Here is a 115,343-nt window from a genome sequence, read left to right on the forward strand (position 1 = left end):
TCTGTATTGCCAACACGCCAACCCCTCACAGGAACCCGCATGCCTCCAATGCGGCATGCCCCTGCCGGCGCTGGCCGAACACGCCTCAGAACGTCGGCAGCGCCGATTCATGTGGTTCTGCATCGGCCTGACGATCTTTTGCGTGACGATGTTTTTCTGGCTGCCGCGCAGCATCAATTGAGCCGCACCGCGATGTTCAGGCCTGGGCTCAAGGCTGAGTCAGCTGGCGATACAGCTGCGGCAAACGCAGGGGTAGTTGTTCAGGCTGGCGGATCAAAGTGTAGCCATTGGCGCCAAACATATACGGCAAGTAATCGCCGGCCTCGCGGTCAATGGTGATACAGAACGGCGTCAATCCCTGACGCCGCGCCTCCAACACCGCCTCGCGAGTGTCTTCAACACCGTAGCGACCTTCGTAGAGATCCAGATCATTGGGCTTGCCATCAGTCAGTAGCAGCAACAGTTTGCGCCGCCGCTTGCAGCCACTCAGCAGTTGCGTGGCCTGGCGAATGGCTGCGCCCATACGCGTGTAATAGCCTGGTTTAAGCCCCTGAATTCGGCCGCGAGTGTTGTCGTCATAACGTTGGGTGAACGATTTGAGCTCCTGCATGCGCACCTGCTGACGACGCAGCGAGGAAAATCCGTACAGGGCGAAATCATCCCCCAGCACCGACAAGGTTTCACCAAACAGCAGCAGGCTGTCCCTGACCACATCGATCACGCGATGCTCATCGTTCAGGTGGGCATCGGTGGACATCGACACATCGGCCAGCAAAAGACACGCCAAGTCGCGACGCGTTTGCCGCTGCTCCATAAACAGCCCCCGTTCGGCGCACTGACCATGCTCACGTTCAACGTGAAAATCCAGCCAGGCCTGCATGTCCAGCTCTGAGCCCTGGGGTTGCTGGCGTAACCATTGGCGGTCATTGCGCAAGTGCTCGAACTGACGCCGCAAACGGTGCGCCGAGGCCTTCAGCCGTAACGGCAACGGTTGCGCCTCGCCATCGCGCGGCAGCATCATTTGCAGATTGACGAAGCCGTCCTGCATCTGCTGCTTGCGGTAGTCCCATTCCGGCAACTTGATGCCCTCGCCCAGCGGAATATCGTCGACATCGGCCGGGGGCAAGTCCAGGTGCAGCTTCAGGCCGCCACCTTTGCGCAGACGCGTACGCGACAGGGTCAACTCATCCAGGTCCTCGGCGATTCTGGCGGCGTCCGGGTCTTCGCTGTCGTCCGACCAACGATCCAGATCCACGTGTTCGGTCCAGCTGAACAGGTTCTCCAGACGCACCACCAACAGCCCGCCTTTGCTAGTGCTCTCGTCAATCCGCTTGGCGCGCTTGCGTCCGCCTTTCTGCTCGCCGGGAGGCGTAGCCAGATACTCTTCCGACTCTTCGCTCAGATCGGCGGCCTGCGGACTTGCGAGGTGCTGCGGTGGGTATAGCCACAACGGCAGCGGCCAAGCCGCCCGTTCACAGCGCGGAAAATGTTCGACACTGCCCGGTACGCGCAACGCCTGGCATAGCGCCCGCTCCAGTGCCGCTTCGCCGGCGCACAACGATGCCGGATCCGGGCGCAATTGCAGATGGGCATCGACCAGGCGTTTATAGCGAGAATGCAACGCGGGGTAGCGCTGCAGCAGCATCTGCGTCCAACGCTGATTGTCCCGACCCCAGTGACGCATCTGGCCGGCCTGTGCCGCCAGCAGCGCCAGCCAACGATAGAGTTCCTCATTCAATGCGACCTCAGGGAAGACCGCGAGGCTCGACGGTAGACGAAGATTATTCTCGTCGCACCAGGCCAATGGCACTTGCTTGCAGGTACCGGCGATCTGCTGCAGCACGTTGCGGCGCAGCAACAGATCACGGTCGCTGGCGGCTTCCAAACCTATGCCACTGGCGCCGCCCATGGCGCGAAACAACAGCGCCAGCGGTCGTTGCTGACTGACCAGCTCGACCCGCGCTTCCGGGAAATCCGGGCTGGCGCGCCGCGTGATGAAGCGATGCCAGACACTGCCTACCCACTCTTCCAGTTCGACGGTAAAGGCCATGGGATTCGTCCTTTTTGGACACCAAAAAAACGGCCCGCTGTATCAGCCGGGCCGACCTTTTCTAGCCGTTGTACCGGCTCATGAAGGGACAACAGCGGCCGGGTCGCGCATGGCTGCGCGACCACGCTGCTTGAAACTGAACAGATAACAGAGCAGCCCTGCGAGGAAACCGACACCGCTGGCCAGACGGGCCCAGAACAGCACTTGCAGATGATCGACAGTGGCCATGAACGGCAGCGCACTGCCATCAACCGGCCAGCGTTGCAGGTAGATCTGGACGACACCGGCAGCGGTGAGAAACAGCGTGATCATCACCATTGACAGGGTCATCAACCAGAACCCCCAGATTTCGAGGGTCTGCGAGCGCTCGTCCGCTGCTTCACCGAGGCCGCGCAAGCGTGGCATGGCATAGCTGATCAAGGTCATCACGATCATCGCGTAGGCACCAAAAAAGGCCAGGTGAGCGTGCGCGTTCGTCAACTGCGTGCCATGGGTGTAGAAGTTGACGGGTGCCAGGGTATGCAGAAACCCCCAGACGCCAGCACCGAAGAAGGCCGTCACCGTGGTGCCCTTGGCCCACAGCGTCGCCGCGCGGTTCGGGTGTTGCCGACGACGGTTCTTTACCGTTGTGAAAGCGAAGATCACCATGGCCAGGAAGGGCAGCGGCTCCAGTGCGGAGAAGATTGAACCGACCCATATCCAGACCTCAGGCGCACCGATCCAGAAGTAGTGGTGACCGGTGCCGATGATCCCGGTGATCATCGCCATGGCGATGATCACATAGAGCCATTTCTCGACCACTTCCCGGTCTACCCCGGTGATCTTGATCAGTACGAAAGCCAGCATCGCGCCCATGATCAGCTCCCATACGCCTTCCACCCAAAGATGCACCACCCACCACCAGTAGAACTTGTCGCGGACCAGGTTTCCGGGGTTGTAGAAGGAGAACAGGAAGAACACTGCAAGCAGGGTCAGCCCGGTCATCATGACCACGCTCACCGTGGTCTTGCGACCTTTGAGCAGGGTCATGCCGATGTTGTAGAGAAAGCCCAGGCACACCAGCACAATGCCCATCTTGGTGATAGTCGGCTGCTCCAGATAAACGCGGCCCATGGTCGGCAGCAGCTCGTTATGGGTCAGCTTGGCCAGCCCCGCATAGGGCACCAGCAGATACCCCAGGATGGTCAACACACCGGTGACGGCGAATACCCAGAACAGGATGAGTGCCAGCTTCGGACTGTGCAGTTCACGGTCGGCCTCTTCCGGAATCAGGTAGTAGGCAGCCCCCATGAAGCCGAACAGCAGCCAGACGATGAGCAGGTTGGTGTGCACTATCCGCGCCACGTTGAAGGGGATAATCGGGAACAGAAAATCCCCCACCACGTATTGCAGACCCATGATCAAACCGAACACCACCTGACCGAGAAACAGAATCAGGGCAAACACGAAGTAAGGTTTGGCAACGGCTTGCGAGGCGAATTTCAGATGTGGATTAGCAATACTCATCTCTCAGCCCTCCTTGTTTGGCGGCCAGCCATTGGTGTTGATTTTCGAGCTCCATTTGAGGAACTCGGCGATGTCGTCAACCTCCTGATTGCTAAGGTTGAACTGGGGCATTGCTCGCCGGCCCGGTACGCCCAGCGGCTGCATTTTCATCCAGGCATGCAGAAAAGGTTTGAAGCCCTCCTCCCCGCCGCGACGCTGGAACACGTTGCCCAGTTCAGGCGCAAAGTAGGCGCCCTCACCCAGTAATGTGTGGCAGCCGACACAGTTGTTTTGCTCCCAGACCAACTTGCCGCGCACCACTGATTCGGTTAATTGCGCTTCATTGCTGCGCGCTGGAAAGGTCTGTTCCGTGTGATAGGTCAAGGCCAGGAATATCAGGAAAAAGAACACGCTTCCCCCGAAATAGATATTCCTGGCCATGCCTTTTGTGAAGGTCTCTGACATAGCCGCTTCCTCTTTGCTTGGCCTGTCCATGATAGGAAGCTAAGGGTTGAAACCTGCTTGATGGCGATCAAGAAAGTCCGATGGTTTTGGTCGGGTATAAATCTCCATGCCATAGAATCGGCCCCAATGCCGTGTTCGGTCCGCCTGGCGTTGCCTGCGCTCAGCGGCTACGACACCAGGGTCAGTCCGACCCCAGCCGCCAGAACCACTCCCCAGCTCAACATCAACCTGCGCCACAGTCGCGGCGCGTGGCGCATTTCCATGAAGCCGTCGGCGATCAGCCAGGCCTTGCCGATTGCAACCAGCAAGATGGCGATGGACAGCAGCAGTGTGGCTCCGGCATGCCCCAGCACCACGGTGCACACGCTCAGCGTGGCCAGCCCTGCCCAGCAGGCGACCAAAACTCTGGAAGCAGACATGAGTACCTCGTCAATTCAGGATGTAGACCAGCGGAAACAGCACCACCCAGATCAGATCGACCATGTGCCAATAGAGCACGCCGGATTCCAGCCCGCTGCAGTTGTTGGCGCAATACAGACGACGCCGGCAACGCTCGGCGAGCCATCCGAGAATCAGCATGCCGAGTAATACATGAAGGAAATGAAACCCGGTGAGGATCCAGTACAGGGTGAAAAACGTGTTGTGTTCCAGGCCCAGCCCTGATGCAAGCAGATGCCGGTATTCAGTGAGCTTCAACACCACGTAGACACTGGCAGCCAGCAACGCCGCCAGCAGAAAGACCGCGCCGCAACCGGCCCTCGACTGCCTGACCTGTTCCTGAGCCAGCGCGGCGAACAGTCCTGCGGTGAGCAGACTCAAGGTCATTGCCAACCCAGTGGAACTGTTTAGCAACTGGCGGCTTTCGCTAAACATCTGGGGTTTCAGTGCCTGGGTCCCCGCGAACACGAGGATCAGGATCGCGAATACCGAGAGCTCGGCGAGGATAAAAAACCACATCGCCAGATCGCCCGGTAAATGTCCCTGAGACGCGGTAGCGGTTTCAGGAGAAGTGGACATCAACCACGTCCATCAGCGCGGCAACGGTCAGCGGATCATCGCTCAGCGGTTCAGCCAGACAGGCCATGCACGCCTCACGCGGGCTCATCCCGGAATGGATCATTCTTGCCGTGAAAATCAGCAACCGGGTGGATGCGACCTCTTCCAAGTCATGTTGATCCAGCCGTCTCAGGGCCTGTCCCAACCTGACCACCTGCGCCGCCAGCGCGACGTCCACCTGGGCCTCTCTGGCGACAATGCGCTCTTCATCGGCCACCGGCGGATAGCCGAAGCGCATCGCCACGAAGCGCTGTCGGGTGCTGGGTTTCATGCCTTTGAGCAGGTTTTGGTAACCGGGGTTGTAAGACACCACCAGCATGAAGGACGGCGGCGCCTGCAGAATCTCCCCGGTGCGCTCCAGGAACAGCTCTCGACGATCATCGGCCAGCGGATGCAAGACCACCACCGTGTCCTGACGCGCCTCGACCACTTCGTCGAGGTAACAGATGCCGCCTTCACGCACCGCACGGGTCAGCGGCCCATCCTGCCACCAGGTGCCCTGTGCACCAATCAAATGACGGCCGATCAGGTCGGCAGCGCTCAGGTCGTCGTGGCACGCCACGGTGTACAGCGGCAGTTTCAGCCGATGGGCCATGTGCTGAACAAACCGGGTCTTGCCGCAGCCCGTGGGGCCTTTGATCAGGACCGGCATGCCATGTCGCCAGGCTTGCTCGAACAGCGTCTCTTCATTGTCCAGTGGTTGGTAGAACGGTTCGGCCTTGTGTTCGAAAGAATGCGTACGGTCCATGGGCACCTCATGCAAAAGCAGGACTCAACAGCGAGTGTGAGGGCCACGCTACGGGTGCCCATGACAACCTGGCAAGCGGCATGGCCGGCAAACTTGATCGCCGTCAAACGGTGCGTGAAAACTGCCCTTTTTGCTCGCCGCCGAGATAGGCATCAAACGCCATAGCGGCACTGCGCATCATCAAATGCCCTCGCGGCAATAGCACCAACACATCCTCGTGAATCTGCAGCAGCCCGTCGCTAACATGCTCGTCCAGTTGCGCCAGCGCATCGGCAAAGTACTCGGTAAAGCGTATGCCATGCTGCGTTTCAAATTTTTCGAAACTGATCCGGCCGTGACACATCAGATCGCTGATCAGCTCGCGACGCAGCATGTCATCGGCGCTCAACCTGTAGCCTCGATGCACAGGCAATAGCCCTTGATCCAGACGCGCGTAGTACTGGGAAAGCTCCTTGACGCTCTGGCTGTAGCTATCACCGACCTTACCGATAGCGGATACGCCAAGGCCGATCAAATCGCAGTCGGCATGGGTTGAATAGCCCTGAAAATTGCGTTGCAGGGTGCCGTTTGCACGGGCTAACGCCAGCTCATCTTCCGGTAAGGCGAAATGATCCATGCCGATATAGACATAACCGGCCTCGGTCAGACGGCGGATGGTCAGTTCAAGCAACTCCAGCTTGCGCTCAGGTGGCGGCATGTCCGCTGGGCGAATCAGCCGTTGCGCGCGCACCAGTTCCGGTAGATGGGCATAGCTGTAGGCGGCAATCCGGTCCGGGCGCAGTGCGATGATCTTGCCGAGGGTGACATCGAAACTCTTTACGGTTTGCAACGGCAGGCCGTAAATCAGGTCGACACTTACCGACTTGAATCGAGCCTGACGAGCGGCTGCGACCAGCGCATAAATCTGTTCCTCGCTTTGCTGACGGTTGACTGCGGCCTGCACCTCGGGATCGAAGTCCTGCACGCCGAAGCTCAGGCGATTGAAGCCCAACTGGCGCAGCGATTGAATCTGCTCGGTGCTGATGGTGCGCGGGTCGACTTCAATGGAGAACTCGTGATCATCACTGTCATCCATATCAAAGGCTTGATGCAGGCAGTCCATCAGGTCAGCCAACTGCTCACCGGTCAAATACGTCGGCGTGCCACCGCCCAGGTGCAGTTGCGTGAGTTTGCGGGTGCTGTCGAACAAGGCCGCCTGCATGGCAATTTCACGTTTGAGGTACGTCAGGTACTCGACGGCGCGATGAGTTTTCTGGGTGATGATTTTGTTGCAGGCACAGTAGTAGCAAAGGCTCTTGCAGAACGGAATGTGGATATACACCGACAGCGACTTGGGAACGGCCGCCTGATTACTGTCCCGGGCGGCACGCTGGTAGTCGTCGACGGCAAACGCCTGATGAAACTGTGGCGCGGTGGGATAAGAGGTATAGCGCGGCCCTGGGCGGTCATACTTTTCGACCAGGGCTCGATTGAAATCAAACGCAGAATTCATGATCAATCAACTCTCAGTTGGGTTAATGCCTTGCATCGCCCAAATCCTTTTCAAACAGGTTGCAGATGGCATCCACTTCCGGCCGACCAGCAGGAAGAATGCAAATAAAACGGTCTGACAGCTCAATCAACCCATCCCGACTCAATTGCTCCAGCAAAGGCCAAGCGGATGAAAAGTACTGGCGAAAAATCAGTCCATAACGCGTTTCGATGGCATGGATATGCAGTTCAAGGTCACACGCCAGGCGCTCCATGACCATTTCTCTAACCTGATCACCGGCCTCACAGCGCCAGCCACGACAGGTTGTCAGCTGCCCCCGGTCCAGTTGTCGCTGGTAGTGCTGCAGATCGTCAGTGTTTTGCGCGTACAAATCATCAATCTGACTGATGGCGCCTATCCCGAAGCCGACGTGATCGCAATAGCCGTGGCTGGTGAAGCCCTGACAGTTACGGCGTAACCGGCCTCTTTCCTGAGCGATCGCCAGATCATCATCGGGCCTGACAAACTGCCCCAAGCCGATGTAGTGGTAGCCTGCAGCACCCAGTTGCTCAAAACATATCTGGCGCATCGCACTTTTATCGTCCTGGCTGCACGGCGCTCCGACGTTGTCCCCGATCACCGGCCGATAGCGTTGTGGCGGCTGGGCATAGTCGAACACCTGGAGTCTATCCGGCTCCAGCGCGATAATGGTCGCCAGCTTCAGCGCAAAGCTCTCGGGCGTCTGCCATGCATGACCATAACCGAGATCAACATTGATGGATCGATAGCCGAAGGTGCGAGCGGCATCGATAAGCGACTGGATCGGGGCCGGGTTCTGATAGCAGGCAACTGACATTTCGCTGTCAATACCGATGTCCGGAACACCGATACTGACGTGATTGAAGCCCTGATCGCGCAGCAAACCCATAGTCGCCCAGTCAGTATGGTGAAGATCTACCTCAATGCTGTAGTCGCCGCAATCATGGTCGAGAAAGTTGAACCTGTTGCGCAGATGTCTCATCAGCCGCTGCACATCGGCAATCGCGGGTGTACCGCCGGCCAGATGAAACTGCTCGACCCGTTGCTCTGCACCCAGGTGGCAACCGACCAAATCGATCTCGTGCTCCAGTCGTTGAAGGTACTGTCCGATACTGCTGCGCTCACACGCGATATCGCGCGGGGAGCACACCGAAGGTTTCAGGCTGGAGGGTAACTGCACGTTCAGGGACAGCGGGCGTTTTTTCTGACGACTGCCGCGCAATACACGAAGCAAATCCAGAGAGCCGATACCGCCATGAAATTTTTGGGTGTCAGCATGACAGTTTGGGTCGAGCACGCCGTAATCGCGCCGAATGATCAGCTCGCTGGGGGTGTGAAATAAATCGAGCATGGCGGTCTCCGAGACTGGCTGCGGGTCGCCAGTGTCGGGGTTTACCGGTCGATGCTCCTTGATTTGTATCAAGCACCTGCCTGTTGTGTAACTTGAAAAGAATGATGACGGGGCTGCAAAGCGAATTCGCCCCCTCACACCTCTATCCGACGCACGCTACTGCCCCTCACCGAGAAGACCAAGCCGATAAGCCCATTGCGTCATATCTGCGGCGTTGTGTGCGTCCAGCTTCTTCATGACATTGAGTCGGTGGGTCTCCACAGTCTTGAGGCTGATACACAGGATTTCGGCAACATCGCGATTACGGGACCCTTCGGCGACCAATTTGAGTACCTGGCGCTCGCGCTCGGTCAGTGTAATGCCGCTGGCGGTTTCACCGCTGTTGCGCAGAGCAATGACTTGGGAGGCGTCGAGGCCAGCATCAATAAAGATCTTCCCTGCAAGAACCTGGGTGATCGCTTGCAGCAGGTCATCTCTGCGACTGCGCTTGAGTACATAACCGACCGCGCCGGCTTCCAGCGCCAGAGCCGCATTGTGCTCGGAGACGTCGGATGTCAGGGCTATGATCAATATTTTCGGCCAGCGTCTGAAAATCAGGGTCAGTGCCGACACCCCGTCGAGCAGTGGCATCTTCAGGTCCATCAGGACCACATCGGGCTGCAAGCTGCGACACAGGGCAATGGCCTCATGACCATCTTGCGCCTCACCCACCACAACTATTCCAGGGGCATTGGCAAGCAAGGCGCGCAAGCCTTCGCGGATCATCCCGTGATCGTCGACGATCAATAAACGGCAGTCAGGCATTGTTTGGATATCCAGTCTCGGAAAGGGCAACAGGCTGGCGGGCAGCAAGGATCGAACGGTGTCTGTCCAGTTGCAGCATTGCGGCGGTCATCGCCGGGACGTTTGATTGCGAGGCAGCTTGTTCCATCAAAGCAGCACTTGTTTCAAGACCCTGCTCTCCGAATTGTCCGGCGCTACCCTTGAGGCTGTGAGCGATACGCGCGACTGCGCCATGATCGGACCGTACTACGGCATCATTGAGCTGAGCCAACAACGCCAGGCAATCTTCGATGAACAGGCGCTGCAAGCGTGGCGTGCGCAACGGATCCTGTTCATCGACCATCGATAAGGCAGGCGCAATGGATGCCGTCACTGTAGGGGGCAGCGAGGGTGCGACAGTGCACAACTCCATCCCGCGCTCCAGCTGTCGCACAATCACGCGCGTTATCGCATCGAACAACTGCATAGGCAGCACCGGCTTGGCCAGGTAGTCATTGGCACCGGCCTCAATAAAACGCTCACGATCACCGCTCATGGCGTTGGCTGTCAGGGCGATGACGTAAACCTCCTCATCCAGCGCACCCGACTGCCCGGAGCGCAGTTGACGGACCGCTTCCATACCGTCCATTCGCGGCATTTGCCCGTCCATCAACACCGCATCGAAAACCTTGCGGGCGAGTATTTCAAGGGCCTCGACCCCGTCGCGGGCCAGGCTGACCCGATGGCCGAAACGTTCCAGGAACAGCTGCGTGATTTCCCGATTGGTGGCGATATCATCGACGACCAACACATCAAGACCGTATTCATGACGCTCAAGGGTCCGCAAAGGAGAGAGCGCTTCGTTGAGCGTCGGAGTGGCGCCACTCTGGACCTCGCACAAGCTCCGATAGAAATGCTGGCGACGCAGCGGCCTGACGACACACGCTGCCAGGCCATGGGCGCGCAGTTCATCGGCAGACATCAACGACTCGACATGCGAAGCCATCAGCACGATGCGCGCGGATGCCAGCTGCGGATCAGCACGGCACAGGCTGGAGAACGCCACACCATCGACGAAAGGCAAACGCCAATTCACCAATACCAGATCGAACATGACGCCCAGTTGTGCTTGCTCACGCATCATTTTCAATGCATCTTCAGCAGACGCGGCCCCTTGGCACAGCATCTGCCACTGGCCGAGGATCCCCATCAACGCCTCTCGCTCATCAGCGTGCTCATCAACCACCAAGGTCCGTAAACCCCACAACCTCGGGGCGTCGGCCGCCCGGGCCGGGCAGTTGGGCAATGGCAACATCAGGCTGAATGTCGACCCCACACCTGGCTGACTCTGCAACTCGATAACACCGCCCATGAGGCCCGCCAGACGTTGGCTGATCGACAAACCCAGGCCGGTGCCGCCGTACTTCCGAGTGGTGGATGCATCCGCCTGCAAAAAAGCGTCGAACACGGCAGCCTGTGCAGACGGCGCAATACCGATACCGGTGTCGACGACCTGAAACCCGAGCATGTCATCGTCACCCCGCCAAACCGCCAGCTGGATCGAACCGCAGGCCGTGAATTTGACGGCATTACTCAAGAGGTTAAGCAAAATCTGCCGCAGTCGCCACGGATCTCCCATCACCTGCCCCGGCACATTGGTAGCGATCTGGCAGATCATTCGCACGCCCTTTTCAGCGGCGCGCGGTGCCAATAGCTCCGTAACCTCTTCCACCACCTCAGTCAGATCGAACTCGATCCGCTCGATATTCAGGTTACCTGACTCGATTTTTGAGAAGTCCAGAATGTCGCTGATCAACGCCAGCAAGGCTTCGGAATTTTCGCGTATAGCCTTGACGAAATGCCGCTGCTGAGGCGCCAGCGGCGTGTCCGCCAATAGATGGTTCATGCCAATGACAGCGTTCATCGGCGTACGAATTTCGTGACTCATGTTAGCCAGGAATTGGCCTTTGAGCTGATTCGCCTGGTCTGCCGTTCTACGGGCGGTTTGCAGCTCGTGAGTGCGTACTTCCACCAGATTTTCCAGACCGGCTTGCTGGGCCTGCAATGCATCGAGCAATCTGTTATAGGCCATGGCGAAGCGCCCGAGTTCGTCTTCTCGAACCACTGGCAAACGGCGCGACAGGTCGTCACCGCGAACTGTGAGTTCAATTTCCCGGGCGAACAGGGCCAATGGTCGTGCCAACTCCCGACGCAATACCAGGAGCAAACCGAGGGTCAGCAAGATGAAACCGATCACCGCAAAAGGCACTTCTCTGAGAATCAGCCCCAGCGCACCAGCGCGTAATTGCGCTTGAGGATAGAGCGTCAACAGATACCAGTTCGGTTGATTCAGTCGAGCGATGACCATAGGTGTGTCGTCATCGAAACGACCGATCTGCGGGAAATCGGTCTTGACAGAAAAGCCCGCGACCAGATGTTTCAGCGCATCCGGAGATACCGCGTCCATCGACTTGCCGGAAAGGTCGGCAACCCGTCGACCGTGTGCATCCAGAAGCAGACTTGGGTAGCCGTTGAGCAACTGCTCAATACGCGCCAGACGTTCATCAAGCTTCAACTCATAACCCGTCATGAACAATGGCTTGCCTGACGTATCCCTCGATACCACAGCAACACTGATTAACTGTCGATTCAGCAGTGGGTCGTAATTCGGCCCATCCCAGACGACATCGGGACCGCCGGGTGTCAGACGTTCAAACAGCTCCCGCAAATGAGCGGTGCGGGCCTGCACAAAACCTGAAGGGATGTCGACTTCGGTAGAGAAAGCCGCGCCGACCTCTGGAAAATAGAAAAACGTATCCACGGTCATCGACTGACCGGCCGTACCAAACGCTTCAGCCGCAGAGGCTGCGCGAGCCAACATGTCGATGCTGGCGGCGCTGTCAGCATCGCTTTGCTGCGCCTGGTTGAGTACCCAATGCATGGTGCTGCGCTGAAAAATGTTGCTGCCAAACTCTTTGGCCGCGCCATTGTTCCAACGCGTCATGAGCCGCTTGGCGCCCTCCTCCGCGTCTCGAAAATCATCGTTATCCACGCTGGAGAGCAGGCGCAGGCGCTGACTGAGATCATCCAGCGCCTCGCTTTGCAACTGCTGATAAGTCCGCCAGGCGCTGAGCCCGGCGGCCACACACCAGCTCAAGGCCAGAACAAGCGCCAGTACGCAGGTAATGCGCAACGCCAGAGAATTTCGCCAGCCCTTCATCGCATGCCGACTGTGCTAGAGGCAGTACTGTCAAGCTTTGCAGCAACCCCCATCTTGTTAGCAATGTCACGAATAGCCCGTTGTGCGGCCGCATCATCGCGCAGCGACACCACCAGCAGCCTCTGCCCTGTCCCACCAGTCCCCGTTTGCAGCGGCTCGCGTTGGGTAGCGAAACCTAGCGTGCGCAATTGTGCTTCAAGGTTTCTCAAGCGCTTCTCGTTGTCATAGATGCCAAGATCCAGACGCAGGCCTTCACCCGCCGCAAAACCTGTATCAACCGGCCTCGGCGTCCAGCACCAGGCGATTTGCGTTGGCGGCTGAATACTCGCAAGACTTTGCTGAACCGGCGAACCCTGGGCTGCCAGACTGACATTCATCGCTGCTGCCTGAGTGTCCATGGCTGTGAGCTGCCCTGCGATGCTGTTCAATCGTTCATTGATAACGTTGACCTGTATCTGCAACTGATCGGCCTGGCGATACTTGTCCAGCAAAGCCTGCCCTCCCTCCTGACGGTAGGTCAGCTGAATGCCGATCAAGTTCTCGCTGCCCATCACATTGCGCTGGCTAGGGAAGTCATTGACGGTAAAGGTGTGTTGCCCCCCGTTGAACAGCCGCAGGAAATCCACGAACGCGCGGTCTCCGGTCCAGTGTTTGGTCAGCTTGAAGTTGGCGAAGCTGATTTCCAGAGCGACGTCCGAACAGGCTCCCGGCGCCCAGACAAAACTGGCGCTGGTCGGGAAGTTGAAGTTATCCAGTACCGTTGAACGACCGCTGCACTGCATCGTCAGACGCGTCTGCTGCGGCAGCGAACGGGCGCTGATATTGACCTGCGATGGCGTAGCGGACAGCTCAACCACCGCCGCGGTGGCCTGCAGCGTCGCAATACTCTGCTTGAGCTCGGCCCGTTGCGCGGCCAGGGTCTTCTGCTCGGCATCCAGAGCCTGCTTGCTTTGCTGCTCGGTAGCTAGTTGAGCCTGGCTTTGCCGCTGAGCACTGACGAGATCGTTCTGGGCATGTTGCATGCGACTGACATACGCATAGAAAGCCCCAGTCAATGGAATCTGAACGCCCAGTGCTTCACGCCCGCTGTAGCGCTGTACATCGCGCTGCAGGAAGGCTTTCACCGAACCATTCATGAAAACCGGCAGCTGCCCACGATCGCCATAAAGCAATTCATTGAGCATGACCGGATCGCGCACACCCTGGATTGAGCTGAGCAACTGGCCACTCCAGTCACTTTGCAGACGGCAGGCCGCCACTTCGGACGCGTAGTGCGAGGCGAAATCAAGCTGCCCCGTTAGCAGCGACCAGACCACATCCTCTCGCGGATCAGGACCTTTGAGTGACTGAATCAAATCGACACGAATAGTATCGGCATCCCAAAGCGGCGCAGATTTGACTGCAGGATCGGCACCAAAGCCCCAGGTATCGAGCGCGACCTGGAAAGCTTGCGCATCGCTTTTCTGCAGGTCGATGACAACACCTTTCATCAACTGCTGAAATTTCGCCAGGGTTCGGGCCTGTGTCAGCTCGTCACGCACGACATTCACGCCCGTTTTGACAGAACCTCCACTGGCCATGCCCTTGAGCACATCGCCGCCCAGGGCGTTGGTGACTTTCAAGCTGCCCAGCGCGCCAGCATCGGCATGCAGATCGTCGTTACTGGCCAGTTTGAGCAGACGATCCATCGCCACCGCCCGACTGGCCCATGGAGCCCGATGTTCAATCGGAATCAGCGCAAACCGCTCCGCACTGCGGTGCAGCAGCTTGAAGAACGGATCATTGGGAGTACCGACCACACTCAGGGTTTGCTGCCAGTCGCTACGGGTTTTCAATCGCGTTTGCGCGCTCAGCAGGCTGCCCTGGATAAAGCGATACCAGGCATCCTGGGTATCGCTCTGATACTGATCCAAAAACCGTATCCTTTGCGCCTTCCACACATTCTGATCGCGACTGGCCCGACCCAGTTCATCGATAAAACCCAGAATCGCACTGTGCCCTTGCAAGGTAAAGGCCCCGGAAAGGCTCAAACCTGGGTTGTCGGTGTCGGCCCAGTATTCGCTGAGCAGGATCGGCTGTAGATTGCCCTGAAAGTCCGCCCACGCCGTCAGCCACGTCAAGGGACGACCCTCAAGCCCCATGTTTTCGAGCTGGCCCAGCAAGGCAGCCCGCTGGCTCTGCATCTGCGCCATATCGGTTTGCCATTCCAGATAAGAGCGATAGCTGGTTCCCAGGGTCACCAGTTGCCCAGCGCTGATCGGGGTTTTAGAGCCGTAGATCAGATTCAAAAAACCTACCTCCGACCCCGGCACCGGCAGTTCGTCCATGGACTGATTATTCAGGCGTGCGTCGAGCAGATTGATCCGACGCACGAGAAACTCTGCGTAAGCGGCAATCAATCGAGGATCACCGCTGTTCAATGCGTTGCGCAGGTTTTGCGAAATGAAACCATCGAATACGGGGGTGCGTATTTCGCTGTCGAAGAGCCTTACGTAGTCAGAACGATAGTGTTCCTGTACTCGCTCGATGTGGCGTGAGAACGGTAGCAAACTACGCCAGCCACCCTGCTGCTCGTTAGACAGGTTGATCAGCGCCTGCCGGAAACGGCGCAACGCATCCAGATCGGTTTCCATCCCGCCTGCAAAGTCTTCAGTCGCGGGAGGCTCGTTAAGCGCTTCGGTGAGCACCGCCTGGGTATGACGGTCGGCATAAACCATTAATGCGCCGAACCCGAAGCAAAGCCCCAGCCAGCCAATGACTGCGGCATGAGCAAGCAGACGCCGCCAACGATGCCAGCTATCGATGGACTGATAAGCATAACGTTGCCCTGGCAACAGTTGCCCCAGCAGATCATGGCTGAACCAGCCTTCATGCTGAGCGTCGGCATCCAGCCCTTGACCGGTAAGGAATAGCCCGCACAGCAGAGGCGGCTCGCTGTAGGGATTAGCGTCAAAGGCCGGCAACAAAAGCTTTTCAAGACGCGGCCGCAAATCGCCGATGCGTTCCGGCAGGCTAAAAGCATCTGGGTCAGGCACGCCGCGCACGCCCAGTTCTATGCGTAGATCGAACAACCGCTGGCCAAGTCCGCCAAACATTTCATCGAGAAACGCGCCCGCCCCGCCAGCACGGTGCTGGCTGAGCAAACCAAAGGGTTGCTCACGCTGTGGCGGTGTCAATGCGGCACCCCACTGGGCGAAACCAGGCACGGCTTCGGCACCCGTAATGATGAAATACACCGGTAGCCTGGCACCGAAAACCTTCACCAAGTCATCCAGACGGCGACGCAGATTGTGTCCCTGTTCGGCCAAACGCTCATCAGAATCGGTCAACAGGCGTTTGCTGTCGATCACCAGCAACACACCGTTGAGCGGCTCGCGACGCCGCGAACGCAGCAGCCAGTAAAGCAAACGCCGCCATTCCGGGCCAGCGTCGCTATTCCCTTCAGCCAAGCGGCCTGCAGGATCGATGATCACACCCCGTTCGAGGAACCACCAGTCGAGCGTTCCAGTAGGCATTGCCTGCTTGCCACGACTGGTCGAGCGCAATGCCGAAGTCAATCCACTGTTGACCAACACGCTGCTTTTGCCACTGCCACTCTCACCCAGCATCAGGAACCAGGGCAGCACGTACAGCGGTGAACCCAGTCGACTCAGACGCGAATGGCGCAGCATGCGCACACCGCTGTTCCAGTCCTGATCCAGGTTGGGAGCCTCATCGCGACGACTCTGTGGCAACTCGCTTTTCATTCGCGCACGCAAGCGCCAGGCGTACCAGCGTCGCCCGATCCAACGGGCGACCAGCGCCAACAGAATGGTCCCGATAAAAATGGCCGGCACGTACCACAGCGGCCAATCCTCATAGAGTGCCAGCCCCCAAAGCACCAGCGCAAAACTTGCCAGCAGCAACACCCAGAGCAACAAGACCCCCGCTTTCTTCAACATCAGCGCATCTCCAGCAATTGGCTGACTTGTCGACCCAGCGAGAGGTCGAAACTGATGTAAAGCACGGTCAACACAATCAAGGGAATCCCAATCAGCAGAAGCAGCGAAATACCGGGCAAGCCACGGCGTACCACACGAACCCGTTTCGGTAGCTGGTCTTCGGGTTGTTCAAAGAGGTGGCTGGTGGCATCCAGCGGCACCATTTTGTTATCGAGGATGATCCGTTCCAGGCACAACCGGCGGTACTGAGCCAGCTCGCCACCCGGACGTGTCGCGTAGCGGCCCTGAAAGCCGCTCAACAACGCCAGACCAAAAACCTCACGGGCACCCACCGCCGCTTCGGGCAACGCCTCCAGGCGCTGAAAGAACTCAACGCCGGCACGACTGGTTGAAAAGTAATGACGTTGCAACGGCGCACGACGCCATTGTGCAGCGCCTGGCCAATCACGAGACATGGCTGTTTCGTCGACCCAGGCCACCACAGCGAACAGTGCCTCGCGCACATCAGCCTCGGTAAAGTGCAATTCGCGGGCACGATTGGCAGCGGCGTCGAGCAGCACGATCAGCCCCGGCGCGAGGGTTTCGTAGGATTGCGCAGGATCGATGACGCCACTTTTGGCAGCGTCAAATATCGACATCCAGCATTCAGCCAGGCGGGGATTGATCATGTACGCACCACCACCAGATCGATGATCAAGTCAGCCGGCGGCTGGGGCAGGAAAAACGCAGCCTGACGCTCGTGCTGCAGCGCTTCCCAGCCATCACTGAGTGTCTCCAGGCGGAAGTACAATGCCCCCGCTACCCTCGGCAGACCTTGTGGGGGCACCTGGAGGTAGATCAGTTCAATACCGGGCAACGCGCGATTGACCAACCCTTCCATGACGCTGAGCGCACCCAGTTTGCCATCCAGCGGTAAGCCCTCGGCCAGCCACACAGGGTCGACCGCGCTACGAGCCACCAGGAAATAACGATGACGCGGGCCGAAAAAGGCGTCCGGCAACTCGGCTTGATAAAAACCTTCCTGCAATTGCAGGCGCACAAGCAACTCGGAGCCGATACTGATTTCATTGAGTTGCTGGCCGATCAGGGCCACCAGGGCAATGGTCGCGGCCCCCGCCTCTTCGTGCTTGTAAGGCGGCACCAGCAAACGGCCATCCGGGGTTTCACCGAGCATGTCGCAGACGTCGGAAAACAGACTCAACTCACCGACCAACTGGCGCAGGGTGCCGTAAAGCTGCCACGGCGAAACCTGCGGCGTTTCCAGTAAGTGGGTCAACAGCGGACCGTAGCGATTCAGTACCGCCAGGGCCATCAGGTGGTTGACCTGGGCACCATCGAAATCTCCCCGACGCGATTCACCCGGCTGCTTGTACACCGACAGCTGTCGCGCCCGACCGACTAATTCGTCGCGGACTTCGCGCAGGGTCTGCAGCAACATCGGTGACGCTGCCAGGTTGATCGACGGCGGTACGTAGCGCTGCGCAGGTCGCACGCGGTCGCCGTCGAGGTCAAGACGGGCAATCGGCAACAATTCATAGGCGCTCAAATGCTCCAGTTCGTCTTCCCAGAACAGCCGCAACACGTAAGACATTGGGCGCACCCGCGCTTCCGGGGAATTGCCGAGACGGTCACCGATCACTTCCGGGTCAGCGGCCACAACAAAACGCGCTTCCGCCCGAGAACCGTCGGACAGTGTCTCGAACACTTGCGCATTGGCATCGCCTGGCAGTAAGCGGCGCAACCCCACAAACAGCGTGCGGCCGCCACTGAAGTCGCCCAAGTCCAGGGTACGCGACTCCAGCACCGCATTACCTGGATACTCAGCCAACGTGCCTTCGGGGAAGCGCACCGACAATTGATCCAGCAGGCACTGTTTGGCAACCAATGCAGATTCGTTGATCTTCAGGGAGATCAAGCCCCACGGGTAAGGATGGTTCAACTCCGTGGTGCGGGTCAGACGATGCTCGATACGGGCATCGTTCTGTTGAAAATGCTGAGGCTGGAGAAACAAGCCCTGGTGCCAATACAACAACTGATCGATATTCATAGGGCTCGCGTTCGGGCAAAAGATTGAAAAAAAGTGGCGACTGCAACGCTCACGATAAAAAAGTCAGTCCTGTGCGCCCGGCAGGCGCACCTCGCCTTCTCTGGGTTGCACAGGCTTGGGCAGCGCAAGACGACTTTCCTTGCCACGCAGCAGAGCCTCGGACCCTACGAGCAGGTCAATGGCGATGGGGCGCGGCGTGGCGGTCCAGGTTTTGCTGAAGAAACCAGTGGAAGTAACGTCGACGCCGATCTGATACAGCTTGGCGCTGCGCATCGGGTCCAGGTGGGCGTAGCCTGCCGAGATGCCGACCATCTTCGCGCCCTCGAGCCGAGGCAGACTCAACTGCTTGCTCTGACCCGGCTCGATGAACAGCCGCGTGAGGCCGATCATTCCGGTCGGCGCGCTGTTCATCAGCAACAGACTGCTCAATTGCTGGGAACTGCCGGTGTAGGCCGAAAACGCACTGATCTGATCGAACTGCGTGACCACCACCAACAGGTTATGCGCCTGGCCGTCGTACTGATTGAGGTCGTTATCGGCGGTAAAGCTCAGCTCGATGGCATTCTCGGTGTAGTCCCATTTGAGTTCGGTGAGGGCCTTTTGCTCGGGGGTGAGTTCCTGGCTGCTGCAGGCGGTGAGCAGCAGACAAAGACTGAGCATTGCCCCAAAACACTTCATGGATGACCCATTCATCAAGGTGCTCACGCCATCACCAGGACAGCGGTCTGGCTTGGCTGCGAAACCGTACCCATGGTGTTGTTGGCGTTGTGCATGGTCTGGCAAGTGACGCGCACGGCGGGCTTGCCACCGACCATCACTTTGCTGCTGCCATCGATGAAAATCATTTCGCCCTTGACCTTGCCGCTGGTGACGCCACCGGCCACGCCCGCCTCATCACCACTGGTCATCAACACCTTGCTGGACATGTTCATCGCTGGCATGCCATCCACCAGCACTTCCATCACCAATCCACCCGGATCTGCAGCGCTGGTATCGGCAGTATTGGGATAAGGCAAAGGCACTGGCCCGGCTGGCGGGACCGGTGTTTTGCAGATATCGGGCACCGTGGACATCGCCATCGCACCGCCATTATTGAGCATGTACATAATCGATCTCACCCCAGCTTGATGCTGTCGCCATCAATGGCAACGCTACGTTGTGCATTCAGATCCAGCGTGTCGGCCTGCACGCTCCAGTCGTCGCGCACGCGCTGGCGCAAGGAACCTGCATGGAATTCTTCATGGCCTTCGACTCGACGGCGGCTATCACCAAAATCCGCCTCGTGGCGCACGGCCTTTTCGCGGTGATAAACGCTGTTGTCGTGCCGCTCGACCCAATGGTTCTCAAGGTGCTCGCCACTCATGGCCAGGGTGCCGACAGTCAGGCTGGCGCGTTGCATCTGCACACTGCCCTGCTCGGCACACACCCGTAATGCAATACCGGCGTTAAGGCTCACGCCGTCGCGAGCCTGAATGCTCAGCGCGCCAGCGGGCAGGCTCAAATGCAGGTCGCCGTCCAGATGCATACGCGCCGGTTGAGCGATGACGCGTTCAAGCACGCTAAGGATGTAACCTCCTTGCGCGTCCAGGCTGACCAACACCTTGTCCCCCACTGCCGGACGCACCAGACAACCGAATGCGGGTTTTAGCCAATAGCGGCGGCCATCGCTGCTGACCACACCGAAACGCTCGCCATCCAGTGCGTTGACCTGTGCATGGCATAATTCAGCAGCGGCATCGCAATACTGCGGGGCTTCATTCATCTCGAATTTCCTAAAGAGGCAGGCCGCCATTGCTCGGCGGCGAGGCGTTCGGTATCAACGGGTTGGATGGCCTGAGGGTTGCTCTGCTGCCAGTCGGCCTGGGTAAAATCGGCGGCATGGGCATTCATGCCTATCACGTCGGCCGCGACGAACGAGGCCCGCGAGGCATGCAGCGCTGTGCAATCGGCATAACGCAACAGTGCGCGGTCAAACCGCGCGCCTGGCATCTGGGCGTCTGCCAGAATGGCCATCTCCAGAACTGCATCACTGAAATCGACCGAGTCAAAATGGCTGGCATTGAACAGAGCGCCCTTGAGGTTCGCGCCGAGAAAAGCCGGGGACTCGCCCGTACTGCGATAGAACGAGGCGCCCTCCGCCTGCACGCCATGAAAATCGGCCCCGCTCAAGGACGACTCATCGAAGGCACACTGCTGCAAGGACGCCAGACCGAAGCGCGCCTGATCGAGTTGGCAGTCGATCAGCCGAGCCTTCTCGAAATGCGCCGACTGTGCGTCAAGACCCTTCAGATCGCACCGGCTCCATTGGGATTGGCTCAATTGGGTGGCTGCCAGTCTGATGCGCGGTACGCGGCACTCCAAGAGCGTGAAAGCCTGTAGCTGCGCACCCGACAGTTCCAGATCCTCGCCGTGGCATTGCGCCCAGTAGGCCTTGTTCCAACGCACATTCTTGAACAGCGCGCCCTGCAATGAACACGCGTTCATGTGCAACGAATCCGCAGTACTGTCGGAGAAATTGGCGCCGTCCAGGCGGCAGTCTTTCCAATTGCTTTGGGTCAGAATCGCCCCGGTAAATTGCGCGCCACGCGCATCAACTTTTTCCAGCCGCGCGTTGCTCAAATTAACGCCACGATAGTCGCCACCCGCCAGATTCAACGCTCGCAAGGGCTGCCAATCCGCCAGCAATTCCCTTAGACGCTCTGCACTTAATACCTCAAGCATGAGTCAAGCTCTCCTTGAGTCGGCAACGGGTCATCAATGCCTGCTCCAGGCGCACGCCATTGCCATGCACAGCGTCACTGGCCAAACCATGCAAGTTGCTGCCACTGAAGTTGGTCTGCTCCAGGCACACCTTGCGCAAGCGGCCGTTAAGCAGGTTGGCGCCAGACCAATCAGCGCGACTCAAGTCACATCCCGACAGATAGACACCTTGCGCGATCAGCTCAATACCATCGGAATCACTCAGGTCGCAACGGGTCAGCAGCGCGTCGTTAAGCCGTGTGCCGCGCAGGCTGGCGTGATTCAGATCGGCGTCCTGAACGCTGGCATCAGTCAGGTCGGCATCGTCCAGGCGCACACCCGGCAAGACGCAGTGATCGGCCACACGCAGGTTTTGCAGATTGCACTCGCGCAGGTCCAGATTGCGCCCCACAACCTTGGCGAAATCGGCTTTGCTGAGAGTGGCGCGGCGCATGTCCGTCGCGTCCAGTGTGCAGTCGTAGAACGTGGCTTTGTGAAGGTTGCTGTCCGCGAGTATTGCGCCACTCAGGTCGCATTTATTGAGGCGCAGTTTGCTTAGACTGGCGTTGCTCAGTTGAGCCTTATCGAGGCTGCATTCGTTGAGTTGAGCTTGTTGCAGGCTAGCCTCGGTGAAATCAGCACCGGAGAAATCACTTTTACTGGCTCGAATACCCAAAAGGTTGGCCCCCTTGAACGACGCTCCTTGGCATAGAACCCGTTGAAAGACTGTTTCTTGCAAGGACGCCTTATCCAGACTCGCAGCACTCAAATCACAACCGACAAATTGACTCTGGCTCAGGTCCGCATTTGCCAGACAAGCACCTTTGAGCTGACAGTTTTCAAACAGCGTTCTTTTCAGGTCTGCTTGACCCAGATCTATCCCTGAAAGATCAAGGCCATTGAGGCTGAGGTTCTGCAACGACTTACCCGCCACGTGTAAGGCTTGCAGCGATTCGCGGGTCAGATTGCAGTATTCGGCAGGCGTTGGTACGGGGCCGAATTTGATTCGATCAGCCGCCAGTGCCTTGTCGACAGCCGCGAGTTTCTGATCGATGGTGGTCTCGATCGCTTGTGCACGGGAAAATCCCGCTGCCACTTTTTGAACCATATCCGCCTGCTGTGCTAGAGGCAGGTCCAATCGGGCCAGCAAACCCATGAGGTCAACCTCGGGTACTGGTTGCCTTGCCAACGCCAGGGTCTTCTCGACATCCAGATCCAATCGAGTGATCGCACTCCGGGCATGGCGCATGCTATCGGCCTTGGCCTTAGCGAATTCCGTCTCGATTTCGGCTCGTAGCGCCCCTGGTTCGAAGGGCTTGGCAGGCGGCTGTGGCTCTCGCATGAACGCCGAAAAATCCAGTTTGGCCAACGGCGGATAATCTGCACGCTTGAAAGGCATGCCCATGCCTGTCGCCATGTCCTGGGCGACCTGAAGACTCTGCTCATGCGCCACGGATAATTCGGCGTGTATTGCGTCCGCAGCAGCCCGCACACTGGCAATCATGGGCCCGGAGTCGAACACCTGCGGCTCGGTGGGCGGTATCTCGACCGGTTCGACCGGAGGACGCGGCCAAAGCCGATCAATCCATGTCTGCTTGTCCCGCTCGGCATCCCCGACACGCTCAAGGGCCATCGCCAGTGTGGCGATATCCTGCGCATCGATATCGAGTACAGACACCTCTGCCCGGTATAGCAAAAGCACACTCTGCGCCTCGGGGAACAGCCATACCGTATCGAGGTCCATTGGCGCCTCGGTGATCGCAAGGTGCTTATCAGTGCGCTCGACAAAAAGTCGTGGTCGCAGGCCAGGCAGGCGCCCGGACACTTGTGCCTGGGTGGGGTGCATACCCGTCACCGACCAAGCTTCATCACCTCGCCAAAACCCGGCACTGCATTGGTCCTGCGCCACTTCATCGAACCAGCGGGCATCGGTGTCCAGCGGCAGGAACGGTGCACGATAGGCGGCCCAGTCCTCGTCAAGGGTGCCCATAAAGGCACTGCGCGCAGCGCTTTGCGGTGGTAACGGCATGAAGCTGGCAGTTGCCGGGCGATCCTCGGGATCGCAAACACTCAGGTTCGCGACTTCCAGTTGCGCGAGTGCAGCTCCGCCTGCGGTATCAGTATCCGGACAATGACCTTTGCCCACTGGGTTATCCGCCCATCGGGAACTACCGTAGGCGTTTTCCAGGCTCAACGGCAGGCAATCGATCTGTCCAGTTGTAACAGGCATCCAGCCCAAGAGGCCCTTGTTCCATTGACGGGGCGGGAACACATGCAGTGTTTTCTCAAGCGTTCCCAGACGTACCCGCACTGCCATTCCAGCGCGCTGTGCATCGGTCAGGGCATAGGCTTGCCCCTGCACTGCGAAGGTGCCACGGCTTTTTTTCAAACCGCTGTCCAGCGCCTGCTTGCCCATGCGCTCGGCGAGCCAGCTCCAGGTTTGCCCGGCGGGCATGATCTTGCCTTCGGCATCCACTAATAGGCCGAAAGTAACCACCAGGACATGGGTATCCCGCAGCTTGGAAGTAGCAAGCAATACAAGGCTGGCGTGTTCACATTTGAGTTGCATCAGACTCTCCGCACATGTTTTAGAGCAACCGTCGCCTGTCAAACTGCGGGAGCGCCGCCAGCGGCGCCGGCACCGTCACCAGCGACTTCGGCCGCCTCCACACTGGCGGCACCTGCTGCTGCCTGAGCTTCTACATTGACCTGATTGACTGCGGTTTCGAGGATGATTTTTTTCAGTTCTATCGAGGCTCTACTTGTTAACGCTTGTATCGCCAAACTTGGAGGAATCGGGACCGGCGTGTTAATTAAAGTATCCGTAATCCGATTGCCTATCACTGCTGAGTCGCCCACATAAATACTTTCGACAACTGACAGTGCGCCGCCAAGTAGGACGTTTCCGGAAACATGTAGATCAGCATCAATATGGACAATGCCGTCCGATTTGATAACCACGCCATCCTGGGTCAATACAATAGTATTAGCGCCCACCGTAATCTCGTGAGACATGGTGGATAAATGCATAAAATAGGCAGACTTTTCCAGTTTTACTTCATGCCTCTCGGAGCCGACGACAACCGAACTGCCGTTATAAAACGATTTATCACTTTTGGCTTTATTGACCTTCTTGTAAATCTCGCCAATATTAACCTTTAAGGGAACCCACTCATATGAAAACGCTGCGATACCTAGTTTGATATCCGCACTCACGCCATTGAGCGCGACATTCAAGTTTAAACCGTTAGCGACAATAGAACCTTTAACTGCGGAAAAACTCGCCGCCAAGTCAATGGTCGCCGTGCTTTTCTTGGTTCTATTACTTACATACGCATAGCTACTGGCACCACCCTCCTCTGGTGAATCTACACCACCCGGTTCACTTGTGAACTTTCTGCTCAACCCTGTTTCTTTGGAGTTGGCGTCCATCGGCGACTTCGGCGCACTCCCCCCACCGATAGACAGCGTATAGACACCCGGCACCTCATGCTTATACGAACTGGACGCCAGTTGCATATGCTTGTCCGTTCGCAAATGCGCCCCACTGATATCGCCTTCGCCCAAGGTAAAACTACAACCGGTAGAAGCGCCCATCTTCATCATGGGCCCGGACGGGCTGTCTTCCATGGCAAACAAATGCCCACCGGGAGTGCTCAAGCCACTTTGGGTCGCGTTATCGCCGGTGACCACATTAGGGTTCTCGGAGTTGGGCACGCTACCGGTGATTACCGGGCGGTCTGGGTCGCCGCCTAAAAACGACACCAGCACTTCCGTGCCTTTTAACAGCGGGAAATTCATGCCATGGCTCGAACCGCTGGACAACGTGGCCATGCGCAGCCAGGCCGAGCCACGGGTGGCGTTCTTTGCGCCGCGAATAAACGGAAAGCTGACTTTGTAGCAACCCTTATCGTTAAGCAGTGGGCGACCGGTGTCTTCATCACCATCCACTACCGCACTGAGCACACCCTGCACATAAGGCCGGGGCGTGACACAGAGTGCACGGAATTGCACATCGCCGGGCAAGGCGATAAAACGGGTGTTGATGCCCTGCCCCGGACCTTCACCCTCCGAGCCCAGGCCCGGCAACGGCTGATAACCCTCATGGTGAACTTCAATAACTTGATAACCGGCATTGAACATCGGACGCGGATGGCCCACTAACAGCATCGGATAGCCTGCGCGCAACCCCGTGGCTCGACCGGCGCCATGAAACTCCCGTTGACGACAACCGATGGCCTGGGCGCGTCGATTGGCCAACCATTGCCCCTGTTCGAGGGAACCGAAGTGCTCGCCATATAGCCCTTGCCCGCCGATAAATACAGGCGAACTCGATACCGCCGTGCGTTGTTCGAGTGAGGCATCTGCCCCAAGGCTGGCACTTGCCACCGAGGCGTTGACCTCTAACTTCAACTGCGCGTTGGTCGCGGAAAAGTCCTGTAGCGTGACTCCCGCCGCTTGCCGGACCAGCTTGCGCTCGAAGCTACGGGCTACCGCCAGGACCCGGCCTACATCCAGTTCCGAATCTTGACGACGATAGGTCAGAAGACTGGGGAGTTGCGGCTGGTAAAGCCTGTCGCCACACAGCACCAGCGCCTCTCCGTCAGGCCCTTGTTCAAAGAAGTAATACACACCGAAATATTCAAGAAGACGTGAAATAAAGGCGAAACTCGTTTCTTCGAACTGGCAGGTAAAAGTCGCCTGTGTCAGCGGATCATCAGCCAGAGGCAGGCGGATATCGAAGTCATAAGCCGAACCGGGCAAACCGTTGATACCCGGCCCTTCGACATTCAGATCAGCCAGCTTGAGCACGTCGCGAATCAGTTCCGGCAGGCTTTTGTCCAGCCAGATTTCGGAAAAGCGGAAATGACGCAACTGCACAAAGCGCGGTTCCAGCACCACACGGTAGTAGTAATAAAGGGAATCGGCGTCGAGATAATCGACCTCCGTTACCATGCCCTGATAGGGGTGCGGCAAACCCAATGCATCACTCAGGGTCAATACCGCTCGGTTGCCAAGTAGCGCTTCGTCATCGAACAAGGGATTGATCGTGGCCAGCCGAACCTCGAAACGATACGGCTGAGAGAGCTTTTCCTCGCCCTGCCACTGCTGCACCCACAACGTTTCTAGCAACAGCGAGGGTGCAAGGCTGGCGAAAGTACAGAGCGCGTGATCATTGAGAGCCATCAATCAATCCTTGTTCTTCAGTAGGTAAACGAGCGGTCACTCTAGGGTTTCAAGCAGCGCTTCACCCTCGGGTAAAGACCTGATCGCATCGGCCTCTACCTGGGTAATCACCCACTCCCCGCCACCACCCACCGCCACATGTAGCCCGGCCAGCGGGCGCTGATCGGCAATCGCCCCCAGCAACACGTCGGACAAACGCGGCGTCAGGCTTTTGCGCAGAATGAAGTCGATGTTGCGCGCTCCGCTCTCCACTTCTGTGCAGCGTGCGGCGATGGCGTCGGCGACCTCCTCCGAAAACGTCAGGCGTACTTTCGACGAGGCCAGCAGGCGCTCGCTGAGCCGGCCCAGCTTGAGGCGCACGATGCCTGCCAGTTGCTCGCTGCCCAAGGTGAAAAACGGCACGATGGTCATGCGCGCCAACAACGCAGGTTTGAAATGGCGGGACAGGGTCGGACGGATCTTTTCCGCCAGGGTGTCCGGGTCTGGACGCCCATCGATGCACAGGTTCTGGATTTCTTCGGTGGCCAGGTTACTGGTCAGCAGCACCACCGTGTTGGAGAAGTCGATCTGCCGTCCTTCGCCGTCGGACAGGCTGCCCTTGTCGAAGACCTGATAGAAAATGTTCACCACGTCCAGGTGGGCTTTCTCCACTTCATCGAGCAGCACCACCGAATACGGACGCTTGCGCACCGCCTCAGTCAACATGCCGCCTTCGCCGAAACCGACATAACCGGCAGGCGAACCCACCAGACGGCTGACGGTGTGCTTCTCCTGGTACTCGCTCATATTTACCGAGATCATCGCCTGCTCGCCGCCGAACAAGTGTTCGGCCACGGCCAAGGCGGTTTCGGTCTTGCCGACACCCGATGGACCGACCAGCAGGAATACTCCCAAAGGCTGTTGCGGATCGCGCAGGCCGGATTGCGCGGCCTTAAGGATTTCCGCGATCTGTTCGACGGCAGTGTCCTGACCGCGAATGCGCGTCTTGATGTTATCGGCCAAGGCCAGCACACCACCCGCGGCGTCGCGCAGCACTTTGCCCAGCGGCACGCCGGTCCAGTCGGAGACGACCTTGGCAATCGCATCCGGATTGACTTCGGTGAACAGCAGCGGTTCGTCACCTTGCAGCGCAGCCAGCGCCTCGCGGGCCTGATCCAGCTCGGCCTGACGTTCGCCCAGCGATGCCAGTACCTGAGCAGCTTCGCCCTCAGCCAGTGTCGGCAGATCCTGTTCTTTCAGGGTCAGCTGCTTACGGGCTTCGAGAACGCGTACCGCTGCATCACGCTCGGCCAGCCAGCGGGCTTCCAGCACGGCACGCCTGTCGTCAATGTCAGCCTGTTCGTCTGCGATATCTGACAGGCGCAGGTCTTCCACAGGGAAACCGTTGGCGCGGTCGCGCTCCAGTGCGTTCAGCTCGCGAGCCAGACCGGACAACTGCCGCTCCATGCGCTCCAACTCGGCAGGCTTGATGCCCAGGCCGATCCGCACCCGAGCGCTGGCGGTGTCGAGCAAGTCTACGGCCTTGTCCGGTAGCAAGCGCCCGGTGATGTAGCGATCCGACAATTCGGCGGCGGCAACGATAGCGTCATCACGCACGCTGACACCGTGGACTTTTTCGTAATGACCCTTGAGACCACGCAAGATCAGCACGGCGGTTTTGACACTCGGCTCATCCAGTTTGACCAGTTGAAAACGGCGCGCCAAGGCTGGGTCTTTCTCGAAGTACTTTTTGTATTCCGACCAGGTCGTGGCGGCGATGGTGCGCAACTCGCCACGGGCCAATGCGGGCTTGAGCAGGTTGGCCGCATCGGAACCCCCTGCCGCGCCGCCAGCACCGATCAGCATGTGTGCTTCGTCGATGAACAGGATCACCGGTGTGGTAGATGCCTTTATCTCTTCGATGACGCCACGCAGGCGGTTTTCGAACTCGCCCTTGACGCTGGCGCCCGCTTCCAGCGCACCCAGATCGAGGCTCAGCAGGCGGGTATTTTTAAGAAAGTCCGGCACTTCGTTCTGGCTGATCAATAACGCTAGGCCTTCGACCACGGCGGACTTGCCCACACCGGGTTCGCCCACGGCGATAGGGTTGTTTTTACGGCGTCGGGCAAGGATGTCGATCATCTGACGAATCTCATCATCGCGGCCGAAAATCGGGTCGATGCGCCCCGCCGCTGCCTTGGCGGTAAGGTCTTCGCAAAAGCGACCGATATTGTCTTCAGCGGCAGGCGCGATACCGCCTGCACTGGCGACCGAAGAAGACCCCAAGCCGGATTGCAGACTGTCCAGCGGACCTTCACTGGAGCCGCCCAACAGGTGGGAAAATTCAGCCGTCAGGGCATCGGCGGAAATGGGCTTGAGCATTTCGCCGTAACGAGTGCCGGCGGTGTAGTAACCCAGACGGGAAATCAGCGCCAGCAGCAGCGAGCCACCGCGAATCCGCCCGGTGCCGACCACCAGCGAGGCAATCAGCCAGGCATCCTGAATCCACTCAGTGAGCAGGCTGGCGAACACCGGCCGCCCGGGATTACCGTTTTTCAGCTGCGCCAGGCCGTCGTCAAGCAGCGCGCGCAGGCGCATCGGATCGATTTCGAATCGCGTAAGGATGCGCGTCACATCGGCATTCGGATCTTCCAGCAACTGACGCAGCATGTGCTCCAGGGAAATCTCGTAATGAGTGCGCGCCAGGGTCAGGCCCGCCGCGTTCTCCAGGGCCTTGGTGCTGTAAACATTGAGCCTTGCGAACAGCGGTTTGAGTTCTACCTGAATCATCTATCGAGCCCTCTCTTCGAGCATTGGTCCGTGTTCGGCCGTAAGCATGAATACAACGTCGTCCTGTGTGTCGCCGTCACCCAGCCAGGTATCGAGGCCGAGCCGCTGCCAGCCGCCCCCCAGCGAAGCGCATTGCTGCTCATCTGCAGCAAGACGCATGACCAATCGGCTGCGTAGCGGCGTCTGCAGGTACAACGCCACCAACCGTTCGAGCTTTTGATAAAGCGCTTGCCCTGGCAGCAACCCGTGAAAACGCTCGGCACTCAGTGAGTCCAGGCGGATATCCAGCGTGCCACTGCGGTCCATGACCTCTCGACCGAGCAGGCTGTTTTCGCCTAATACACCGCACTGCATTCCCAGGTAAGTGCGCGCCGGACGGTCAATGCGCAGACGCGTCTCGACACAGGGCACCACTTCCACCGGCACATCTTCGAGCACCGCCTTGACCAACTGTTGCAGGCCGAGGGCCGAGCGCGGGTGCTGGTTGAATAAACCGGCATAACGCAGCAGATCGACGGATTGATCCCGTTGCTCGGGACGCGCATCCGCAATGCCGATCAATGCCTGTAGCTGGCGCAGGCTCTTGACGTCCCGTCGCTCGGTAATATCAATCCAGATCCGGTGCTTTTCCCAAGCCCGAAACAGCAGTGGGTAAAGCGCGGCATGCAGGATGTCGAGAAAGTCGCGCCCCGCTGAATGGCCCTGCAGTTGCTCGTCGATCAGGTCTTCGGTGTAAAACGTCGGCAACGGCGAGGTGACGCCATACAGGCCAAAAAAGTTGGCCTCTATCCGATAGCGGCCATCTTCGCTTTGCTCGATACGCTCGATATCCCGTTGGGGAAATCCAAGCCCTAGCCGTGGCCGGACCCGCACGTTCTCGACGAAATCTTTTTCGCTCGGGAAACGCAATCGCAACAGGCGCAAGGCCTGGAAAAAACCATAGTCGCCGCCGTCATCGAGCAGCGGATCGATCACAGCAGGCGTTGGTGCCCGATCTTCGCTGGCCATTTCAAGGTCTCATGGTTGACGCTGTCGAACAGCGTGAAAGCGGTAAAGCTATTAATAGCTGTACAGCCAGCGAAAAATTCATCGAGCACGCAACCGAACATGTAGAAATTGCCTGGACTCAGGAAGTGGTCGCCCCGGCACTCGACCCGGACCACGCTGCCTTCAATGGGCAGCCCGCGAATGAAACGGCGCTCGTGGGTAACCGTGACGTTTTCGATAGCATCGATTCGCCGCTCGTTGGCGTCCTGGGCGCCTTCGCCGACGCTAGGCAGATAGAGCGACAGCAGGCCTCGCAGGTAGTCGCGATCAGCCAGGCGGAAGTGATTGGCATTGAGCTGCGAAAGCATGCGCCACAACAGTTTGTCGTCGAACTTGGGAGGCTGGCACGGAGTAATACTGCGAATGCTCTTGAATTCGACCCTGGGTGGCGTGTTGTCGGTGGGCTGATTCAAATCACCCAGACGCAAGCTTTCCGGCAACTTGCCATTGGTACACAGCAAACCGATGGACAGCGTCATCTCGCCAGGCACTTTGCCTTCGCGGTAGGGCAGGCTCAAATAATGGTCATAGCCGTGAGCGTCGATAGTCGACTGTCGGATTCGCAAGTTGTAGGTATCACGCTGCGAGAACGTATTGAACGGCTCCAACTGCCGCTCGCCCCCTGCGGCAGAATAAGCGCTGACCTTGAGCACCGAATGAATTCGCATGCTCATGCGTTGGCCATGATCGGCGGGCTGGATGCGGTAGTCGACTTGCTTGTGGTCGATGCGCAACGGGTGCGCTTCCTGGGCAAACAGGTTGATCGCTGGGGTTACCCCCATCATGAAACTGTTGGCGGACAGATTCGGCGTCCAGTCCGGCAAGCTCTCGAACATCAGACGTACGCTGAATCGGCCGTCCTTGCCCCTGACACGCCACTGTTTGAAACCGGAAAGCTCGACGAAAAGAAACTTCTCGGGCAGCGCGAAGTACTCCTGCAAGCAGCGATAGGCAGGATGGGCGGTGTCGGGAAAAGGCAGCAAGACATTGCTCGCATCGAACCCCAGGCCACGTAAATGCCTGGCTGGCAGCAACGTCATGGGCTGCCCTTGCGCACAGATACGAATCTCACGCAGGTTGAGCTGCAGCAGACGCAACAACTTGCAGCCATCCACCAAGCCATCGCCGAGATAGAAACGCAGGGTGTCAGCGTGCCAATCATCTGGATCGGCGGTGGTAAAAGCGAAATCCAGGACCAGACTGCGTTCTTCACCGGCACCGCCATCCCAGCGTGTACCGATCAGTTGCAGCGGTTCGAGGTCTACCGCCGAAGTGCTGCGAAAGCGCACCCGCTGTCCATCGACAGGCACCGAGGCGACCTCGCATCCGGCATCGATACGCGTGGCTTGTTGTAACGGCCCGCGGGGCTGGAATTGAAGCAGTGTCAGGCAGGGCAATGGCTGCAGATAATGTGGATAAAGCAGCTGCGCCAGCTCTTGAATGAACTCGGGAAACTCGTCGTCCAGCCGTTGGCGAACCATCCCGGTGAGAAAGGCGACACCTTCGAGCAAGCGCTCGACATCCGGATCATTGGCCGAGTCCACACCCAACAGCGGTGCCAGGGCCGGGTTGCTACGGGCAAACTCATCGGCCAGGCGGCGCAGGTGGTTGAGTTCACTTTGATAATGGTTGTTGAGCATGACTTAGTGCATCGCCAGGGAAACGCGGCCGTCCGAAGACACACGCGTTGCCAGGTGAATGGGAATGTCCCGATCATCAATCGCCACCAGGCCTTCAAGGCTGAAGCTCAGCGACAACACTTCCTGAGCGCCTTCGGCGACCAGAATGCGCGGCGACTTCAACCGAGGCTCGTAGCGGGCGATCATGCGAGTCATGTTCTCAATTATTTGCGTGGTCTCGCCGGTCGCAAACGAACCGGCCAGATTGGTGAAATCGGGTACGCCAAAATCGGCGTCGATTGGCACGCTGCCGCGCCGGGTGTTCAAGATGCGTTGCAGGTGCTGAACGATTGACTGCGTAAGCACTTCCGCCTGGGTCAGGTGCGTGCGGCCGGTTTCAACCTGCAAGCCCGTGATGCGTTCCAGCAATCGTTTTTCTCTCAACGCCGTGTACCTTCTGAAATTGAAAGAACACCGCCCTGAACCAGGGCGGTGAAGGATGACTCAGGCTTTGCTTACGCTTTTGGCGCCAGCCACGAATCTTCGGCTTCGATGCCGTCCGGCACCCAGGTCCAGACGATTTTTTCGTAAGTGATGCCGATGTCTTCCATGTGGCCCATTTGCTTGAACTCAGGGCTCAATACGTTGGGTACCCAGGTACGGGCCGAAACAAGCACTGCGTTGCTCAGGGTGATGGTGTAGTACTTTTCTTCCGTGCCTTTGGGCGAGATGCGATAGAACTCAAGCACAACGGACTTGAGTTGTTCGCCGGAGGTCAGGGCTTGCAGCAGCTTCGGCGAAGCCTTGTCGATCTCTTTGGTCAGGGTCATGCCCTGGTGAACACGCTTGCCTGCGGGCAAGCCGGTCTGCGGGTTCTTGGGAATATCGATCAGGTGTTCAACGGCTTGTACGAGGATCATCCCTTCGTGGCCGGTAACACTGCTTGAACCTTCGATCTTGCCTTGGTTCTGGCCTTCGATACTCAGGTAGCATGGCATTGGCATAACGTGTACTCCGGGTTTAATCAGTTAGTTTTCAGGCACCGATCAGAACGTGTGGCCCTGTGTCGTTGCGTTGAATCCATCTTATGGAACCCCCGAGGCGATGACCCTCGGGTGAACACCTGAACGAACGACATTTAAGTCATTCGTTCGCTCTGCCAAATCAGCTCTTGTCGAGCTTGCCGACCAGCGACAACGTGAAAGAAGCGCCCATGTACTTGAAGTGCGGACGAACCTTCAACCCTACGCGGTACCAGCCTGGATCGCCGTCAACGTCGCTGACGGTAATGTCGGCCTGACGCAATGGACGGCGGCTGCGTACACCGGCCGCAGGGTTATCCATGTCGGCCACGTACTGACGAATCCAGGTGTTGAGTTCAGATTCCAAGTCACCACGCTCTTTCCAGGTACCGATGTTTTCGCGCTGAATGACCTTGATGTAGTGCGCCAGGCGGCTGACCACGAAGATGTATGGCAGCTGGGTGCCGAGCTTGTAGTTCAGCTCAGCTTCCTTGCCTTCTTTGTCATTGCCGAAAAACTTGGGCTTCTGGCACGAGTTGGCGGAAAAGAACGCCGCGTTATCGGTGTTCTTGCGCATGGTCAGCGCGATGAAACCTTGCTCGGCCAGCTCGAACTCGCGGCGCTCGGAGATGAGCACTTCGGTCGGAATTTTGGTCTGGGTTTCACCCATGGCTTCATAGTTGTAGATCGGCAAGTCGCCGACCGTGCCCCCGCCCTGCGGACCGATCACGTTGGCGCACCAACGGTACTGGGCAAAGCTGTCAGACAAGCGGCTGGCAAACGCAAACGCGGCGTTGCCCCACAGGAAATCGTTGTTACCACCACTGACGCTTTCGTTGTAACGGAAGGTCTTGGCCGGAACAGTGTCCTCGCCGTAAGGCGTGCGCAGCAAAAAGTGCGGCAAGGTCAGACCGACAAAACGGGCATCATCGCTTTCACGGAACGCGTTCCACTTGGTGAACTGCGGGCCTTCAAAGACCGCTTGCAGATCCTTCAGATTGGGCAAGTCCGCAAAGCTGTCGATACCAAAGAACTGTGGGCCAGCCGAGGCAATGAATGGCGTATGGGACATGGCCGAAATGGAGGCGACCGATTGCAGGAGCTTCATGTCCTGCGCGCCGGGATTGAACTCGTAGTTACCGATGATGGAGCCGAACGGCTGACCACCGAACTGGCCAAACTCAGCGGTGTACACCGCCTTGTACAGACCCGAGCGGGTGATTTCAGGAGCATCTTCGAAATCTTCGAGCAACTTTTCCTTGGAGACGCTAAGAATCTCCAGCTTGTTGTTCTCACGGAAATCCGTACGGTCGACCAGAAACTTCAGCGAGCGCCATGACGACTCAAGCTTCTGAAACTTCTCGTTGTGAATGATGGCGTCGACCTGACGGCAAAGCTTGGCGTCCAGTGTGGCGATCATGTCGTCGATCAGCCCCGCGCTGACTTTCTCGGTCTGCCTTGCCGGTTCGAGCAGCTCGGTGACGAAGGCTTCGAGTCCCTGACGGGTAACCGCATAAGCTTCATCGCCCGGCTTGACGCGGGCGGCTTCTACCAACTGATCCAGCAACGAAACGGACTCGACCGCTTGACCAGTGCTGCTCGCGGCCTGACTTTTTTCTTCACTCATGGGTTATTCCTTGTCCTTTACGCCGAGTTCCGAGAGCAGGCGCTCGCGGGCACCGTCATCGTTCATCAGGGCCTGAAGTTGCTTGCGAAATTCCGGCAGGTTGCCCATCGGGCCTTTGAGCGCCTTGAGCGAGTCACGCAGGGCAATCAGCTGCTGCAGCTCAGGAACCTGGGCAACGATGGCATCGGGCTCGAAGTCGCGAATGGACTGGAAAGTGAGCGACACAGGAATCTGCTCGTCTTCCGGGGCGTTCTCCGCCAGACGATTGGGCACCGCCAACTGCAGGCTCAGGTTTTGCCCCTTGAGCACATCGGTGAAGTTGTCTTTGTCAACGCGGATCGGCTTGAGGTCTTCAACCGGCGTGTCGTCTTCACGCAAGGTGAAGTCACCGATAACCAGTTGCTTCAGAGGCAGCTCAACCTGCTCTTGGGCGCCACCGGTGTCGGAGCTGTACACAATGTTGACGCGTTCTTTAGGCGCGACTGAACCTTCACTAGCCATTTAATCTCACTCCTGTTTAGCGGGCTCGCTCAACGCAGCCGTTATAAAACCCATGGCATTGATATGCGTATGTCTGTCAGGTATCGCGTATTGCTGAACTCAACTTGCCTGTGGACTGGCCAGACGCCAGAAAGCGGGCAAATCCATGGCGGCCAACTGCTGCGCCCATACCGTTTTTGAACCGCCATCCTCTTGAACCAACGCCAGTTCCAATAAAGGCCGAACCAGATCCGGTTCCCAACGATCCAACCCCTGCTCCGTTGCTTCTTGCAGCAATACATCCAGGGCCACTCGCAACTGGGCACGGGGCTCGAAACGGTGCAGCAACTCGCATTGGGCACGGCGCAAACGGAACCGGTCGCGGCCACTGCCGGCCTCGCGCAGGCTCGCTTGCAGGCTGGCCAATGCATCGTTCAGACGTCCGTCAGCGGCTTCTCGCCCTGCACCGTCAATCAGCGTTTGCACAGTATCCCCAGCCCCAGCGCTGACCGCCGGGGCCAACCCTTCGAGCCAGCTACGCGTTGCCCCATCGGCGAACGGCTGACCGTCGGCGAAGGTGAGTTCGACCAGCGACGGCAGGCGTGCCAGAAAATGCCGAGTCTCCAGGGAAAGGCTCGCAAGCCCGGCCAGGGAGCCTGAGCCGAGGCGCGAAAGCGCTGCATGACTGGCTCGATTAAGGTCAAGCCAAAATGGATACGTGTTCAGCCGGCCTTCGCAAAAACGCACAATATCCAGCGGCTCGCCAGCGCTCTGCAACCGGCTGAAACTCTGCAGTTCGGCTTCCGAAGGTGGAGGAATACGTGTGGTGTTGCCTTGCGCGGGCGGAGCCTGCTGCAAGGTGGTCCAGGCCGACTGTCGGTTCAGGCGAAACAGCAACGGCAACGTCGGACGAGCGTCGAGACAAAATGCTACCAGCGGCGTTAACGACGCAAACACAGCGTCTACGGCGCTCTCAATCGCCTCATCGTTTTCAAAGCTGTCCAATACATGGACCGGAGCAAGCGTCGGCGGTGCCTTGCCGGGTACCGAAGTAGACTGCGGAACCGGTACTGCCACGGCGATAGACTCGACCGGCTGAACAGGCTCAGGCGCAACAAATGCTGGCTCGGCGCTGGCCTGCACGGGCAGTTGTGACAACCGTCGACGCAACGCAAAGAAACTCGGACCGTCAGCGTCCTTGTCGCGCCAAAAACGATCGATGGCGTCCCAGTTTTCGAGCAAGACAGCCAACTGATCGCCAGGCACCGGTTCGAAGCTTTCTTCGACCTTCGCCGTGAGCCATTCGAGCATCCATTCGGCCTGGTTACGCCGAGCACGCAATCGGGCTGGTGGTGGCGTCAACGTGTCCCAGTACTGCTCGAGCATTTCGCGCAGTACGTGTACCCCGGTCGCAAGGCCAGCTATACCGTTGAGCGTGGTCCAGGCACACAACAACCAGACCGCAGCATTGAAATCCTTGCCTTCCTCGCGAAGAACTTTTGCGCAGGTGTCAGCCACTTTCTGCCAGTCCACTCCGGATTCGGCATGAATATTGGTCAGCTTTTCAACTTCAATTTGCGCCAGCGAAAAGGCAGCGCCTTCTCGAGGATTGGCGCCAGCCGGACTGGCCACGCTGATCGCAAACGAACCCAACTCCTGATCGAGACAACTCATCCGTCATTCCTGCTACATCGATATGCCGCTTGATACACCGTCATGCACGCAAAAGAACTTTGCTGTCGATGCCCAGATCACTGCTGCACTTAAGGCATTATTTCCAATGACTAATTAATCAAATAGATGTCAACTCACTCGACCCAACGCCCCATTAAGAGCGTGCGATGGCCGCCGACTAAACCGCCGGACAAGAATGCGCTGACACCCCCGTCGGCAACATCAGGTGAACACCTGAATTGATCTGCGCCGCGTCTTTAACAGCGCACCACCGAAGAGCAAAAAAAGACTGTCGCCCTTATTCAGTGCAAAAAAAACACCTGACAAACTCAAATAAAAATAACTGTTTTAAAATACGAACCTGCACGGAACTTATCAGGCTTTTTTTGTACAGCTTGACCGTGCGTTGCAGTTTTTGAACTATTTTTAGCCTATGCGGTATCCCCTATACCGTATGAGTAGCATGGGGTTCCTGTAGCGAAAGCGGAAAAACTTTCATAGCGCTGAAAAAAAGCAGGTACGCACGGGTCCGTACAGCGATAATGGCTGCCTAAATGAAACCTCGGCCTACATTCAATGGGCGCCATTCCGGTCCGGTTATCGATGCAAACCTTGATCTACTGGTCAGCAGTGAAGTTATGAACAGTCTCGCGTCAACTCAATCGCTTCAACTCCCATTCGGTGCACGCCAGGCTCCCGATCACTTCAATGTCAGCGCGGAGCCAGTCTCCAATCAGTTTTTGGCCTGGCGCCGTCGGGTTGGGCACGTCATTGACGCACTGCCCTCGTCCAAGTCAGTCGAGTCACCTTTTAACGGCTGTATCGATCGTTATACGTTAGGGGCTCGACTGTTCACCGATTGCTCGAGTGACGCCTTGCTGCTTGATCGCTCGGTCGCACGCATCTCGACGGACAGCGTCCGGGATTACGTTTTCCAAGTGTTCACCGAGGGCGGTATTGACTCTATTCAGGGCGGGGGCCTTGAAAGCCGCAACCCCGTTCAGGCCAGCATTGTCGCCATGGACATGAACCAACCGATAAGAATGCACCGAAGCCATTGTCGGGTACTGACATTCTTCGTACCGCGACCGATAGTGGACGCCGCGCTACCACACGCAGAGTCGATCCATGGCCGCGTCTTCGCCAATACAACACCACTTACCCAACTGATGATCGAGCATGTCGCGACACTCTCGAAACGTCTGCCAAACATGAATCCAAATCAAGCAACGACAGCGTTCGATATCGGCATTCAGTTAATGCTCGGCGCATTTGCCAAACAGGCCAAACTGGGGGGCAACGTCAGGGCGGCGGCGCGTAGCGCAATGTTCGACAAAGCCAGACGCTATGTGCAAGACAACCTGTATCAACCCTGGTTGACACCGGAGAGCGTTCTGTCGGCGGTACAATTGCAACGCCATACGCTGTATCGGCTGTTCCAGCATGAGGGCGGATTGGGCCGCTACATCCGTAATTGCCGACTGCGTGAAGCAGCAGACGAATTGGTGCGATACCCCAATCGGCAGGTTATTGAAATCGCTTACAGCCTGGGCTTCAAAAGCGCCTCGGACTTTACCCGCGCTTTCAGCCGCAGTTATGGCATGTCCCCGCAGGACCATCGCATCATGGCTGCACAGCGAAAGTGTGAGCCTGTATAAGGCAGCAGCATAGCCACTGCCTGAAGCACTTAGTGATGCGACCTATTGACGGGAACGACCCCATAACGCGTCGCCCTGGTCAGCCAATCCAGCGGACCTCTGGCTCCTTGTGCTTAACGGGGACAGGCACGGATTTCGGGTGGCCAACAATGATTGGCGCAACCGGCTTCCACTCGGCGGGAAGACCAAGTGCATGCTTCCCCTCCGGTGTATTAAGAAAACTTTGGGCGAAACCGATCCAACAGGTGCCTAGCCCTTCAGCGTACGCGGCGAGCATCAGATTCTCGGCAGCCAATGCGCAGTCTTCGACGACCCACTGACCTTGCGTGTTCCCCGAAATCAAGATGAGTGCCGGCGCGTGGTAGAAGATCTGGAAATTTGGATCATTGAGCATTGAATGAAAGTGCTCGGACTGGGTTGCTGCGGGCATCGTCGCGAGCATGCAGGCCTTCGCTTCGCGCGAGACTCGATCCAGCAGTCCTTGATCGCGTATCACCGTGAACGTCCACGGTTGTTGGTTTACCGCGCTGGGCGCATGGGCTGCGGCGTTAATCAATCGACGAATGATTTGTTCACCAACGGGTTCTGTCGTGTACTCCCGTGTCGAGCGGCGCCCCAAAATCGCGTCGTTGATATTCATGTTGGCAAGCCTCAAATAGTGTCGTTTCACAACGTCGCCCGCCAACGACGATTCAACATTGATTTAGATCAAATCAAGGCGGGACCAGCCTCTCCCCTCGTTTCGTCTAGCACTCGCGCCAACCTGAGCGGCTCCACGTTGCGCGACATTGATCTGCATCAGAAGGACGATGCGCGTTCAACGCACACTGGATACGCCTCGCTCTCGCGAGACACGCAACGCGGGTGAAAATGACTCACGCAGGAGTACAGATATGTACGAAAAAACCATGGCGTGTATCGACGGTAGCCCCGCGTTCCGCCCGATCCTGCTGGCGCCAACCACGGACCCCGGGTTGCTTATATGAGCCGCTTGATCCGGCTTTTGGTGTACACCGTGCTGGTGTGCATCTGCGAGCTTGCCTGGGGATCGGACGAAGCTGCTCAGAGCGCCGAATCGCGCGTCACAATCCTCGTTTACCACCGTTTTTCGGAGACGGCGGACGACTCCATGACCGTCCGCATGAGCACCTTCGAAACCCAGTTACGTGTCCTGCGCGAGCATGGCTACCACATCGTGCCGCTGCGCGAGGTGGTCGGCTGGCTGCGGGATCCCAATGCGACGTTACCGCCGAAGCCAGTGGCGATCACCGTCGACGACGGGCATCGTTCGGTATTCGACAAACTGCTGCCCGTCGTGTTGCGCGAGCGGTTTCCGGTCACGCTGTTTATCTATCCATCGGCAATCTCGAACGCGTCCTATGCGCTGACCTGGGAGCAATTGCGTACATTGAGACAGACCGGGCTCATTGACATCCAGTCGCATACGTTCTGGCATCCCAATTTCAACGTCGAGCGCCGACACCGTACGCAGGCGGATTTCCAGCAATTCGTCCGCACACAACTCGATAAATCGCGTCAACGTATCGAGTCGCAAACCGGTGCCCATGTCGACATGCTCGCGTGGCCGTTCGGCATCTACGACGACGAGTTGATCGCGCTCGCCTCCGAAGAGGGTTACACCGTCGCCGTCACACTGGACGCGCACAAGGCAGACCGGCACGCGCGGCTGCTCGCATTGCCACGTTTTCTGATGACCGATGCCTACGGCACAAGGGCGTTCGCGCACTTGCTCGGCGAACCGGACTCACTGCCGATGCCCGCAGCGGGGAACGCACGATGACCTTCATCCGCGTATTCAGGCGACACGCGATCCCGGCGCTGCTGGCCGTCACTGCCCTGCTGACCGAGCAAGGCGCCCTGGCCGTCACCGGTGTTGTGCTCGACTCGAGTACGCGAAATCCACTTGCCGGCGCGATCATCACGACGTCGGCCGGTGTGACGCGAACCGACGAACACGGCCGGTTCGAGACCGCTCACTCGGCCGAGAGCGTCGCGGCCCGCGCCCCAGGGTATCTGCGTACCGAGGCCAAAGTGTCCGGTGAAACGCCCGTGATGCTCACGCTGACCCCGTTTCGCCCGAAAGCGGTCTATCTGTCGGTGTTCGGCGTGACCAGCGCGACTCTGCGCAACAAGGCCGTCAGCCTTGCTGACAGCACCGTGATCAATGCACTCGTCATCGACGTCAAGGGCGACCGCGGCCTGACGCCCTATCGCAGTGCGGCGCGCGAGGCAATTGGCGCGGCGGCCCGAGTAACCACGCGCGCAGCACAGGAACAGGACTTTCCGGCGCTGCTTGCCAGGCTGCATACGCAACAGCTGTATTTGATCGCACGCATCGTGGTACTCAAGGACGACCCACTGGCCGACGCGCATCCGGAGTGGAGCGTGCACACCGCAGAAGGCACGCCGTGGCGTGATCGCGAGAACCTGCAATGGATGGATCCGTTTTCGCACGACGTATGGCAGCACAATCTCGATGTCGCCGAGGAGGCGGCACGGATGGGCTTCGACGAGGTCCAGTTCGACTATGTGCGCTTTCCCGACAAGAGCGGGCTACGCTTTGCCCTGCCGAACACTCGGGCCAACCGGACTGCGGCAATCGTCGGCTTCCTGCAGGCCGCACGCACACGGCTAGCGCCCTACAACGTATTCGTTTCCGCAGACATCTTCGGCTACGTCTGCTGGAATCTCGACGATACCGCGATCGGCCAGCAAATCGAATTGCTAGGCGAGCCGCTCGACTATATTTCGCCAATGCTGTACCCGTCCGGTTTCACCTGGGGGCTGCCGGGCTTAACCAACCCGATCACTGATCCCGGTCAGATCGTCAGGCGCTCCCTGGCGGAGGCGGTGCATCGCACCCATCTACCGGGCGTGCGTTTTCGTCCGTGGCTACAGGCCTTTCGCGACTATGCGTTCGACCATCGCCTGTTTGACGCGGCGGCGATCAGTGCCCAGATAACCGCTGCCGACGCAGCTGGCACCAATGGATGGATGTTATGGAACCCGCGCAATCACTACGACGCCGCCGATTTGCCGCTCCGTTGATCGGTGCGCTGAAGCGCTGGGCGATACTGGTTGGAATGGCGACGGCGGTGCAGATCGCGAGCGCCGCCGATTTCGATACGGCGGCGCGCCTGCAAGCCGCACAGATCGTCGAGGGACAGATCGCCGCCGGACGCGTTCCGGGTGCCGTCGTCCTGATTGGGGACGCCACGCACGTGCTCTATCGCCAAGCCTTTGGACAACGCGCGACGAGGCCCGACCCCGAGCCGATGACGCTGAGCACCGAATTCGATCTCGCGTCGCTGACCAAGGTCATCGCGACCACCACGGCAATCATGCAACTGGCCGAAGCACACCGCATCGACCTAGACGTACCTGTTGTGCAGTATTGGCCCGCTTTTGCGGCGAACGGCAAAGACGCGGTGACGGTGCGTCACCTGCTTGCGCACACCTCAGGGCTGCTGCCAGACCTGCCTGCGCGGCCACGGCATCCGGGCCGCGAAGGCGTATTGAGCGCTATCGCTGCGCAGCGTCTACGCAGCGCACCAGGCGAACGCGTCATCTACAGTGATCTGAATTTCGTGGTGCTCGGCGAACTGGTCGAGCGCATCACCCACCTTCCGCTCGACGCGTATTGCCGGGCTCTACATCTTCGGACCGCTCGGTATGCGCGACACGGTCTTTGTGCCGAACGCAGGGCAAGTGGCACGCAGTGCGCCGACGATCGCCAACAAGGCCGGCATCCGCCGCGGCCGCGTGCACGATCCGACGGCCCAATGGATGGGCGGCGTATCCGGCAACGCCGGGCTGTTTTCCACGGCGGACGACCTCGCCCGCTTCGCGCAGATGATGCTGAACGAGGGGCGCGCGGGTACCCAGCAGATTCTGCGACCAGCGAGCATCGCCGCGCTCGCGGCTGCCGCCTCGCCACTCGCGACCGCGCCGTGGCGCGGCCTCGGCTGGGATCTGGCGGCACCGTTCGCGCCGAACCATGACCGCCTGCCGCCGATTGGCATCATCGGCCACACCGGATACACCGGCACGGGCCTGTGGATCGATCTGGTGACGCGCCAATTCATCGTCATCCTGACCAACCGCGTATACCCCGACGACAGCGGCGACGCGCGCCCGCTTCGTGCGCAGTTGCTCGCGCTGCTGGCAAGCCGGGCCGCGTCGGCGAACGTCGCGCAAATCGGCCGGTTGCTGCCGTCGGCATTGCCAGCGATGCGTGCCGCCGATCGCCTGCCAACCTCTACGGGGCCGGTGCAGACCGGCATCGATGTGCTCGAGGCGCAGCGGTTTGCACCGCTCGCTGGCATGCGCGTGGGCTTGATCACCAATCGCAGCGGCTTCGACGCCGAGGGCAGGCGCACCATCGACGTACTCGCGCACGCGCCAGGCGTCAGGCTGGCAGCGCTGTTCTCGCCTGAACATGGGCTGAACATCGACATGGACGAGCGAGTCGGCGACACACTCGACACGGCGACGGGCCTTACCGTACACAGTCTCTATGGCGCCGCGCGGCGCTTCCCGACCAGTTCGCTTTACGGACTGGATGCGCTGATCTTCGACATTCAGGATGCTGGCGTGCGCTTCTTCACCTATGAGACGACACTTGGCTACGCTCTCGAGGCCGCAGCGGCGCGTGGCATTCCGCTGTTCGTGCTGGATCGGCCCGATCCGCTCGGTGCGCAGCGATTCGGCGGACCGGTACTGGACAGCCGCCACGAATCGTTCACCGGCTATTTCCCTGCGCCGCTGCAGCCCGGCATGACGATCGGCGAGCTGGCGAGTCTTTTCAACCGCAACAAGCACATTGGTGCAGATCTGCGCGTCGTGCCGATGCAGGGGTACCGACGCACGATGGCCTTCGCAGACACCGGTCTCGGTTGGGTGCCGCTATCGCCGAACCTGCGCACGCTGCCCCAGCTCGATCTATACCCGGATGTCGGTTTGCTCGAAGGCGCGAATCTGAGTGTGGGTCGTGGCACACCGCATCCGTTCGAGTGGATCGGCGCACCGTGGATCGACGCGACTCGGCTCGCACACACGCTGAATGCGCTTGACGTCGGCGCGCATTTCGAGCCGCTCGACTTCGTCCCCACCGAGTCAACCTGGCACGGTCAGCTCTGCCATGGCGTGAGCATCGCTCGTGACGCAGTGCCAGCGCGACGTCCCATAGCGAGCCTGGGATTGGCGCTGCTTGCCACACTGCACGCGCTCTATCCCGACACGTTCAATCTTACTGCGACCCGCGATTCGATCGGCTCGCAAACAGTGTGGCAAGCGATTCGTGACGGTGCTGCGCCTGACGCCGCGCAAGCGCTCGACTCAGCACCGCTTGAGCGCTTCGCGCGACTACGGCAGGAAAATTTGCGTTATTGACTTCGACACTGTGCGCAACCCGTGCAGCCTGTAGTCAACGTCGACACCCTAGCAATAGCGGTGCACTCGCAACGCGTATGCCCAGTCCGTAGATCAAGCGAACCACATTGGCTCGACCGGCTCGAAATCAATACTGAGAGATTTACCCACCAAGGCTAGCGAGCCAACCCTGGGTAGAGCCTGGAGGCCAGCAGCAAAAGAATGACAAAAACAAACAGCATCACCAAAAAACTCGTACTCACGGCATAAACACTGTTGCCGCCGACAATCATGGCCCCGCGCAACGCGTCCACCAAATAGGTCAGCGGGTTGCCCACCGCAATGGCTTTCAACCAACCAGGCATCAGTTCCAATGGATAAATAGCATTCGACGCAAAAAAAAGCGGCATGGTCAATACCTGGCCGATCCCCATAAAACGCTCACGGGTTTTGACGATGCAAGCAATGACCAGAGAAAAGGTCGAAAAAATACAGGAGCCGACGAACACACCCGCGGCAACGGTGAAAATCGGCAGCAACTCCCATCTGATTTCCACCTGCAAAGCGATAGCTATCAGATAGACCACGATAGCTTGCACCAGCCCGCGGAGACCGGCGGCAAAAGCCTTGACGAAGGCGGCGGAGTCATAGCCTTTGTCTGTCAAGGCTGCATCGGACATAAAGCCGTCAACCTGGGCTGCTTGGGTGGAGAACCCAAGGGTGAAAAGTCACTGACCCAAGCGGCCGTGGCACTCGACGTACCGCAATCAATGATCAGCCGTCATATTTCCCAACTGGAACGTGAATGCGGAGTGAAGCTATTCAATCACTCCTGCGCGAAGACGATGTATCGGCTTCGGAAGAGTCGGTACTGGTGCAGCCCAAACTCATGCTGAGTCGGCCGTGCGCAAGCGTCTGGCCACGGCATCAACGCCAATCTCGTGCGCAAATGGATACCGCTTTACCGCGACGTTGACGGTAAAAACCTGCCGGCTTTTATTCCGTTGAACATGGAGCCAATCGCTCCCACCCTCGGCACACTAAGCACCTTCCATCAACCATCCTCTTCATTCTCCTCTTCTTCGCCCTTCCCCTGCGCTTCCTAGGTCACGGGCACTTCCTCACAGTCCTGTTGCCAAAGTCGGTTCGGGTTGTTAGCAACTTGTCGCGACCGGCAGCAACCGGCCGATTCTGTTAAAACGCCAACCTTGGCTTCCACGGCAGAAAATACGCGCCTGAGATTGAAATCCTTACTTTTGGCAGAGGCTACCCGGGCTCAGATTTCACATAGCAGCGTGCAAAAATGGCGTTTTCACCAGCCAATATCCGAGCAGTTTGATCGGTCCGACTTTGTAAACACAACAGGCCAAAGCAGACTGTATTACACAAAGAACCTTGAACACGAAAATCCCCCGACACACGCACCACCGACAACGCTCAACGGATGGTGTAAGGCTCCGTTTGCAGCTTCGGGCCACCTTCGTTGTCTGTTTCCTGATTTACGTATGCAGGTGTCCCACTATTACTACGGTATCGCATCGAACGTGGTGCATGACGCACGATTTTTTACCAACGCCTGGGACACGAACTCGTCAGACAAAACCCAGGCACAATGTTACCGACTGGGCAAAAACGAAGATAATTACTCTTCGGCGAGCCGTGTCGCTTTCGCCGCGGTTCGTAGCTGAACCACCTGCGATTCCTCACTCACTGTCGAGGTGACCATCGTCGCAATAATCGACTTCAGCGCCAACTGCCCCACAGGCCGACCCTGGCTGTCAGTGACCACCAATTCATCGAGTCCCGCTTCAACCAGTCGTTTGACCGCAGACTCGAGTGACGTCCCCATGGGCACTGCAAGCATTGTTCCGGCCTTCACCCTAACAAAAGGACGCATGATTGCCTCGACGCTGATCACCCGGCCACGGTTCACTTCCTTGACGAAGTTAGCAATGTAATCGTCGGCAGGACTCATGACGATCTCCTGCCGGGTGCCTTGTTGCACCACCTCACCGTCACGCAAGATCGCGATACGATCACCTATGCGCAGCGCCTCATCAAGATCATGGGTAATGAACACGATGGTCTTCCTGATCTCTTTTTGCAGATCCAGAAGCACCGATTGCATGTCCATGCGGATTAACGGATCAAGTGCCGAGAACGCTTCATCCATCAACAGGATCGGCGCATCGCTGGCCAGTGCCCGGGCCAGGCCGACACGTTGCTGCATGCCTCCGGACAGCTGATTGGGATAGCGCCCCTCGTAACCTTTGAGCCCAACCCGATCCAGCCAGCCCCTGGCGATCTCTACTTGCCTGCCACGAGGCAATCCCTGGATCTCCAGACCATAGACTGCGTTGTCGAGCACGGTCCGGTTCGGTAGTAGCGCGAACTTCTGAAACACCATGGAAATGCTATGCCGGCGAAATTCCCGCAGGTCGCTCGGGCTCATCTTGAGCACATTCACGCCACCGACGATGACTTCGCCGGCCGTGGGTTCGATCAATCGGTTGATGTGGCGGATCAAGGTCGATTTGCCTGACCCGGAAAGCCCCATGATCACCTGAATGCCTCCAGAGGGCATGTTGATATTGATGTCCTTCAAACCCAGCACATGACTGTGATTGCTCAGCAACTCAGCCTTGCTCATGCCCTGTTTGACCCGCTCGATACTGGCTTGCGCCTGGTAACCGAAAATCTTATAGAGATGCTTGATTTCGATGCCGAAATCGTTGGTCAGATTAGTGGCCATGAACCATCTCCAGATGCTTTTGCAATCTTCTGCCGTAGGCTTGGCTGACCCGGTCGAAGATCACCGCAATGCCTACAATGGCCAGGCCGTTGAACATGCCCAAGGTGAAGTATTGGTTGGAAATGGCTTTGAGCACCGGTTGCCCGAGCCCCTGAACCCCGATCATCGACGCGATGACCACCATGGCCAGCGCCATCATAATCGTCTGGTTGATGCCAGCCATGATTGATGGCAATGCCAGAGGTAACTGGACGTTTTTCAGTTTCTGCCAACCGGACGAACCAAAAGCGTCGGCGCACTCCAGCATCTCGGCATCGACGTGGCGGATACCGAGATTGGTCAGCCGAATCATCGGTGGCAAAGCATAGACCACCACCGCAATCAGCCCCGCGACCTTGCCGATGCCCAGTAACATCACCACCGGAATCAGGTAGACAAAACTTGGCAGAGTCTGCATTACGTCGAGTACCGGGCTGACCAGGTTCTGCAGACGATTAGAGCGGGCCATGGCAATGCCGGTCGGCAAGCCGATGACAATGGATATCACGGTGCAAACGAAGATCATCGACAGAGTTTTCATCGTGTCGGTCCACATGTCCAGATACCCGATCGCCATCAGCGTGAGCACGCAACCCAGGACAATTTTCCAGCTGCGGCTGGCGAACCAGGCAATCAAGGCAACCAGCAAAATGATAATCGGCCATGGCGTCGTGGTCATGAACCTTTCGGACTGATTGAGGAAAGTTTGCAACGGCTGGAAAAAAACTTCGAAGCTATCGCCGTAGGTGCTGGTGAAATTGCGAAAGGCACCGTCGATGGCCTTTTTCAAAGCCCGAAGTCTTTCGTCCTCCATATGTGGAAAGCCTAATAGCCACTCCATAACATTCCCCTTTTGTAGAAGACCGTAAGAACGCTGGCAGGTCATTTCAATACACGGGTGTTTTTATTTTTATCGGCGCGCAAGGGGCAATGCAGCATGCCGCAACGGGCTGCATTGACCCGAGGGTTTAAAGCGCAGCCTTGATCTTGCCAGACGCTTCGGGAGTGACCCACTGACGCCAGAGTGCTTCGTTGTTTTTCAGGAAGTACTTGGCCCCTTCCTCGCCGGTGGCCTGGTTATCGGTCATCCAGGCAATCAGTTTGTTCACCGTTTCGTTGGACCAGGCGCGCTTGTTCAGGTACGCCATGACGTTTGGCGAACGAGTGGAGAAGGACTTGGTGGTCAAGGTAAATACCCGATCGATCGGCCAGCCATTGGGTTGGGGATCAGAACAGTCGGCGACCGTGTTGCAACGCTTCCACTCCACCGGATCGACAGCATGACCATTTTCCAGCTTCACCATTGGGTACTTGCCCAACAAGGCGGTGGGTGCCCAATAAAACCCCAGCCAAGGCGCCTTGCGCTCGTAGGCTTTGGCAATGGACCCGTCCAGCGCCGCCGCCGAACCGGTGTCAACCAGCACAAAACCGGCCTTTTCAAACCCGTAGGCTTTGTAGAACTGGGCCGTTACCACGGTGCCGCCCCAACCTTGCGGGCCGTTGTAGATCGCGCCTTTTTTTGCGTCGTCAGGGGCCGGGAAGAGTTCGGGATGCTTCTTCACATCGTCGAAACTCTTGATGTCCGGATGGGCATCGGCGATGTATTTCGGAATCCACCAGCCTTGAGAGCCACCGTCGGATAACGAGCTCGCTGCCTGAACCAGATTACCGCTTTGAATACCCGTCTTGGCGACCTCAGGAACCAGGTCGATCCAACCTTCAGGGGCGATATCGGGCCGACCTTTTTCGACCATTGAGGTGATGGTTGGTACTGTATCCCCCGTCACCAGATCGGCATTACAACCGTAGCCTGCATTGAGAATCAGCTTGTCAACGTTGGCCATCACTTCAGCCGATTGCCAGTTCATGTTGGCGATCGTCACATCACCACACTCAGACGCTGATACCCAACCACTGAAGGCCATGATCCCTAGTGCAAGTCCTGTCTTCGAGAAAAACTTTATATTCATAAACGCTAACCTCGATTGCGGCCAGAGTTAAGGAGGGCCAACTACCGCGTCATTGGACCTTCTTTCGTGTCAGCAGAATGGGCAATTGGACTCATCGAACTGGCGACTGAGGTCGCCGAATCCAGACCTGCTTTTATTGTTTTATCGAAGCCGTTTGCAATCATGGCTTCGAGGCCCGCAGCTGTGACGCCGCGATAGCTGACGAACGCTTGCAGGAGTTCATCGACGGAGTGTCCATTGCCGATCAGTTGGCTGGCATCCACCACCACCGCATTGGCTGCGCGTCGGGCAATGGCGGGAGGCAAGCCACTGTTCACGGCATGTTGGAACAGGCTGCGAGCCAGCAACGCCGGGTAAGCAGGCCCTGTTCCCACCAGCGCTGTCAGGTAATTCAACTGGTGTTCGGTGAAGACTTCATCGGCGCTGCCGAAGATTTCGAACAGCCGCTGGGCGAACGCTTTCTGCTCGTCGGTGACCTCTTGCGTGACCAACCAGGGCGTATAGGACCTGCCGATCTCTGCGGCGGCATTGACCATGGCGCGAATCACCTGCCGACTGCCAGTACGCTGCATCACGTCTTCCAGGGACACGCCGGCCATCAACGAAATCACCAGTCGGTTTTCAGCAAAAATCTTTACATCGACAAACTGCTCGGGGCGTACGGACACGATGACCACATCACAACGTTCCACCAGTTCCTGATTGTTGCGCGTTACCATCACCTGCGACCACTTGGGACTCGATAATGGATTGCTTGCGGAGCGGTTCGAAAGCACCAACGCACCGGGCTGGATAAAAGCCCTGTCGAGCATCGCCTGGGCTATCGAGCGGCCAAGCCATCCCGATCCGCCGATAATACCTATCGTGGGCTCGTCGAACATTTTGAACCTGCCTTCGTCAGTCAGAAGTTGCGGTCAGTCAGGGGTTGGCGGTGAAACTTCATCCATCACATACCCATGGCGGGAGTAGAAGCGTTTCAATTCGCGATCCAGTGGTTCCTGGCCGGTGAATATCTTCACGTACTCTGGAATCCGCCGCATTCGCTCCCCGACATCCTCTCGGGTGTTGGTGCTGATATAGCCAATCTGCGTCAGGTAAATCGTTCGAGCCCGCACATCGGCGGCGTCAAATGCATAGTCGAAACGCACGAACATCCGGATAAGGGCTTCGCGCCGGGCAATGTCGGCCACCCGGATATGTTCGGCCACTTCGGCGGACTGCAAGGCCCAGCTGCGCATGGCAAATTCAAACTGAGAATCGAACAGGTCCGGGTTCAGCCAACAGTCGAAAACGTTGAGCATCGCCTCAGCAATGCTTTCGGCATAACACTCGGTCTGGGCGATCAGATTGCCAGTATTCTTCACCCGCCAGCGCTCGATCAATGCGACGAGCAGCTCTTCACGATCCTTGAAAAACCAGTAAAAACTGGTTCTCGACAGCCCCAGTTTTTTGGCCAGTGGCATCACCCGCACCGTGTCGACACCGCACTCGGTCAGGCTTTCATACGCTGCATCGAGCCACCCTTCCAGGGACCCTCTCCAGCCTGTTTCTACCGCTTTGGTTTGTTCGTTCATGACTCGATCCTAGTCGCTCACCCGATACCGCGCAAGTAAAATGTACACCTATGTCTATCTTGTTGACACAGGTGTACATTTCACCCTAACGTAATTTCAACTTAGGTCCTTGCCCTCTTCCGGAGAGTCTTGACGATGCTGAATGATCCGCTCCTCCAGCCCTATCAGTTGAAGCACCTGATTCTCAGAAACCGCATCATGACCACCGCCCACGAGCCGGCCTATCCCGTAGATGGCATGCCCAAGGACCTCTATCGCGCCTACCACGTTGAACGGGCGAAGGCTGGCGTGGCCCTGACCATGACGGCGGGGTCTGCTGCGGTTTCGCGAGACAGCCCACCGGTGTTCAACAACATCCTGGCCTACAAGGATGAGGTGGTCGGCTGGATGAGAGACCTCACCGACGCCTGCCACGAACATGGCGCGGCGGTCATGATCCAGTTGACCCACCTCGGTCGGCGCACACGCTGGGACAAGGGGGACTGGTTGCCCGTGGTGTCACCGTCATTCGAGCGCGAAGCCTCCCATCGCTCTTTCCCGAAGAAGATGGAAAACTGGGATGTGGAACGAATCATCAAGGACTATGCGGACGCCGCCGAGCGGATGAAAGCTGCGGGCCTGGATGGCATCGAACTGCAGGCCTACGGGCATCTGATGGATCAGTTCTGGTCGCCGCTGACCAACGACCTCGATGCCCCGTATGGCGGTTCCATCGACAACCGGCTGCGTTTTACCTTCGACATCCTCCGCGCCATTCGCCAGCGCGTCGGCCATGAGTTCATCGTCGGCGTGCGTTATACCGGCGACGAGCAAATGCCCGGCGGACTGACCCCGGCCGACGGTCTGGACATCTCCAGGCGCCTGAAAGACAGCGGCATGGTGGACTTTCTCAACGTTATCCGCGGCCATATCGACACCGACGCCGGCCTGACCGACGTAATTCCGATCCAGGGCATGCGCAACTCGCCGCACCTGGACTTCGCCGGAGAGATTCGCGCCGCCACCGACTTCCCCACCTTTCATGCGGCGAAAATTCCGGACGTCGCCACCGCCCGCCATGCCATCGCCTCGGGAAAGATCGACATGGTTGGCATGACCCGCGCGCACATGACCGATCCACATATCGTGCGCAAAATTATCGAGGGACGCGAAGAGGATATTCGCCCCTGTGTCGGAGCCAACTATTGCCTGGACCGGATCTACCAGGGCGGTGCGGCCTATTGCATCCACAACCCGGCCACCGGCCGTGAAACCACTATGCCTCATGACATCCCCAAGGCGGCGAGAAAACGCAAAATCGTGATTGTCGGTGCTGGTGTCGCCGGGCTGGAAGCGGCGCGAGTGGCGGCCGAGCGCGGTCATGAGGTAGTGGTATTCGAAGCCACCAACCAGGCCGGCGGCCAGGTTCGGCTCACTGCGCAATCGGAGCGGCGGCGGGAAATGATCAGCATCGTCGAGTGGCGCATGGCCCAGTGCATGGCCCGAGGTGTCAGCTTTCGTTTCAATACCTGGGCCGAGGCCAGCACTGTCCACGACGAAAACCCGGACGTGGTGATAATCGCCACCGGCGGCCTGCCCCACACCGAGATTCTCTCGGCAGGCAATGAGCTGGTGGTCTCGGCCTGGGACATTATCTCCGGGGATGTGAAACCCGGGCGCAATGTCCTGCTGTTCGACGACGCCGGTGATCATGCGGGCCTGCAGGCGGCCGAGTTCATCGCCCGAAGTGGCGCAAAAATCGAGATCATGACACCGGACCGGACCTTCGCACCGGAAGTCATGGCGATGAACCTGGTGCCCTACATGCGCTCACTGCAAGCGCTGGACACCACCTTCACCGTCACCTTCCGACTGCTCGCCGTCGAGCGCGAAGGTCAATATCTGCTGGCGATGATCGACAGTGACTACGGCAGTGCACGCAAGGTCCGGCGGGTCGATCAAGTGGTGGTCAACCACGGCACCCGACCGCTGGACGAACTGTACTTCGAATTGAAATCCGCCTCGAGCAACGGTGGCGTGGTTGAACATCAGGACCTGATCGTCGGCAACCCGCAACAGCTAGTGACCAACCCGGAGGGCAGATTCCAGTTGTTTCGCATTGGCGATGCGGTGGCTGCGCGTAACACCCACGCAGCGATCTACGATGCGTTGAGACTGGTCAAGGACTTGTAAGCGAACCCGCTGCCCAGGTGAAGACAAACATGTCAAAAAATGAAACACCATTCTGGAGAATCGCTGGAAAACACGGCACTCACGGGCCGGTCGAAGGCTCTACCTATTACTCGTCTTCGGCTGATGATTGGCTGCCGACAACGGCTGAAGGTTTCTGGATCAAACCGCTGTTCGAGGACACCGAACGCGGTGAAAAGACCCTATTGATGAAAGTCGACGCAGGCGCTCATGTCGCCAGCCATACCCATAAAGGGGAGCTTGAACAACTGTTCGTACTGCAAGGCTCACTTTATGATCAGGATAGAACACTGAACGTCGGCGACTACTGTTGCCGGGCTCCGGACGCGGCACACAGTGCAGGGTCGGTACAAGGGGCTATTTTGATGGTGATTTATACCCGCCGGTGAACAGGAGCTGCATACGAAGGACAGAAAGCGTTAGGGAAACTCTGAAAAAGACTTCCAAATCTGGTGAAAAACGCCTGTCCCACGAACTGAACGGTTGAGCCCCGATGAAGCAAATGTCCTTCGCTGATGCCGAATACGCTGGCAAACGTAAGCAAACCCGCCGCGAGCGTTTCCTGATTGCATTGATCGAGCCGCATTATCCGAAGGGCGAAGGCGGTCGTCCGGCGTATCCGTTGATGGCCATGCTGCGGGTTCATCTGATGCAAAACTGGTTCGGCTACAGCGACCCGGCGATGGAAGAGTCCCTCTACGAAACCACGATTCTGCGCCAGTTTGCCGGGCTGCATTTGGATCGGATTCCGGATGAAACCACGATCCTCAACTTCCGCTGGCGGTTGGAAAAACATGAGCTGGCCGGTGGAATTTTGCAGGTCATCAACGGCTATTTGGGCGACCGAGGTTTGCTGCTACGCCAAGGTACTGTGGTCGATGCGACGATCATTCATGCGCCCAGTTCGACCAAGAACAAGGATGGTAAACGCGACCCCGAAATACACCAGACAAAGAAAGGAAATCAGTACTATTTCGGGATGAAATCGCACATCGGTGTCGATGCTGAATCCGGTCTGGTGCATAGCGTAGTGGGTACGGCGGCGAATGTGGCGGACGTGACTCAGGTCGATCAGTTGCTGCATGGCGAGGAAACTTACGTCTCTGGCGATGCCGGTTACACCGGCGTGGAGAAGCGTCCGGAGCATCAACACCGGCAGATGATCTGGTCGATCGCAGCGCGACCCAGTAGCTATAAGAAGCATGCAAAAAAGAGCCTGATCGGTCGCATACGCCGAAAAATCGAATACGCGAAAGCTCAAGTCCGGGCCAAAGTTGAGCATCCATTCCAGGTGATTAAGCGCCAGTTTGGTTATACGAAAGTCCGCTTCCGAGGCGTGGTGAAAAACACCGTACAACAGACCACACTGTTTGCCTTATCGAACCTGTGGATGATGCGAAAACGGCTGTTGAATGCAGGCGAGGTGCGCCTGTGATGCGGACAATTAGCCCTGAAAAGGTGTTATTCAGCAAAAAACAGCGAACTGAACTGAGAGGAGGAAAGGTCTGATTTTCGATTCAGTCGCCGTTTTTTGAACCTCAAACAGCGAGGCCGTTAAAAACGGCTGCTTACTTCAGACCCTCCCTAGTTGGCAGCTGATTTTGTCAGCCCGGGGCATGAGTCCCTCATGGGGCCTTTGGTGTCGCGGACTGAGGCCCATGGATCATGTATTGTGATGCCCTACGCACTCAAAAGCTCAACAGATATAAGGCTGTGATAGATCTCAACGAATGACTTTCATTGATAAAAAAGTGCCACCCTGATGAACGTCGGGTATGTTCGCTTCTACCTAATGTCAGGCCGTCGCAAAACGTTCTGTGTCAAATCAACCCTGGACTGCTGGTAGAGTCTGGCTTTGATCACTCTGTACATTTCTGATGCGAAGCACGTCCTCTAAAACCTCCTTGAAAATAGGTGCTGCAATCGCTCCTCCGAAGTAACCTTTAGCGGTGGGCTCATCCACCAAAACAGCCATGATGAACTCAGGTGCATTGGCCGGTGCAATACCCACGAACATGGCTCTGTATGCGTTGTTTTGATATCCGCCTCTGGACGCCTTGCGTGATGTTCCGCTTTTTCCGGCAATTACATAACCTTTGATTGCTGCGCGCTTTCCTCCTGCCCCAGGCCCATCAACTGCGTGCACCAGCATTTCCAGAATCCTGTTCGCGACCTCCGGTTTCATGACGTTTCGGGGTGGATGAGCTTCGTTTTTTATTATCGATAATGGAATCAGGTCTCCATTATTTGCAAAAACGGTATAGGCCTGAACCAATTGAGCCAAATTGACCGACAAACTGTATCCGTATGAAAGGCTCGCAGTGGCTATATCCGACCATGCTGTCCTAGTTGGAACAGAACCAACACTTTCTCCAGGAAAAAAGACGGAGGTGCTATTTCCGAATCCCAGGTCAAGTAGCATTTGAGAGATGATTTTTCCACCTGTTGGTATTGCGATTTTACTCATGCCAACATTAGAGGATCGACGAATGATACCTGCTAGATCTAACTGATCATCCCTTCCCACATCACGAATAGTATAGCCATTGATCTTAACAAAACCTGGCGCTATCTGAATCATAGCGTTTTTGTCAACGATACCTGCCGTTAACACGGCGGCCATGCTGAATGGTTTTATTACTGAACCCGGCTCATACACATCAGTAAATACACGATTTCGAATCACATTCGGGCTAAAGCTTTTTCGAGAATTAGGATTGAATGAAGGCACTGTGGATATCGCCAGTATCTCTCCTGTTTTTGCGTGTATAAGAATTGCGCTCACAGACTGGGCTTTATTATATACAAGTGCTTTCCATAGCGCTTTTTCAACGTAGTATTGCAGGGTGGAGTCTATTGTCAGGTATACATTTTTTCCAGGAGTCAGGGGCTTGTGAACAAGGATTTCTCTTGTGACGCGCTTGTGTAAGTTCAAGGTGAGCTCTTCAAGGCCAAACGCTCCTGAAAGTCGCTGATCATACATTAGCTCAATGCCTTCGATGCCTTTCTGGTCAATATTGGTAAAGCCTAACGTCTGAGCTAACATCGATGATTGGGGGTAGAATCGCTTGTACTCTTTTCGCTCATAAACTCCGAAAATAGACAAGGCTTCTACCTTTTTCGCGGTCTCTGGAGAAACCCTTCTTGCTAAATAGGCGAACGATTTTCCTTGGGTATTCAATTTCAAATAGCTAATTCGTGAAGCATCAATATTAAGATGCTCGCTTAATAATTCTACTTGCTGTTTTGTTGGAGAAAATTGTTTAGGGTTAACCCATATTGTGCTTACGGGGGTAGAGACCGCCATGGGCTGATTGAATCGGTCAAAAATGGTGCCGCGAACTGGAATTGTCTCAATTAGGCGCGTAGATCGTTTGCGGCCTTCGTCGTTTAGAAACTCATGAGAAAAAATAGAAAGATAGGTAATTCTCGCCATAAGGACTATCGCTAGAGAGCAAAAAATAACTAAAACCGTCATAAATCTCGGATTTCGCGTTAGGAGGCTCATGTAGGTTTCCTGATTTATTCGTGCGACGGCAAATCAGACTAACGAACTTGTGGTTTTTTTGCTTTGTAATATCCAGAAACAGCTTCGTATATTAATATCCATGTAAAAGGTTTGTTTTTTGTTGATCTCTATGTTGAAGTTTTGATGTTATGTTTTTTTTGCTCTCTCTCCAAAAAAACATAATAATTGGTGGCTAGCCGGATGTTGAGCATTTCCGTCCGACCTACCATGAGGCCTATTTGCGACGTGGCAAGTACCCCACAGCATGCTAGGGATTCTCCGAACAAGTCCTCAAATGTGCTGGAATACACCCTCACCACCTGACCCGAGCCTCGCATGAGTCAGATGAGCTTTTCCGATTTCAAATATGCAGGCAAGCGCAAGCAAACCCGTCGTGAACGCTTCCTTGCCGAAATGGATCAGGTGGTGCTCTGGAGTGGTTTGTTGGGGTTGATCGAACCGTATTACCCGAAGGCTGGTGGTGGCCGTAAACCGTATCCGCTGGAGACCATGCTGCGTATTCATCTGCTGCAAAACTGTTTCGCCCTGAGCGACCCGACCATAGAAGAAGCGCTCTATGAAATCACCCCCATGCGCTAGTTTGCCCATCTCACGCTGAGTGCGCCGATCCCTGAAGACACTGCGATCATGAACTTCCGGCACCTGCTGGAGAAACACCCGCTGACGCCTGCGATTCTCGCCGTCATCAACGGTTATTTGCAGGAAAAAGGTCTTTCCCTGCGTCAGGGCACTATTGTCAACGCCTCGATTATTCACGCGCCCGGTTCGACCAAAAACGAGGAAGGCAAACGCGACCCAGGGTAAGTAGGACCTGGCACGAATCTACCAGTTGTTTCCACGGTTACAGGAACGCCAGGATCAGTTGTCGAAAACCCTCTCTGGTGACGAACAGCAGATCATGGTGGTCGCCCGCGCCCTGTTGACCAACCCGCAATTGTTGATTTTCGACGAGACAACCGAAGGCTTGGCGCCGATCATTCGCGGAACCATCTGGAGTTGCCTGGCGAGCTTGAAAGCCGAAGGCGAGGCGATTCTGGTCACCTACAAGAACCTCAAGGAAATGGCCCGGGCGGTCGACTGCCATCACATCATCGAAAAGGGCCGACAGGTTTGGCACGGTATGCAAGTGCAACTGGCCGAAACACCAGAATTATCCTGGCGCTACTTGGGCGTCTGAAACCCAAGGCTCGTGGTGCGACGTTCCCCTTCTGGGGGAACGGCCTTGCTCACAAAGGGTTCGGCAAATCTCATTGCAGTGGCGAAAAGCCCGCAGGCAGGTAGATCGTCGAATGCATGTCGCGCAGTTGCGGGCCTGAATTTTCCGGCGGCCAGACGCCGTCCTGTACGGCACGTGCGCGCACGTCCAGTCGTTGTTCGAGTGAGGCGTAAGGCCAGATGTGCAGGTAGCGCGGCAGTTGACCGTCAGTGGCGTAGAAGGCGGCATACACCTGGGAGTACTGCGCGTCTGTTCGTGGCCCTACGGCTTTTTCCCAGCCCTTGAGCGTGGGAGCCAGGCCCGATGGCATGAGGTCGTAGACGCGAAGTTCATAGAACGGCCCGTGGCGCCCGGCAGACAGTGGCTGGATAAAGGGAAACAACGTGTAGCTTTCCACGCGCATGTCCGTCAGATACGCCTCGATGCCAAACACGTCGGCACTCGACAGATAACGTTCGCGCTCAGCCTGGCGAGACGCCTCGTCGACAAAACCACGCAACACCGCGATCTGATTCAGCGGGCCGATTTCCGACGCCCAGCAGCCGACCAGTTTCACTGCGGCGTCATCGACGGCCAGTCGCTGCTCCAGACAAGCCATGGCAGTGGCGACAGTGCGCACCCGCACGGTGAACGTGATCAATTCGTACAGTTTCATGACAACCTCGATTCAGGACCAGACAAATGCATGGATGACCTGCATCCACCACGGAAAAACCGACGCAGCCATAACGGCGCGCCGGTTGTGCAACCAGGTCGTGAAGCTGTCGCGATCACACGTCAGCTTCCGCGCTCAGGACGTTGCCACGCCACCGTTGAACACCGGCGACAGCCCCATCAACTCAAGCTTGCGGGTGAACTCACCCAGCCTCTGCAGTTTGTAGGCCTCCAGGTCAACGTCCTGGTAATCATAAAAACCCTGACCTTCGCGCAGCCCGTTCCGCCCTTGCGCCATGTTCTCGGCAATGACTTTGGGTGGCAGGAAACGTGGATCGATGGCTTCAGCCAGGTAATGGGAGGCATAGAACAGAATGTCGCCGCCGCCCCAGTCGATAAACTCAAGCATCCCCAGCACGGAGAAACGCAGACCGAAACCAACGCGAATCGCGGTGTCGATGTCCTCTGCACTGGCCACCCCCTCCTCGACCATTCGCGCCGCTTCATTCATCGCCAGTGCCTGGATTCTCGGCACGATGTAACCGGCTGCCGGGGAGCATTGCACGGGCACTTTGCCGATGCGCTTGAGCAATGCCATCAGGCGTTGCACCACCTGCGGGCAAGTGTCCTTGCTGCGGCTGACTTCGACCAGCGGCATCAGGAGCGCCGGGTTCAGCCAATGGGCATTGACGAAGCGTTGCGGGTGCGTGACCAATGCCGCCAGCTGCGTCACCAGAAAGGTCGATGTCGTCGATGCAATCACCGTTTCATCGCCACACGCAGCACTCAGCCAAGCGAACGTCATGGCCTTGAGTTCAAGCACTTCAGGCACGGCTTCGAACACGACAGTGGCACTGTGCAAATCGTCGCCACTGCCTTCGCGATCACTCAAGCGTAAATGGCTCATCGCCTGTTCGACTTGTGCCGGATCGAGTGATCCCAAACGCGCAAGCGATGCCAGTTCGCCGCGCAAGTGGCCCTCGATCTGGCGGAAGTAGCGGTCCTGCGCCACGGGCTCGCGTTGCTTGATATCGATCAGGGTCACCGGCAGTCCGGCGAACATGAACGCCAAGGCAATGCCCTCGCCCATGCGCCCCGCGCCGACGATACAGATGCGTTGCGGATCGGCGCTCATGCCTGCAACCCCTGGTTCATGCACTGCGCCATTTCGCTGCGGCTCAGTTGATCCAGCCCGAGGTTTTCCAGGGTTCGACCCTCGGCGTACAGGTCGATGCCACTGACCACGGTGGCCAGGCTCAACAGGCCCTGAGCGACCGGTGTCGGCACGCCGGCCCAGCGCCCAACCGACACTAGAAACGACAAGCCCAGTCGTGTGTCTTCAAGCATGTAGCGGTGCTTTTGCAGGTCGATGTCTTCACGCCAATCGCCGCTATCGGTCAGTTTGCCGTGAGCGCCGCGACCGTACATCCACTCATCGCCGTCGGTGGCGTAATGATCAGCCAGCGGGAAATGCGGTGCGCCATAGCCCAGTGCTTCACGAACGGCGATACGCTCGGCGTCGAGGGCATTGGTCACGCGACGAATCGAAGGTACGGTCCCTTCGTTGTGAATGTCCCACGTCTCGAAATGCTCAAGTGGACCCGCGTTCATAAGGATCAACGGCGGATGAATGATCGGCCCGGCGTTCATCAGCGCGCCGCTGAGTGCATCTTCGATCGGTTCGACGCTGGGGTAAGCCTCGCGCAATACGGCGAACGCCGACTCGCTCAAACGACTCGGAAAAACTCCAGTCGGCAGACGGGTCGCGTAGCCGCTGATCACCACCTGGTTATCGCCATGCTTGCGCGCCAGATAGGGCAAGGTGCCGGTCTCCGCAAACGCCACCTCGCTGTGATTCCCCGCCTTCGCCATTGCCTGGGCGAACACCATGCTGCCAAACGTCCCCGGCGGCAGGAACACCACTTGCCCGTCGCGCAACAAGGGAGCCAGTTCGCTGGCAAGGGCTTGGTGGGAGGTCGACGGCAAGGCAATGACCAACAACTGAGCATCGGCCACGGCCTGTGCCAGATCGGCCGTCAAGGTCAGGGCATCCCCGACCTGCCCCAGGCTCAAGCGTCGTTCGCCACGAAAGTCGCGCACGAGCAGATGGCCGAGGCCTTGCAGTTTTTCCAGCGCGGCACTGTCTCGGCGCCACAACCGCACCGAATGGCCTTTCTCCGCCAACTCTATCGCTGCCGCGTAGCAACCGTGACCGCCGCCGATAACACTGATATTCATGAAAGCACTCCTGTAGAAGAGCCTCGATCCTAGCAACGGCCCCGGCGAGCCACTGCGCGAAACGCGCAAGCGTCATTCCGATTCTGCAACGCAATAAACTGGTCGAGTGCGACCACGATCAGTGTGGGAGCGGGCTTGCTCGCGAAGGGGCCGGTACATTCAACATTGATTTCGTCTGACACGCCGCCATCGAGTAAGCTCGCGCCCACAAATGCTCAAGCGCGTCGTCGCTCGAACACGCTGTCGCCGTCAAGGTGGTTTAGGTGGGTGCAGCCCATCAGGTTCATGGTCCGCGCCAGTTCTTCCGTCAATACGTCCAGCGCCCGGCCAGCACCGTCTTCACCTGCCACCGCCACGCCGTAAAGGGTGGAGCGCCCTAGCAGCACGGCATCGGCCCCCAGCGCGAGCGCTTTGACGATGTCGCTGCCACGCCGGATCCCGCCATCCAGCAGCAGGCTGAGTTTGCCTTTCGCCTGAGGCGCGATGGCCGCCAGTGCATCGAGGCTGCCGAGGGCACCGTCCAGTTGGCGGCCGCCGTGATTGGACACCACCACACCGTCAAGCCCGAGGGCGATGGCTCGCTCCACATCGGCCGGATGCAACACGCCCTTGAGCAACAGCCGCTCGCCCCATTGATCACGCAAACGCGCCAGCATGTCCCAATCGAGCAAGGTGTCCATCTGCTTGCCGACAAACGCCATTGATCCCAAGGGATTGCGCTCACTCGGCGGCAAGTAAGGTTCAAGGTTGCCCATGCCAGGCAGCCCCGATGGCCACATCACTTGCTTGAGCCAACGCGGGTGACGGACAACGTCAAACTTGTTGCGCCATGTCAGCTGTCGCGGCCTGGCGAAACTGCGTCGGTCCCACTCGCGATTGCCTAGCACCATCGCATCACAGGTCAACACCAGAGTCCGGCAACCGACAGCGGCGGCGCGCTGCAACAGGTTTTTTTGCACCGCCGGATCGCGCATAGCGTACAGCTGAAACCACAGGTCGACATCAGGCGCCGCCGCGACGAGGTCTTCAAGTGAAGTGTTGGACGCGGTGCTCAGGCTGAACGGCAAACCACGTGCCGTTGCAGCCTTGGCCAAGTGAATGTCGGCATCGCGGTGCAACAGACCGTTGTAGCCCGTCGGCCCGATCAGCATCGGCATTGGCAGCACCTTGCCGAACAACGCGCGAGACGTGTCGGGCGCATGGCAGGGCACCATGGCTCTGGCGTGCAGGCCATAAGCACTGAACGCGTCGAGATTATCCTTGAGCGTCAATTCGGCTTCCGCGCCGCCGCTGAGGTATTCCCAGACGAAGTAAGGCACGCGTCGCCGAGCCATGTCGGCCAGTTCGGCAATGCTGTGCACACGATTCAAGTCAGAACCGGTATAGAAACGACGCATAGGTCATCCTCGTAGGGCGGATAAAAACCGCTGCGAAAAAAAGCCCGGAAGGAGCGATCCGGGCAAAGGAAAACCAGTGTTGAAAAACCTTTGCCCGATGCGCGGGCAACCCGGAAGCCGCGAACGGCTCCCGGGGGATTTCAGAACTTCCAGGTGTAGGTGGTGATCAGGCGGTTCTCCTGATAGTCCGCACCCGACGCACTGCCATTGCCATAACGCGTCTTAACGTCAATGCGGCGCCATTCGAAACCCACATCTTTGAGCGGACCGCTTTGCACCACATAGCCGAGCACGATGTTGCGTTCGCTTTCGACGTTTTGGTCGAGGGCATTGTTGCCCCGGTCGACACCCGTGCCGCGCATGTAACGCGTCATCAATTTCAGACCCGGCAAACCGATGCCCGCGAAGTTGTAGTCATAACGCAATTGCCAGGAGCTTTCGTTCGGCTTGACGAACGCCACTGTCGACCAGTTCACCAAGTAAGGCTGCGGTGCATAGCCGTTGAGCGTCGGGAATGTCGACTCGCCAAGCATGCGCTGATAGCCGACACCGAAAGCATGGGCACCCTTCTTCAGGGTCGTCATGATCCCGTAGGACCTGTTGTCGATGTCGCCGTATAACGCCTTGCCGTCCTCGCTGTTATTGAAGTAACGGAGGTCGGTCTTCACGCCGTAACCGGCCCCCAGATCATGGTTATAAGTCAAACCGAGATAGTGTTGTTTGTAGATATCTTCCAACTGGCCGAAGAAGTAAGTGCCGGACAAGTTCGGCGTAAACGCATACGTGGCGCCCCCAAAGTTCAAACCGTCACTGCGACGTTTAACGTCGGGCCCATTGAACAAGTACATCTTCTCGGTATTGGAAGACTCCCGGGAGCTGATCTCGGTAAAACGGCCACCGGTCAGCGTCAGGTTGTCCACGTCTTTCGATTCGAGCTGCACGCCGTGATAGGTGGTGATTAATTGCCGGGAGTCGTCGATGTAAGCCACCGGCAACGTCGGTCGAAGTTCACCTATCTTGAGTTCGGTTTTGTTGTAACGAACCTTGCCGGTCAGCGCCGCACGGCCATAGTCCCGGACTTGTTCGCCCTTGCTGGTGTCGTACGGAATGATGCTGTCCGGACCACGGCCACCGCCGCCGTCCAGGCGATAGGCGTACTGCGCCGAGAGGTCCAGGCCAAACTGTAGCGTGCCTTCGGTGTAACCCGAGATCGCCCGAAAATCGAAGCCTTGGGTCCAACTGCCGATCCGCGATTGCGGCGCATCATGCTGTTTGAAATCGCGGTCGATATAGAAGTTGCGCATCCCCAGACTGACTTGGCTGTCGTCTACGAAGTCAGCCTGCGCAACCACAGGTGTGAAGATCCCCATCACGGCCGCGGTGGTGACGCCACGGCTTACCCAGCTCTTCTGGAACATCAAACTTTCCTTCTTTTTTACATGCACGAAGGCACGACTAGTGGAAGCAGATCAATTCAGCAAAAGTGAAACTTTGGCAGTCAATCCGCAGTATTATTTTTATAACCACTTACTGCAAAAAAGTCGTAACGCAGTCGTTCGCCAGAACAGCGAAAACCGCTTTATAGTTATTTTAAACACTCAACGATCATGGAAAGTCTTATCGTTTTTTTGGGGCAATCCAACATCAGGAAGTTGCTTTAGAGGCATCCCCCAAACGGTGGTAGGCGCGATTGAAATACACAAGGCCTTCCTGGCTGTCGCCATTACGGATGCCCAATACTTCGCAATAGAAAATTGTGTGCGATCCCACTTCATGAGCCTGGGCGATACGGCAGTCGAAACTGACCAGTGACTCATCAAGCAACGGCGCACCGCTCTCCAGGGTGCTCCATGATGCGCAGGAAAAGCGCTGTTCGGTATCGAGATTGCGGTTGGAAAAAGCCCCCGACACCTCCTGATGCCCAGGGGTCAGCACGTTGACGCTCAGCACACCGTTGCTCTTGAAATGCACGTTGGAAAACGACGAGCGATTCATGCACACCAACAGCGTCGGTGGCTGGTCAGTCACGCTGCACACCGCCGAAGCGGTAAACCCGAAACGACCCGCAGGACCATCGGTGGTGATGACCGAAACCGCGCCACCAAGCATTGCCATTGAGTTACGAAATCCAGTTGTATCGACCATGGTCTTACCCTCCGGTCTATCAGATATCCAGCACCAGTTTCTTGGACTTGGCCCGGGAACAGCACACCAGAATCTGGTCATTGGCAGATTTTTCGTCATCCGTGAGATAGATGTCGCGATGATCCGGTTCGCCTTCGATAACGTCGCACAAGCATGTGCCGCAAACGCCTTGCTCACACGACACTTCAATCTTGATGCCCACGGCAGTCAGCGCATCGACGATGCTCTGGCCCTCGGCAACCTGTACGGTCTTGCCGCTGCGCTGGGCGACCACTTCGAAACCGGCGCCCGAAGCGTCGACTTCGACCTGGAAGTATTCGCGGTGCACATGATCGTCGGCGTACCCCGCTTCCAGGACCTGGGCAATGACCCAGTCCATGAAACCGGCCGGTCCGCAGACATACACGTGTACGCCAGCTTGTGGAGTGCCCAGCACTTTTGGCAGGTCGAGTTTCTGGTCGGCGGCTTCGTCGTCAAAGTGGGTGTTCAACCGCGACGCAAACGCAGCGTTACCCAGCTCCTCGAGAAAGGCGCTGCGGCTGCGTGAACGACCGCAATAATGCAGTTCGAAATCGCTGTCGTGGGCATTCAGCGCGTAAGCCATGGCCACCATCGGGGTGATGCCGATACCGCCGCCGATCAGGATCGAACGCCTGGCATCGCTGGCCAGCGGAAAGTGATTGCGTGGCAGGCTGATCTCGATTTCACGACCTTCCTGTAGCAGTTCATGCACCGCCACCGAACCGCCACGCGAGGCGGGATCCTTGAGTACGCCCAAGCGATAGGCGCCTGCGTTGGCCGGATCACCGCACAGCGAATACTGGCGAACCAGACCGGTCTTGAGGTGGATATCGATATGCGCGCCCGCCTCGAAGGCGGGCAAAGGCTGTCCCGCAGGATCACTCAGATCCAGTACGACAACACCTTCGCCCTGTTCTTCGCGCTTGCGCACGACGACTTTCAATAATTGATCGCTCATACAGGACCATCCCGATTTCGTTGTAAGGAGGCGCATCTGGGCACCCCCGACTGCTTTTTCAAACCGTGTAACCGTGGCCTCAGCGCATGAAGATCCCGCCGTTCACATCCCAGGTCGCCCCGGTGGTGAAGTAGGCGTCTTCGCTGGCCAGTTGCACAATCAACTTGCCGATGAACGCGGCGTTACCCAATTGTTTGACCGGGATCGCCTCTATCAGTTTTTCCAGGCGCTCGGGCGGCACGGCGGCGCGCACCGCCGGTGACTCGATAGGGCCCGGGGCGATAGCGTTGACCGTGACACCGGACGCCGCCAGCTCCTTGGCGAAGATCTTGGTCAAGGTAATGATGGCGCCCTTGGATGCGGCGTAATGCGCGCCGGTTGCGGTGCCGCCGTTCTGCCCGGCCAGGGAAGCCATGTTGATGATCCTCCCGTAACCCTGGGCCGCCAGATAGCTGCCGAACACCTGGCAGCCGACAAAAGTGCCGCGCTGATTGACGCTCACAACACGGTCGAACTCTTCCGGGCTGATCTGCATCACCGGTGTGGTCATGGTCATCGCGGCGTTGTTCACCACCACCTGCAATTCACCCCAATGCGCCACGACGGCCGCCAGCGCGTCTTCGAAATCGGCCTTCCTCGATACATCGAGCTTGAGCGCCAGGACCCGTTCACCCGTGGCATCGAGTTCAGTGGCGGTGACCCGTGCTGATTCCAGCGAACGGTCGCTGATCACGACCCGATAGCCGGCGTTCAGCAGTTGCTCGGCAATGCTTTTGCCCAGCCCCTGGGCCGCGCCGGTGACCAATGCAACCTGTGTCATGGCAACGTCCTCAGAGGATGTAGCCGATACCGGCGAGGGTATCGGTGGAGTTGATCAGCTGGATCACCTTGCGCTGAATCTTGAAACTGTCACCGCTGCGCACCAGTTCAAACGTGACATCGGCGGTGTACTGCTTGAGCACATCCTTGCGGAACTCACGCAGGTTCTGCGCACAACGCACGGTGACAATTCCGTCTTCATCTGAAAGCACGCGAAAGCGCGACTGACTGCGCACGGTGCGTGCCCGCGGGGTGGTCGAAATCGATTCGCCGCTGGTCAATCGGGTGACACGCAACTGACGCATGTGGTGATCATCGTAGGCGTAGTTCAGGGTGTTCTCGAAGTCGGTTTCCAGCGGATCGATCGGGATGATGTAGGTCGCGTTCTCGGTCCACAGATCGAGCCAGTCGACGAAATCGCCGTGATCGAGCATGTCCGCTTCCTGCCAGATGAAAGCGCTGACTTGGTTGAGCAATTGCAGGTTGTTCATGGTGTTCTCCGTCACTCAGGCCGACATCATCTTTTTCCACTGCTGGTAACCAGCGCGCATGCCGGTCTCGGCGCTCACATCGCTCACCAGCCCGTCTTCGGATGCCTTTTCACCCGGCAAGCCGCGGTTGAGCATGATCCACAGATCAGTGCCGGCACTGGCGCCGCGCTGTACGCGCTCCCAGGCTTCGGAATCGTCCGGAGTACCAAAACCCATCGGGCCCTGGAAGTGCTCATGCAGACGCAGACGATAACGGTTGGCCACCGCCGGGCCACCGTCCATGGTGATGACGGCGTGATGGATTTCGGTTTCGTTCACCGCGATCGGTTGCAACACCCGGAAGAACGCCATGGAACAAGCGATGTTCGGGAACAGGTTGAGGTTGAAGCCCGAACCGCCGACCGCACGCACGATGCGACGGACCGATTCTTCGTCCTGGCCTTCGGCGCGCAACTGCGCGGCCAGGTCTTCGAAACGCTCAGGGATCGGCAAGTCGAGGTTGGCTTCCAGGTCGACCAGGTCAGGGATCATCACCATCACGCTGTGACCGTTGCCGAGGTCTTCGACGTAGCCCGGTCCTTCGACGAAGTCGAACAGCTTCAGGGTCTGTTCATCCACGGACGACAGGAACGACTTGTGCACCAGCGGGAAGTGGTAGGCGTCGGTGGTGTTTTCCAGCTGGATCTTCCAGTTGCCGGGGAAGCGGAAGCGGTGCTCGCCACCCACTTTGACGGGGTAGCCGGCGCCCTGCTTCATGAACAGGTCGATCCACTTCTTTGCCGGGCCGAGGAAATCAGCGAGGGGCTCGATGTCATCCTTGAAGGTGGCGAAGATCATGCCGTTGTATTGCTCGACACGCAGGCTGACCAAAGGCAGTTCGCCCTTGTCCAGGCAATCGGCGTAGCTTTCCGGGTGCGGCACACCGCGCAGACTGCCATCCAGCGCGTAGCTCCAGCCGTGATAAGGGCAGACAAAACTGTTGGTCTTGCCCTTCTTGTGCTCGCACACCGTTGCGCCACGATGGCGGCAGCGGTTGAGCAACACATGCACTTCTTTCTTGCGGTCGCGCACGACGATCACCGGCTGCTTGCCGATATAGGTGCTCTTGTAGCTGCCGGACTCCGGGATCTCACTGCCGTGAGCGACCCAGATCCAGGTGCTGTAGAAAATCTTGTCCAGCTCCTGATCGAAGAGCTTGCCGTCGGTGTACAGCGACGTGTGAACGCGGTCATGCAGGACCAGATCGGAAGGACTGGCGTCGAGCGTTACGGTGTTTATCAGGTTACTCACGATCACTCCTCGTCGGCATTATTCGCCGACTCTAAGAATTCTGGGTGTTACTTTCAGGACTGGCCGGACTTACCAGGTACGGGCAGGTGCGCGGCATTGTTCCAGGTGTCTACCGGTCGGCTGAACAGGTTCTCGGTCTGAAAATGCGCCATGCGCCACTGCCCTTTTTTCTGGGCGAACCGCACGGTCAGGCGGGCGCTGTTGAGGTGCGAGGCACCCGAGGCAAAGGTCGAAGTCTGCAACATCACCCAACTGGCATCTGCGGTCTCACCGCTGACCCGGATCAGTTCCGAGGTCAGGAAGTGCACGTTCAGCGAAAAGTGCGCCGGTTCGACCATGTAGGTTGCGAACATCGCTTTGATCGCCTCACGCCCGTGGTAACCGCCAAAGCTATTCTGGTACTTGGCACCCTTACCTTCCCAGATCGCCTGCTCGGTGAACAACCCGGCCAGTTCCTCGAGCGGGGAATCCACGCCCAGCTCGTCGCACAAAGACATGTAGCGATTCATGCAGGCGCGGATCGCGTTCTCGCTTTCCAACTGCTCGAGCCGCTGTTCCAGTGCGCGCAAATGCTCTTGTGATGACATGGCGACTTCTCTCGACTCAGCGCTGGATGATCAGTTCGCGACCGGTACGGGCCTCGACCTTGCAATACTTCCAGAGTTTGTAAGGGCCATTGCCGACATCCGTGGTGCGAAACAGATTGCAGGCGGCGTGGACGGTTTCGATGTCGGGTACATCGGCCAGCAAGTAAGTCGTCCAGGGCCAGCCGGCAGACGGGCCGACCATGCTCTGATCGTCGTCCATGTTGCCCAGCACGGTGACGCCTGGCAGGTCGGCGATGCCGTTCCACATGGCGCCGAAAGCGGCCCAGACTTCCAGCGCTTCAGGACGCGGAGCATCGAAAAAGTTTTGGTTGATGCCTATGCAGAACAAAACTCGCAGGGCTTTTTTATCGGTCATGGGGTTCACCAATCAGTAGGAAAAAATTACAGGTAGCCAGGCAGCGGCTTATTGCCGAAGAAGATCGCGCCCGCGTTCTGGTAGGTCATATCGCCCATGAAGGCGTGCTGGGTAATGACTTGGGTGTCGTTGACAAAACGCGACAGAGGACTGGTGCGGTACACCCCGCTCATTCCCGATAGCATTTGCGCGGTGCGCGCAACATCGGCGGCGACACGCGTGGCGTGGGTCGAAGACAAGCGCAGCATATTGGTCTGCTCGACGCTCACCGGGTCGCCGGCCAGAACGCTGGTCCAGGCATCGTCGATGGACTGGTAGAACCACGAACGTGCAGCGCGCAGCGACGCTTCGGCCTTGGCCATCTCGACCTGGGCCAGCGGCCGGTCGGACAACGACGGCGCACCGGTCACGGAGATTCGGCCACTGGCCATGCCGCTCAACTCATCAAGTGCCGCACGAGCAACGCCCAGGCCAACCACAGACAACACCTGTGTGGCGAACGACAGTGACGGATAGCGGAAGAACGGCTCGTCAAGACTCGATGGACCGCCGCGTACGAAGGTCCACTCCTCCGGCACCACCACGCCTTCGACGACGACATCATGGCTACCAGTGCCGACCAGGCCGACGACATTCCAGGTTTCCTCGATTCTGACCTTTTCCCGAGGCATCACCGCCAGTCGTGGCAGGCCGAGCATCTCGCCATTTTTCGGGCTGATACCCACGCCGATGAGCGACGCGCCCATGCAACCGCTGGAAAATTTCCAGCGCCCATTGACCTCCAGGCCACCGTCAACAAAGGATGCAGGCTGCGGAGGGAAGATCCCGCCGGCGAACACCACGTCAGGCGAATCGGCATAGATTTTCTTGATGGTTTCCAGCGGCAACGCCGCCAGGTAAACCGGGCTCATACCGAAGCTGGCGACCCAACCGGCGGAGCCATCGGCGAACGAGATATCTTCCACCATCTGGCAAAACTCGGCCGGCGAACGCTCGTCGCCGCCGAAGCGTTTGGGCACCAGAGCCCGATAGACGCCGAGCTTGCGGAACTGCTCGATAACGTCCTGCGAGATGAATTTTTGTTGGTCGAATTCTTCGCTTCGAGCACGCGCACGAATCTCGACCAGCAGTTTCTGAAACGCTTCATTCGCCGTGATCGGCACGCAGCGCTGGTGATTCAGCTCGCTTGGCGCAGTCATGGGTTTCTCCATAGTAAGCATCACGATTACTCTTCCAGGCGCCGGACCAGTTCGCGGGCGACTGCACACAGCAGTTCGTCCGCGCCATGGGCGGCAATGAGTTGAAGGCCGACCGGAAGTCCCGAGGCGCTTTCCAGAGGAATGCTCAGAGCCGGATGACCGGAAAGGTTGAAAGCACGCACCAGGGAGGTCATGCCCAGGGCGGCGCGAGTGTCGGCCGCGTCGGCGACCAGCAACGGGAAGTCGGGCATGGTCGGCATGGCCAGAATCGGGGTGATGGCCAAGGCTGCGTCCACTTCTGCGATAAACGCGCGACGGATGATTTCGGCTTCTTCAACGGACTCGGCCGTGGTCAGACTGGCCGCGCGCAGACGGTCGGCGACATCGCTGCCAACCCGACAGGTTTGCAGAAGATGGCCACACGCTGCCCAGGTTTCGGCGTTGATGATCACCATGCCGGCGTCATACGCGGCGGCCATGCCAGGCAGCTTCTGCTCAAGTAACTTGAAGCGCGAACGGCCCAGCGCCTGGTTCACCACCGAGTGGATTTGTTCGTTGGCCTCTACCGCGACCACGCCGATAGCAAGATGCTCAGGCACCGGGATGGAGGCGAACGAGGGATCAATGATGTGCATCGCTTCAATCAAGCGTTCCATATCCCGTGCCAGGGGACCTACGCAATCGAGGGTACTGCGCGCAGGCATCACACCCTGACGGCTGACACGACCAAAGGTTGGCTTGAGACCAAATACACCACAGCACGCCGCTGGAATCCGTACCGAACCGCCGGTATCGGTGCCCAGCGCGAAGTCGCAAAGGCCTGCCGCCACCGCAGCTGCCGAACCACTGGAAGAGCCGCCCGGTATATAGCCCGGATAGCGCGGATTGGAGGCCGTGCCAGTCCATGCGTTGAGGCCGGTGGTGCCGAATGCCAATTCATGCAGGCTGGTTTTACCGGTGATCCGGCAGCCCGCATCCAGAACAGACTGGACCACGCGTGCATGTTCGCCTGCCGCCGGCGCATCGGCCAGGGCGCGGCTTGAAGCGCGGGTCGGATAGCCGGCGATATCGATGGTGTCTTTCACCATGACCGAAAGGCCATTCCCTCCTAAGGCTAAATCCTCAACAACGATCGACATGTTCTTTACCTGCTCGTTATGTGTCACCAGAACGGATGACCTCGGCACGAGGGCCGGGGAAAACGCTTAAATCTAAAATCGTAATATTTACGTGAAATGTCAATTGAATTTTACCAAATAAAAGAGTGTGTATTTTCGGTGCAGACTTTCTCTTTTCGCACCAACGGCGTGCAGTTTGGTAACACTGCCGTAAAAACGAAAAATCCTGAATATTTTATATTTTTACCTTATAAATCAGTTAGTTAATTGTATTTAACGAACAGAAAGCATCGAAACATTCAGAAAAATATTGAGCAGAGGCCTCGCTGAAAAAGCAAACAGGAAAAAATAAATCAGCCCAAAAATTACAGCCAAAAACAGCGTAAAAAATCACTGTTTTTTGATTTTATTATCAGGTGGTTTTTGGTCATTTGAGCGCTTCCTTGATCCAGATCAAAGCCTTGTTTGATATGGCGTGCTGCGGGTTTTTCCCGCCCTTAACATGCCCCACTGCCAGCCCTTCGGATCACCTTGGCCGGCCCGCCTCAAAGCGTTCGCATCAGGCATCGCAGTAACGGCTTTCTGCCTTGCACCGAAAAATTTCTGGCATGCAATCTGCTTTTGCCCTCTTCGCCTTCGACCGATCGCTCATGGTCGAGCAGCACCCTGATGGCTCGGTAACAAACCATGGGTGTCGCCACAGTTCGATAACTAAAACAGGGCCGTACTCGCACCACGTCGTGGTCGGGAAGGCTGGCCATTAGCCTTTTGCAGCGTTGCAACTCTTCGGAGAAAGTCATGCTTTTCAGAAAAGCCGTGCCCACGTTGTTGTTGAGTGCCGCCTGCGCCGCCGCTGCGCAGGCGGATGTGAAAGTCGGTGTCATTACCTCCTCCACCGGACCGATCGCACTGGTCGGACTACCACAGAAAAACACCGTGCCGTTGCTGCCGACCCAGGCCGGCGACCAGGTGGTGAAATACATTTCTCTGGATGATGCGAGCGACCCGACCGCTACGGTGAAGGCGCTGAAGAAGCTGATCGACGAAGAAAATGTCGATGCCATCATCGGCCCGAGCGGCTCGCCCAACGCCATGGGCGTGATCCAGTTCGTCGCCGAGGCAGGCGTGCCATTGCTGGCACCGGTCGGCACCGCTGCAGTGGTGCTGCCAATGACCGAGCAGAAGAAATGGGTATTCAAGACCACGCAGAACGATGACCTGATCGCCAAGGCGCTGTTCGAACACATGGCTAAAAAAGGCGTGAAAACTCTCGGCTTCATCGGCACCGGCGACCCTTATGGCGAGAACTGGGCCAAGGTCATGGCCGGCCTGGCAGCGCAGCAGAATATCAAGGTCGTGGCCAACGAGCGCTTTCAGCGCCAGGACACTTCGGTCACCGGGCAGAGCCTGAAAATTCTCGCCACCCGCCCCGATGCAGTGCTGGTCGCAGCGCCGGGCAGTTCGGCGGTGATGCCGCAGACCACCCTGTTCGATCAGGGCTATCGCGGCCAGGTCTACCAGACCCACGGCGCGGCGCTGCAAGACTTCCTCAAGCTGGGCGGCAAGAAAGTCGAGGGCACCATTCTGGCGGCCAGCCTGATGCTGGTACTGGATGAAATCCCGGACAGCCATCCTTCGAAGAAAATCGCCAGCAACTACACCACGGCCTACGAAAAGCTCAACGGCAGCAAGCCGGCGACCTTCGGCGGGAACACCTTCGATGCCGGTCTGCTGCTACAGCAGGCGATCCCGATTGCAGCCAAAAAAGCGGCACCGGGCACTCCCGAATTTCGTGCAGCCCTGCGTGATGCGCTTGAGCAAAGCCACGAACTGGCCGGCACCCAAGGCGTTTACAACATGACGCCTCAGGACCACAGCGGCTTCGACGAGCGCGGTCGCGAATTGATCGTGGTGAAGAACGGCAACTGGATGTTGTTGCACGACAACTGATCGAAACCCGGGCGCACAGCCCACTGCGCGCCCTGCCCGATTGCCGGCGAGTCAACCCGCGCCGGCAATCGGGCCTGATATTCAATCTGTAGAAAAGAGCTCTCATTATGAATTTCCAGATAGCCATGCTGCTGGGCCAGGACGGTATGACCAACGGCGCGATCTATGCGCTGTTGGCCCTGTCGATCCTCCTGGTGTTCACCGTGACCCGGATCCTGTTGATTCCCCAGGGTGAATTCGTGACCTACGGCGCCTTGACCATGGCCACGTTGCAGAGCGGTCACCCGACTGCTCTGGTCTGGCTGCTGCTCGGCCTGACGCTGATCGACTGTGCACTCGATGTATGGGGCGCGGCACGTTCAAGCCAGGCCTTTCGGTGCCCCGTGCGCATTCTCTTCAAGCTTGGCTATACAGGCCTGCTGGCGGTGTTGATCAACACCTTGCCGTTGGCCGAATTGCCGATGGCGGTCCAGGCTTTGTTGACGCTGGCGTTGGTGGTTCCGCTGGGCCCGCAAATCTACCGACTGGTGTTCCAGCCGATCGCCTCGGCCAGCTCATTGGTCTTGCTGATTGTATCGATCGCCGTGCACGTCAGCATGGTCGGTATTGCGCTGTTGCTGTTCGGCCCTGAAGGCGCCCGCACCCAACCGTTCTCCGAAGCTGGCCTGGAACTGGGCCCGGTCACCTTCAACAGCCAGACGCTCTGGGTGCTGGCCGTGTCCCTGGGGCTGATCGTCGGGCTGTACCTGTTCTTCGAGCGCACGCTGTATGGCAAAGCCCTGCGTGCCACCGCGGTCAACCGCATGGGTGCCCGGCTGATGGGTATTTCGCCGACCCTCGCGGGCAAGTCGACCTTCCTGCTCGCCGCGCTGATCGGCACGCTGTCGGGGATCCTGATCGCGCCGATCACCACGCTGTATTTCGATTCCGGTTTCGTCATCAGCCTCAAAGGCTTTGTCGGCGCGATCATCGGCGGACTGGTTAGCTATCCGGTCGCCGCGCTCGGCGCTCTGGCGGTGGGCCTGATCGAAGCATTCTCGATGTTCTGGGCCAGTATCTACAAAGAGATCATCGTGTTCACGCTGATTATTCCGTTCCTGCTTTGGCGTTCGTTCACCAGTCGTCATGTGGAGGAAGAAGAATGAATTCGCGCTATCTGTTGCTTGCCCTGTTACTGGTGGTGGGCGTCGCGCCGCTGCTGTTGCCGCCGTACTACGTCACCCTGCTCAATTACATCGGCATGTACGCCATGGTCGTATTGGGGTTGGTGCTGCTCACGGGTGTCGGCGGCATGACCAGTTTCGGTCAGGCCGCGTTCGTCGGGCTGGGCGCCTACACCTCAGCCTACCTGACCACCACTGAACAACTGCCGGCATGGTTGGCCTGGGCCGGAGCGTCACCGTGGCTGACGCTGCTGGCGGGCGTGGTGCTCACCGCCTCAGTGGCACTGATTCTCGGCGCCCTGACACTCAAGTTGTCAGGGCATTACCTGCCGCTGGGAACCATTGCCTGGGGCCTTTCGCTGTACTACTTGTTCGGCACCCTGGAATCCCTCGGCGGTCATACCGGCGTCGGCGGCTTGCCATCGATTTCATTGTTCGGCCTGAAGCTGGATAAGGGCGAGAATATTTTCTACCTGATCTGGGCCCTGCTGTTGCTGGCAATCGTCGTCACGCAGAACCTCCTGAATTCTCGCGAAGGCCGCGCCATTCGCGCACTTAAGGGAGGCCAGGTAATGGCCGAGTCGATGGGGGTCAACACCTTCCGCTCGAAGATGGTGATCTTCGTCATCTCTGCGGTGTTCGCGGCCATTTCCGGCTGGCTCTATGCGCACACCCAACGCTTCGTCAACCCGACGCCGTTCGGTTTGAACATGGGCATCGATTACCTGTTCATGGCCCTGATCGGTGGTGTCGGCAGCGTGTGGGGCGCCCTGCTCGGCGCGGGCGTCCTGACCATGCTCAAACAATGGTTGCAGGACTGGTTGCCGCACTTGCTGGGTAACACCGGCAACTACGAAATCATCGTATTCGGCATCCTGATCGTGGTGCTTATGCAGCGCGCACCGTGTGGTCTGTGGCCCTTGTTGACGCGCCTGATACCGGCCCGGTTCAGGGTCCGCGCCAAGGTCCTGAATGTCGACGCCAAGGCTGCACCCCTTCCCCGCCGGCAACTGCCCAAACATGGCGAGCTGATCCTTGAGGCGCGGAATGTGACCAAGCGCTTCGGCGGACTGGTGGCCAACAACGACATGAGCCTGGAAATCCGTTCGGGTGAAATCCTCGCGCTGATCGGTCCCAACGGTGCCGGCAAAAGCACCATGTTCAACCAGCTCTCCGGCGTCGATACACCGAGCAGCGGCGATGTGCTGTTCATGGGTCAAAAGATCAACGGCCTGAACTCCCGGCAAGTGGCGCGCATGGGCATGAGTCGCACCTTTCAGCACGTGAAGCTGCTGGGCAACATGAGCGTGTTGGAGAACGTCGCCATTGGCGCGCATTTGCGTGGCCAACAAGGCGTGCTGGCGGCGGCCCTGCACCTTGATCGTCGCGAGGAAGCCGAACTGCTCGGCGAAGCCAGACGTCAGCTTGAGCGCGTAGGCCTGGGCGACTATTTGTATGAAGAGGCAGGGAGCCTGGCACTCGGCCAACAGCGGATTCTAGAAATCGCCCGCGCCTTGTGCGCCGATCCGTGCCTGCTGCTGCTCGACGAACCCGCCGCTGGCCTGCGACTGAAAGAAAAAGAAGCCCTTGGCATCCTGCTCAGTCGCCTGCGCAGCGAAGGGATGGCGATTCTGCTGGTCGAGCACGACATGGACTTCGTCATGGGCCTGGTCGATCGCGTGGTGGTCATGGAGTTCGGTCAGCGGATCGCCCAGGGCTTGCCCGAAGACGTACAGAAGGATCCGGCCGTGCTGGAAGCCTATCTGGGAGGAGTTGAATGATGAACATGCAAGTGGAACCGCACCTCGCACCGCGCAACCAGGTCGACGACGCCGTGCTGGAGATCAAAGGCCTGAGCGTGGCCTACGGCAAGGTCGAAGCGCTGAGCGACGCCAGCCTGACCGTCGGCAAGGGCCAGATTGTGACGGTGATCGGCCCCAACGGCGCCGGCAAGACCACCCTGCTTTCGGCCATCATGGGCGTGCTTGGCTCCCGGGGTCAGGTGCATTTCGACGGCAGCCTGGAAACCTTGCCGGAAGTGGAAGTGATGGTCTCGCGGGGCCTTGGCCTGGTGCCGGAAAAACGCGAATTGTTCACCAGCATGAGCGTGGCCGACAACTTGCTGCTCGGCGCTTTTCAACGGCATCGCCGGGGCGACCGTCGCTACAGAGAAACGCTTGGCGAAATCTACGAACTGTTCCCGCGCCTGTGGGAGCGCCGCGAGCAATTGGCGGCGACGTTGTCCGGCGGTGAACGGCAGATGCTCGCCGTGGGCCGGGCGCTGATGGCCAAGCCCAAGCTGCTGATGCTCGACGAGCCGAGCCTGGGCCTGGCGCCGCTGATTACCCGGGAGATCTTCCGCATCATCACCGCGCTGCGTGAGCAAGGGGTATCGATTCTGCTGGTCGAGCAGAACGCGCGTGCCGCCCTGCGGGTAGCCGATTACGCCTATGTATTGGAAACCGGTCAGATCGCCATGCAAGGCCCGGCGCAGAAACTGGCTGATGACCCACGCGTGATCGAAGCCTATCTCGGCCTGGCCAGCAAGCATCAGGAAATGCTCGCCAACTGACACCGCGCCCTTGCAGGAGCTGGCTTACTAGCAAGCCGGCCTTCCTACAGGGGACTGTTGTTGTGTTCAACAACCTATCGCCCCCTTGTGAATAATCCGGAGTCACGATGAACGCTTCCTCCTTGCGCATCGGCATCGCCGGCGCCGGTGCCATCGGCTGCACCCTAGCGGCCCGTCTTGCGGGTAACGGCCATACGGTCAACGTACTGGCCCGAGGTGAAACCCTGACCGCCATCCGCCGTGACGGCATCCACTTATCCGATCTGGACGGTCATCATCATGTGCGAGTCGAGGCCAGCGACAACGCTGCCAGCCTTGGCGTGCAAGACCTGATTTTTCTCTGCACCAAGGCACAAGCCCTGGCCAGCCTGCTGCCACAACTGCAACCGATGATCGGCGCCGAGACGGCGGTGATCCCGGTGATCAACGGCGTGCCGTGGTGGTACTTCCACGGTGAAGGTGGACGCTACGAAGGGCAACGGGTGAGCGCGGTTGATCCGCAGTCGACACTCAACCAGGCCCTGGACCTGCGCCACGTGATCGGCTGCGTGGTGTTCATCACCGCGCACTGCCCGGCCAACGCCGTGGCTGAATCGAACACCCCGCACCTGATGATTTTCGGTGAGCCTGACAACCGCCTTAGCGCCCGGCTGGAGCGTGTGCGCGCACTGATCGAAAGTGTCGGCATAGAAGCACGAGCCACCGACCGCATTCGCGACAATCTGTGGACCAAGATCATCGCCAACCTCACCTCCAACCCGCTCTCAGTGATTACCGGCGCGACGCTTGATCAACTTTACAGCCTGCCGGAGTTGCGCGACCTGGTCAGCAGTTGCCTGCACGAAGCCTTGCTCACGGCCGCCGCGTACGGCGCGCGCGTGAGCATCGATCCACGGACCTTTCTCGAACTCGGCGCCGGCATGGGCGCGGTGCGCACCTCGATGCTGCAGGACTATGAAAAAGGTCGCCCTCTGGAGTTGGCCGCCATCGGCGACGCAGTGCTGGAGTTGGCCGATGGCATGGCGATCCCGATGCCCGTTACTCGACACCTCATTGCCCTGGCACGCTTTCGCGGCGAACAGGCCCGTCACTGACTCACTACGACAAGGACTCCGACATGGACCACACCCTAATGGCAAAACCGCATGCGTACAGCGACGAGGAATGGGCACTGCGCGTGCAACTTGCGCACTGCTACCACCTGGTGGATTTCTTCGGCTGGACCGAGACGATCTTCAACCATATTTCCGCACGCCTTCCTGGCCCGGCGCACCATTATCTGGTCAACCCGTTCGGCCTCAATTACACCGAAGTGACGCCAGAGAACCTGCTTAAAGTCGACCTGCACGGCAAGAAGCTCGAGGACTCGCCCTACGACGGTAACCCAGCCGGTTTCGCCCTGCACAGCGCGGTGCACGGTGCCCGTTCGGACATCCAGTGCCTGATCCATACGCACACCACGCCGATATCGGCCATCGTCATGAAGAAGGCCGGTTTTGCCCATAACGACTTTTACGGTGCGCAACTCTACGGACGGATCGGTTACCACACCTTCGAAGGCATCACGCTGTTCGACGACGAAAAAGCGCGGATGATCGACAGCCTTGGTGACAAGCACATCCTGGTGCTGCGCAATCACGGCATTGCCGTCGGCGAAAGCAGCATTGCCAAGGCGTTCTTCCTGCTGTGGACAGTGCAGCGCGCCGCCGAAATCCAGTGCCAGGCCGGCGCTCTGGGCGGTGAGGACAATCCGCTGCCTGAAGCGATCAGCCAGAAGTGTGCCGAACTCACGGCCATGCTCATTCGGGACAGCGGCTTCGCTGTAAAATTTTTCGACGCCATGGTTCGCAAAATGCGCGCCGAACGCGGCCAGTGCTGGTAATCGCGGGAGCATTCAGTGGCTAAGTCAAAGGAATACACGCCACCGGTCATCGTTGCGGCGCAGCCAGAAATCCCGATCTCGCGCCTGGATACTCTCGGCCATCTGATGGCCTGCAACGATGCCTATGTGGCGCTCAGTGGTTACGCCCGAGAGGAGCTGCTGAACCAACCGCACGAACTGATCAATCATCCGCTGATGCCCAAGCGAGTCATTGATCGTATGTGGGAGACCTTGCGCAGCGGCGTGCCCTGGACAGCGCCCATGATGGGTCGCGATAAACAGGGCACGACGTTCTGGTGCAATCTCTATGTGGTGCCACTGCTGGAGGGCGGTCAGCTGAATGCGCTGGGTACGGCGTATCACCCGATGGACGCCGCCCAAAGCCTGCGAGCGGAAAAACTCTATCGACGCTTGAATGACGGCCACGGCCCACTGACTTTTGCCCGGCGCGTGCAGGAGCATGCCAGCACTCAGGGCATCGCCTGGCTGCTGGGGTTTGGTGTCACGGGCGCCATGGTTGTCGGACAGATCGACCTGGCACCCGGCCTTCTGGTGCTCGGCGGAGTATTCGCCGCGAGCTGGCAATGGCGAGCCAGACAACATGCGGACGTCCGCCGGATCATGGCCCGGCACGATCAGGTCTACAGCGACGCGTTGCTGGCCCCGCTTCAGGAAGGCAGCGCCAGCGTTGCCAACCGTTTTGACATGGCCCTTAACAGCCAGAACACGCGGATGCGCACGGTCATGTCGCGCATCCGGATCAACGGCGAGACCGTGCGTCAACGCGCGCAAGAATCGTCGACACTGGTGCAGACCCAATCCGGGCACCTGCAACGGCAACTTGAAGAAGCCGAGCAGTCCGCCGCGGCGGTCCATCAAATGAGTGCCACGATCCAAGAGCTGTCGCGCAACCTGCAACACGCGGCCGAAGCCACCCAAGCCGTCGACCGCCTGGCTCGCGATGGTGACCGGATGTCCGGGCAAAGCCAGCGTTCGATGACCGGCCTGTGCACCTCGGTCGAGGAAATTGGCCAAGCCGTCAGCCGCCTCGCGGAATCGATCGAATCAATCAGCGGCGTCGCGCATGTGATTCGCAGTATCGCCGAACAGACCAATTTGCTGGCGCTGAACGCGGCCATCGAAGCGGCACGCGCCGGCGAGACCGGACGCGGTTTCGCAGTGGTCGCCGATGAGGTACGCAGCCTCGCGACCCGCACCCGCGAATCCACTGAACAAATCCAGCGCTCCATCGAGCAGTTGCGTGAAGGCAGCGCCCTGGCCCTCGCCACAGCGCAACGCGGCGAATCGGCCGCGCGGGAGTCAAGCGAAGACGTATCGCAGGTCCAAACCGCGTTGCGGCGCATCTGCGAGGAAGTCGGACAGATCTCCGGCATGAGTTTGCAAATGGCCTCGGCCATCGAACAGCAAGGTCAAGTCGCGCAAGAGATCAACGGCCAGATTTCCCAGATCGTGAATTTGGCGCAAACCAGCAGCGATCAGTCCCGACGCAGTACCCAGATCGGCGAGGAGCTGCATCAACTGGCCAACTCCCAACTCGACCTGGCCCAGCGGTTTCTACAGGGCTGAACGATTCATCCTCATGCATCAGGCCTGACGTCGCAGGGTCTCGGAAGGCAGGCAGCCGTACTGTTTGCGGTACTGCATGGCGAAATGACCGAAGCTGGCGACAGCGTGACGCAACAGGATATCCGTCACGCTGTCGGTCGGGCCAGCCTGCTGCAGGGCTACGTGAACCAAAGCCAGCCGACGAGTGCGGACATAGTCGCTGGGGGTTTGCTGAAGAAACCGCGTGAAGCCATTTTGCAAGGTGCGGATCGACACGTCGCAGAACTGCGCCAGGCCCGCCAGCGCAATCGGTTCGGCCAGGTGCTGTTCGATGAAGTCGCGGGCCTTCTTGACGTGGTGAGGCATTGGTTGGCGCTGGTCTTGCAGCAGATCGACCGAATAATTGTGCGGCAACTGCGTCAGCAGCACCGACAGCAGATAGTCCGACAGGCTCCCGCCCATGGTCGAGGTCAGCAGCGTCTGGCTGGCGTCGCCATAGAGCTGGCAGATGTAATCCAGGGTGGTCCTTACCGTCGCCATGCCCTGATGCTCGGCGTCGACCTGAATGTCGAACAGCAACGGCTGACGCAAACGCCGGTTGAGCAACACTTGCAGCTGACGCTCGAGGGCTTGGCGATCGACGCGCAAAATCAGGTTGCGGCAGTCCTTGTCGATACGAATAAAACTGCGTTCAGAAGGCGAAGAAATGGTCAGCCCACCCTTGCGCAAAATCGCGCTCTGCTTGCCCAGGCTGACCATGCCGCTGCCTTCCAGGGTGACCCGAATCAGGTAGTAGCCACTGATATCCCCGGCGTCGATTTCCACCGGTGCACCGTAGTGCAGATCGAACAACGCCGAGCTGCCGAAAAACACGCCATACAGCTGCGATTGCAGGGCGCCGCCCTGCTGCATTTTCATCTGGTGGGGCTACAGGTAATGACTGACCCGATCCTTGACCTCGCCAAACCCGCCGGAACTCAGAAGGCAATGATGACGGAGCGAAGAGTGTTGATCGAACATGCTGAAGCACCTCCAGAAAATGACACTGTTACCCGCAGGCACGTCGATAATTTAGTGGAAATGGAAAGCAATTTTCACGCCACGCAAACGCTTTCTGCGCGCCCGGAACAGCCTCTGCGCCTGATGCATAGAGTCAAGGCAAACAAGGGCTTGAAGCTGGATGCGGCGGGTAATGTCCACGCGCCCAGCATGAAACAGGCATTCAAGTTCCTGACAGTGCACCGCAAGACCTTTTTCTGCCACTACCTGGGGTTTTCGTTCTACGCGATGACACTGTTCTGCATGCTCAGCTGGACCCCGGCCTTCTATATGCGCAAATTCGGCCTCGCCCCTAGCGATACCGGCTACATGCTCGGGATCGTGGTGCTGCTGGCCAATACCAGTGGCGTGTTTTGTGGCGGTTGGCTGATCGACTGGCTGGCGAAAAAAGGCTACAGCGATGCGCCGATCCGTGCGGGAGTCATCGGAGCGATCGGCATGGCCGTGCCCGCCATCGCGTTCACCAAGGTCAGCGAACTGTGGATGTCCGTGGCGTTGCTGGCACCGGCGATGTTCTTCGCTTCGTTCCCAATGCCGGCCTCGACCGCGGCCATGCAAATCCTGCCGCCGAATCAGATGCGAGCGCAGATCAGCGCGCTGTTCCTGCTGATTTCCAATCTGATCGGCCTGGGTCTTGGTACCACGCTGGTCGCGCTGCTCACCGACCGGCTATTCAAAAATCCGGCCATGGTCGGCTCATCGATTTCCCTGCTCAATGCCTTCGCCGTCGCACTCACCCTGCTCTTGCTGATCAAGGGGTGCCGCCACTTCCGTGAGAGCCTCAAACACGAAGGCCTGGCCTGACGTCCTCACCTGAGGCACGCTACGGCGTGTCTGCTGGTTTTTTGCCGCGGGCGGCGCGACAATGACGCCCGCTATCAAACCCGCTCACCTGAAAGACTACGCCAACCTTTATGACCACCCCGAAAAAGCGCCTGAGCCGATACAACCCCGCCAGCGAAGACTTCAAGAAGGAAGAGTTTCCCTTCTACTGGCTGGCTCGCCTGCACGGTCGCTACTCCATGGCCATGGAGAAAGCGCTGAAAAAAATCGATATGGACATACCGCGCTGGCGGATTCTGTTCATCCTCAAGGAAAATGGCGAGTCGAGCATTTCGGAAATCTCCATCCACGCCATCGCGAAGCTCTCGACCATCACCAAAATTGTCTATCGCATGAAAGCCGACGGCCTGGTAGAAACCAACACCAGCGCCAGCGACGGACGCGTGACTCAGGTCTCACTCACCGATGTCGGCCGCCATACCATTGAAGAAATCCAGCACGGCACCAGCGATATCTTCCGCACCAGTTTCAAAGGCCTGACCGAAGCCCAGATCACCAAACTGAACGGAACGCTGGAAAAAATATTCAATAACCTGCCGGAAGACTGACCCGCGACGACCGACGCGGTGGGCATTGGCGATAGTTTGCACGCCTTGAATAGCGGCCGTGTACAGCAGAAATCCGATGATTTAGATTTCTGCTTTTTTATAGGCACAGCATTCACCATCGATAGCTGATCCCTTTACAGGCAATCGCGCAGTGCGTGAATTACAGAGCGACCAAAGACATGACCTTGCAGTACTACTACGGCGACGGCGTCACCAAAGGCAAGGTCGACAGTCGCCTGAGCAGCGCGCAATTCACCTATCTGGTGACCGGCCCCACCTTCGCCGCCGGCCTGCAACAAGTCAGCGGCGACAGCGATGCAGTCTGATTGAGCCAGGGCGACGGCTCGACCGCCTGCTTCATGACTGAATCGATGATCGGCAAGTTCCAGCGCGCCGGGGAAACCACTTGGCTGGCTCGCCATAGCTATGACTTTGCGAAAGTCGGGATTCCCGGCCCGAGTTTCCTGGGCATGTACGAAAGCGACTCAAACATACGTACTCCCACTGGCGACAAAAGTGAGTGGGAACGTAACCTGACCGTGAGCTACGTGGTCCAGTAGGGCCCGCTGAAGGACCTGAGATTGCCCTGCGCCACGCCTCACTGCGCACCGGAGTGTCCACGCAACGGGACAGCGATGAACATCGCTTCTGAGGAGGCTCTTACCGCTGGATCGCGCTGCATTAGCGTGGTCGAAATCGTCGATCCAGCTCACTTATCAAGCTGGACCAAAGCCCTGCCCGGAACAAACACCGACCTTGGAATCAGCTGAGGATTCCACCCAGAGCCAGTCGTTTTGTAGGGGTAAAAACGACCAAAAATAAAAAAGGGTCGCGAGATAAAATCTCGCAACCCTTTGAATTATATGGTCGGGACGGAGTGATTCGAACACTCGACCCCTAGCACCCCATGCTAGTGCGCTACCTAGTCAACAGGCTTCATCCTATGTCACCACAGCCAATGTTTATGGGGCTGTCACCCGATTCCATGGGCCTTTCAGACCAAACCCGATTCACCACGACTCGTGGTGAATCAGACGCTTCCATGTGCCCTATGTGTGCCCTATTATTACCCCCACTGAACCCAAGGTGGCATTATGGCCAGCACAGCCCAGAAAATACCTAAACACACCAAACTCGCGGCCGACAAGTGCCGCGACGCTAAGCCGACACAAAAGCAATATGAACTTAATGACGCCGAGGTTGCCGGCTTGCAACTCCGAATCAACCCAGGTAATACCAAGACTTGGGTGCTGCGCTACAGAATTCGAGTGGGTGAGACCTGGAAGAATCGCCGAATGACGCTCGGCCAATTTCCAGAAGTAAGCGTCGCAGCGGCCCGCAAAGAAGCTGAAAACAAAAAAACCGATATTGACCGGGGGGCGGATCCGATGGGTGAGCGCCTGACCGAAGCGCTTCGTCGGGCGGAAGTTATTGAAACGAAAAAGCGCGAAGAAGCAGCCCGAGTGATCGTAGAGCAGTGCTTCGAACGCTGGATGAAGTCAGACAAACCCTTGAACCGACATGATGGAGGTGACGCGATCAGGGCTAACTTTGAGAACAATGTATTACCTTTATTAGGCCGTAAAGAAATGAAAGACGTGCGTCAAGCTGACGTACTCGCAGTGACCGACGCCATGCTGGCGCGCGGAGCGAACCGGCAGGCGCAAATCGCTTTTAGCGACATGAAACAATTCTTCCGCTTCGCAGTGGAACGCGAAATATTAACAAGCAGCCCAGCAGCAAACCTGAAAAAGGCAGACATCGGCAAAAAACCCATCCCCAGACATCGCGTTCTGCCCCCCCATCAAATCAGATCGCTTTATCAAAAAATGCAATCATGCAGCCTAAACCGCCCCACTCAAATCTGCTTCATGATCTGCCTCTCAACGCTTTGCCGTATCGGCGAGATTGGTGTTGCCAAATGGAAAGAGATCGATTGGTTAAAGAAAACGTGGACAATACCGGCAGACGTAGCAAAAAACAGACAATCTATAACCATCAATCTTTCGAAATTTGCGCTCGATCATTTTAACGAATTGCTGCAATACAACGGAGATAGCGAATGGTGCGTACCAAATTCCAAGCGTGACGGTCCAGTGCATGAGAAGACATTGACGAAGCACGCCCACGACCGTCAGCTCCCAGAAGGCCAGAAACCCTTGGAAGGACGCACGGTTCAAACTCGGTCGCTGGTAGTAGCCGATGAGAATTGGAAACCGCATGATCTTCGACGAAGCGGCTCAACACTCATCAAACAGCTAGGTTTCTCTACTGAGATCGCAGAGCTATGCCTAAACCACATCGTTCATGATGCGGTTCAAAAAGCGTACTTGCTCAATGACCCTCGCAAAGACATGAACCGCGCCTGGCGGGACTTGGGTAAGACCCTAGAGGTCATCGTCGGCAAAGATGGCGAGGCGTTCTTAAAAGCACTTGACGACGACTTCCATACTGATCCAGACGAAGAAATTGGCACTCTGGACCTCATGAAGCAATTTCACGCAAAATTACTGCTGATGCCCACCTAACTCCACCATTACGGCCTCAATTTCCCAAACAATCTGAAGTACAACGAGCTGACCATGGATAAAAGGGCCCTCAGCGTTGTATTGCTCTAATGCACAGAGCCACGATCAAATGATGCTTAGCATCGACCGCCGTCTGCATGTTATAGCCGACGACTCCAGTGCCTCGCGTCATCATGGATCGACCGTCCGGGTCGGTCAGTGAAACCTGTTTATCCGGCGCTTCGTTAAGCCGGGTTTCGATGACCTGAAGCTCTTTCATCTGAGCTTTTAGCTTGTTGATCTTCTCTTGCAGACGGGCAGCCTTGGGCCGTGAGATCGACGGTTCTTGCTGATCGGCTTCGTCGAGTTCCGTCAGATACCGGTTGATGCTTGATTCAATTTCTTCCATCCGCCGTTGCAGCTTGGCGCTTGTAAAATTGCGGTCGCGGTTATTAACCGCCTTGAACTTGCTGCCATCGATAGCGACCAGGCTTTCTTCGAATAATCCAAACTGCTGACACCGCACGACGAACTGGCGGCAGGCACCGGAAATGGCTTTGCCGTTATCTTTTCTGAAGTTCGCAATGGTCTTGAAGTCAGGCATCAAACGGCCGGTCAGCCACATCAGTTCGACGTTGCGCTGCGTCTCTCGCTCCAGGCGCCGGGTGGAGTGGATGCGGTTGAGATAGCCATAAATGTAGATCTTCAGCAGGATCTCGGGATGGTAAGCAGGTCGGCCTGTACTTGCTGGCATGACACCTTCAAAACCGAGCTTGCCCAGGTCGAGTTCGTTGACGAAGACATCGACTACACGCACCGGGTTGGTATCGGTCACGTAATCGTCGAGGCTTTCGGGGAGCAATGTACTTTGGCCCCGATGTTCACCTTGAATGAAGCGCTTCATGGGCGATCCCTGCGATGAAATCCTCAGAAATCATAGCAAGGGTTCGCGAAGGCGTTTTTACACAGCCTCGGCCAGTAGCGGACGCTCGCGACTAATTACTGTCATTCGTATGCTGCCGGTCGATTGCTCTTGTTGCCTGACGGCTGGGTCAGCCACTTTTCATAGCCAGGTGCGTTTACGCTCCCTTACGCTTCACATAAGCTCCAGCTGAGACGCGTCCGTCAGCTTCCCTCCGAGACCAAACCTCTACGCTCGACTTAGGTTGCCACTTCGTCCTCGCAAGACCAAGCTCAGTGGTGATGCTTTCCACTAAGTCTGAATCCCCTCCCATTACAAACCTATGGCAATCCTGGGCAACGGTCATGTTGTAGCGACGCAGTGCATCAACCTCGATATCGCTTCGGCCTATTCGTCCCAATGATCCCTCCGCCACAAGCGCACACGTTGATGTCAAAGGGAACAGGATCTGCGCATGGGGTGAGCCGTAGCCTATTGGTAGATTGCGAGTTGCGGTCGAAGTCGAGAACAGCACGATCGGCGAGTCCGATGTGAGAAAGCTTTGATCATTTCCGGCTGCATGTAGGACCATCCAGTCGCGCTCAAACAATTGTTTGGCCACGATGTGCCAAGTTTCCAAAGAGCGGAGAAATGCAAATTGCGGGTCCACCTTGACGTCTAGGTCATGGAACTCATCTCGAGCCATTTTTGAGACGTCTCTGGCTTGCTCCCGCAGTAACACATCATCGGCGCCGTCACCGTTCATTTTTCTGAGAATTTCAAGGGTTCGACGCTCGTCCGCCAAGATCAGGCGCGACCGCGCCTTTACAAATCCCGCATAGACGCTTCTCGCATCTGCGATAGAAGCCGGTGTTCGTACTGCCGAAAGACCAAGAAAGAGTGCAAAAGATTCGCGCTCAGCGGAGCTAATTCGGTCACCATTGGCCAGTGACTTCAAGATTGGCGCAGCCTCACTCTCGACGTGATCGAAAAGCTTCTCCAAGTCAAACCGCTTGCGGTCCTCCTTGTCTTGAAAGGTATACAGGTGTCCGACTTTCGCTACGTTCTCTGGTAGCTGTCGCTCTCGAATCTCATCTTTCATCCGATCAAAGACTGTCAGCACACCATCGGTGGAGAAGCCCTTCAAATAAAATTTCGGGACATAGTGCTGCTGTTTTGGACCTTCCAAATGCGGTTTCGATATCAGCTTTTCGAACTTGTCCATGTAGCGATGCTCTTCCTGACAGGCAGAACTCTAAGGTATATGAAATCGCACTCCACTTGACCACCCGTTTGCATTCGATTTGAGCAGTCATTTGCATGGCATCTGATCACCAGTTGCATCGGAATTGACCAGCACGCTTCGTAACCATGATTAGCAACGCGCTGCCCAATGCTGCGTGTTGCGGCAGTCAGCAATCGGCCGATTCTGTTGAAAAAGTCGGTTTTCTTAAACTGCCGAAAAATTAATCGGTGAAAGCGCCTTTTAGCACGCCGCTATGTGAAATCTTAGTCCGAATGCCTCTGCGAAAATTCTGGATTTCAATTTCAGGCGCTTACTTTTTTGCCATGGAAACTGAGGCCGACTTTTTCAACAGAATCGGCCAGAAGCAGCCGGTGGACGGAGCGATAGCAAATGAGTAGCTATGCTTGGTCTACTGCCGGAACTGATTAAGCAGATTGGACTTTCCGTCCATGGTGTATAAACCCCTTCAGCGGTCACCCGACTGTCACAATGCCCGGCCTAGTCAGGGATAAACGACAGAACAAGGAAGGTTATCCACCAAGCCCGTGAAGGCGTTATCACCCCACTTGGGGTCAATTTAGAGTTAGGCCCAAGAGGAGTCCGCCATGACCGTAGTCGATCGCCTCAGGTATTTGCGCGTCGTTCTAGTTTTGGCTGGCCTCGCGTGCCTTGCTCTCTACCCACTTATGTTGTTCTGGCCGTCCGGCTGGGCCTGGCACGTCGGTCACTCGGACTACCCGATGATGATCGTTGGCATCTACGCCACACTTGGCGTGTTCTTGATCCTGGCCGCACGTGATCCATTAGCCAATCTGAGCCTAATCTGGTTCACCGTGTGGTCTAGCGCCGTACACGGAGGAATCATGGCCGTCCAGGCGGTCACCCAGCCGGGGCAAATGGGGCACTTGGCAGGTGACGTGCCGGTGCTCTTCATCGTGACGGTTGCTTTGGCCATCTTGACGCCCCGCTCGCAATTGGCCGCTCGGCCCCGGACACACAATGGGGCCTAAGAGCAGGTTTGACTGTCAGGATCGGGACGAAAATCGCGTTTCTACGCAATTTTTTGGTCTGCTGATCAACCAAGCGCCGACAGATTTTACGTAGCAACGCAGTCTTCAAGACTGTGCCCGCGTTTTTTCACAGCCAGGGGTGTTTTCTGCCTGTCACGACTGACCGGTTTGGGTCGATTCTGTTGAAAAAGTCGGCCTCAATTTCTGCGGCAGAAAAGTACGCGTCGGAGATTGAAATCTTGAATCTTCGCAGAGGTTTTCAGGCTGAGATTTCGCGTAGCAGCGAGCTAAAAAGCTCTTTCATCAACCAATCTTCCGGCAGTTTAAGAAAACCGACTTTTTCAACAGAATCGGTCGGTTGCCGTCCTTCGCGACAGGAAAAAAACGCCCAAACAGACTGTGTGAAAACCTAGCAATCCGCACAAGGCTCAACGAAAATGCTCCGTACCGAAAGATATGGGGCATTTTTCGTTATGGCCTACATTCAAGGCGAGTCGCGCAGCCAGACCAGCTTGTTTCCGGTCTCGCTGGAGGAATTGATCCCTGCGGATCACCTTGTCCGGGTCATCGACCTGTACGTGAGCAAGCTGGATCTCATACAGCTGGGGTTTGATAAAGCGCGACCTAAAGGCACCGGTCGCCCGTCTTATGATCCTGCCGATCAGCTCAAGCTCTATCTCTACGGCTACTTCCAGCGGATCCGCTCATCGCGCCGACTCGAAGCCGAGTGCCAGCGCAATATCGAAGTCATGTGGCTAATCAATCGGCTCAAGCCCGACTTCAAGACTATCGCCGACTTCCGAAAAGATAACAAACCTGCCTTCGTGGCGACGTGCCGTGCCTTCGTTCGGTTTTGTCGAACGGCTGGTCTGATTGCAGGAGAACTGGTCGCCATCGACGGCAGCAAGTTCCAGGCGGTCGCTTCTGCACGGCGGCATCTGAATCTAAAGCAGCTCAAGCGCCAAGAGGAGAAGTTGGATAAACGCATTGCCCAGTATCTGGCAGAACTGGATGAAGCCGATAAAGCCGACGTTTCTGAAGTGATTGATCGCAGTGCGGTCAAGACCGCACTGGCGAAGCTTGAAGTTCGCAAGCAGGACAATCAGAGCTGCCAGGTGCTGATGAATGCCCTTGGCGTGGAGCAGTTCAACACACACGAAAGCGATGCCCGAATGATGCGCACGCCAAAAGGCGCTCGCGTCGCCTACAACATACAGACGGCTGTGGACGCCGAGCATTGCCTGATTTTGCATCACGAGGTCACTCAGGACAGTGATGACCGCAAGCAGTTGGAGCCGATGGCCAAAGCCGCCAAAGAGCAACTACAGCAGGAAGAATTAACGGTTACCGCTGATGCCGGCTACTCCAACGGCAAGCAGTTCCAGGCTTGCGAGGATGCTTCGATTACCAGTTATGTGCCGGTTCAGCGCTCTCTCAACCCATGTGATCAGGAGTTCTTCGCACGCGATGATTTTGCCTACGATGCCACGCAAGACCGCTATCAATGCCCTGCGGGCAAATGGCTAACGCTCAAACAGTTGAACAAGGGCGACCGCATCTACCAGGCCGCCATCAGTGATTGCGCGGTCTGCCCGTTAAAATCCCGATGCACCAAGGCGCAACGCCGCCATGTCATGCGGCATGCCCATGAAGAGGCGTTCGAACGAATGGAAAAAAGGATGCTCGCGCATCCGGAAATGATGATTAGCCGAAGATCCATCGTTGAGCACCCCTTCGGAAATCTGAAACAGTGGTTGTTTGGCAATGGCCGCTTCCTGTTGCGCCAGTTGGAGGGCGCGCGAGCGGAAATGGCACTGGCCGTGAACGCTTACAACCTGAAAAGAGCCATTAGCGTGCTGGGTGCACGCCGGATGATGGAACTGATGGCCTGAAAAGGCTTTTTCGCCTGCTGACGATATAAAAGGAAACGCCCCGACAAGTCGGGGCGTTTCTTTTAGCCTCGGGAAACTGCGTTTTCACACAGTCTGCAAAAGCGGCCGGTCTTGGAGGCCCAAAGTGACAGACGACCGAGCTTGATGTTCGCATCTAGTACATATTTGCGTAACCAATGCGAAGAGCCTGAAGCTGTGCACCAATCACGCCGCTGTCATGCTCCTGAACACATTTTCCCTGTGCCACGCTAGGTACACGTGATGCCTAGGCGTCATCTTCCTTAGTAGTAACCCCCGCCTAAGGTGCAGGCTATCGGCGCTGGAGTTATCCAATTGTGGGCTCAACATCACATTGCCGTAGTCGTCGAAGCTGATGAGTCCCTGATCAAAAGCCAAGTCAAGATTAGGTGCCAGCAATAACCCATTGTAGGGGTCAAGCCGCTCCTCGGCATTGGCGCAACGCCATGGTTTGATGTGTGAGGCACGCAGCATATCGGGCATCATGCAGCCGGTTACCGCACAGCCCTCCCAATAAGCAAGCAAGGCTTCTCTGTAGGCACCTTGACCGATCCTGGCTTTGATAAGGGCATCACGCTCGGTATCATTATGAGCGGAATCATCCAGGCTGTAGGGTAACGCGACTGTCGCAGTTGGCTTGAATCCATCGGCAACCGTGGCCTGCGTCGCTGCATGTATCACCTTAGCGAGCAAGTCTTGAAGCACTTGGGTATGTTGCAGCCCAAGATCGATACCGTAGTGAATTTCTTGTTCTCCCCTATGCTTCCGCTTAGGGAAGCCGCCCATGTCCGCATTGTGGTAAAAGCGATCTCTACCTCCAATTACCCCGGCTAATTGCAGCCATTCTTCCAAGTGTGCTTCAAAACGCGGATGCACCACTAACGGTGTTCGTTGATGCGGATTTTCACTGGAACTGAGCTTAACGAATACCGTCTCGTTGGATGTTGGATGTAAAAATCGCGCAACCTTTTTGATAGGTGGCACAGGTTGTGTAAAGCCTGCTTGCGTTAGCCCCAAGACCACTTCATCGATGCTCAATACTTGAGGTGCGCGAAAAATTGGAGCGCGGTTAGCTTTTATGGTCCCGCCGCTAATTGTGCTGCCCACTGTAGGGAGCCAACCCAGTTGCTCAAGAGCGTCACGTAGCGGAGTGTGCATATGGGCCAAACGTTTTTTGGAATCTGGCCCATCCTCAAAGCTAGCAAGGGTGTAAACCCACCATGCAGGTTTCGCGAGACCTAGTGCCTGAGTAAGCCTTTTTCCTAATGCTCCGTACTGACTGTTGGCAACCTGAAACCCTTCTCCATCGGCCAAGCTTGCTAACTCGGTCATATTCAGGATCTGTCCTGGGGCAAGGGCGTGACCAATTAGCATCTGTTTCTGTTTGAAAGTGATGTCTGCTTCAATCTCCCGCAAGGCCTGAGCATACTGCTCGACGCTAGCCGGACTATCGTTGATTCTGCCATCCTCAGATTCGTACTCGGCCGTACCTTTCGCCAAGAACGCCCGCCACTGTTCCTTATTATTCAATTCCATCTCTTAAAACTCCCAATTTCGAAAATTGAACATCTTGCATCGTGCATCGTCTGATATTCCTCCGTATGGCGGATCAGCTCCATTCCGAGTCCAGACGAAAATTCTGGGGTTATGAGATGCTAGTTTCCTCGGCACGGCTGAAAAGCTTAGCAGTGACGAGAAAAATCTGTGTATTGATAGCCGCTCTCGAACGACTGCTTTGTGGAGTGATTCTGTTGAAAAAGTCGGCCTTGGTTACCATGGCAGAAAAGTACACGTCTGAGATTCAAATCCTGAATCTTCGCAGAGGTTTCCAGGCTCGGATTTCACGTAGCGGTGTGCTAATCAGGCGCTTTTACTGATCAATGCTCCGGCCGTTTGGGAAAACCGACTTTTTCAACACAATCGGCCAAAAGCAGTCGCTCGAAAGAGACCGCTCGTGACCAAGATCAAACACGGATGACGTCTATACAACTGGTGGCGATTCAGAGCTCCACAGAGTTATATAGGCGACTGAGCGAGCGACGGGCTCATTGGTCGCAGCAACTCTTACTTAAGTAGTAATTGTTTTCCTGAGCGTGAAAGAAAGTATGCGGTATCTGGGTTAAATTGCAATATATCGACCTTTAATAGTTTCTTTTCCATAGTTATCAACCTCGAGTCGCCGAAGTGGCACGCTCTACCGCCAATCAATCAGGTAGGCAGGTGCCGTAGCGGTTGATTAGCGCCAGCTTGAAGCTTTCAACATTGGTCTTGTGCTCAATTAGCAGGCCATAGATATAGCAACCGGCTACTGGCCCAAATGTGTACGCAGACAAGTCCTGTTCGCCATACACGTAGTCAACATACTGTTTGATTTCGGCGTCCTGCATCTCGCCCAGTTCCAGCATCAGGTCCACTCTGCCCGGGCGAATTACTGCCGGGTCGAGTCTCTCCATATGGTTGGTGGTAAAAACCAGGAGGGTGTTGTCCAAAGGGATGACCCCATCGAACGCATTGAGCACACCCGTCAGGCTCAGCGGCTCGTAGCCGGATGGCTTGTCGCGTGGGCGAACCTCTGCGTCCGGCGCGACATGCTCGTTGGAGTGTTGATCAACCCGTTTTTGCACTGCGGCACTCGAATCCAGGTCTTCCAGCAGAATCAAGTTGCCTTTGGGTACTTGACCCAGCGCGTGCTCCAATGAGTCATCGCTCAGTTGATTGATATTCATCTTGTAGATATTCACCCCATAGTGACCAGCGAGGGCTTTGACCAAGCTGGTCTTGCCGGTGCCGGGTACGCCATGCAAAAGGATGCAGATCTTGTGTGGCAAGCCGCGCTGAACATACCAGGCGCGCATACTGTAGAAATCATCCACTGCTTTCAGCAGCGTTTTAAGAGTGGTCGGAGCGATAACCACCGATTCCAGTGGGCGGTCGTTGATGATTGCGCTGCGGCTCCAGCCATGCTCCTTCAGAGAATAGATTTCAGTCGTGCCTTGTACTTTTGGTGTGGGTTTGAAGCTGGCGATCAGTGCCTCGATAGGTGCTCGGCTTCGCCCGTAAGTGAAGATTTCCACTGACTCCTTGTTGCTTTCCGAGCCGCTACTTTCCAGTGCCGACTTATAGAACCAGAAGAACCGATGGTTGAACCATAAAAAGTGCAGACCGTAACCGGGCCCAATGACCAACTGGTCGGATTCGTTGGTATCGGCTTCCACTGAAAGTTTGCGAGACCATTTCGAACTAGGCAAGCGCGTGTACCAGCTGAGGAAGCTGAGAAACACTATGCGGTTTGCCCAGTGCCCGGCATTGTGCATGGTCACGCTGGTGGTCAATTGAATTTTGCAGAATTGCAGAAACGCGGCGGGTGCGCGTCGCAGAATGAGGCCCACCCCACCCAGTACCGATAAGGTGATCAACGGCGCCAGAATGGGGTTTTCTTTTGTTGCCGAGATCATATTCAGGTATGCGATTGATATAGCGTCTAGCATAAGTTCCCTATGCATGAGTGAGTTTACGTGGTGGCCGTTTGGCTGAGATTGATACGTATTTATTCGCAGGAAATATTTGCGCTATTTCAACGGCTCAATATTTCGCCAGCGCCTGATAGCCTTCTAAGTTGGTGAAGCCCTGATGAGTTGCTTGGATATCCAGTGCGATTGAATCGATCTGGAGTATCTGCTCCCAAGTCAACCGATGGTGGTCATGCAAATCATGGAACGACCAACAGATACGCTCATTTTTAAGGCCGTCTATTCCCTCCACACCGTCATTCCAGTTGAAATATAGCCTTTCGAAAATATAGGCAGCCCGTTCAGCGGTAGGATTCAGGAAGTACCACTTGAGTGGTGGCATTGCCATGAAACCAGTCTGAAGCACAAGGCCGTCACAGCTTTCTGATTCGTCCCGCTCCTCTGCCATCGTCAATGTTCGGTAGTACCTGATGGAACTCTCTAACTCGAAATCCTGGCCCTGCTCCCAGTCGACTATGCCGCCAGTGAGTTCTTTGTAATGTTCTACCAAGTGCCTGGCGCGCTGAACGCAGCGGTACTCCAACTGCGAAAGGTGCCGATTCAGGGCGATCAATTGGTTAGTCTGATGCTGATTGAAGGTTGGATAGGAACGTCTCATAAGGCCTCCGTATGACGATGCCCATCATCGGCTTGAAGGACGGTTGTTCGAGTCGCGATCGAGTGCGACGCATTTCGTCTCACCTTCATGGAAAATAGGGCAGACGCTATCGCCTGTCCCCGACGACATAGGAAATGCCGTGCCAGCCAATCCAGGAAGAAATACCCTGAGCTGCCAATGGGAGCTGTTGAGGTTGCTGCGCACTTCGGGCAGCGGCGCCAAGCAAGGTGGTTGCAACGGGACTGCCGCCGATGGCGCCTAAGTAATCCAGTGCTGCGCTAGGTCTGTCCGCGTTCAGGAACCAAGGATTTACTATAAATGCCGTTCTTAGCAACCAGCTGAGTACAGCCGACACGCTCTGATCGGGCATTTTAGCGATTCACGTGTCTCGATGGATTGCCTCGATCAGAACTCTGCGGACGGGGCGCACGGCACGCTCGGCGTCCTTGAAAGCGTCGTGCTGGAGGCCATCGCTGAAGTCCATGAGGTAGGCGGTGTTGGCTGAGAATTCCGTACTCGACACATACCAGCCAGTACCGAACGCCTCCTCTCCACCCTCTTGGAAAGCCATCAGGGTTGTTTGCGCAGGAGATATCTTGCTGTACAGGTAGCCCGCCGGAACGCTCGAAGGATTATCGCCATCACACCAGGAGCAGTAGTTCTCTTGGGCGGTTGGCTTGAGGTGCCGGTACTGCAACTCTTGAACGTCTCGCGCCGGGATACCCCAGTCAGCGCACCCGTCGATCACCAGCGCCGTCACTTTTTTCGCCAGTTTGCTACCGGCCTTGGCGTATGCCTCAGTGTTGGCCCTGCTGTCGGTATAGCTGCGAGCGCCGGGAACGTCTACGCCATAGCATCCGATGGCACCCTTCAGCTCGAAGGCTTTCGGCGCCTGAATGTTTCTGTAGAGCTTTCCGTCTTCGTGAGTGATGCCAATAAAGAAGCCGTCGTCGTAGGGCTGGCCAATTAAGAGATCGATTTGCACAATAGCTGCCAATGTGTTCATGGGGGCTTCCTATTTTTTTGGAAACAATGCTTGTAAGCGGTATGAGTACGGGATTCCGGTCTTGTGTCACTAAATCGGTTGCCCGTTATGCGACGCCATCAGCGCTATATCACTTGTCCGTTGCGTGGGTAGATATGACAGAGGTTAACTTCGTGACTAATCACACATTTGCGCTATAACGCTTTTTCAGACCTGAACCCTTTCGTCAGTAGTTGTGGTAGTACGTCACTTGCTCGCCCATCTAGCCAAAACTCGCGCGCACTTCGGACACACTTGGCGTCTGGATTGATATGCACCACCGTCGCTCCCGCCCGCCAGGCAATATCTGGTATTTGTGCTGCGGGTTCGACTACTCCTGATGTACCAACAGATAGCAGCACGTCGCAGTCCTTCGTTGCGGCAAAGGACTGCGCGAGGGCCTCGGCTGGGAGACTCTCTCCGAACCACACTACGCCAGGGCGTAGCTTGCCACCGCAATAACTGCATCGCGGCGGCTCCAAGTGCCGACCATGTATTGGCTCATTAGGTGGCGGTAAGGGGGCGACAGCGAACTTGGCGCAGGCAAAACATCGTGGCTTGTTTAAACTCCCGTGCAGATGGATTACCTCAATACTGCCAGCACGCTCATGCAGGTCGTCTACGTTCTGTGTGACTAATGTTAACTTTGGCACTATGGTGGATAGTTCTGCGATTGCCCGATGCGCCGCATTGGGTCGCGCGTTGCACACTAACATTCGCCTCCACTCATACCAGCCCCATACCAGTGCCGGATCACGCTTGAACGCTTCGCGCGTGGCTAAGGCGGCGGGGTCGAAGCGTGCCCACAAACCAACTAACGCATCACGGAACGTCGGAATTCCGCTTTCCGCAGAAATGCCGGCGCCGGTAAACACACAGACATGCCTAGCGTTTTTTAATGTATCGAGCAAGCGCTGATCAAATTGCACCGGGATACCTCGGTTTTTTCTTCGTGCCAATACCAGATAGATACGCCTCAGTGCAGGACTATGCAAAGAGCACCTATCGTCAAGAACCCGGCCAATGATCCGGATAGTCAGAGTAACTAAAGGAGTGCGTGGCACTGGTTTTAGCCGCCACATCGGGGTTACTGCGGAATAGTTGGAAAGCCGCCGCAGCCAACCGTAAAAATCTAATAAATCGCCCTCAAATGCGGTGGGATGAGCGGATTCTTCGTACAAATAGCAGGTTTGTCGGCGCATATTTTATCACCGAGAAACATCACCGTAGACTGTTCATACGGATGAAGTACCGCGCCTCCCACGACCCACTCCGCCAAACTGTCGTATTTAGAAAGCTCCTCGCAAAAAAGTACCCACATATAGCCCTCCACCATGCTTCTGGTGCGCTGAATGCACCAGTATTCAAGTTCAGTGAGGCGATCATTCAAGGCAATCAGCCGTTGAATTTGAAGTTGGGTGAGGGGGGAGTTGGCTTTCATGATGTCTCCGCTACGTTGGAAAACATCATATGCGCGAATCGAACCTGTACAGGTCGCGAGCGCGCGCGACGCATTCGGTCGCGAAATCATAGACAATAGTCTCAATGATTTTTCCCCCTTCGGCCTGAGCCAACGAGGAATCTGCGTGCCATCCAATACCAGTAGAAACACATTGAGCCGCCAATGGGAGCTGTTGAAGCTACTACCTACGCATGGAAGCGGGGCCACAGCGAGGTCGTTGCAGGAGAGCTTGGCCGAGGCCGGGTTTCAAACGACGAAGCGAACAGTCGAGCGCGATCTGGAAGACCTCGCGACCGTTTTTGCGATACGAAAGAATGACAAAAGCGCACCCTACGGATTTAGTTGGGCACCACCCACAACCATGCAGCTTTCAGCTGTAACCGTCTTCGAAGCACTTACGCTGAGTCTTGTTCATGACACATTGAGGCCATTAATCCCGGCCTTCATGCTGGGCGTGCTCGAACCACGCTTCGCGTTGGCCAGTAGCAAGCTGAGTGCGCTGGAGAAAAAATCACCAACGGCAAGATGGCCTGAAAAAGTTGCCAGCGTTCCCGCTTGCCTGCCATTGATTGCGCCCACTATTGATGCGGATTGCTTGGCGTCTGTTCAAATGGCGTTAATGAACGAGCGTCAACTTACTGGCCGGTACTATTCAGCGCACCGAGACAAAGCAAGCGATCTTGTACTTAATCCCCTGGGCCTGGTGCAACGCGGGCCGATTACCTATTTGGTAGCAACGGCAGTACCTTACGATGATGTTCGTCAATATGCTCTTCATCGCTTGAGCGATCTGACGGTCTCAACTCATTCGGCACAACAGATCGAAGACTTTGATCTCAAATCCTATGTTGGTTCCGGCGCTATGCAATTCGGAGATAATGCGACCGGCACCATTACACTTGAAGCGTGGGTCAGCACCGGTTTGTTGCGCTTACTACGGGAGACGCCGTTGTCGGTAGGCATGGAGACAATGTCCTCCGAGGACGGTGGATGGATACGCGCCCAGGTGGCAGATAGCTGGGAGTTAGAGTGGTGGCTGCTATCCCACACAGGATCGATCGCCGTGACGGCACCTGAGGCATTGAAACAACGGTTAATCCAGCGGCTTCAAAAGGGGCTCCAGCTTTATGAAGGCGAATAAATGAGCAACACAGGAGGTCGACTGTAATGTCGAGTATCGCCGTAACGAGGGGCTCGCAGCGCCAAACAGGAAGGAGCGAATAATCTGATCGCTTTGGATCGACTCGCCACTTTCAAAATGGGCGGTGGTCGTAATCAGCTATAAACACGTGGCTAATTCAGAGCCTCTCTAGGGAGTCGCTGATTAATTCGGTTTTGCGCAACCAAGGTGCCCTGCAAGCCTTGATTTATAAGGGTGGCGATCGCTGGAATTTGAATTAATCAGCGGCTCCCTAGCGGTTTCGGATGGCACGGTGATTCTTTTTCGGATTGGCACTGAGCTGATATGAACTCCTATATTCCAAGGCAATATGACAGAACGCGTCGCGCTCAGTCACGATGCAATAGGACGCAAGCTTATGGAATGATGAATTCCATCGCGCCGGTGGAGAGCACATGAGGCGCAATTATCCACTCTCAGCTTTCAGCAGACCGACCGGCTATGGGCGCAAATTGCCACCTTTTGGAGTTGGAATATTGGTGCCTTCTATACGCTGCCAGGGGGCAAATCGATGCTCAGCTTTCCCTCTATCACGAGAAAAGCCTCGTCGGTTTCCGAGTGTGAGTGGCAAATGAACTCGCCTTCGATGCGCACGACCTTGAATTGGTAGTCATTCATCTCGGCAATCACGCGAGGGCTCCATTGCTGATCGATGAGGGAAGCCTTTTGGGCAAGGTTGACAGCGTGCTCGCTTGGCTTTGGCTGCATGTTGCATGGCGGATTCTCTATCACACATGAGCCTTCACCCTAACGACGCGGCGGAGGTTCAGGCTTGTACGATCCTGCAAGTTGATGCTGTCTTCTAATATGCTCCAGCCACCGAATTAATAGCATAAGACTTCGGATTACTCTGTGCGATTTTTGCAATTTCGCAAACACTTAATTGGCAAGATTTCAATAGTTGACACAGCTCAAAACCAAGAATTGCACTATTATGACATCAAATAGCCATTACAATTGAGCGTCATCTGTCTGATACTGCGCGCCATAATTCAACCTTAATCAGGGCCCCTCTCGCATGGAAGATTTGTTGCAAACCGTGGCTTTGCTGCGCGCGAGGTATCATCGCCCGGCAGGCTTCAACCTTTTCTCCGTACTCCGCAGCTCAAGTGACGAGGTTCGGCTTCACTCGCGCTTCCTCGCCTTCCTGATCGACCCTAAGGCTAATCACAATCAGGGAACAGCACTGCTGAACCTCCTATTGAAGCGACTGGGCATCCAGAACTTCGATTTAGAAAATGCGATTGTCGAGGTCGAGTACCAAAACATCGACATTCTGGTCCGTAACCAATCCAAGCAGGCAGTGATCATCGAGAACAAGATCTACGCCCGCGATCAGGATGAGCAGCTCTGGACCTACCACCAACGAATGCAGGCGGAAGGCTACAGCGAGATTTGGACCACGTACCTCACCCTAGATGGTTCCGAGCCCAGTGAACAGAGTCGCAAGTCCCTTCCTGTAGTTCTTCTGAGCTACGAAACTGAGATCATCTCTTGGCTGAAGGACTGTGTCCCACTGGTTGCCCGCGAGCCCGGCGTGCGGGAAAGCGTTTTCCAGTACATCGAACTGCTCCAAAAGCTGACATCCAGTGACCAAGGCGAAATTTACATGAGCAAGCTAAAAGAACAGATCCTACTGGGCGAGAATCTCTTTGTGATCGCTGACATCAACCATGCATTCAGGTCCGTACTGGTCGACCTACAGTTCGATATTTGGGAGCGCATGATGGCTTACCAAGCGAGCAAAAAATCACCTCTCAGTAAGCCCGAAATTACTGCCACGAAGGAGGCTGTTTTAGCCTATTACAAAAAGATCAAAAACAGCAAATTCATTGGCCTCTACTTTCCCTTCAATTTTATGAAAGGTGGTGTGTACATCGAGCTAAACCATCGTCTCTACTGTGGCTACTACTGTGACGGTGAGCAGTTCCCGGAGGACCGGGAGCGCCTTTTGACGCTGAGTCGAGAGATCGCACCCAACACTCGCGATTCGGGCAACCTGTTCTGGAGGTTCTCTAAGTTCAATTTGAACCTCCATGCCCCATCCAATGAGGATCTGGGGCTCCTCCGAGATCCAGATACGAGGGAGTCGATTGCCGTTAACCTGATCGATGACGCGCACGAACTGTGGCAGCGTGCTCACCAGCAGTTTGCCTAAACGCAGACATAGCATTCAAGGGCCGATGCCCCCCATGGCCAAGTGCTGGAGCAACGAAGAGCTTCCCGCATTTGTCGAGGTCTATTCGAGCGTACTGTCTGGTGGAGAGATGGTCTGGCCCAGATATCTCTGACGCGGAGCGGGGCTTTCTGCCCGACGAGCTTTCCCTTGTTCCAAGGCTGATGGCTGTATTTAGCAATGGTGTTCATGGCTTGTCCTCCAGGTTGAGGGAGCACAAGGTTGGATCAGTCACGGTGCGTCAAGGTCGCTATTCGACCGATTCTGTTGAAAAAGTCGGCCTTAGTTTCCTTGGCAAAAAAGTAAGCGCCTGAGATTGAAATCCAGAATTCTCGCAGAGGCATTCGGACTGAGATTTCACGTAGCAGCGTGCTAAAAGGCGCTTTCACCGATCAATTTTTCGGCCGTTTGAGAAAACCGACTTTTTCAACACAATCGACCCATAGCGGCCGGTCGCGATAAGCTGATTCCGACCCTTTGCGGTCATTCGTACCTAGTTAACTAACCCGTTCGCTTTAGTGGTCGATTTAAGAAAATAGTTAACGCTCTACCAAAGCCTCAGTACAAGCTGGCCAGCAACAACCAAGATTGGCGAGTTACCCATGTCATAGGTATTGGCGGAGGTCGCACCCATCTTAGGCTTAATTTTATTCCCGTCGCTTACCCAAGTATTTGAAGCAGTCGCGCCAGTCTTGGGTTTCAGTTCTTTCCCATCCCATACCCATGTGTTAGAAGAGGTTGCGCCGATTTTTGGTTTTATTTCTTTTCCTGACAATACCCATGTATTGGAAGATGTAGCACCTGTTTTGGGTTTTAGTTCGGAGCCATTTGAAGCCCAGTTGCTAGGAAGCGAAATATTGTGAGACATGACAAATCCTTCTGAGGATACTTTCACGAAAGTTTTGTGGTGAGGATTAAAGCGACGCCATGCAGAAAAACCGGAGCGCCGCGAAAATCTTTTCCACCAGCCGCCCCTTGTTAGCAGTTGTTCTTACTAACTCCAAAGCAGATCCGTTGACGCTACTGAATTACCATCACCTTGTCCATCTTCCGCTCCTGGAGGGTTTCTGCCTGTCTCGACTGGCCGAAATTGCCTGTCGCGATTGCCGGCTCACGGCCGATTCTGTTAAAAACGTCGGTTTTTGGCGCCGTGTTCGCACCGCAGTGAAAGCCGACCTCCTAGAACCGCGTATACGCGACGATCTCCCTCCGGGTAAGAGGTGAAGTACCCCTCGAAATACCCAAAAACTGTTGGAAGCGACTTTTTCAACAGAATCGGCCAGAAGCGTTCAGAAATGTCTACTCAATCAAGCAGGTTCATGGCTGCTGTGGGTCTTCAGAACATTGGAGCGGGTATGACATTCGAACTTCATCAGCAACTGCATATTGCCAGTCACCCGATGAAGCACCTCGTCTTCGTTGTAGCTCTCCATGTGCCAGTCGATCACAAGAATACTCCCGTTGTTCTCGTACCAGATCTTACATGCGCTGTCAGAGAACAATTCCTTGCCTCGCTCCTCAAGCTCGGGGGTCATGGCGAACAAATAAACCCGAACGTGAGGGGTCATACGCTCACTGGCTCCGCACAAGTACAGGACGACATCCGAACGGGTGCTCCAATTGCTAGAGTAATAGCGCAGTACCGGGCCGTCTGCCCAATTGTGCCTCCGTGTAGCGCGCTGATAGCCCGGTACCTCTGCATCAAGTCGGTCGAGTATTTTTCTGTCCAAGGCATTGATCACCTGCTCCTTGAGCTTGGTGAGCTTGTTGATCTGATGCAGATGATCAAAAACGAAGTTAACCGCGTTAGCATCCATGGCCTGTTCCACTGTGATGTTTTCCAGATGCAGCAGGAATTCGCGCGCGAAAACCTGCCATTTGTCCAGCGGCTGAGTCATGACCCGTTGTCCCAGTTGCTGCCGGATCGCCTTGATGAGTTGTAAATAGCTCAAGCCATGCCATGACTGCTGCACACTTTGTCCGGACGGCGAGAGGATCGTGTACAACACGCTGCGCCCGTCTTCGCCGAGTTTTTTCTTAGCGTAACGCTCATAGTCGTCGAATGGATTGACCTGCCCATGAAAGATTTTGTTCTCTAACACCAGATCCCAGCCATCGCCCAGCAGCACCAGATCAATCCGATTACCCTGGTGGGTCGTCACTTCACGCTGCGGGGGGTGACGCAGGCTCGCGGTCAAGTGTTCGGTGTTAGGCAAACATGCCAACAAGGCACTAAGAAAGCAGTCCCCCAAACCATGAGCCTTGCCAGTATCCAAAAAGAACGCCAACAGGTCTGTCGTGGGGTTTTCAAAATAACCCCGACCGGCTACCGCGAAGATGCTTGCCTCGCGCTCAAGCGGGGTAAAGCGCTGAGCTTGCTTGAGCAAGTCGCGTAGTTGTTCAAGTCCCATTGGCCGAATCCCTTATATTTGCCATGTCTTGATGATCATACATTTTTGCGGAGCTACTGATGATAGGCCGGGGTTCTTTAGAGCGTTCTAGTTACTCGGGTTGCGTAGAAACGCGGTTGGCCCTGCATTTGATTTCAGTGTCCGCATCTGGCCGATTCTGTTGAAAAAGTCGGTTTTCTCAAACGGCCGAAAAATTGATCGGTGAAAGCGCCTTTTAGCACGCTACTACGTGAAATCTCAGTCCGAAAACCTCTGCAAAAATTCAGGATTTCAATCTCAGGCGCGTGTTTTTCTGCCATGGAAACCACGGCCGACTTTTTCAACAGAATTGGCCGGTTTCTGCCTGTCACCACCGGCAGCTATGAGTCGATTCCAGCCCTTTCCCACCGGCAGAAATCGGCCAAGAGCGGTCATCTACGATCAGTATGGTCGTGGTTAATTTTTGCCAAATTCGATCGCCGGAATTAAGCGGGGGGAAGCGTTGGCATTATTTTGCTACCATCGGCATGCACACGACGGGCGGTTAGCAGCCGTTGCTGATCCGCTTATGTCGGGCCGCTTCGTCTGCGCTGAACCCACATTGGCTGAGCGAGTGATGACCCAGGATGAGTAGCTTCAAAGGTAAACGACTACCAGCAATCTCGGATTCCACAATGTTTGAAAAATTCGCCCTGGATCTCTGGGGGGCTCAGCACCCGGGCTCGAACTCGACTTTGTACGGCAGGAATGGACAGGGGCAAAATGGTGTAGATGTCGTGGTACGCAGCGGCGACCGCCTGATCGGCTTACAGTGCAAGGCAGTAGGAAAGCTGGATCAGATCACCATGCAAACCGAAGTTAACCGAGCAAAAAGGTTCACGCCCTCGATCAGCGATCTGGTGGTCGTTACTACAGCGCCCCACGATGCGAAGCTCGTGAGCTACGCTGAAACGCTTACAAGGCAGCAAAAACAGTCGAACTTATTCTCAGTTTCCTACCATGGCTGGGACGACCTGCTGCGTATCCTTGAAGATCATCAATCGGTCGCTCGCAAGTATTTCCCCGAATTCTTCAGTACTACCGACAAAGGCACGGCATCTCTGACTCGCGCTCTCCGCCTGCCGCTGGACCGCGAGTTGAACATCATGCTCTCTGATGAAGAACTCGCCTTATTTTGTTCCGAGGCGAGTTGGGAGCTGAAGAACGATCCCAGCGCTGTATTCGCTATTGATCATGTCGACGAGCAGCGTGCTATTACGATGGTCGCGGAAATCGAGGCCGTGGAGGTTCTGAACGCCGAGGCACGTACGGCACGGTCCGGGCTTCGGGAGTGTTTAGCCCACCTAGCCCCAAAGACACGAAGAGCCGAAGTCGCAGCCCGCCTTCTCCTTACTGACGACTCACTTCGCTCGCCTTGGCTCGTCGGCGGCTGCTGGCCTGAAACTGCTGCCACAATGAGGCGGCTTATGCCTCAAGTAATTGCTGGAGCTACTTCGCACCGGGACCGCCTACCTCTCAAAATCGGGCTCCCAGCCCATCCGAAACTTGTCGGTTACATCGATATCGATGTCGAAGATCGACCTGCTTTCGAGGATCAGTGCAAAACATATAACCCGGGTTACTTCATCGGTGGCGTTCACGACCTAGGATCGGCCCTTGGCTTGAAGTACGCATTACCTGCTGGCATTGCGGCACTCGTAGCTTACTCGGCGTTCCATGGTGTACCTGTTGAAGAACTTCAGCGTGACAATACGAGCAGTATCTATTTTTGGGGGCTCTACGCTGCGTGAATTGGCGGCGTAGTGGCGTTTCTGGCAAGCGCTACAGATGCTTCGTTTATCCAGAGTTGGAGCTTAGCAGCGGCGATACGGCTCGAAATCGTTTGGCTATGGGGGCTGCTGTTGGCCGGTTACTACCAGTTGCCACCGGTAGCTTCGGGTCGGCTGCGGCCTATGGCCTGATCACTGCGCACATGTACCTTGAATTGCCTTGGTTTTGGTGTGGTTCAGTTTAAGTGGTGAGCCAAGTGCCAGGAATATCTTCAGTGCTGAGAAAGCATCATTGGCCGCATACAGCAACTGAGATTTCTGTAGGGGACGCATTGCCCAGTTCGAAGTGGTCACCGATTTAGATTTGTTCAGGTTCTGGCCCAGCACCACGGCAACAGCGGCTTTGGCGCCTAGACGTTGCCTATACCCGAGTGCGCGTAGTGATTGAGTCAGTTCTATATCACCTTGGACCAAAACTCCGAACTTCCGCCTTAGGTGGCCTCGATCAGACTTCAAGCCAAATCCGACCTTGATGATGTCCTTCGAGCCAAGAACGGCTGTCAGGAACTCAATTGGTGGATTGGTGCCGATAGGGACAATATAAGCCCGGTCCTTCAGGGCGATCTGCACAACGTGTGGCCCCTCGCTCTTTCCTCCCTTGATGAATAATGGTTTCGACTCGGTATCGAAGCCAACCACCCCAGCGGCCTGAATCAATGCCAGGGCATTTTTAAACTGATCATGTGATTCAAGTATGACGATCTGCCCAAGTTGCAGCCCTTCAAAAGCAGGTAACAGGACGATCTCATCTTTTGTTGGGTGGGGCTTGAGGGTGCTCTTCTTGGAGGCATTGCCGCTCACATTGACGTCCTTTTTCATTTCAAATTCTAAGCTCAATAAGTCTGTAATTAGGCCTCAGACACCTCTCTGATCGTTTTAACCGTACTAGCACCCCAAACCAGTTGAAAACCAATCAACTCATGAATCTGGCTGCTATAAGGGTCATAGACCAACTCATGGTCGAACAGGCTGGTTAATCGTTGAGCCATGAAGCAATCGCCGACTACCAAGGAACAAAAACGGTTGCCATTTGTACGCTGATATTCAATATTCTGGCGTATCTGCTCTGGTTCGGTACCGAACAAATTGCAAATCTGAGTGAACCAACCTGGCAAACTTCTGCACCTGATACCAGTTTTGCGAAATGCTACACGGAAGTGAGCCAGGGGACTAATGCTTCAAGATCTCAGCAATCGGCCAGAACGAGACAGTGGACATCTTGGCTGACGCACTCCCCCTGATTGGCATCCGCTGACACCCATCAACTCAAACAGCTGGTCAGCGCGAATGCAAATGGCTGGTCAGTAGCGATGCAATTAGGTGGTCAAGTGAGATGGTTGATGCCTACCTGATGCAAGTGCCTACATTACGATTACGCGTCTCAAATAGACAGATCTAGCTCAACCTGATGGAGCATATTCTGAATCTCCCCGCCGTTCATTTCCTGAAAGCAAAGCGCCATCAGCGACATCGGGTGCACACCTAGCACTTCTGCAACTCCAACAACAACCGCGAGGTTAGGCAGGCTTACACCGCGTTCCAGTCTGCTCATGTGCTCACGCGAAATAACCCCGACGAATGCTTGCTGACTCAACTGCTTTCGCTCGCGCAGCTCCCGCAGTGCTAGTCCAAATGCTTGGCTAAGCTCCATAAATTCTGCCTTAAAAGCTTTACATAAAGCCAGAATTGGAGATATTTTGATGTGACATCAATGTCACAACCACTTTAGATAAGGCGATATTATATGTTTCTAATACACGAACAAGGTCGCATCGGGGGGGAACAACGTGATGATGGCGCTGTACCCCACCGCCTCTTCACCATGGCTAACCCAACATTCATTTTGCTCGCACACAAAGTCTTTGCTGAAGAGACTGGTAGAGACGGTAGCGCGCTTTGGGGTCTTGCGCTCCCTGCTGACGTTGAGGCTTTGGAGTGTCAAAGCGCTGATCGGAGCGAGTGGTGGGTGAAGCGGATTTGCGTAGCAGCGCTCAGCGACTGCGAAGGTTCCCTGGAACTAGTAACGGACGTTGTCATTGAAATCAAAAAGACTACGTACATCCGCTCCACCAGTACGCCAAAAAATTCTTACGAGTTTCTTACTGCAAACGGCCGCGTTTTTTACTCTGACGATAAGCGACCGCCGGGTATCCCTGTACCTTGTGTGATTTACAGAAATCGTGAGGCCAGTGCCAGGTAGACACCAGCTTACGTAATACGTTTGAAAAGTCAGATTGCAAGCGATTCGCATTGATCTCCACCATGAAGTTTCGTAGATCTATCATTTTCATGAGGTGTTCTAGAAAGACTTTTATTAACGGGATCAACTTGGCTGAGCGAGATCACTCGCGGTTAGGGACGGCAGTTCCCTGCCGCCCCCCGCCCAAATCCGTACGTGCGGAACTACCGCATACGGCTCCTGCCTTGGGTACGTGACGCGAAGCGATCCTCAGGGTAAGGATGTGTATTTCTAGGTTTAGGCATGTAGCGGTCGGCAATACGGTGATCATTTGCCGCTGTACCGTCAGGAAAAGATCTTTGGCCGGGCAGGCCTCGCCATCCCGCGCTCGACCATGGCGCAGTGGGTCGGCACCTGGGGTGTGCGGTGTGCAACTGCAACCGCTGGTCGATGCACTGCGCGAAGTGGTGCTTGGACACAGCGCGGTGCACGCCGGTGAAACGCCGGGACAGGTGCTCATGCCCGGCGTGAAGAAAACCCATCGGGCCTACGTATGGGCCTATGCGACCACCGCGTTTGCTGATATCCGCGCGGTGGTGTACGACTTCAGCCCAAGCCGCTCGGGCGTACACGCCCGCCCCTTCCGGCAAGACTGGAAAGGCAAACTGGTGTGCGACGATTTTGGTGGCTATCAGGCCAGTCTTGCACTGGGTGTGACCGAGATCGGCTGCATGGCTCATGCTCGGCGCAAGCTCCTTGACCTGCACGCCACGAACAAAAGCCAACCGGCCGAACAGGCCTTGCGCTATATCCAGGTGCTATACGAAATAGAACAGCAAATCCACGACCTTGAGCCCGACGTTCGACGACGAATACGCCAGGAAAAAGCCGCACCGGCAATGGACGCCTTGCATGCCTGGATGATCGCCCAGCGCGAGCTTGTGAACGATGGCGTGGCCATCGCCAGGGCCCTGGATTACAGCCTCAAGCGCTGGCCGGCGTTGTCACGTTATCTGGATGACGGCGTCGTGCCTATCGATAACAACCACATCGAGCAGCAGATACGGCCGTGGGCGCTTGGACGCAAGAACTGGCTCTTTGCAGGATCGTTGCGCAGCGGTAAACGTGCGACGGCGCTGATGAGCCTGATCCAGTCGGCCAAGCTCAATGGGCATGACCCATATGCTTATCTGAAGGACGTTCTGGCGCGGCTACCCAGTCAATATCCTTCTAGCTAAAGACACCTACTACCGCCACAAATACGCAAAGAAAATGAAGCGAGCCTGACATCTTTTGGGCGTATCGCTGGAGGTAATTACTGGCCCCCCAGGGCTACCGCATCCTTCAAGAATTAGACAAGGGCGATAGCAGAGACCCAGAAGATGAAATTGGTTTTCAAGGACTGATCAATCAATTCAGAGACAAACCGACTCCATCCCCCCAGAAAACGTCAATACCATTGTCACTCACGAACAATAGACAAAGTCAATGATTAACGATAAAAACATTGACAAGCACAGTTTATGCACATAATATGCCAAGACTAATTTGTCCTAAGGGGGCTACATGAGCGGAAAGGAATTGAAAGATCGTTTTTTGAGATTTGAAAGCATCGCAGGCCTCGTGGGGGTTTCCAGATCAACAATCAACCGCTGGGAAAAAGAGGGGAAATTTCCCAAGCGAGTACAGCTCGGAAGCCAGACAGTAGCATGGCGGGAAAGCCAGATATCACACTGGATGTCCAGCTTCTGAAGCAATAAACTGGAGGTCTAATGACCGCGCAGTTATAGAAAGGCACCTCTTATGTAGGTGCCTTTTTTGTGTCTGCTGTCGTACTTATGCGAAGAACCCAGCCGCTCTATCGCAGCTTGCTCCATTGGTAACCGCAAAGAGCTGCCATACCGCGAAGCGGATCTGATCAACGCATCATAGACCCCCGCTGTGCGGCTCGGATGCCTGAGGTGCCAGAACGACCAGATAATCACAACACTACCCAGCAAGTTGGCGAAGAGCACCGACATGACGCCCAGCATCGGTACCGTACGACCAAGCGCCAAGGCCTCTGATAACGTTGAACATCATGAAAGCCGTCATGGCTATCTCATCATCACGCGATTACTACATTGCGAGAACCCGACAAGCGCTTTTGCATCCAGGCAGAACTTATGAATTGGCTGCTTTTTTTGCCATACTCATCAAAAATACCACCCAAGCTAATATCAGCAGTTCGGCGGTAGCAATTTTTAGACTATGAACACTTAGTCCGCATCTTTAAATCTATCAGAACCGCTCCCCGCTCCCGCTCGGATCGATTGATTCATTACGGACCCCAGGTAAAACCCGATAGCTCACCAAGATTCACGAAACGTTCAACGTGACATCGATTCCTGTGAATGGGGATACTAATATATCTTTGGCCCGCACTGTGTATCGATCCGAATCAAAACTATCGACCCACCGGCTAAATCCACATATTGTCTGCGCTCAACCTTAGACCGCTACGCGAAGGATACCAGTCAGGCTAATTTATGGCTGACGATGCTGACAGCCAACCTAAACACTGAGTTCAACTGAGCTGATGCTCGAATGGCATTCTGACGTCTGCGCCTTATATCAGGCCAAACGCTCATATATTTATGCATTGACGTGAGCAGTAAAATAAATAGGAAATCTGACTTGGCATTCGAAAATAGCGACCTATATTCATAGTACTACTCAACATAGGACTTTGATTATGACGGTCGACATGACCTCGAACGCTTACGACCTTTTTTTCATTGATGGAATAATAGGCCACGTACAGACCATTCAATTCGATGTAACTGGACCATTTCTTTTGAAAACAAAGAAATGTACCTACTCGCAAGTTTCTGTAGAAGCGAAGATATCAGGTGAGCTTCACGACATGACCGCGAGATACCACATATGCTTTCCGTTCAGCTAGGTCAATACAGAGGCACAACAGCTCAAGCTACGGCCTGCTGAAATTGATGATGAATTGGATGGCGGTATTCTGTCCCTGAATCGGGTTTGGCCTAAATACAATCGGGAATATAAAGATCGCTTTGCGACAAACTCCTGCCTTACAACGATACTTCTTAACAAGGACTGCACGCTCATGACACGCATGAAGGCCATAGCAAACTAAATTAGGATGACATTTTTCCCGATTCAGTTACACATTGCAGCGCTGCATGAATAGCATCAGACGCAATAATTACTCGATTCGCCGCGACCCTTATCAATGACTTACGACAAAAAATTTCACAACACCTAACGCATCATAAAGGAATTACTAATGGACCCAGATACATACTGCCACCAGGATATTCAGATAAACATCCTGCCTGTTCTTCCAGACGAAAAACGCGCACGCACTATAGCCTACGCAACATTCAAGGGCATTGCGACGGATAGGTTTTACGAACGCTGGAATAGTGGTTCTCTTGGCAACGATGAACCACAAACCGAATTTGAGCTAGTGCTCTGCTGGAATCCTCTAGCACGAATGTATCGGCTAGAGCAAAAATCCGAATTGAAGATAAAAGGAGAACTGGTGGCGGAGCAGTATACGACGACCTTTCACTCGGATATCGACGAAATTCGCGATCTGCATGATATTACTCGGCAGATATGCGGTCACCTTGGTCGAATTAGGGATATCATAGAAGACCCCGAACCAGAATGGGGAGACAATTTTCTTTCATTCTATATGAGGCAACACAATCTACTTAGCCTTATCGATGCCCCACTCCCCTACGGCAACCATACTTGGTTGGAGCGTAGACTTTTAATACCTGACTACTCACAAATGTGAACTCTCTACAACCATCCGACATTGTACAACCGCTCAGATTGAGAGCGGTTTTTCATGCATCATGATTTGCATATGTATGCTGTGTAGCACTCCACCTCCGCTGCCCACCTAAAAATTTCTTTTATCACTCTGAAGTGCCTAAAACTTAATCGGGCACATTTTTTTTCATTCGCGAGAGTGACATTCCAGTTTGTCTTATTAGATATTAGGGAAACTCCGAACAAGTCCTCAAATGTGCTGAAATACAGACTCATCACCTGACCCGAGCCCGTCATGAGCCAGATGAGCTTTTCCGACTTCGAACACGCCGGCAAACGTAAGCAAACTCGCCGCGAACGGCTCCCCGCCGAGATCGATCAGGTCGTGCCCTGGAGCGGTTTGCTGAAGCTGATCGAACCGTATTACCCGAAGGCTGGCGGTGGCCGAAAACCCTGATCATGCATAAAATCCATCGACCAGCACTGGTTGGTGGTCTCAGGAACGGCCAGCGGTTTGGGCTCCTCGCGCACGATGCGCTTACGCGGCTTGATCCGCAGATTCAGCTCCCGTTCGCCGCAAATCCGGTACACCCAGCTTGTGGTTCCACTGATACCAAAGATACGCCGTGGCATAGTCGCCGCATTGTAAATGCTGGCTCATGGCGGAACGGACGCGGCAGTCAATCTTGAAATCTATCACCTGCGTTGCCCCAGAGATCAGCAGTACGCCAATGTTAAAGAGGTATCGTCGGGTGCTTGATAGTGCCTTTGTAGAGGCTTGAGCTGCGCGCTGGGAAACTCGCATGCACGGTTCTTAGGGGGTTGGACGCGGGTGACTGCGTCTGACTACCCGGCAACCAAATCCGACCATGGGCGCTGGGTCGCTCGAACTGGCTGTTTGCTGGCTCGTTACGCAGCGGCAAGCGTGCTGCTGCGATCATGAGTTTGATCCAGCCAGCACGGCTCAACGGCCATGATCCGTATGCCTATCTGAAGGATGTGCTCACGCGCCTGCCCACGCAGCGGGCGAGTTAGATTACTGCGTTGTTGCCGCATAAGTGGACGCGCGCTTAACTACAGAGGTGTGTTGGGCGTGGGCGGATGCTTACCCCATACGGAACGAAGCAAGTGCTCTGACAGCGAAATCCCAATCAACGAGTTTAGCAGTTCGTAGAACGTATACAGCAATTCATCGCCATATATCGTGGCCGTATCGATATTCTGCTGCTCAAGCAAACATCTTAGCCGGGAAAAATCGTCATCAACGCGTTCATGCGTATTGTTAAGGCAGGGATCAAGCGAGGTACATAGATGAAGACTGCGTCTGTAAAGCGCACAAAACTCTCCCTGACCGATCATAGGGGTCAGGATTGCACTAATTTCTCTCAGCGTTGCCACGACCGCTTCGGCAATTCTCGCAGCGCTCGGATTTTCACCGGATCGCTGCGCCGTCGAGGCCACAATCTTATGGCTCCCGTCGCTTTCCATGGGCATGTGTCACGTAGTGGTGCGAGAACTCTGATCGTACACCTTATCTGCTGCACAGCAGGGTTGTTTCCAGCATTAACTCCATCAGAGTGGGTCGATTCGACAGTCTCCTTGAGCAGATCATGGCTGACTCAGAATCTCACCCACCAGTAGCAGTAGCCCACTTCTCAAATTTCATTCACGTTGATGTTGATTGGATCCTGGTATGCACGGCTTTTCCGATCTTACGGCATGGCGCTGTTTCCATGCAGATTTGGATAGGACTCCCATCTGGTACGACCATGGCCCCATTCCGGCGGAGCCGGCTTTTCGTACCACTCCCCCTAACGCTTGCTTTAATCGCTTCCCTCCGCCACCCCTGGAGAGGTGACAACCAGCGATAAAGGGAATGACCGCACCTGTAACCGGGATAAGCCGTGAAAAAAGGGTGAATCCCTGAAGGATTAACAATTGACCTGCTTCGCAGAATGGGACCAGCGGGTTGACTCGCCTTAAGCAGGCCTCTTGTTCGGATAAACATCGTATGCTGGTTGCGCTTCCGCGCAACGCGCCATGCGTGGCGCACATCGAGTAGGAGGCGGATTTACATCCGCCGTCCTCTCACACCACCGTACGTACGGTTCCGTATACGGCGGTTCAGGTTATGCGGCTAAGCCGGTTTATCGTATCCAGTATCGAGACCAATCCAAGCTGATCCCACAGTTTCTTCGGCAACGCCTGATTCATATGTGACGCTCCCGAGTTCCACCATGGGCCTCGACCGTTGACGGCTGACTTCCAAGCACGAGCTTCATCGAGCCCCAGACGCCTCAGGTTGCGGGCCCTCGTTGAGGGCCGCTTCCATTGGCGCCAAACGGCGCAGCGAAGTTTGTGACGTACCCAGCCGTCCAATTCCTCAAGTGGCCGCTTGCTTTGACTGAGCTTGAAATATCCAGCCCAACCGCACAGCACAGGGTTTATCCGTTCGATGACATACGCCACCCGCGCTCCACGTAGCAGCTCGTTGAGTCGACCGCGCAAGCGCTTCAGACTCATCGTTGCAACCCTGAGTTTCGGCTGTTGATGCCAGCTCATCCCGTATCCTAGGTAGTCACATTTCCACGGTCTTGCTACTCGGCTCTTGTCCCGGTTCAATGTCAACTTCAGACGTTGATTCAGGAAGTGCTCGATGCTGTTCAGCACCCGCTCGCCAGCACGATGGCTGCGCACATAAATATTCGCATCATCGGCATAACGCACGAAGCGATGACACCGCCGTTCTAGCTCGCGGTCGAATTCGTTGAGCAGGACATTCGATAACAGCGGCGAAAGCGGGCCGCCTTGCGGCGTACCCTCCTGCCGCTGGCCGACGATTCCGCCCGACATGACTCCGGCTTCGAGGTAACGGCGGATCAGCTTGAGCACTCGCTTGTCTTCAACATGACGCTGCACATGGGCCATTAGGATGTCGTGATTGACTCGATCAAAGAACTTCTCCAGATCAAGTTCCACACACCAACGGTATCCCGCCGCCACATGGGAGCGGGCAGTTTCGACGGTTTGGTGAGCGCTTTTTCCCGGACGGAAGCCAAAGCTGTGGTCCGAGAACAGCGGATCAAAGATCGGCGTGAGCTGTTGCAGCAGTGCCTGTTGAATCAGGCGATCGACTATGGTGGGCATGCCCAGTTGGCGGGTTCCGCCTTTGGGCTTGGGGATGTCGACGGCACGCACGCCTTGCGGGTGGTACTCGCCGGCTAGCAACCGAGCCTTCAGGGTCGTCCAATACTGATTCACGTAGTCCGCCAATTGGTCAACCGACATGCCATCGGCACCCGGCGCGCCCTTGTTGCTGGTCACGCGTTGATACGCACGCTTGAGGTTAGCCGGTGCAAGCACCCGCTCCATCAGCGTTTCCGGCTCCGCGTTCGTCCACGTCATAGACGCCGCCGATGCTTGTGCCCTGTCAGCCGTCATCCTCGGATACCGTCCGGGATTTGGGGAAACAGTCTTCTCTTGGAGAATATTCTGCATTTCAGCATTCGACGAGACTCCGACGCCTACTGGCGGCACTACCTGTTCGGGCCTTGGTGACGGGGTTATTCGTCACTTACTACCGCCTCGGCTGACTTCTGCCCGTTCATCCCGTCGCCTCTCGACGCTCGGTAGCACAGTGGCAAACGTGCAGATCTCCCAGGGTAATTCGCGCGACCTTCCTGCTTATGCCTGTCGGATGTACGTCACAGCGTTCCGTGCAAGTATTGGGCTTTGACGATTTGTGCCGTCTTACCCCGCTGTGCCGCCTCTATCCGCTTCCTGTTCGTCAGGCCAGCATTTTGCCTCGGGCTTCCTTCAGACTCGCGGTCGCCCGCGACACCCTTGCCTCTGGCTAACACTTCCCCTTGCCGGGTGTGTAGAGGACTTTCACCTCCAAGTCACCAGCGTAGCCACCACAGCCAAACTGGTTGCGCTTACGCGCAACGCGCCATGCCTGGCGCGCACAAAAGAAACCCGCTTATGCGGGCATTGAGATCACTCCCCCCCGTGTAATCCTAAGATACCCGGATGAGTCACTCATCCTTCATTTCGTCAGTAGCTATAGGGATCATAAGGATGTGTCCGTCGCGAACTTGGAGATCAAAGGCCTGTCCGACTGTCCAGCCTTGTTTGGCGAGCAACCCTGGTGGAATCTCTATAAGCAGATCACCGGACCCGTCCCCTGCGTCAATGCATATGCTTTGCCAAGTATTCGGTTCTGTCATGTGCATACCCTCCGGCCATTCAAGATCGGTTCGGCCATGTAATCATCATATCCCATGGAATGACGGTAGCTCTGGGGAAACCACGTTGGGTAAATTTTGGCTGTGAGTCGAAAGCGGTGCGAGTCGAGCGGCAGCTTCTGGCCGAGCTGCGTAAAAAGACTTTCGTGCATATGAAGCATTAAAAAATCGACGCAAAAAACACGTTTCTACGCACAATCCAAGTCAGCAGACATGGCCGCTCGACACATCCAAAACCTATGAGGCACCTATCGATACTCGACATACCGAAATGGGAGGTCAGGCTCATTGTCGATAATCGGACTTTGCCCTGGTAGACGGTACTGTCATAGCAAACCCAGCAAAGACCACTGAACTGGGCTTGAACACATCCCGATAAGCGGTGGCTTTCTGCCCTTTGCCGTTGTTGCACAGTGACTATCCTCAGAGCCGATAGCCAATCGCCTTCATTTGCGTCGAGGATGCGTCATGGGCTTTACCATTTGCTACAGCTTCCAAGGCCAAAGAAGGGTGCTTGAGCATCCTGCCAATTATCTCTCTCCACACGACGCGGTGTGTTACACCCTGCTTGATTCAGGCGCTGCGCTACGAGAAAGACTGTCTGGCTGGGAGGGTAGCTACTCGACCATTGTTGAGTTTGCAGAGCGACTTGGTGTCACCGACGTGAGATGGCATCAGTCAATTTCTCACCCTCACCGTTAGGAAATCACCGTAAAGACGCTACAGGCTAAAAAAGGGAATGACGCCGTTGTGAAAACAGAACCCATGAATGAGCGGAGTCAAGAGCCGACCACTCCCCCGAAACAGTGTGGCACTAGCACCAACTCCACATTTTTGCGGAGTCGGTCAGCCGACAACTTTTCACGGGCTAGCGATCATCGGCAGCAGGCGCTACATTGAAGCGGCTCAGCCATGCTGAACAAAATAATCTAGCCGGAACTGAGAGGGGGCGGCACAAATGAACGCACATCAGCGCCGCCAACGCGTCGTGTTCTGGCGCGGATCATTCCCCGTGATATTGGGTTTTGTCGTTCTGGTTCTGGCTTTGATACTGGCTGACCGAGTAGCCCCGGTAACGCCTCAAGAACTCGATAGCGAAAACCTGACTCAGCCAGAAGCTCATTCCCCAGAATTGGGGCATAAGGCCGTCGCGCCGATTCTGACGGTATCTCAATAGGCCAAGTCGGGACGTTCATCTGATAGCTCAAATATTAGTAGCCCCGTTACCGGACAACTTTGGCCGGAGGGGAAAATCGACCGGATGAGATGGGTACTTTTCGTTTTGGGGCATATTGGGGGGGCATCAACCAGATACAAAACCAACACACACCAGAAAATACATAGCCTGTAGCCGATGGTTCGGTTCCG

At 56.5% G+C, this 115,343-nt stretch carries 92 protein-coding genes, 1 tRNA gene and 9 pseudogenes (1 of these 102 cut by a window edge); 35 read left to right on the forward strand and 67 right to left on the reverse strand.

Annotation, left to right across the window (positions count from 1 at the left end):
* Window positions 1–181: the 3' portion of a protein DnrP gene (locus ACVBEG_RS13120; protein WP_447108460.1), read on the forward strand. It extends 11 nt beyond the left edge of the window; 181 of the gene's 192 nt are visible here — the last part of the coding sequence; its start codon lies off the left edge, out of view; its stop codon occupies window positions 179–181.
* A gap of 27 nt (window positions 182–208) precedes the next feature.
* Here ACVBEG_RS13120 and ACVBEG_RS13125 read toward each other — a convergent pair whose 3' ends face one another.
* The 27 genes from ACVBEG_RS13125 to tssA form a co-directional block, all read right to left on the reverse strand.
* Window positions 209–2,050, reverse strand: coding sequence for a VWA domain-containing protein (locus ACVBEG_RS13125; RefSeq protein WP_447107813.1), 1,842 nt, complete (start codon window positions 2,048–2,050; stop codon window positions 209–211).
* Between the two features lie 78 nt (window positions 2,051–2,128).
* Window positions 2,129–3,556: a cbb3-type cytochrome c oxidase subunit I gene (locus tag ACVBEG_RS13130; protein ID WP_447107814.1), complete on the reverse strand. Its 1,428-nt coding sequence runs from the start codon at window positions 3,554–3,556 to the stop codon at window positions 2,129–2,131.
* Window positions 3,557–3,559: 3 nt separating this feature from the next.
* Complete coding sequence (locus ACVBEG_RS13135) at window positions 3,560–4,000, reverse strand: c-type cytochrome (protein WP_447107815.1); 441 nt, start codon at window positions 3,998–4,000, stop codon at window positions 3,560–3,562.
* Window positions 4,001–4,167: 167 nt separating this feature from the next.
* Window positions 4,168–4,419 (reverse strand): cytochrome C oxidase subunit IV family protein, encoded by a 252-nt coding sequence (locus tag ACVBEG_RS13140; RefSeq protein WP_447107816.1) that lies wholly within the window; start codon window positions 4,417–4,419, stop codon window positions 4,168–4,170.
* A 10-nt stretch (window positions 4,420–4,429) separates the two neighbouring features.
* On the reverse strand, window positions 4,430–5,017 hold the full coding sequence (locus tag ACVBEG_RS13145) for a cytochrome c oxidase subunit 3 (protein ID WP_447107817.1): 588 nt from the start codon (window positions 5,015–5,017) through the stop codon (window positions 4,430–4,432).
* Window positions 5,001–5,804, reverse strand: a complete 804-nt coding sequence (locus ACVBEG_RS13150) for a CbbQ/NirQ/NorQ/GpvN family protein (RefSeq protein ID WP_330201070.1) — start codon at window positions 5,802–5,804, stop codon at window positions 5,001–5,003. The genes ACVBEG_RS13145 and ACVBEG_RS13150 overlap by 17 nt, the downstream gene beginning before the upstream one ends.
* A gap of 103 nt (window positions 5,805–5,907) precedes the next feature.
* On the reverse strand, window positions 5,908–7,296 hold the full coding sequence (gene hemN / locus ACVBEG_RS13155) for an oxygen-independent coproporphyrinogen III oxidase (protein ID WP_447107818.1): 1,389 nt from the start codon (window positions 7,294–7,296) through the stop codon (window positions 5,908–5,910).
* Between the two features lie 22 nt (window positions 7,297–7,318).
* Complete coding sequence (locus tag ACVBEG_RS13160) at window positions 7,319–8,665, reverse strand: coproporphyrinogen III oxidase (protein ID WP_447107819.1); 1,347 nt, start codon at window positions 8,663–8,665, stop codon at window positions 7,319–7,321.
* A 156-nt stretch (window positions 8,666–8,821) separates the two neighbouring features.
* Window positions 8,822–9,469, reverse strand: a complete 648-nt coding sequence (locus tag ACVBEG_RS13165) for a two component system response regulator (protein ID WP_447107820.1) — start codon at window positions 9,467–9,469, stop codon at window positions 8,822–8,824.
* A complete protein-coding gene (locus tag ACVBEG_RS13170; protein WP_447107821.1) occupies window positions 9,462–12,647 on the reverse strand; it encodes a response regulator in 3,186 nt (1,061 codons plus the stop codon). The genes ACVBEG_RS13165 and ACVBEG_RS13170 overlap by 8 nt, the downstream gene beginning before the upstream one ends.
* Complete coding sequence (locus ACVBEG_RS13175; RefSeq protein ID WP_447107822.1) at window positions 12,644–16,588, reverse strand: type VI secretion protein IcmF/TssM N-terminal domain-containing protein; 3,945 nt, start codon at window positions 16,586–16,588, stop codon at window positions 12,644–12,646. Before ACVBEG_RS13175 ends, ACVBEG_RS13170 begins: the two co-directional genes overlap by 4 nt.
* Window positions 16,588–17,256: a DotU family type IV/VI secretion system protein gene (locus ACVBEG_RS13180; RefSeq protein ID WP_322216786.1), complete on the reverse strand. Its 669-nt coding sequence runs from the start codon at window positions 17,254–17,256 to the stop codon at window positions 16,588–16,590. Before ACVBEG_RS13180 ends, ACVBEG_RS13175 begins: the two co-directional genes overlap by 1 nt.
* The gene (tssK, locus tag ACVBEG_RS13185; RefSeq protein WP_447107823.1) at window positions 17,253–18,635 is read right to left on the reverse strand and encodes a type VI secretion system baseplate subunit TssK; all 1,383 of its coding nucleotides are present in this window, start codon (window positions 18,633–18,635) and stop codon (window positions 17,253–17,255) included. The genes ACVBEG_RS13180 and tssK overlap by 4 nt, the downstream gene beginning before the upstream one ends.
* Before the next feature lie 63 nt (window positions 18,636–18,698).
* Window positions 18,699–19,295 (reverse strand): type VI secretion lipoprotein TssJ, encoded by a 597-nt coding sequence (locus ACVBEG_RS13190; RefSeq protein ID WP_322216791.1) that lies wholly within the window; start codon window positions 19,293–19,295, stop codon window positions 18,699–18,701.
* 41 nt (window positions 19,296–19,336) lie between these two features.
* Complete coding sequence (locus tag ACVBEG_RS13195; RefSeq protein WP_322216794.1) at window positions 19,337–19,741, reverse strand: DUF4150 domain-containing protein; 405 nt, start codon at window positions 19,739–19,741, stop codon at window positions 19,337–19,339.
* Between the two features lie 8 nt (window positions 19,742–19,749).
* Complete coding sequence (locus ACVBEG_RS13200) at window positions 19,750–20,397, reverse strand: DUF3540 domain-containing protein (protein WP_447107824.1); 648 nt, start codon at window positions 20,395–20,397, stop codon at window positions 19,750–19,752.
* Window positions 20,394–21,356: a pentapeptide repeat-containing protein gene (locus ACVBEG_RS13205; protein WP_447107825.1), complete on the reverse strand. Its 963-nt coding sequence runs from the start codon at window positions 21,354–21,356 to the stop codon at window positions 20,394–20,396. Before ACVBEG_RS13205 ends, ACVBEG_RS13200 begins: the two co-directional genes overlap by 4 nt.
* Window positions 21,349–23,943, reverse strand: a complete 2,595-nt coding sequence (locus ACVBEG_RS13210) for a DUF2169 family type VI secretion system accessory protein (RefSeq protein WP_447107826.1) — start codon at window positions 23,941–23,943, stop codon at window positions 21,349–21,351. The genes ACVBEG_RS13205 and ACVBEG_RS13210 overlap by 8 nt, the downstream gene beginning before the upstream one ends.
* A gap of 38 nt (window positions 23,944–23,981) precedes the next feature.
* The gene (locus tag ACVBEG_RS13215; protein WP_447107827.1) at window positions 23,982–26,561 is read right to left on the reverse strand and encodes a type VI secretion system Vgr family protein; all 2,580 of its coding nucleotides are present in this window, start codon (window positions 26,559–26,561) and stop codon (window positions 23,982–23,984) included.
* Window positions 26,562–26,597: 36 nt separating this feature from the next.
* The gene (gene tssH / locus ACVBEG_RS13220; protein WP_322216805.1) at window positions 26,598–29,330 is read right to left on the reverse strand and encodes a type VI secretion system ATPase TssH; all 2,733 of its coding nucleotides are present in this window, start codon (window positions 29,328–29,330) and stop codon (window positions 26,598–26,600) included.
* A complete protein-coding gene (tssG, locus tag ACVBEG_RS13225; RefSeq protein WP_322178833.1) occupies window positions 29,331–30,338 on the reverse strand; it encodes a type VI secretion system baseplate subunit TssG in 1,008 nt (335 codons plus the stop codon).
* A complete protein-coding gene (gene tssF, locus ACVBEG_RS13230; RefSeq protein WP_322178832.1) occupies window positions 30,302–32,017 on the reverse strand; it encodes a type VI secretion system baseplate subunit TssF in 1,716 nt (571 codons plus the stop codon). The genes tssG and tssF overlap by 37 nt, the downstream gene beginning before the upstream one ends.
* Before the next feature lie 3 nt (window positions 32,018–32,020).
* Window positions 32,021–32,440 carry a type VI secretion system baseplate subunit TssE gene (gene tssE, locus ACVBEG_RS13235; protein WP_322178831.1) on the reverse strand — a complete coding sequence of 140 codons (420 nt, stop codon included), beginning with the start codon at window positions 32,438–32,440 and terminating at the stop codon, window positions 32,021–32,023.
* 71 nt (window positions 32,441–32,511) lie between these two features.
* The gene (locus tag ACVBEG_RS13240) at window positions 32,512–33,000 is read right to left on the reverse strand and encodes an Hcp family type VI secretion system effector (RefSeq protein ID WP_322178830.1); all 489 of its coding nucleotides are present in this window, start codon (window positions 32,998–33,000) and stop codon (window positions 32,512–32,514) included.
* Between the two features lie 160 nt (window positions 33,001–33,160).
* Window positions 33,161–34,645, reverse strand: coding sequence for a type VI secretion system contractile sheath large subunit (tssC, locus tag ACVBEG_RS13245; protein ID WP_322178829.1), 1,485 nt, complete (start codon window positions 34,643–34,645; stop codon window positions 33,161–33,163).
* 3 nt (window positions 34,646–34,648) lie between these two features.
* Window positions 34,649–35,146 carry a type VI secretion system contractile sheath small subunit gene (gene tssB / locus ACVBEG_RS13250; protein ID WP_219060056.1) on the reverse strand — a complete coding sequence of 166 codons (498 nt, stop codon included), beginning with the start codon at window positions 35,144–35,146 and terminating at the stop codon, window positions 34,649–34,651.
* 99 nt (window positions 35,147–35,245) lie between these two features.
* A complete protein-coding gene (gene tssA / locus ACVBEG_RS13255; RefSeq protein WP_323569101.1) occupies window positions 35,246–36,799 on the reverse strand; it encodes a type VI secretion system protein TssA in 1,554 nt (517 codons plus the stop codon).
* Between the two features lie 554 nt (window positions 36,800–37,353).
* Between tssA and ACVBEG_RS13260 the strand changes: the two genes are divergently transcribed.
* Window positions 37,354–38,457, forward strand: coding sequence for a helix-turn-helix domain-containing protein (locus tag ACVBEG_RS13260; protein ID WP_323568261.1), 1,104 nt, complete (start codon window positions 37,354–37,356; stop codon window positions 38,455–38,457).
* A gap of 79 nt (window positions 38,458–38,536) precedes the next feature.
* Here the strand turns inward: ACVBEG_RS13260 and ACVBEG_RS13265 are convergent, their stop codons facing one another.
* Entirely contained in the window at window positions 38,537–39,097 is a 561-nt protein-coding gene (locus ACVBEG_RS13265) for a nitroreductase family protein (RefSeq protein WP_322216812.1), read from the reverse strand.
* Between the two features lie 342 nt (window positions 39,098–39,439).
* Here ACVBEG_RS13265 and ACVBEG_RS13270 point away from each other — a divergent pair, with 342 nt between their 5' ends.
* The 4 genes and pseudogenes from ACVBEG_RS13270 to ACVBEG_RS13285 all read left to right on the forward strand — a co-directional run bounded on the left by ACVBEG_RS13270 (window position 39,440) and on the right by ACVBEG_RS13285 (window position 43,869).
* On the forward strand, window positions 39,440–40,258 hold the full coding sequence (locus ACVBEG_RS13270) for a polysaccharide deacetylase family protein (protein WP_447107828.1): 819 nt from the start codon (window positions 39,440–39,442) through the stop codon (window positions 40,256–40,258).
* Entirely contained in the window at window positions 40,255–41,526 is a 1,272-nt protein-coding gene (locus ACVBEG_RS13275) for a putative glycoside hydrolase (RefSeq protein WP_447107829.1), read from the forward strand. Before ACVBEG_RS13270 ends, ACVBEG_RS13275 begins: the two co-directional genes overlap by 4 nt.
* 35 nt (window positions 41,527–41,561) lie before the next feature.
* A pseudogene (locus ACVBEG_RS13280) lies at window positions 41,562–42,068 on the forward strand (serine hydrolase domain-containing protein); the annotation flags it as partial.
* Window positions 42,069–42,150: 82 nt separating this feature from the next.
* Window positions 42,151–43,869, forward strand: a complete 1,719-nt coding sequence (locus ACVBEG_RS13285) for an exo-beta-N-acetylmuramidase NamZ domain-containing protein (protein ID WP_447107830.1) — start codon at window positions 42,151–42,153, stop codon at window positions 43,867–43,869.
* A gap of 155 nt (window positions 43,870–44,024) precedes the next feature.
* Here ACVBEG_RS13285 and ACVBEG_RS13290 read toward each other — a convergent pair whose 3' ends face one another.
* Window positions 44,025–44,528: an ABC transporter permease gene (locus tag ACVBEG_RS13290; protein ID WP_447107831.1), complete on the reverse strand. Its 504-nt coding sequence runs from the start codon at window positions 44,526–44,528 to the stop codon at window positions 44,025–44,027.
* Between the two features lie 21 nt (window positions 44,529–44,549).
* Between ACVBEG_RS13290 and ACVBEG_RS13295 the strand changes: the two genes are divergently transcribed.
* On the forward strand, window positions 44,550–44,744 hold the full coding sequence (locus tag ACVBEG_RS13295; protein ID WP_323568262.1) for a helix-turn-helix domain-containing protein: 195 nt from the start codon (window positions 44,550–44,552) through the stop codon (window positions 44,742–44,744).
* A gap of 746 nt (window positions 44,745–45,490) precedes the next feature.
* Here the strand turns inward: ACVBEG_RS13295 and ACVBEG_RS13300 are convergent.
* From ACVBEG_RS13300 to ACVBEG_RS13320, 5 genes are all read right to left on the reverse strand, one after another.
* Window positions 45,491–46,600, reverse strand: a complete 1,110-nt coding sequence (locus ACVBEG_RS13300; RefSeq protein ID WP_322178821.1) for a quaternary amine ABC transporter ATP-binding protein — start codon at window positions 46,598–46,600, stop codon at window positions 45,491–45,493.
* Complete coding sequence (locus ACVBEG_RS13305) at window positions 46,590–47,453, reverse strand: ABC transporter permease (protein ID WP_407074621.1); 864 nt, start codon at window positions 47,451–47,453, stop codon at window positions 46,590–46,592. Before ACVBEG_RS13305 ends, ACVBEG_RS13300 begins: the two co-directional genes overlap by 11 nt.
* Before the next feature lie 154 nt (window positions 47,454–47,607).
* On the reverse strand, window positions 47,608–48,609 hold the full coding sequence (locus ACVBEG_RS13310; protein WP_323566465.1) for an ABC transporter substrate-binding protein: 1,002 nt from the start codon (window positions 48,607–48,609) through the stop codon (window positions 47,608–47,610).
* A gap of 41 nt (window positions 48,610–48,650) precedes the next feature.
* Window positions 48,651–49,490: a pyrroline-5-carboxylate reductase family protein gene (locus tag ACVBEG_RS13315; protein WP_322178818.1), complete on the reverse strand. Its 840-nt coding sequence runs from the start codon at window positions 49,488–49,490 to the stop codon at window positions 48,651–48,653.
* Between the two features lie 33 nt (window positions 49,491–49,523).
* Window positions 49,524–50,183: a TetR/AcrR family transcriptional regulator gene (locus tag ACVBEG_RS13320; RefSeq protein ID WP_322178817.1), complete on the reverse strand. Its 660-nt coding sequence runs from the start codon at window positions 50,181–50,183 to the stop codon at window positions 49,524–49,526.
* A gap of 135 nt (window positions 50,184–50,318) precedes the next feature.
* Between ACVBEG_RS13320 and ACVBEG_RS13325 the strand changes: the two genes are divergently transcribed.
* The 3 genes from ACVBEG_RS13325 (at window position 50,319) to ACVBEG_RS13335 (ending at window position 53,808) form a co-directional block, all read left to right on the forward strand.
* Complete coding sequence (locus ACVBEG_RS13325; RefSeq protein WP_322178816.1) at window positions 50,319–52,355, forward strand: NADH:flavin oxidoreductase; 2,037 nt, start codon at window positions 50,319–50,321, stop codon at window positions 52,353–52,355.
* Between the two features lie 29 nt (window positions 52,356–52,384).
* Window positions 52,385–52,762: a cupin domain-containing protein gene (locus ACVBEG_RS13330; RefSeq protein WP_322178815.1), complete on the forward strand. Its 378-nt coding sequence runs from the start codon at window positions 52,385–52,387 to the stop codon at window positions 52,760–52,762.
* A gap of 104 nt (window positions 52,763–52,866) precedes the next feature.
* Entirely contained in the window at window positions 52,867–53,808 is a 942-nt protein-coding gene (locus tag ACVBEG_RS13335; protein ID WP_323565899.1) for an IS5 family transposase, read from the forward strand.
* Between the two features lie 390 nt (window positions 53,809–54,198).
* On the opposite strand, the gene ACVBEG_RS13340 is transcribed toward ACVBEG_RS13335, so the two are convergent.
* Window positions 54,199–55,881 (reverse strand): peptidoglycan D,D-transpeptidase FtsI family protein, encoded by a 1,683-nt coding sequence (locus ACVBEG_RS13340; RefSeq protein WP_443690360.1) that lies wholly within the window; start codon window positions 55,879–55,881, stop codon window positions 54,199–54,201.
* A gap of 336 nt (window positions 55,882–56,217) precedes the next feature.
* Here ACVBEG_RS13340 and ACVBEG_RS13345 point away from each other — a divergent pair.
* Window positions 56,218–56,700, forward strand: a pseudogene (locus tag ACVBEG_RS13345) (transposase); the annotation flags it as partial.
* Window positions 56,701–56,731: 31 nt separating this feature from the next.
* Complete coding sequence (locus ACVBEG_RS13350; RefSeq protein WP_447107832.1) at window positions 56,732–57,079, forward strand: ATP-binding cassette domain-containing protein; 348 nt, start codon at window positions 56,732–56,734, stop codon at window positions 57,077–57,079.
* A gap of 70 nt (window positions 57,080–57,149) precedes the next feature.
* Here ACVBEG_RS13350 and ACVBEG_RS13355 read toward each other — a convergent pair whose 3' ends face one another.
* The 14 genes from ACVBEG_RS13355 to ACVBEG_RS13420 all read right to left on the reverse strand — a co-directional run bounded on the left by ACVBEG_RS13355 (window position 57,150) and on the right by ACVBEG_RS13420 (window position 70,432).
* Window positions 57,150–57,773 carry an NIPSNAP family protein gene (locus tag ACVBEG_RS13355; RefSeq protein ID WP_447107833.1) on the reverse strand — a complete coding sequence of 208 codons (624 nt, stop codon included), beginning with the start codon at window positions 57,771–57,773 and terminating at the stop codon, window positions 57,150–57,152.
* Between the two features lie 135 nt (window positions 57,774–57,908).
* On the reverse strand, window positions 57,909–58,907 hold the full coding sequence (locus ACVBEG_RS13360) for a 3-hydroxybutyryl-CoA dehydrogenase (protein ID WP_447107834.1): 999 nt from the start codon (window positions 58,905–58,907) through the stop codon (window positions 57,909–57,911).
* A complete protein-coding gene (locus ACVBEG_RS13365; protein ID WP_447107835.1) occupies window positions 58,904–60,010 on the reverse strand; it encodes an NAD/NADP octopine/nopaline dehydrogenase family protein in 1,107 nt (368 codons plus the stop codon). Before ACVBEG_RS13365 ends, ACVBEG_RS13360 begins: the two co-directional genes overlap by 4 nt.
* Window positions 60,011–60,225: 215 nt before the next feature.
* Entirely contained in the window at window positions 60,226–61,407 is a 1,182-nt protein-coding gene (locus ACVBEG_RS13370) for an alpha-hydroxy acid oxidase (RefSeq protein ID WP_322216846.1), read from the reverse strand.
* Window positions 61,408–61,547: 140 nt separating this feature from the next.
* Window positions 61,548–62,825, reverse strand: coding sequence for an OprD family porin (locus tag ACVBEG_RS13375; protein WP_322178808.1), 1,278 nt, complete (start codon window positions 62,823–62,825; stop codon window positions 61,548–61,550).
* Window positions 62,826–63,051: 226 nt separating this feature from the next.
* A complete protein-coding gene (locus ACVBEG_RS13380; protein WP_150632634.1) occupies window positions 63,052–63,552 on the reverse strand; it encodes a flavin reductase in 501 nt (166 codons plus the stop codon).
* 19 nt (window positions 63,553–63,571) lie between these two features.
* Window positions 63,572–64,531, reverse strand: a complete 960-nt coding sequence (locus tag ACVBEG_RS13385; RefSeq protein WP_330201088.1) for a PDR/VanB family oxidoreductase — start codon at window positions 64,529–64,531, stop codon at window positions 63,572–63,574.
* A gap of 79 nt (window positions 64,532–64,610) precedes the next feature.
* Entirely contained in the window at window positions 64,611–65,351 is a 741-nt protein-coding gene (locus tag ACVBEG_RS13390; protein WP_322178806.1) for an SDR family NAD(P)-dependent oxidoreductase, read from the reverse strand.
* A 10-nt stretch (window positions 65,352–65,361) separates the two neighbouring features.
* Complete coding sequence (locus tag ACVBEG_RS13395) at window positions 65,362–65,841, reverse strand: aromatic-ring-hydroxylating dioxygenase subunit beta (RefSeq protein WP_322178805.1); 480 nt, start codon at window positions 65,839–65,841, stop codon at window positions 65,362–65,364.
* Window positions 65,842–65,856: 15 nt separating this feature from the next.
* On the reverse strand, window positions 65,857–67,131 hold the full coding sequence (locus ACVBEG_RS13400; RefSeq protein WP_447107836.1) for an aromatic ring-hydroxylating oxygenase subunit alpha: 1,275 nt from the start codon (window positions 67,129–67,131) through the stop codon (window positions 65,857–65,859).
* 53 nt (window positions 67,132–67,184) lie between these two features.
* On the reverse strand, window positions 67,185–67,718 hold the full coding sequence (locus ACVBEG_RS13405) for a nuclear transport factor 2 family protein (protein WP_322178803.1): 534 nt from the start codon (window positions 67,716–67,718) through the stop codon (window positions 67,185–67,187).
* 16 nt (window positions 67,719–67,734) lie between these two features.
* A complete protein-coding gene (locus ACVBEG_RS13410) occupies window positions 67,735–68,094 on the reverse strand; it encodes an IacB protein (protein ID WP_084317862.1) in 360 nt (119 codons plus the stop codon).
* A gap of 26 nt (window positions 68,095–68,120) precedes the next feature.
* A complete protein-coding gene (locus ACVBEG_RS13415) occupies window positions 68,121–69,293 on the reverse strand; it encodes an acyl-CoA dehydrogenase family protein (RefSeq protein WP_322178802.1) in 1,173 nt (390 codons plus the stop codon).
* 26 nt (window positions 69,294–69,319) lie between these two features.
* On the reverse strand, window positions 69,320–70,432 hold the full coding sequence (locus tag ACVBEG_RS13420; RefSeq protein WP_322178801.1) for an amidase: 1,113 nt from the start codon (window positions 70,430–70,432) through the stop codon (window positions 69,320–69,322).
* 777 nt (window positions 70,433–71,209) lie between these two features.
* Here ACVBEG_RS13420 and ACVBEG_RS13425 point away from each other — a divergent pair.
* The 7 genes from ACVBEG_RS13425 to ACVBEG_RS13455 all read left to right on the forward strand — a co-directional run bounded on the left by ACVBEG_RS13425 (window position 71,210) and on the right by ACVBEG_RS13455 (window position 79,565).
* Window positions 71,210–72,361, forward strand: coding sequence for an ABC transporter substrate-binding protein (locus tag ACVBEG_RS13425; protein ID WP_322178800.1), 1,152 nt, complete (start codon window positions 71,210–71,212; stop codon window positions 72,359–72,361).
* Between the two features lie 107 nt (window positions 72,362–72,468).
* Entirely contained in the window at window positions 72,469–73,506 is a 1,038-nt protein-coding gene (locus ACVBEG_RS13430; protein ID WP_447107837.1) for a branched-chain amino acid ABC transporter permease, read from the forward strand.
* The gene (locus ACVBEG_RS13435; RefSeq protein WP_330201091.1) at window positions 73,503–75,305 is read left to right on the forward strand and encodes a branched-chain amino acid ABC transporter ATP-binding protein/permease; all 1,803 of its coding nucleotides are present in this window, start codon (window positions 73,503–73,505) and stop codon (window positions 75,303–75,305) included. Before ACVBEG_RS13430 ends, ACVBEG_RS13435 begins: the two co-directional genes overlap by 4 nt.
* Window positions 75,302–76,096: an ABC transporter ATP-binding protein gene (locus tag ACVBEG_RS13440; RefSeq protein WP_322178797.1), complete on the forward strand. Its 795-nt coding sequence runs from the start codon at window positions 75,302–75,304 to the stop codon at window positions 76,094–76,096. The genes ACVBEG_RS13435 and ACVBEG_RS13440 overlap by 4 nt, the downstream gene beginning before the upstream one ends.
* A 107-nt stretch (window positions 76,097–76,203) precedes the next feature.
* On the forward strand, window positions 76,204–77,190 hold the full coding sequence (locus tag ACVBEG_RS13445) for a ketopantoate reductase family protein (protein ID WP_322178796.1): 987 nt from the start codon (window positions 76,204–76,206) through the stop codon (window positions 77,188–77,190).
* Window positions 77,191–77,213: 23 nt separating this feature from the next.
* A complete protein-coding gene (locus ACVBEG_RS13450; RefSeq protein ID WP_322178795.1) occupies window positions 77,214–77,978 on the forward strand; it encodes a class II aldolase/adducin family protein in 765 nt (254 codons plus the stop codon).
* A gap of 15 nt (window positions 77,979–77,993) precedes the next feature.
* A complete protein-coding gene (locus tag ACVBEG_RS13455) occupies window positions 77,994–79,565 on the forward strand; it encodes a methyl-accepting chemotaxis protein (RefSeq protein WP_322216865.1) in 1,572 nt (523 codons plus the stop codon).
* A gap of 18 nt (window positions 79,566–79,583) precedes the next feature.
* Here ACVBEG_RS13455 and ACVBEG_RS13460 read toward each other — a convergent pair whose 3' ends face one another.
* Window positions 79,584–80,462 carry an AraC family transcriptional regulator gene (locus ACVBEG_RS13460; protein WP_447107838.1) on the reverse strand — a complete coding sequence of 293 codons (879 nt, stop codon included), beginning with the start codon at window positions 80,460–80,462 and terminating at the stop codon, window positions 79,584–79,586.
* Window positions 80,463–80,549: 87 nt separating this feature from the next.
* On the opposite strand from ACVBEG_RS13460, the gene ACVBEG_RS13465 reads away from it, so the two are divergent.
* The 4 genes from ACVBEG_RS13465 (at window position 80,550) to ACVBEG_RS13480 (ending at window position 82,554) form a co-directional block, all read left to right on the forward strand.
* Window positions 80,550–81,407 (forward strand): MFS transporter, encoded by an 858-nt coding sequence (locus ACVBEG_RS13465; RefSeq protein WP_322178792.1) that lies wholly within the window; start codon window positions 80,550–80,552, stop codon window positions 81,405–81,407.
* 110 nt (window positions 81,408–81,517) lie between these two features.
* Entirely contained in the window at window positions 81,518–81,994 is a 477-nt protein-coding gene (locus ACVBEG_RS13470) for a MarR family winged helix-turn-helix transcriptional regulator (protein WP_084317873.1), read from the forward strand.
* 155 nt (window positions 81,995–82,149) lie between these two features.
* Window positions 82,150–82,320, forward strand: coding sequence for a hypothetical protein (locus ACVBEG_RS13475; RefSeq protein ID WP_447107839.1), 171 nt, complete (start codon window positions 82,150–82,152; stop codon window positions 82,318–82,320).
* Between the two features lie 33 nt (window positions 82,321–82,353).
* Window positions 82,354–82,554: an OprD family outer membrane porin gene (locus tag ACVBEG_RS13480; protein WP_443690878.1), complete on the forward strand. Its 201-nt coding sequence runs from the start codon at window positions 82,354–82,356 to the stop codon at window positions 82,552–82,554.
* A 304-nt stretch (window positions 82,555–82,858) separates the two neighbouring features.
* On the opposite strand, the gene ACVBEG_RS13485 is transcribed toward ACVBEG_RS13480, so the two are convergent.
* A tRNA-Pro gene (locus ACVBEG_RS13485) sits at window positions 82,859–82,938 on the reverse strand.
* A 150-nt stretch (window positions 82,939–83,088) separates the two neighbouring features.
* On the opposite strand from ACVBEG_RS13485, the gene ACVBEG_RS13490 reads away from it, so the two are divergent.
* Complete coding sequence (locus ACVBEG_RS13490; RefSeq protein WP_447107840.1) at window positions 83,089–84,522, forward strand: tyrosine-type recombinase/integrase; 1,434 nt, start codon at window positions 83,089–83,091, stop codon at window positions 84,520–84,522.
* 97 nt (window positions 84,523–84,619) lie between these two features.
* On the opposite strand, the pseudogene ACVBEG_RS13495 reads toward ACVBEG_RS13490, so the two are convergent.
* Together ACVBEG_RS13495 and ACVBEG_RS13500 are read right to left on the reverse strand one after the other, a co-directional pair.
* A pseudogene (locus ACVBEG_RS13495) lies at window positions 84,620–85,405 on the reverse strand (transposase); the annotation flags it as partial.
* 175 nt (window positions 85,406–85,580) lie between these two features.
* A complete protein-coding gene (locus tag ACVBEG_RS13500) occupies window positions 85,581–86,627 on the reverse strand; it encodes a DUF4238 domain-containing protein (protein ID WP_447107841.1) in 1,047 nt (348 codons plus the stop codon).
* Between the two features lie 626 nt (window positions 86,628–87,253).
* On the opposite strand from ACVBEG_RS13500, the gene ACVBEG_RS13505 reads away from it, so the two are divergent.
* Window positions 87,254–87,658: a DUF6632 domain-containing protein gene (locus tag ACVBEG_RS13505; RefSeq protein WP_447107842.1), complete on the forward strand. Its 405-nt coding sequence runs from the start codon at window positions 87,254–87,256 to the stop codon at window positions 87,656–87,658.
* Between the two features lie 473 nt (window positions 87,659–88,131).
* Window positions 88,132–89,550 (forward strand): IS1182 family transposase, encoded by a 1,419-nt coding sequence (locus ACVBEG_RS13510; RefSeq protein WP_447107843.1) that lies wholly within the window; start codon window positions 88,132–88,134, stop codon window positions 89,548–89,550.
* A gap of 204 nt (window positions 89,551–89,754) precedes the next feature.
* Here ACVBEG_RS13510 and ACVBEG_RS13515 read toward each other — a convergent pair whose 3' ends face one another.
* The 6 genes from ACVBEG_RS13515 to ACVBEG_RS13540 all read right to left on the reverse strand — a co-directional run bounded on the left by ACVBEG_RS13515 (window position 89,755) and on the right by ACVBEG_RS13540 (window position 96,161).
* Window positions 89,755–91,104 (reverse strand): HNH endonuclease, encoded by a 1,350-nt coding sequence (locus ACVBEG_RS13515; RefSeq protein WP_447107844.1) that lies wholly within the window; start codon window positions 91,102–91,104, stop codon window positions 89,755–89,757.
* A 668-nt stretch (window positions 91,105–91,772) separates the two neighbouring features.
* Window positions 91,773–93,023: an AAA family ATPase gene (locus ACVBEG_RS13520; RefSeq protein ID WP_447107845.1), complete on the reverse strand. Its 1,251-nt coding sequence runs from the start codon at window positions 93,021–93,023 to the stop codon at window positions 91,773–91,775.
* Between the two features lie 127 nt (window positions 93,024–93,150).
* Window positions 93,151–93,696, reverse strand: coding sequence for a hypothetical protein (locus ACVBEG_RS13525; protein WP_447107846.1), 546 nt, complete (start codon window positions 93,694–93,696; stop codon window positions 93,151–93,153).
* Window positions 93,697–94,075: 379 nt separating this feature from the next.
* Window positions 94,076–94,702 carry a DUF1566 domain-containing protein gene (locus tag ACVBEG_RS13530; protein WP_447107847.1) on the reverse strand — a complete coding sequence of 209 codons (627 nt, stop codon included), beginning with the start codon at window positions 94,700–94,702 and terminating at the stop codon, window positions 94,076–94,078.
* Window positions 94,703–94,875: 173 nt separating this feature from the next.
* Window positions 94,876–95,649: an SIR2 family NAD-dependent protein deacylase gene (locus ACVBEG_RS13535; RefSeq protein ID WP_447108461.1), complete on the reverse strand. Its 774-nt coding sequence runs from the start codon at window positions 95,647–95,649 to the stop codon at window positions 94,876–94,878.
* Window positions 95,650–95,852: 203 nt separating this feature from the next.
* Window positions 95,853–96,161, reverse strand: a complete 309-nt coding sequence (locus ACVBEG_RS13540) for a hypothetical protein (RefSeq protein WP_447107848.1) — start codon at window positions 96,159–96,161, stop codon at window positions 95,853–95,855.
* On the opposite strand from ACVBEG_RS13540, the gene ACVBEG_RS13545 reads away from it, so the two are divergent.
* Entirely contained in the window at window positions 96,160–97,323 is a 1,164-nt protein-coding gene (locus ACVBEG_RS13545) for a helix-turn-helix transcriptional regulator (protein ID WP_447107849.1), read from the forward strand. The two genes, ACVBEG_RS13540 and ACVBEG_RS13545, sit on opposite strands and share 2 nt — an antisense overlap.
* 528 nt (window positions 97,324–97,851) lie before the next feature.
* On the opposite strand, the pseudogene ACVBEG_RS13550 reads toward ACVBEG_RS13545, so the two are convergent.
* A pseudogene (locus ACVBEG_RS13550) lies at window positions 97,852–98,070 on the reverse strand (cupin domain-containing protein); the annotation flags it as partial.
* Between the two features lie 310 nt (window positions 98,071–98,380).
* Between ACVBEG_RS13550 and ACVBEG_RS13555 the strand changes: the two are divergent.
* Window positions 98,381–99,520 carry a PDDEXK-like family protein gene (locus ACVBEG_RS13555; protein WP_447107850.1) on the forward strand — a complete coding sequence of 380 codons (1,140 nt, stop codon included), beginning with the start codon at window positions 98,381–98,383 and terminating at the stop codon, window positions 99,518–99,520.
* 116 nt (window positions 99,521–99,636) lie between these two features.
* On the opposite strand, the pseudogene ACVBEG_RS13560 reads toward ACVBEG_RS13555, so the two are convergent.
* From ACVBEG_RS13560 to ACVBEG_RS13570, 3 genes and pseudogenes are all read right to left on the reverse strand, one after another.
* A pseudogene (locus tag ACVBEG_RS13560) lies at window positions 99,637–99,729 on the reverse strand (integrase); the annotation flags it as partial.
* A 356-nt stretch (window positions 99,730–100,085) separates the two neighbouring features.
* On the reverse strand, window positions 100,086–100,406 hold the full coding sequence (locus tag ACVBEG_RS13565) for a hypothetical protein (protein WP_447107851.1): 321 nt from the start codon (window positions 100,404–100,406) through the stop codon (window positions 100,086–100,088).
* Between the two features lie 439 nt (window positions 100,407–100,845).
* Window positions 100,846–101,949 (reverse strand): PD-(D/E)XK nuclease family protein, encoded by a 1,104-nt coding sequence (locus ACVBEG_RS13570; protein ID WP_447107852.1) that lies wholly within the window; start codon window positions 101,947–101,949, stop codon window positions 100,846–100,848.
* 605 nt (window positions 101,950–102,554) lie between these two features.
* Here ACVBEG_RS13570 and ACVBEG_RS13575 point away from each other — a divergent pair.
* Window positions 102,555–103,718, forward strand: a complete 1,164-nt coding sequence (locus ACVBEG_RS13575) for a hypothetical protein (protein ID WP_447107853.1) — start codon at window positions 102,555–102,557, stop codon at window positions 103,716–103,718.
* A 171-nt stretch (window positions 103,719–103,889) separates the two neighbouring features.
* Here the strand turns inward: ACVBEG_RS13575 and ACVBEG_RS13580 are convergent, their stop codons facing one another.
* Together ACVBEG_RS13580 and ACVBEG_RS13585 are read right to left on the reverse strand one after the other, a co-directional pair.
* Window positions 103,890–104,576, reverse strand: coding sequence for a 3'-5' exonuclease (locus ACVBEG_RS13580; protein ID WP_447107854.1), 687 nt, complete (start codon window positions 104,574–104,576; stop codon window positions 103,890–103,892).
* A 562-nt stretch (window positions 104,577–105,138) separates the two neighbouring features.
* The gene (locus tag ACVBEG_RS13585) at window positions 105,139–105,408 is read right to left on the reverse strand and encodes a helix-turn-helix domain-containing protein (protein ID WP_447107855.1); all 270 of its coding nucleotides are present in this window, start codon (window positions 105,406–105,408) and stop codon (window positions 105,139–105,141) included.
* Window positions 105,409–106,252: 844 nt separating this feature from the next.
* Here ACVBEG_RS13585 and tnpC point away from each other — a divergent pair.
* From tnpC to ACVBEG_RS13605, 4 genes and pseudogenes are all read left to right on the forward strand, one after another.
* Window positions 106,253–107,174, forward strand: a pseudogene (gene tnpC, locus ACVBEG_RS13590) (IS66 family transposase); the annotation flags it as partial.
* Window positions 107,175–107,502: 328 nt separating this feature from the next.
* On the forward strand, window positions 107,503–107,688 hold the full coding sequence (locus tag ACVBEG_RS13595; RefSeq protein ID WP_447107856.1) for a helix-turn-helix transcriptional regulator: 186 nt from the start codon (window positions 107,503–107,505) through the stop codon (window positions 107,686–107,688).
* Window positions 107,689–109,234: 1,546 nt separating this feature from the next.
* Entirely contained in the window at window positions 109,235–109,753 is a 519-nt protein-coding gene (locus ACVBEG_RS13600; protein WP_447107857.1) for a hypothetical protein, read from the forward strand.
* A 273-nt stretch (window positions 109,754–110,026) separates the two neighbouring features.
* A pseudogene (locus tag ACVBEG_RS13605) lies at window positions 110,027–110,179 on the forward strand (IS5/IS1182 family transposase); the annotation flags it as partial.
* Between the two features lie 5 nt (window positions 110,180–110,184).
* On the opposite strand, the pseudogene ACVBEG_RS13610 reads toward ACVBEG_RS13605, so the two are convergent.
* Window positions 110,185–110,344 (reverse strand): annotated as a pseudogene (locus ACVBEG_RS13610) (IS3 family transposase); the annotation flags it as partial.
* Window positions 110,345–110,586: 242 nt separating this feature from the next.
* Between ACVBEG_RS13610 and ACVBEG_RS13615 the strand changes: the two are divergent.
* Window positions 110,587–110,766, forward strand: a pseudogene (locus tag ACVBEG_RS13615) (transposase domain-containing protein); the annotation flags it as partial.
* A 1,089-nt stretch (window positions 110,767–111,855) separates the two neighbouring features.
* Here the strand turns inward: ACVBEG_RS13615 and ltrA are convergent.
* Window positions 111,856–113,268: a group II intron reverse transcriptase/maturase gene (ltrA, locus tag ACVBEG_RS13620; RefSeq protein ID WP_447107858.1), complete on the reverse strand. Its 1,413-nt coding sequence runs from the start codon at window positions 113,266–113,268 to the stop codon at window positions 111,856–111,858.
* Window positions 113,269–114,933: 1,665 nt separating this feature from the next.
* On the opposite strand from ltrA, the gene ACVBEG_RS13625 reads away from it, so the two are divergent.
* Window positions 114,934–115,152, forward strand: a complete 219-nt coding sequence (locus ACVBEG_RS13625; protein ID WP_447107859.1) for a hypothetical protein — start codon at window positions 114,934–114,936, stop codon at window positions 115,150–115,152.
* Window positions 115,153–115,343: the final 191 nt, after the last annotated feature.

The sequence above is a fragment of the Pseudomonas sp. GG8 genome (assembly GCF_052976945.1).

Coding starts and splice junctions, on each gene's coding strand:
- ACVBEG_RS13170 (WP_447107821.1), bottom strand. CDS start 12,647: ATGAAGGGCTGGCGAAATTCTCTGGCGTTGCGCATTACCTGCGTACTG.
- ACVBEG_RS13195 (WP_322216794.1), bottom strand. CDS start 19,741: ATGTACATGCTCAATAATGGCGGTGCGATGGCGATGTCCACGGTGCCC.
- ACVBEG_RS13425 (WP_322178800.1), top strand. CDS start 71,210: ATGCTTTTCAGAAAAGCCGTGCCCACGTTGTTGTTGAGTGCCGCCTGC.
- ACVBEG_RS13310 (WP_323566465.1), bottom strand. CDS start 48,609: ATGAATATAAAGTTTTTCTCGAAGACAGGACTTGCACTAGGGATCATG.
- ACVBEG_RS13240 (WP_322178830.1), bottom strand. CDS start 33,000: ATGCCAATGCCATGCTACCTGAGTATCGAAGGCCAGAACCAAGGCAAG.
- ACVBEG_RS13300 (WP_322178821.1), bottom strand. CDS start 46,600: ATGGCCACTAATCTGACCAACGATTTCGGCATCGAAATCAAGCATCTC.
- ACVBEG_RS13360 (WP_447107834.1), bottom strand. CDS start 58,907: ATGAGCGCCGATCCGCAACGCATCTGTATCGTCGGCGCGGGGCGCATG.
- ACVBEG_RS13200 (WP_447107824.1), bottom strand. CDS start 20,397: ATGAATGAAGCCCCGCAGTATTGCGATGCCGCTGCTGAATTATGCCAT.
- ACVBEG_RS13320 (WP_322178817.1), bottom strand. CDS start 50,183: ATGAACGAACAAACCAAAGCGGTAGAAACAGGCTGGAGAGGGTCCCTG.
- ACVBEG_RS13335 (WP_323565899.1), top strand. CDS start 52,867: ATGAAGCAAATGTCCTTCGCTGATGCCGAATACGCTGGCAAACGTAAG.
- ACVBEG_RS13430 (WP_447107837.1), top strand. CDS start 72,469: ATGAATTTCCAGATAGCCATGCTGCTGGGCCAGGACGGTATGACCAAC.
- ACVBEG_RS13370 (WP_322216846.1), bottom strand. CDS start 61,407: ATGCGTCGTTTCTATACCGGTTCTGACTTGAATCGTGTGCACAGCATT.
- ACVBEG_RS13145 (WP_447107817.1), bottom strand. CDS start 5,017: ATGTCCACTTCTCCTGAAACCGCTACCGCGTCTCAGGGACATTTACCG.
- ACVBEG_RS13490 (WP_447107840.1), top strand. CDS start 83,089: ATGGCCAGCACAGCCCAGAAAATACCTAAACACACCAAACTCGCGGCC.
- ACVBEG_RS13215 (WP_447107827.1), bottom strand. CDS start 26,561: ATGGCTCTCAATGATCACGCGCTCTGTACTTTCGCCAGCCTTGCACCC.
- ACVBEG_RS13570 (WP_447107852.1), bottom strand. CDS start 101,949: ATGGGACTTGAACAACTACGCGACTTGCTCAAGCAAGCTCAGCGCTTT.
- ACVBEG_RS13380 (WP_150632634.1), bottom strand. CDS start 63,552: ATGGTCGATACAACTGGATTTCGTAACTCAATGGCAATGCTTGGTGGC.
- ACVBEG_RS13470 (WP_084317873.1), top strand. CDS start 81,518: ATGACCACCCCGAAAAAGCGCCTGAGCCGATACAACCCCGCCAGCGAA.
- ACVBEG_RS13480 (WP_443690878.1), top strand. CDS start 82,354: ATGACTGAATCGATGATCGGCAAGTTCCAGCGCGCCGGGGAAACCACT.
- ACVBEG_RS13410 (WP_084317862.1), bottom strand. CDS start 68,094: ATGACCGATAAAAAAGCCCTGCGAGTTTTGTTCTGCATAGGCATCAAC.
- ACVBEG_RS13270 (WP_447107828.1), top strand. CDS start 39,440: ATGAGCCGCTTGATCCGGCTTTTGGTGTACACCGTGCTGGTGTGCATC.
- ACVBEG_RS13135 (WP_447107815.1), bottom strand. CDS start 4,000: ATGTCAGAGACCTTCACAAAAGGCATGGCCAGGAATATCTATTTCGGG.
- tssK (WP_447107823.1), bottom strand. CDS start 18,635: ATGAATATCGATCAGTTGTTGTATTGGCACCAGGGCTTGTTTCTCCAG.
- ACVBEG_RS13340 (WP_443690360.1), bottom strand. CDS start 55,881: ATGAGCCTCCTAACGCGAAATCCGAGATTTATGACGGTTTTAGTTATT.
- ACVBEG_RS13500 (WP_447107841.1), bottom strand. CDS start 86,627: ATGGACAAGTTCGAAAAGCTGATATCGAAACCGCATTTGGAAGGTCCA.
- ACVBEG_RS13365 (WP_447107835.1), bottom strand. CDS start 60,010: ATGAATATCAGTGTTATCGGCGGCGGTCACGGTTGCTACGCGGCAGCG.
- ACVBEG_RS13555 (WP_447107850.1), top strand. CDS start 98,381: ATGGAAGATTTGTTGCAAACCGTGGCTTTGCTGCGCGCGAGGTATCAT.
- ACVBEG_RS13190 (WP_322216791.1), bottom strand. CDS start 19,295: ATGCTCAGTCTTTGTCTGCTGCTCACCGCCTGCAGCAGCCAGGAACTC.
- ACVBEG_RS13545 (WP_447107849.1), top strand. CDS start 96,160: ATGATGTCTCCGCTACGTTGGAAAACATCATATGCGCGAATCGAACCT.
- tssB (WP_219060056.1), bottom strand. CDS start 35,146: ATGGCTAGTGAAGGTTCAGTCGCGCCTAAAGAACGCGTCAACATTGTG.
- ACVBEG_RS13125 (WP_447107813.1), bottom strand. CDS start 2,050: ATGGCCTTTACCGTCGAACTGGAAGAGTGGGTAGGCAGTGTCTGGCAT.
- ACVBEG_RS13460 (WP_447107838.1), bottom strand. CDS start 80,462: ATGAAAATGCAGCAGGGCGGCGCCCTGCAATCGCAGCTGTATGGCGTG.
- ACVBEG_RS13420 (WP_322178801.1), bottom strand. CDS start 70,432: ATGTCGATCGTTGTTGAGGATTTAGCCTTAGGAGGGAATGGCCTTTCG.
- ACVBEG_RS13575 (WP_447107853.1), top strand. CDS start 102,555: ATGAGTAGCTTCAAAGGTAAACGACTACCAGCAATCTCGGATTCCACA.
- ACVBEG_RS13440 (WP_322178797.1), top strand. CDS start 75,302: ATGATGAACATGCAAGTGGAACCGCACCTCGCACCGCGCAACCAGGTC.
- tssF (WP_322178832.1), bottom strand. CDS start 32,017: ATGCTCAACAACCATTATCAAAGTGAACTCAACCACCTGCGCCGCCTG.
- ACVBEG_RS13625 (WP_447107859.1), top strand. CDS start 114,934: ATGAACGCACATCAGCGCCGCCAACGCGTCGTGTTCTGGCGCGGATCA.
- ACVBEG_RS13525 (WP_447107846.1), bottom strand. CDS start 93,696: ATGAGACGTTCCTATCCAACCTTCAATCAGCATCAGACTAACCAATTG.
- ACVBEG_RS13325 (WP_322178816.1), top strand. CDS start 50,319: ATGCTGAATGATCCGCTCCTCCAGCCCTATCAGTTGAAGCACCTGATT.
- ACVBEG_RS13205 (WP_447107825.1), bottom strand. CDS start 21,356: ATGCTTGAGGTATTAAGTGCAGAGCGTCTAAGGGAATTGCTGGCGGAT.
- ACVBEG_RS13585 (WP_447107855.1), bottom strand. CDS start 105,408: ATGGAGCTTAGCCAAGCATTTGGACTAGCACTGCGGGAGCTGCGCGAG.
- ACVBEG_RS13435 (WP_330201091.1), top strand. CDS start 73,503: ATGAATTCGCGCTATCTGTTGCTTGCCCTGTTACTGGTGGTGGGCGTC.
- tssC (WP_322178829.1), bottom strand. CDS start 34,645: ATGAGTGAAGAAAAAAGTCAGGCCGCGAGCAGCACTGGTCAAGCGGTC.
- ACVBEG_RS13600 (WP_447107857.1), top strand. CDS start 109,235: ATGGACCCAGATACATACTGCCACCAGGATATTCAGATAAACATCCTG.
- ACVBEG_RS13290 (WP_447107831.1), bottom strand. CDS start 44,528: ATGTCCGATGCAGCCTTGACAGACAAAGGCTATGACTCCGCCGCCTTC.
- ACVBEG_RS13395 (WP_322178805.1), bottom strand. CDS start 65,841: ATGAACAACCTGCAATTGCTCAACCAAGTCAGCGCTTTCATCTGGCAG.
- ACVBEG_RS13510 (WP_447107843.1), top strand. CDS start 88,132: ATGGCCTACATTCAAGGCGAGTCGCGCAGCCAGACCAGCTTGTTTCCG.
- ACVBEG_RS13130 (WP_447107814.1), bottom strand. CDS start 3,556: ATGAGTATTGCTAATCCACATCTGAAATTCGCCTCGCAAGCCGTTGCC.
- ACVBEG_RS13405 (WP_322178803.1), bottom strand. CDS start 67,718: ATGTCATCACAAGAGCATTTGCGCGCACTGGAACAGCGGCTCGAGCAG.
- ACVBEG_RS13565 (WP_447107851.1), bottom strand. CDS start 100,406: ATGTCTCACAATATTTCGCTTCCTAGCAACTGGGCTTCAAATGGCTCC.
- ACVBEG_RS13165 (WP_447107820.1), bottom strand. CDS start 9,469: ATGCCTGACTGCCGTTTATTGATCGTCGACGATCACGGGATGATCCGC.
- ACVBEG_RS13180 (WP_322216786.1), bottom strand. CDS start 17,256: ATGATCAATCCCCGCCTGGCTGAATGCTGGATGTCGATATTTGACGCT.
- ACVBEG_RS13595 (WP_447107856.1), top strand. CDS start 107,503: ATGAGCGGAAAGGAATTGAAAGATCGTTTTTTGAGATTTGAAAGCATC.
- ACVBEG_RS13375 (WP_322178808.1), bottom strand. CDS start 62,825: ATGTTCCAGAAGAGCTGGGTAAGCCGTGGCGTCACCACCGCGGCCGTG.
- ACVBEG_RS13385 (WP_330201088.1), bottom strand. CDS start 64,531: ATGAGCGATCAATTATTGAAAGTCGTCGTGCGCAAGCGCGAAGAACAG.
- ACVBEG_RS13285 (WP_447107830.1), top strand. CDS start 42,151: ATGCGCGACACGGTCTTTGTGCCGAACGCAGGGCAAGTGGCACGCAGT.
- ACVBEG_RS13355 (WP_447107833.1), bottom strand. CDS start 57,773: ATGAAACTGTACGAATTGATCACGTTCACCGTGCGGGTGCGCACTGTC.
- ACVBEG_RS13415 (WP_322178802.1), bottom strand. CDS start 69,293: ATGACTGCGCCAAGCGAGCTGAATCACCAGCGCTGCGTGCCGATCACG.
- tssH (WP_322216805.1), bottom strand. CDS start 29,330: ATGATTCAGGTAGAACTCAAACCGCTGTTCGCAAGGCTCAATGTTTAC.
- ACVBEG_RS13540 (WP_447107848.1), bottom strand. CDS start 96,161: ATGAAAGCCAACTCCCCCCTCACCCAACTTCAAATTCAACGGCTGATT.
- hemN (WP_447107818.1), bottom strand. CDS start 7,296: ATGAATTCTGCGTTTGATTTCAATCGAGCCCTGGTCGAAAAGTATGAC.
- ACVBEG_RS13305 (WP_407074621.1), bottom strand. CDS start 47,453: ATGGAGGACGAAAGACTTCGGGCTTTGAAAAAGGCCATCGACGGTGCC.
- ACVBEG_RS13175 (WP_447107822.1), bottom strand. CDS start 16,588: ATGTTGAAGAAAGCGGGGGTCTTGTTGCTCTGGGTGTTGCTGCTGGCA.
- ACVBEG_RS13210 (WP_447107826.1), bottom strand. CDS start 23,943: ATGCAACTCAAATGTGAACACGCCAGCCTTGTATTGCTTGCTACTTCC.
- ACVBEG_RS13160 (WP_447107819.1), bottom strand. CDS start 8,665: ATGCTCGATTTATTTCACACCCCCAGCGAGCTGATCATTCGGCGCGAT.
- tssA (WP_323569101.1), bottom strand. CDS start 36,799: ATGAGTTGTCTCGATCAGGAGTTGGGTTCGTTTGCGATCAGCGTGGCC.
- ACVBEG_RS13315 (WP_322178818.1), bottom strand. CDS start 49,490: ATGTTCGACGAGCCCACGATAGGTATTATCGGCGGATCGGGATGGCTT.
- ACVBEG_RS13150 (WP_330201070.1), bottom strand. CDS start 5,804: ATGGACCGTACGCATTCTTTCGAACACAAGGCCGAACCGTTCTACCAA.
- ACVBEG_RS13265 (WP_322216812.1), bottom strand. CDS start 39,097: ATGAATATCAACGACGCGATTTTGGGGCGCCGCTCGACACGGGAGTAC.
- tssG (WP_322178833.1), bottom strand. CDS start 30,338: ATGGCCAGCGAAGATCGGGCACCAACGCCTGCTGTGATCGATCCGCTG.
- ACVBEG_RS13330 (WP_322178815.1), top strand. CDS start 52,385: ATGTCAAAAAATGAAACACCATTCTGGAGAATCGCTGGAAAACACGGC.
- ACVBEG_RS13515 (WP_447107844.1), bottom strand. CDS start 91,104: ATGGAATTGAATAATAAGGAACAGTGGCGGGCGTTCTTGGCGAAAGGT.
- ACVBEG_RS13140 (WP_447107816.1), bottom strand. CDS start 4,419: ATGTCTGCTTCCAGAGTTTTGGTCGCCTGCTGGGCAGGGCTGGCCACG.
- ACVBEG_RS13450 (WP_322178795.1), top strand. CDS start 77,214: ATGGACCACACCCTAATGGCAAAACCGCATGCGTACAGCGACGAGGAA.
- ACVBEG_RS13530 (WP_447107847.1), bottom strand. CDS start 94,702: ATGAACACATTGGCAGCTATTGTGCAAATCGATCTCTTAATTGGCCAG.
- ACVBEG_RS13390 (WP_322178806.1), bottom strand. CDS start 65,351: ATGACACAGGTTGCATTGGTCACCGGCGCGGCCCAGGGGCTGGGCAAA.
- ACVBEG_RS13520 (WP_447107845.1), bottom strand. CDS start 93,023: ATGATCTCGGCAACAAAAGAAAACCCCATTCTGGCGCCGTTGATCACC.
- ACVBEG_RS13445 (WP_322178796.1), top strand. CDS start 76,204: ATGAACGCTTCCTCCTTGCGCATCGGCATCGCCGGCGCCGGTGCCATC.
- ACVBEG_RS13580 (WP_447107854.1), bottom strand. CDS start 104,576: ATGAAAAAGGACGTCAATGTGAGCGGCAATGCCTCCAAGAAGAGCACC.
- ACVBEG_RS13260 (WP_323568261.1), top strand. CDS start 37,354: ATGAAACCTCGGCCTACATTCAATGGGCGCCATTCCGGTCCGGTTATC.
- ACVBEG_RS13505 (WP_447107842.1), top strand. CDS start 87,254: ATGACCGTAGTCGATCGCCTCAGGTATTTGCGCGTCGTTCTAGTTTTG.
- ACVBEG_RS13275 (WP_447107829.1), top strand. CDS start 40,255: ATGACCTTCATCCGCGTATTCAGGCGACACGCGATCCCGGCGCTGCTG.